Annotated in this window: 101 protein-coding genes and 1 tRNA gene (2 of these 102 running past the window's edge); 46 read left to right on the top strand and 56 right to left on the bottom strand. The window is 68.4% G+C overall.

All coding sequences use genetic code 11. From position 1 onward, the window contains the following. Together AC1Q9M_RS07505 and AC1Q9M_RS07500 are read left to right on the top strand one after the other, a co-directional pair. Positions 1 to 1676 carry the 3' portion of an AMP-binding protein gene (locus tag AC1Q9M_RS07505; protein WP_492433113.1) on the top strand. Its footprint begins 19 nt before the window's first position, so 1676 of the gene's 1695 nt are visible here — the last part of the coding sequence; its start codon lies off the left edge, out of view; it ends in the stop codon at positions 1674 to 1676. Between the two features lie 26 nt (positions 1677 to 1702). After that, positions 1703 to 2680 carry an NAD-dependent epimerase gene (locus AC1Q9M_RS07500; RefSeq protein ID WP_382323505.1) on the top strand — a complete coding sequence of 326 codons (978 nt, stop codon included), beginning with the start codon at positions 1703 to 1705 and terminating at the stop codon, positions 2678 to 2680. Positions 2681 to 2687: 7 nt separating this feature from the next. Here the strand turns inward: AC1Q9M_RS07500 and AC1Q9M_RS07495 are convergent, their stop codons facing one another. The 3 genes from AC1Q9M_RS07495 to AC1Q9M_RS07485 form a co-directional block, all read right to left on the bottom strand. Next, positions 2688 to 3164 carry a low molecular weight protein-tyrosine-phosphatase gene (locus tag AC1Q9M_RS07495; RefSeq protein WP_291115547.1) on the bottom strand — a complete coding sequence of 159 codons (477 nt, stop codon included), beginning with the start codon at positions 3162 to 3164 and terminating at the stop codon, positions 2688 to 2690. Between the two features lie 67 nt (positions 3165 to 3231). Beyond that, complete coding sequence (locus AC1Q9M_RS07490; RefSeq protein ID WP_382160701.1) at positions 3232 to 3537, bottom strand: H-NS histone family protein; 306 nt, start codon at positions 3535 to 3537, stop codon at positions 3232 to 3234. A gap of 67 nt (positions 3538 to 3604) precedes the next feature. Then, complete coding sequence (locus AC1Q9M_RS07485; protein ID WP_382323504.1) at positions 3605 to 4594, bottom strand: RluA family pseudouridine synthase; 990 nt, start codon at positions 4592 to 4594, stop codon at positions 3605 to 3607. Between the two features lie 591 nt (positions 4595 to 5185). Between AC1Q9M_RS07485 and AC1Q9M_RS07480 the strand changes: the two genes are divergently transcribed. Beyond that, on the top strand, positions 5186 to 8287 hold the full coding sequence (locus tag AC1Q9M_RS07480) for an Rne/Rng family ribonuclease (protein ID WP_492433109.1): 3102 nt from the start codon (positions 5186 to 5188) through the stop codon (positions 8285 to 8287). A gap of 120 nt (positions 8288 to 8407) precedes the next feature. Here the strand turns inward: AC1Q9M_RS07480 and AC1Q9M_RS07475 are convergent, their stop codons facing one another. The 4 genes from AC1Q9M_RS07475 to hemC are packed head-to-tail and all read right to left on the bottom strand — an operon-like array spanning position 8408 to position 12711. Further along, positions 8408 to 9688: a heme biosynthesis HemY N-terminal domain-containing protein gene (locus AC1Q9M_RS07475; protein ID WP_492433404.1), complete on the bottom strand. Its 1281-nt coding sequence runs from the start codon at positions 9686 to 9688 to the stop codon at positions 8408 to 8410. 23 nt (positions 9689 to 9711) lie between these two features. After that, a complete protein-coding gene (locus AC1Q9M_RS07470; RefSeq protein ID WP_492433107.1) occupies positions 9712 to 10890 on the bottom strand; it encodes a uroporphyrinogen-III C-methyltransferase in 1179 nt (392 codons plus the stop codon). Then, a complete protein-coding gene (locus tag AC1Q9M_RS07465; protein ID WP_492433403.1) occupies positions 10887 to 11744 on the bottom strand; it encodes a uroporphyrinogen-III synthase in 858 nt (285 codons plus the stop codon). The genes AC1Q9M_RS07470 and AC1Q9M_RS07465 overlap by 4 nt, the downstream gene beginning before the upstream one ends. 7 nt (positions 11745 to 11751) lie before the next feature. Next, positions 11752 to 12711, bottom strand: a complete 960-nt coding sequence (gene hemC, locus AC1Q9M_RS07460; protein WP_382323501.1) for a hydroxymethylbilane synthase — start codon at positions 12709 to 12711, stop codon at positions 11752 to 11754. 136 nt (positions 12712 to 12847) lie between these two features. Between hemC and ppc the strand changes: the two genes are divergently transcribed. From ppc to AC1Q9M_RS07445, 3 genes are read left to right on the top strand one after another with little or no spacing between them, the layout of a single operon-like run. Beyond that, a complete protein-coding gene (gene ppc, locus AC1Q9M_RS07455; protein ID WP_492433105.1) occupies positions 12848 to 15700 on the top strand; it encodes a phosphoenolpyruvate carboxylase in 2853 nt (950 codons plus the stop codon). 46 nt (positions 15701 to 15746) lie between these two features. Continuing rightward, positions 15747 to 16604, top strand: a complete 858-nt coding sequence (locus AC1Q9M_RS07450; RefSeq protein WP_382323499.1) for a 3',5'-nucleoside bisphosphate phosphatase — start codon at positions 15747 to 15749, stop codon at positions 16602 to 16604. Beyond that, the gene (locus AC1Q9M_RS07445; protein WP_382160720.1) at positions 16604 to 17515 is read left to right on the top strand and encodes a DMT family transporter; all 912 of its coding nucleotides are present in this window, start codon (positions 16604 to 16606) and stop codon (positions 17513 to 17515) included. Before AC1Q9M_RS07450 ends, AC1Q9M_RS07445 begins: the two co-directional genes overlap by 1 nt. A 1-nt stretch (position 17516) precedes the next feature. Here the strand turns inward: AC1Q9M_RS07445 and ku are convergent, their stop codons facing one another. Both ku and ligD read right to left on the bottom strand, forming a co-directional pair. Continuing rightward, on the bottom strand, positions 17517 to 18377 hold the full coding sequence (gene ku, locus AC1Q9M_RS07440; RefSeq protein WP_444688343.1) for a non-homologous end joining protein Ku: 861 nt from the start codon (positions 18375 to 18377) through the stop codon (positions 17517 to 17519). Beyond that, positions 18374 to 20890, bottom strand: a complete 2517-nt coding sequence (ligD, locus tag AC1Q9M_RS07435) for a DNA ligase D (RefSeq protein WP_444688344.1) — start codon at positions 20888 to 20890, stop codon at positions 18374 to 18376. The genes ku and ligD overlap by 4 nt, the downstream gene beginning before the upstream one ends. Before the next feature lie 143 nt (positions 20891 to 21033). Here ligD and AC1Q9M_RS07430 point away from each other — a divergent pair, with 143 nt between their 5' ends. From AC1Q9M_RS07430 to AC1Q9M_RS07415, 4 genes are all read left to right on the top strand, one after another. Further along, the gene (locus AC1Q9M_RS07430; protein ID WP_291121812.1) at positions 21034 to 21669 is read left to right on the top strand and encodes an L-threonylcarbamoyladenylate synthase; all 636 of its coding nucleotides are present in this window, start codon (positions 21034 to 21036) and stop codon (positions 21667 to 21669) included. A 63-nt stretch (positions 21670 to 21732) separates the two neighbouring features. Further along, a complete protein-coding gene (locus AC1Q9M_RS07425) occupies positions 21733 to 22401 on the top strand; it encodes a site-2 protease family protein (RefSeq protein ID WP_382323497.1) in 669 nt (222 codons plus the stop codon). Positions 22402 to 22408: 7 nt separating this feature from the next. Continuing rightward, on the top strand, positions 22409 to 23701 hold the full coding sequence (locus AC1Q9M_RS07420; protein ID WP_382323496.1) for a tryptophan--tRNA ligase: 1293 nt from the start codon (positions 22409 to 22411) through the stop codon (positions 23699 to 23701). A gap of 245 nt (positions 23702 to 23946) precedes the next feature. After that, complete coding sequence (locus tag AC1Q9M_RS07415; protein ID WP_204732508.1) at positions 23947 to 24540, top strand: LuxR C-terminal-related transcriptional regulator; 594 nt, start codon at positions 23947 to 23949, stop codon at positions 24538 to 24540. A 43-nt stretch (positions 24541 to 24583) separates the two neighbouring features. On the opposite strand, the gene AC1Q9M_RS07410 is transcribed toward AC1Q9M_RS07415, so the two are convergent. Then, positions 24584 to 26017: a sensor histidine kinase gene (locus tag AC1Q9M_RS07410; RefSeq protein ID WP_382160734.1), complete on the bottom strand. Its 1434-nt coding sequence runs from the start codon at positions 26015 to 26017 to the stop codon at positions 24584 to 24586. Positions 26018 to 26122: 105 nt separating this feature from the next. Here AC1Q9M_RS07410 and AC1Q9M_RS07405 point away from each other — a divergent pair. After that, positions 26123 to 26213 (top strand) — tRNA-Ser (locus tag AC1Q9M_RS07405). 61 nt (positions 26214 to 26274) lie between these two features. Here the strand turns inward: AC1Q9M_RS07405 and AC1Q9M_RS07400 are convergent. The 4 genes from AC1Q9M_RS07400 to AC1Q9M_RS07385 are packed head-to-tail and all read right to left on the bottom strand — an operon-like array spanning position 26275 to position 30248. Continuing rightward, positions 26275 to 27045, bottom strand: a complete 771-nt coding sequence (locus AC1Q9M_RS07400; RefSeq protein ID WP_492433100.1) for an enoyl-CoA hydratase/isomerase family protein — start codon at positions 27043 to 27045, stop codon at positions 26275 to 26277. Position 27046: 1 nt separating this feature from the next. After that, a complete protein-coding gene (locus AC1Q9M_RS07395; RefSeq protein WP_382323493.1) occupies positions 27047 to 28009 on the bottom strand; it encodes a Bug family tripartite tricarboxylate transporter substrate binding protein in 963 nt (320 codons plus the stop codon). Positions 28010 to 28035: 26 nt separating this feature from the next. Then, positions 28036 to 29061: an NADPH:quinone oxidoreductase family protein gene (locus AC1Q9M_RS07390; RefSeq protein ID WP_492433098.1), complete on the bottom strand. Its 1026-nt coding sequence runs from the start codon at positions 29059 to 29061 to the stop codon at positions 28036 to 28038. Then, positions 29058 to 30248 (bottom strand): CaiB/BaiF CoA transferase family protein, encoded by a 1191-nt coding sequence (locus AC1Q9M_RS07385; protein ID WP_382323491.1) that lies wholly within the window; start codon positions 30246 to 30248, stop codon positions 29058 to 29060. The genes AC1Q9M_RS07390 and AC1Q9M_RS07385 overlap by 4 nt, the downstream gene beginning before the upstream one ends. Before the next feature lie 155 nt (positions 30249 to 30403). Here AC1Q9M_RS07385 and AC1Q9M_RS07380 point away from each other — a divergent pair, with 155 nt between their 5' ends. The 4 genes from AC1Q9M_RS07380 to AC1Q9M_RS07365 all read left to right on the top strand — a co-directional run bounded on the left by AC1Q9M_RS07380 (position 30404) and on the right by AC1Q9M_RS07365 (position 34595). After that, positions 30404 to 31570 (top strand): acyl-CoA dehydrogenase family protein, encoded by a 1167-nt coding sequence (locus tag AC1Q9M_RS07380; RefSeq protein WP_382323490.1) that lies wholly within the window; start codon positions 30404 to 30406, stop codon positions 31568 to 31570. A gap of 7 nt (positions 31571 to 31577) precedes the next feature. Continuing rightward, entirely contained in the window at positions 31578 to 32651 is a 1074-nt protein-coding gene (locus AC1Q9M_RS07375) for a hypothetical protein (RefSeq protein WP_382160781.1), read from the top strand. Then, positions 32648 to 33817 (top strand): CaiB/BaiF CoA transferase family protein, encoded by a 1170-nt coding sequence (locus AC1Q9M_RS07370; RefSeq protein ID WP_382327247.1) that lies wholly within the window; start codon positions 32648 to 32650, stop codon positions 33815 to 33817. Before AC1Q9M_RS07375 ends, AC1Q9M_RS07370 begins: the two co-directional genes overlap by 4 nt. A 79-nt stretch (positions 33818 to 33896) precedes the next feature. Beyond that, positions 33897 to 34595, top strand: a complete 699-nt coding sequence (locus tag AC1Q9M_RS07365) for a TetR/AcrR family transcriptional regulator (RefSeq protein ID WP_382325488.1) — start codon at positions 33897 to 33899, stop codon at positions 34593 to 34595. 76 nt (positions 34596 to 34671) lie between these two features. Here AC1Q9M_RS07365 and AC1Q9M_RS07360 read toward each other — a convergent pair whose 3' ends face one another. Next, the gene (locus tag AC1Q9M_RS07360; RefSeq protein ID WP_382323489.1) at positions 34672 to 35556 is read right to left on the bottom strand and encodes a LysR family transcriptional regulator; all 885 of its coding nucleotides are present in this window, start codon (positions 35554 to 35556) and stop codon (positions 34672 to 34674) included. 153 nt (positions 35557 to 35709) lie between these two features. On the opposite strand from AC1Q9M_RS07360, the gene AC1Q9M_RS07355 reads away from it, so the two are divergent. From AC1Q9M_RS07355 to AC1Q9M_RS07345, 3 genes are read left to right on the top strand one after another with little or no spacing between them, the layout of a single operon-like run. Continuing rightward, positions 35710 to 36726, top strand: a complete 1017-nt coding sequence (locus AC1Q9M_RS07355) for a Bug family tripartite tricarboxylate transporter substrate binding protein (RefSeq protein ID WP_444688347.1) — start codon at positions 35710 to 35712, stop codon at positions 36724 to 36726. 43 nt (positions 36727 to 36769) lie between these two features. After that, positions 36770 to 37624 carry an isocitrate lyase/PEP mutase family protein gene (locus tag AC1Q9M_RS07350; RefSeq protein WP_444688348.1) on the top strand — a complete coding sequence of 285 codons (855 nt, stop codon included), beginning with the start codon at positions 36770 to 36772 and terminating at the stop codon, positions 37622 to 37624. A 32-nt stretch (positions 37625 to 37656) separates the two neighbouring features. Further along, on the top strand, positions 37657 to 37962 hold the full coding sequence (locus AC1Q9M_RS07345; protein ID WP_382325486.1) for a YciI family protein: 306 nt from the start codon (positions 37657 to 37659) through the stop codon (positions 37960 to 37962). Positions 37963 to 38056: 94 nt separating this feature from the next. On the opposite strand, the gene AC1Q9M_RS07340 is transcribed toward AC1Q9M_RS07345, so the two are convergent. Continuing rightward, the gene (locus tag AC1Q9M_RS07340) at positions 38057 to 39061 is read right to left on the bottom strand and encodes a bile acid:sodium symporter family protein (RefSeq protein ID WP_492433093.1); all 1005 of its coding nucleotides are present in this window, start codon (positions 39059 to 39061) and stop codon (positions 38057 to 38059) included. A 107-nt stretch (positions 39062 to 39168) separates the two neighbouring features. Here AC1Q9M_RS07340 and AC1Q9M_RS07335 point away from each other — a divergent pair, with 107 nt between their 5' ends. Both AC1Q9M_RS07335 and AC1Q9M_RS07330 read left to right on the top strand, forming a co-directional pair. Further along, a complete protein-coding gene (locus tag AC1Q9M_RS07335; protein ID WP_382323471.1) occupies positions 39169 to 40164 on the top strand; it encodes a LysR family transcriptional regulator in 996 nt (331 codons plus the stop codon). A gap of 64 nt (positions 40165 to 40228) precedes the next feature. Then, on the top strand, positions 40229 to 43276 hold the full coding sequence (locus AC1Q9M_RS07330) for a transglycosylase domain-containing protein (protein WP_492433091.1): 3048 nt from the start codon (positions 40229 to 40231) through the stop codon (positions 43274 to 43276). A gap of 22 nt (positions 43277 to 43298) precedes the next feature. On the opposite strand, the gene AC1Q9M_RS07325 is transcribed toward AC1Q9M_RS07330, so the two are convergent. Genes AC1Q9M_RS07325 through AC1Q9M_RS07315 form a run of 3 tightly spaced genes read right to left on the bottom strand, consistent with a single transcriptional unit; the run spans position 43299 to position 45528 of the window. Then, a complete protein-coding gene (locus AC1Q9M_RS07325) occupies positions 43299 to 44021 on the bottom strand; it encodes a GntR family transcriptional regulator (protein ID WP_492433089.1) in 723 nt (240 codons plus the stop codon). A gap of 51 nt (positions 44022 to 44072) precedes the next feature. Beyond that, the gene (locus AC1Q9M_RS07320) at positions 44073 to 45029 is read right to left on the bottom strand and encodes a Bug family tripartite tricarboxylate transporter substrate binding protein (protein ID WP_492433400.1); all 957 of its coding nucleotides are present in this window, start codon (positions 45027 to 45029) and stop codon (positions 44073 to 44075) included. Between the two features lie 52 nt (positions 45030 to 45081). Continuing rightward, the gene (locus AC1Q9M_RS07315) at positions 45082 to 45528 is read right to left on the bottom strand and encodes a cupin domain-containing protein (protein ID WP_382323467.1); all 447 of its coding nucleotides are present in this window, start codon (positions 45526 to 45528) and stop codon (positions 45082 to 45084) included. Between the two features lie 86 nt (positions 45529 to 45614). Between AC1Q9M_RS07315 and AC1Q9M_RS07310 the strand changes: the two genes are divergently transcribed. Next, the gene (locus AC1Q9M_RS07310) at positions 45615 to 46523 is read left to right on the top strand and encodes a LysR family transcriptional regulator (RefSeq protein ID WP_382323466.1); all 909 of its coding nucleotides are present in this window, start codon (positions 45615 to 45617) and stop codon (positions 46521 to 46523) included. A gap of 21 nt (positions 46524 to 46544) precedes the next feature. Here AC1Q9M_RS07310 and AC1Q9M_RS07305 read toward each other — a convergent pair whose 3' ends face one another. The 4 genes from AC1Q9M_RS07305 to pdxR all read right to left on the bottom strand — a co-directional run bounded on the left by AC1Q9M_RS07305 (position 46545) and on the right by pdxR (position 51232). Beyond that, positions 46545 to 47510 (bottom strand): tripartite tricarboxylate transporter substrate binding protein, encoded by a 966-nt coding sequence (locus tag AC1Q9M_RS07305; RefSeq protein WP_492433086.1) that lies wholly within the window; start codon positions 47508 to 47510, stop codon positions 46545 to 46547. After that, positions 47510 to 48382, bottom strand: coding sequence for a dihydrodipicolinate synthase family protein (locus AC1Q9M_RS07300; protein ID WP_382323464.1), 873 nt, complete (start codon positions 48380 to 48382; stop codon positions 47510 to 47512). The genes AC1Q9M_RS07305 and AC1Q9M_RS07300 overlap by 1 nt, the downstream gene beginning before the upstream one ends. 116 nt (positions 48383 to 48498) lie before the next feature. Further along, on the bottom strand, positions 48499 to 49698 hold the full coding sequence (locus tag AC1Q9M_RS07295) for an MFS transporter (protein WP_492433083.1): 1200 nt from the start codon (positions 49696 to 49698) through the stop codon (positions 48499 to 48501). A 49-nt stretch (positions 49699 to 49747) separates the two neighbouring features. Beyond that, positions 49748 to 51232 (bottom strand): MocR-like pyridoxine biosynthesis transcription factor PdxR, encoded by a 1485-nt coding sequence (pdxR, locus tag AC1Q9M_RS07290; RefSeq protein WP_382323462.1) that lies wholly within the window; start codon positions 51230 to 51232, stop codon positions 49748 to 49750. A 170-nt stretch (positions 51233 to 51402) separates the two neighbouring features. Between pdxR and AC1Q9M_RS07285 the strand changes: the two genes are divergently transcribed. From AC1Q9M_RS07285 to AC1Q9M_RS07260, 6 genes are all read left to right on the top strand, one after another. Next, positions 51403 to 52587, top strand: a complete 1185-nt coding sequence (locus AC1Q9M_RS07285; protein WP_492433081.1) for a benzoate/H(+) symporter BenE family transporter — start codon at positions 51403 to 51405, stop codon at positions 52585 to 52587. 139 nt (positions 52588 to 52726) lie between these two features. Then, the gene (locus AC1Q9M_RS07280) at positions 52727 to 53482 is read left to right on the top strand and encodes an ABC transporter ATP-binding protein (RefSeq protein ID WP_382160977.1); all 756 of its coding nucleotides are present in this window, start codon (positions 52727 to 52729) and stop codon (positions 53480 to 53482) included. Then, on the top strand, positions 53479 to 54315 hold the full coding sequence (locus tag AC1Q9M_RS07275) for an ABC transporter permease (RefSeq protein WP_382323461.1): 837 nt from the start codon (positions 53479 to 53481) through the stop codon (positions 54313 to 54315). The genes AC1Q9M_RS07280 and AC1Q9M_RS07275 overlap by 4 nt, the downstream gene beginning before the upstream one ends. A 62-nt stretch (positions 54316 to 54377) precedes the next feature. Then, positions 54378 to 55412, top strand: coding sequence for an ABC transporter substrate-binding protein (locus tag AC1Q9M_RS07270; protein WP_492433078.1), 1035 nt, complete (start codon positions 54378 to 54380; stop codon positions 55410 to 55412). Positions 55413 to 55422: 10 nt separating this feature from the next. After that, on the top strand, positions 55423 to 56388 hold the full coding sequence (locus tag AC1Q9M_RS07265) for an isopenicillin N synthase family dioxygenase (RefSeq protein WP_382323459.1): 966 nt from the start codon (positions 55423 to 55425) through the stop codon (positions 56386 to 56388). Then, positions 56367 to 57089, top strand: coding sequence for a GntR family transcriptional regulator (locus AC1Q9M_RS07260; RefSeq protein WP_492433076.1), 723 nt, complete (start codon positions 56367 to 56369; stop codon positions 57087 to 57089). Before AC1Q9M_RS07265 ends, AC1Q9M_RS07260 begins: the two co-directional genes overlap by 22 nt. Positions 57090 to 57094: 5 nt before the next feature. Here AC1Q9M_RS07260 and AC1Q9M_RS07255 read toward each other — a convergent pair whose 3' ends face one another. After that, positions 57095 to 57418 carry a YegP family protein gene (locus AC1Q9M_RS07255; protein WP_492433074.1) on the bottom strand — a complete coding sequence of 108 codons (324 nt, stop codon included), beginning with the start codon at positions 57416 to 57418 and terminating at the stop codon, positions 57095 to 57097. A 148-nt stretch (positions 57419 to 57566) separates the two neighbouring features. Here AC1Q9M_RS07255 and AC1Q9M_RS07250 point away from each other — a divergent pair, with 148 nt between their 5' ends. Next, positions 57567 to 58388 (top strand): DUF4377 domain-containing protein, encoded by an 822-nt coding sequence (locus tag AC1Q9M_RS07250; protein ID WP_492433072.1) that lies wholly within the window; start codon positions 57567 to 57569, stop codon positions 58386 to 58388. Between the two features lie 13 nt (positions 58389 to 58401). Here AC1Q9M_RS07250 and AC1Q9M_RS07245 read toward each other — a convergent pair whose 3' ends face one another. The 8 genes from AC1Q9M_RS07245 to AC1Q9M_RS07210 form a co-directional block, all read right to left on the bottom strand. Beyond that, positions 58402 to 59379, bottom strand: a complete 978-nt coding sequence (locus tag AC1Q9M_RS07245; protein ID WP_444688576.1) for an NAD(P)H-quinone oxidoreductase — start codon at positions 59377 to 59379, stop codon at positions 58402 to 58404. 17 nt (positions 59380 to 59396) lie between these two features. Beyond that, complete coding sequence (locus tag AC1Q9M_RS07240; protein WP_444688373.1) at positions 59397 to 60431, bottom strand: transketolase family protein; 1035 nt, start codon at positions 60429 to 60431, stop codon at positions 59397 to 59399. A gap of 3 nt (positions 60432 to 60434) precedes the next feature. Continuing rightward, entirely contained in the window at positions 60435 to 61319 is an 885-nt protein-coding gene (locus AC1Q9M_RS07235) for a transketolase (protein ID WP_382323456.1), read from the bottom strand. Between the two features lie 101 nt (positions 61320 to 61420). After that, complete coding sequence (locus AC1Q9M_RS07230) at positions 61421 to 62125, bottom strand: ABC transporter ATP-binding protein (RefSeq protein ID WP_382163735.1); 705 nt, start codon at positions 62123 to 62125, stop codon at positions 61421 to 61423. Further along, on the bottom strand, positions 62118 to 62864 hold the full coding sequence (locus tag AC1Q9M_RS07225) for an ABC transporter ATP-binding protein (protein ID WP_382161003.1): 747 nt from the start codon (positions 62862 to 62864) through the stop codon (positions 62118 to 62120). The genes AC1Q9M_RS07230 and AC1Q9M_RS07225 overlap by 8 nt, the downstream gene beginning before the upstream one ends. Further along, positions 62861 to 63865 (bottom strand): branched-chain amino acid ABC transporter permease, encoded by a 1005-nt coding sequence (locus AC1Q9M_RS07220; RefSeq protein ID WP_444688374.1) that lies wholly within the window; start codon positions 63863 to 63865, stop codon positions 62861 to 62863. The genes AC1Q9M_RS07225 and AC1Q9M_RS07220 overlap by 4 nt, the downstream gene beginning before the upstream one ends. Before the next feature lie 19 nt (positions 63866 to 63884). After that, the gene (locus AC1Q9M_RS07215; RefSeq protein WP_444688375.1) at positions 63885 to 64772 is read right to left on the bottom strand and encodes a branched-chain amino acid ABC transporter permease; all 888 of its coding nucleotides are present in this window, start codon (positions 64770 to 64772) and stop codon (positions 63885 to 63887) included. Positions 64773 to 64841: 69 nt separating this feature from the next. Then, positions 64842 to 66107, bottom strand: coding sequence for an ABC transporter substrate-binding protein (locus AC1Q9M_RS07210; protein ID WP_444688376.1), 1266 nt, complete (start codon positions 66105 to 66107; stop codon positions 64842 to 64844). Between the two features lie 215 nt (positions 66108 to 66322). Here AC1Q9M_RS07210 and AC1Q9M_RS07205 point away from each other — a divergent pair, with 215 nt between their 5' ends. After that, entirely contained in the window at positions 66323 to 67435 is a 1113-nt protein-coding gene (locus AC1Q9M_RS07205) for a glycerol dehydrogenase (protein WP_492433068.1), read from the top strand. Positions 67436 to 67441: 6 nt separating this feature from the next. Here the strand turns inward: AC1Q9M_RS07205 and AC1Q9M_RS07200 are convergent, their stop codons facing one another. Then, positions 67442 to 67894, bottom strand: coding sequence for an acyl-CoA thioesterase (locus tag AC1Q9M_RS07200; RefSeq protein ID WP_382323451.1), 453 nt, complete (start codon positions 67892 to 67894; stop codon positions 67442 to 67444). Then, the gene (locus AC1Q9M_RS07195; RefSeq protein ID WP_492433065.1) at positions 67872 to 69320 is read right to left on the bottom strand and encodes an NAD-dependent succinate-semialdehyde dehydrogenase; all 1449 of its coding nucleotides are present in this window, start codon (positions 69318 to 69320) and stop codon (positions 67872 to 67874) included. Before AC1Q9M_RS07195 ends, AC1Q9M_RS07200 begins: the two co-directional genes overlap by 23 nt. 77 nt (positions 69321 to 69397) lie before the next feature. On the opposite strand from AC1Q9M_RS07195, the gene AC1Q9M_RS07190 reads away from it, so the two are divergent. Continuing rightward, positions 69398 to 70102 carry an SDR family NAD(P)-dependent oxidoreductase gene (locus tag AC1Q9M_RS07190; protein ID WP_382161024.1) on the top strand — a complete coding sequence of 235 codons (705 nt, stop codon included), beginning with the start codon at positions 69398 to 69400 and terminating at the stop codon, positions 70100 to 70102. Between the two features lie 16 nt (positions 70103 to 70118). Next, positions 70119 to 70940 (top strand): shikimate dehydrogenase family protein, encoded by an 822-nt coding sequence (locus AC1Q9M_RS07185; protein WP_444688379.1) that lies wholly within the window; start codon positions 70119 to 70121, stop codon positions 70938 to 70940. A 4-nt stretch (positions 70941 to 70944) separates the two neighbouring features. Here AC1Q9M_RS07185 and AC1Q9M_RS07180 read toward each other — a convergent pair whose 3' ends face one another. The 3 genes from AC1Q9M_RS07180 to AC1Q9M_RS07170 all read right to left on the bottom strand — a co-directional run bounded on the left by AC1Q9M_RS07180 (position 70945) and on the right by AC1Q9M_RS07170 (position 73658). Beyond that, complete coding sequence (locus AC1Q9M_RS07180; protein WP_444688380.1) at positions 70945 to 71631, bottom strand: GntR family transcriptional regulator; 687 nt, start codon at positions 71629 to 71631, stop codon at positions 70945 to 70947. A gap of 141 nt (positions 71632 to 71772) precedes the next feature. Beyond that, positions 71773 to 72972, bottom strand: coding sequence for an L-dopachrome tautomerase-related protein (locus AC1Q9M_RS07175; RefSeq protein WP_444688381.1), 1200 nt, complete (start codon positions 72970 to 72972; stop codon positions 71773 to 71775). Beyond that, entirely contained in the window at positions 72969 to 73658 is a 690-nt protein-coding gene (locus tag AC1Q9M_RS07170; protein WP_492433062.1) for a type 1 glutamine amidotransferase domain-containing protein, read from the bottom strand. The genes AC1Q9M_RS07175 and AC1Q9M_RS07170 overlap by 4 nt, the downstream gene beginning before the upstream one ends. Before the next feature lie 110 nt (positions 73659 to 73768). On the opposite strand from AC1Q9M_RS07170, the gene AC1Q9M_RS07165 reads away from it, so the two are divergent. After that, positions 73769 to 74704 (top strand): LysR family transcriptional regulator, encoded by a 936-nt coding sequence (locus AC1Q9M_RS07165; RefSeq protein ID WP_382327273.1) that lies wholly within the window; start codon positions 73769 to 73771, stop codon positions 74702 to 74704. Here the strand turns inward: AC1Q9M_RS07165 and AC1Q9M_RS07160 are convergent. Further along, positions 74701 to 75657, bottom strand: a complete 957-nt coding sequence (locus AC1Q9M_RS07160; protein WP_382323445.1) for a LysR family transcriptional regulator — start codon at positions 75655 to 75657, stop codon at positions 74701 to 74703. The two genes, AC1Q9M_RS07165 and AC1Q9M_RS07160, sit on opposite strands and share 4 nt — an antisense overlap. Positions 75658 to 75732: 75 nt before the next feature. On the opposite strand from AC1Q9M_RS07160, the gene AC1Q9M_RS07155 reads away from it, so the two are divergent. The 4 genes from AC1Q9M_RS07155 to AC1Q9M_RS07140 are packed head-to-tail and all read left to right on the top strand — an operon-like array spanning position 75733 to position 80437. Beyond that, a complete protein-coding gene (locus AC1Q9M_RS07155) occupies positions 75733 to 76644 on the top strand; it encodes an enoyl-CoA hydratase/isomerase family protein (protein ID WP_444688384.1) in 912 nt (303 codons plus the stop codon). Then, the gene (locus AC1Q9M_RS07150; RefSeq protein WP_444688385.1) at positions 76641 to 78803 is read left to right on the top strand and encodes an acetate--CoA ligase family protein; all 2163 of its coding nucleotides are present in this window, start codon (positions 76641 to 76643) and stop codon (positions 78801 to 78803) included. The genes AC1Q9M_RS07155 and AC1Q9M_RS07150 overlap by 4 nt, the downstream gene beginning before the upstream one ends. Continuing rightward, positions 78800 to 79408 carry a 2-hydroxychromene-2-carboxylate isomerase gene (locus tag AC1Q9M_RS07145; protein WP_444688386.1) on the top strand — a complete coding sequence of 203 codons (609 nt, stop codon included), beginning with the start codon at positions 78800 to 78802 and terminating at the stop codon, positions 79406 to 79408. The genes AC1Q9M_RS07150 and AC1Q9M_RS07145 overlap by 4 nt, the downstream gene beginning before the upstream one ends. A 60-nt stretch (positions 79409 to 79468) precedes the next feature. Beyond that, entirely contained in the window at positions 79469 to 80437 is a 969-nt protein-coding gene (locus AC1Q9M_RS07140; protein ID WP_444688387.1) for a Bug family tripartite tricarboxylate transporter substrate binding protein, read from the top strand. Between the two features lie 27 nt (positions 80438 to 80464). Here the strand turns inward: AC1Q9M_RS07140 and AC1Q9M_RS07135 are convergent, their stop codons facing one another. Next, positions 80465 to 81328, bottom strand: a complete 864-nt coding sequence (locus AC1Q9M_RS07135) for an IclR family transcriptional regulator (RefSeq protein WP_382323442.1) — start codon at positions 81326 to 81328, stop codon at positions 80465 to 80467. A 178-nt stretch (positions 81329 to 81506) separates the two neighbouring features. Between AC1Q9M_RS07135 and AC1Q9M_RS07130 the strand changes: the two genes are divergently transcribed. The 3 genes from AC1Q9M_RS07130 to AC1Q9M_RS07120 are packed head-to-tail and all read left to right on the top strand — an operon-like array spanning position 81507 to position 84650. Next, the gene (locus tag AC1Q9M_RS07130) at positions 81507 to 82652 is read left to right on the top strand and encodes an FAD-dependent monooxygenase (protein ID WP_444688389.1); all 1146 of its coding nucleotides are present in this window, start codon (positions 81507 to 81509) and stop codon (positions 82650 to 82652) included. A 27-nt stretch (positions 82653 to 82679) separates the two neighbouring features. Continuing rightward, a complete protein-coding gene (locus AC1Q9M_RS07125; RefSeq protein ID WP_492433057.1) occupies positions 82680 to 83645 on the top strand; it encodes a tripartite tricarboxylate transporter substrate binding protein in 966 nt (321 codons plus the stop codon). A gap of 12 nt (positions 83646 to 83657) precedes the next feature. After that, a complete protein-coding gene (locus AC1Q9M_RS07120; protein ID WP_382323439.1) occupies positions 83658 to 84650 on the top strand; it encodes an ABC transporter substrate-binding protein in 993 nt (330 codons plus the stop codon). A gap of 15 nt (positions 84651 to 84665) precedes the next feature. Here the strand turns inward: AC1Q9M_RS07120 and AC1Q9M_RS07115 are convergent, their stop codons facing one another. Further along, the gene (locus AC1Q9M_RS07115; protein ID WP_492433054.1) at positions 84666 to 86612 is read right to left on the bottom strand and encodes a methyl-accepting chemotaxis protein; all 1947 of its coding nucleotides are present in this window, start codon (positions 86610 to 86612) and stop codon (positions 84666 to 84668) included. 294 nt (positions 86613 to 86906) lie between these two features. Here AC1Q9M_RS07115 and AC1Q9M_RS07110 point away from each other — a divergent pair, with 294 nt between their 5' ends. Then, positions 86907 to 88787: a PAS domain-containing hybrid sensor histidine kinase/response regulator gene (locus AC1Q9M_RS07110; RefSeq protein WP_382323436.1), complete on the top strand. Its 1881-nt coding sequence runs from the start codon at positions 86907 to 86909 to the stop codon at positions 88785 to 88787. 32 nt (positions 88788 to 88819) lie between these two features. Next, the gene (locus AC1Q9M_RS07105) at positions 88820 to 90127 is read left to right on the top strand and encodes a serine hydrolase domain-containing protein (RefSeq protein WP_492433052.1); all 1308 of its coding nucleotides are present in this window, start codon (positions 88820 to 88822) and stop codon (positions 90125 to 90127) included. Between the two features lie 20 nt (positions 90128 to 90147). Here the strand turns inward: AC1Q9M_RS07105 and AC1Q9M_RS07100 are convergent, their stop codons facing one another. From AC1Q9M_RS07100 to AC1Q9M_RS07085, 4 genes are all read right to left on the bottom strand, one after another. Beyond that, positions 90148 to 90678 carry a dihydrofolate reductase family protein gene (locus tag AC1Q9M_RS07100; protein ID WP_492433050.1) on the bottom strand — a complete coding sequence of 177 codons (531 nt, stop codon included), beginning with the start codon at positions 90676 to 90678 and terminating at the stop codon, positions 90148 to 90150. A gap of 117 nt (positions 90679 to 90795) precedes the next feature. Next, complete coding sequence (gene serS, locus AC1Q9M_RS07095) at positions 90796 to 92115, bottom strand: serine--tRNA ligase (protein WP_382323434.1); 1320 nt, start codon at positions 92113 to 92115, stop codon at positions 90796 to 90798. A gap of 46 nt (positions 92116 to 92161) precedes the next feature. Further along, entirely contained in the window at positions 92162 to 93133 is a 972-nt protein-coding gene (gene ispH, locus AC1Q9M_RS07090) for a 4-hydroxy-3-methylbut-2-enyl diphosphate reductase (protein ID WP_444688396.1), read from the bottom strand. Beyond that, a complete protein-coding gene (locus tag AC1Q9M_RS07085; protein ID WP_382323433.1) occupies positions 93133 to 93579 on the bottom strand; it encodes an FKBP-type peptidyl-prolyl cis-trans isomerase in 447 nt (148 codons plus the stop codon). The genes ispH and AC1Q9M_RS07085 overlap by 1 nt, the downstream gene beginning before the upstream one ends. 99 nt (positions 93580 to 93678) lie before the next feature. On the opposite strand from AC1Q9M_RS07085, the gene radC reads away from it, so the two are divergent. The 3 genes from radC to AC1Q9M_RS07070 are packed head-to-tail and all read left to right on the top strand — an operon-like array spanning position 93679 to position 95497. After that, entirely contained in the window at positions 93679 to 94371 is a 693-nt protein-coding gene (gene radC, locus AC1Q9M_RS07080; protein WP_382161092.1) for a RadC family protein, read from the top strand. A gap of 46 nt (positions 94372 to 94417) precedes the next feature. Next, positions 94418 to 95053: a Smr/MutS family protein gene (locus AC1Q9M_RS07075; protein ID WP_444688397.1), complete on the top strand. Its 636-nt coding sequence runs from the start codon at positions 94418 to 94420 to the stop codon at positions 95051 to 95053. A gap of 42 nt (positions 95054 to 95095) precedes the next feature. After that, the gene (locus AC1Q9M_RS07070; protein ID WP_444688398.1) at positions 95096 to 95497 is read left to right on the top strand and encodes a VOC family protein; all 402 of its coding nucleotides are present in this window, start codon (positions 95096 to 95098) and stop codon (positions 95495 to 95497) included. 4 nt (positions 95498 to 95501) lie between these two features. On the opposite strand, the gene AC1Q9M_RS07065 is transcribed toward AC1Q9M_RS07070, so the two are convergent. The 10 genes from AC1Q9M_RS07065 to AC1Q9M_RS07020 form a co-directional block, all read right to left on the bottom strand. Further along, the gene (locus tag AC1Q9M_RS07065) at positions 95502 to 95918 is read right to left on the bottom strand and encodes a group II truncated hemoglobin (RefSeq protein WP_382323430.1); all 417 of its coding nucleotides are present in this window, start codon (positions 95916 to 95918) and stop codon (positions 95502 to 95504) included. A gap of 8 nt (positions 95919 to 95926) precedes the next feature. Further along, positions 95927 to 98470, bottom strand: a complete 2544-nt coding sequence (locus AC1Q9M_RS07060; protein ID WP_444688399.1) for an ABC transporter permease — start codon at positions 98468 to 98470, stop codon at positions 95927 to 95929. Between the two features lie 34 nt (positions 98471 to 98504). Then, entirely contained in the window at positions 98505 to 99137 is a 633-nt protein-coding gene (gene upp, locus AC1Q9M_RS07055) for a uracil phosphoribosyltransferase (RefSeq protein ID WP_382323429.1), read from the bottom strand. 62 nt (positions 99138 to 99199) lie between these two features. Beyond that, on the bottom strand, positions 99200 to 100063 hold the full coding sequence (locus AC1Q9M_RS07050; RefSeq protein ID WP_382323428.1) for a formate dehydrogenase accessory sulfurtransferase FdhD: 864 nt from the start codon (positions 100061 to 100063) through the stop codon (positions 99200 to 99202). Between the two features lie 70 nt (positions 100064 to 100133). Beyond that, entirely contained in the window at positions 100134 to 100520 is a 387-nt protein-coding gene (locus AC1Q9M_RS07045) for a hypothetical protein (RefSeq protein ID WP_382323427.1), read from the bottom strand. Between the two features lie 26 nt (positions 100521 to 100546). Beyond that, entirely contained in the window at positions 100547 to 101782 is a 1236-nt protein-coding gene (locus AC1Q9M_RS07040) for a formate dehydrogenase subunit gamma (protein WP_492433044.1), read from the bottom strand. Between the two features lie 10 nt (positions 101783 to 101792). Next, the gene (locus AC1Q9M_RS07035) at positions 101793 to 102047 is read right to left on the bottom strand and encodes a hypothetical protein (RefSeq protein WP_291115507.1); all 255 of its coding nucleotides are present in this window, start codon (positions 102045 to 102047) and stop codon (positions 101793 to 101795) included. Further along, positions 102044 to 102646 carry a formate dehydrogenase FDH3 subunit beta gene (gene fdh3B / locus AC1Q9M_RS07030; RefSeq protein ID WP_291115509.1) on the bottom strand — a complete coding sequence of 201 codons (603 nt, stop codon included), beginning with the start codon at positions 102644 to 102646 and terminating at the stop codon, positions 102044 to 102046. Before fdh3B ends, AC1Q9M_RS07035 begins: the two co-directional genes overlap by 4 nt. 15 nt (positions 102647 to 102661) lie before the next feature. Then, positions 102662 to 105640, bottom strand: coding sequence for a formate dehydrogenase subunit alpha (locus AC1Q9M_RS07025; RefSeq protein WP_492433041.1), 2979 nt, complete (start codon positions 105638 to 105640; stop codon positions 102662 to 102664). 19 nt (positions 105641 to 105659) lie between these two features. Continuing rightward, the gene (locus AC1Q9M_RS07020) at positions 105660 to 105893 is read right to left on the bottom strand and encodes a formate dehydrogenase (protein ID WP_382323426.1); all 234 of its coding nucleotides are present in this window, start codon (positions 105891 to 105893) and stop codon (positions 105660 to 105662) included. A gap of 422 nt (positions 105894 to 106315) precedes the next feature. Here AC1Q9M_RS07020 and AC1Q9M_RS07015 point away from each other — a divergent pair, with 422 nt between their 5' ends. Both AC1Q9M_RS07015 and AC1Q9M_RS07010 read left to right on the top strand, forming a co-directional pair. Continuing rightward, the gene (locus tag AC1Q9M_RS07015) at positions 106316 to 107698 is read left to right on the top strand and encodes a sigma-54-dependent transcriptional regulator (protein ID WP_382323425.1); all 1383 of its coding nucleotides are present in this window, start codon (positions 106316 to 106318) and stop codon (positions 107696 to 107698) included. Positions 107699 to 107714: 16 nt separating this feature from the next. Beyond that, a complete protein-coding gene (locus AC1Q9M_RS07010; RefSeq protein ID WP_444688403.1) occupies positions 107715 to 109823 on the top strand; it encodes a sensor histidine kinase in 2109 nt (702 codons plus the stop codon). A 219-nt stretch (positions 109824 to 110042) separates the two neighbouring features. Here the strand turns inward: AC1Q9M_RS07010 and AC1Q9M_RS07005 are convergent, their stop codons facing one another. Both AC1Q9M_RS07005 and AC1Q9M_RS07000 read right to left on the bottom strand, forming a co-directional pair. Beyond that, complete coding sequence (locus tag AC1Q9M_RS07005; protein WP_382327281.1) at positions 110043 to 110666, bottom strand: TorD/DmsD family molecular chaperone; 624 nt, start codon at positions 110664 to 110666, stop codon at positions 110043 to 110045. 1 nt (position 110667) lies between these two features. Then, a protein-coding gene (locus tag AC1Q9M_RS07000; protein WP_492433038.1) for a 4Fe-4S binding protein crosses the window boundary here: on the bottom strand, positions 110668 to 110695 show its final stretch. 2057 nt of this gene lie beyond the right edge of the window; the window shows 28 of its 2085 coding nt (coding positions 2058-2085); its start codon lies off the right edge, out of view — the gene reads right to left on this strand; the stop codon is at positions 110668 to 110670.

Genomic DNA, 110695 nt, shown 5'->3' with positions numbered 1-110695 from the left:
AGCTGCTCGCCCTGCAACGCCTGTACCACTGGGAAAAGACCGATCCCAAGCGCGTTGCGCTCACACAGCCCATGGGCGCGGGCGCGGTGCAGGAATTCACCTGGGCCGAGATCGGCGACCAGGTGCGGCGCATGGCCACCCACCTGCAATCGCAAGGCTGGGCGCCGGGCTCCAAGGTCGCGATCCTCTCGAAGAACTGCGCCTGGTGGATGATGAGCGACCTCGCCATCTGGATGGCCGGCCACGTGTCGGTGCCGCTCTACCCCACGCTCGCGGCCGAGACGGTGCGCCAGATCCTCACCCACAGCGAGGCCAAGGCCTGCTTCATCGGCAAGCTCGATGGCTGGGAAGGCATGAAGCCCGGCGTGCCCGCCGGCCTGCCCTGCATCAGCTACGCGCTCTCGCCGCTGGACGCGATCCAGGCTTACGAAGGCTGGGACGCGATCTGCGGCCGCCACCAGCCGCTGCAGGGTGAGCCCACGCGCGGCGCCGACGAACTCGCGACCCTGATCTACACCTCGGGCACCACCGGCATGCCCAAGGGCGTGATGCACAGCTTCGGCAACTTCGCCTGGGCCATCGACTCCGGCGTCAAGCGCATCCCGCTCTCGGGCGAAGACCGCATGCTGTCCTACCTGCCGCTGGCCCATGTGGTCGAGCGCATGCTGGTCGAACACGGCTGGCTGCGCACCGGCATGCACGTGTACTTCGCCGAGTCGCTCGACACCTTCGCCGCCGACCTGCAGCGCGCGCGGCCCACCATCTTCTTCTCGGTGCCGCGCCTGTGGGTCAAGTTCCAGCAGGGCATCCACGCCAAGATGCCGCCGGCCAAGCTCAACCGGCTCCTGCGCATCCCCATCCTGGGTAGCATCGTGCGCCGCAAGGTGATGAAGGCCCTGGGCCTGGACCAGTGCAAGTTCGCCGCCGGTGGCGCCGCGCCCATGCCCATGGCCCTGCTGCAGTGGTACAGCCAGCTCGGCCTGAACATCAACGAGGGCTACGGCATGACCGAGAACCTCGCGCTCTCGCACATCACCGAGCCGGGCAAGAACCAGCAGGGGACCGTGGGCCCCACCTACGCCGGCGTGCAGCACCGCCTCGACCCCGAGACCGGCGAGGTGCAGATGCGCAGCCAGGCGCTGATGCAGGGTTACTACAAGGAGCCCGAGAAGAGCCGCGAGGCCTTCACCGAAGACGGCTGGCTCAAGACCGGCGACAAGGGCACGATCGACAAGCAGGGCCTGCTGCGCATCACCGGCCGTGTGAAAGACCTGTTCAAGACCGGCAAGGGCAAGTACGTGGCGCCCGCGCCGATCGAGGACAAGCTGGTGATGCACGAGGCCGTGGAAGCCTGCGTGGTGACCGGCGCCAACCTGGGCCAGCCCCTGGGCATCGTGATGCTCAACGCGGACGCGGCCGCGCGCGTGGCGAACGACGCCGCCGCGCGCACCGAGCTCGAAACCTCGCTGGCCAGCCACCTCAAGGGCATCAACGCCACGCTGGACCCGCACGAGCAGCTGCAGTGCATCGTGGTCGTCACCACCGCCTGGACGGTGGACAACGACATCATCACGCCCACCTTCAAGGTCAAGCGCAACCGCATCGAAGACCTGTACGCGCGGTACTACGAAACGTGGGAAACGTCCGGAAAACGGGTGATCTGGCAGAAAGACTGAGGCAGGCTGGCGGCTAACATACCGCCATGCACATCCTCCTTACTGGCGCGGCCGGCTTCATCGGCATGCACACCGCCCAGCGCCTGCTGGCGCGCGGCGACACGGTGCTCGGCATCGACAACCTCAACGACTACTACGCCGTCGCGCTCAAGCGCGCCCGGCTGGAGCCGCTGCAGAAGCACCCGGGTTTCGCCTTCGAACAGGTCGATGTGGCGGACCGCGAGGCCATGGCCCGGCTGTTCGCCAGCCACCGCTTCGACGCCGTGGTGCACCTGGCGGCCCAGGCCGGTGTGCGCTACTCGATCACGCACCCCAACGCCTACCTCGACAGCAACCTCACCGGCTTCGGCCACATCCTGGAAGGCTGCCGCGCGCAGAAGCCGGGCCACCTGGTCTACGCGTCCAGCTCCAGCGTGTATGGCGGCAACACCAAGATGCCGTTCGAGGAAACCGACGCCGTCGACCACCCGGTGAGCCTGTACGCGGCCACCAAGAAGGCCAACGAGCTGATGGCCCACACCTACAGCCACCTCTATGGGCTGCCCACCACCGGCCTGCGTTTCTTCACGGTGTACGGGCCCTGGGGCCGGCCCGACATGGCCTACTTCAGCTTCACCCGCGCGGTGCTCGAAGGCCGGCCGATCCAGGTCTTCAACCACGGGAAGATGAAGCGCGACTTCACCTACATCGACGACATCGTCGAAGGCGTGCTGCGCGTGCTCGACAAACCGGCCATGCCCGAGAACGCGGGTGGACCGCCCTACCGCATCTTCAACATCGGCAACCACGACCCGGTGCCGCTGATGGACTTCATCGGCTGCATCGAACAGGCGCTGGGGCGCGAGGCGATCAAGGAATTCCTGCCCATGCAGGACGGCGACGTGCCGGCGACCTACGCCAGCACCGAGGCCCTGCACCGCTGGGTGGGCTTCGCGCCCTCCACGCCTCTGAAGGACGGCATCGAACGCTTCGTGCGCTGGTACCGCGAGTACCACCAGGCCTGAAGCCGCCTCAGTCCAGCGTGCTCAGCACCCGTGCGAGCACGCCCTCGCTGCCCTGCTCGCACAGGCCCAGCACCACCTCGAAGCCCTGGGCATTGCCGTAGTAAGGGTCGGGCACTTCGCGCCGGCCCTCCACACCCGCGTACTCCAGGAACAGGTGCAATTTGTGCTGGTGCTCGGGCGGGCACTTGAAGCGCAGGTTCTCCAGGTTGTCCGCGTCCATGGCGAGGATCAGGTCGAAGTTCCGGTAGTCCTCATCGCGCACGCGGCGGGCCCGCTCGCGCTCGATCTGCGGGTAACCGCGCGCCATCGCCAGGGTGATCGCCCGGCGGTCGGGCTTCTCCCCCTGGTGGCCGGCGTAGGTGCCGGCGGAATCCACCTCCACCCGCTGCGCCAGCTGGCGGCGCGCGATGGCGGCGTGCAGCACGCTGGCCGCCATGGGCGAGCGGCAGATGTTGCCCATGCAGACGACAAGTATTCGAAACATGCTTTCGAGGGTACCAAAGACAAAGCCCGCCAGAGGCGGGCCGTGTGCAAGGAGGCAGGGGAGTGGATCAGATCAGGTAGCTGTCCAGACTCTTGCCCGATGCCAGCACGGCGCGAACCCATTCGGGTTTGCGGCCCGGGCCACCTGCCCAGAGTTCACCGTTCGGGCCTTTGTACTTGGCCGGTGCGGCCGATTTGGATTTGCCGGTCTTCTTGGTCGCCGAGGTGCTGCCCAGATCGGCGGTGGTGATGCCGAATTGCTTCATCTTCGCCTTGATGTCGGCGATGACCGCGGAGAGCTCGTCCTTGCGCGCCTGCTCGGCCTGTGCCATCAGGTTCTGGGCTTGCGCCATGAGTTCGGAATAACTTGCCATTGAAATCGTCCTTTTTAGGTAATGTTTGATCCATCCGGAACCGGATGTCTGCCAACGACGCAGACCATCATTCTATTCCGGGGGATCGCCATTTATATAGCTCCGGCGGCAATTCGGCCTGCAGTTCCAACGCGGATTTGGTGACAGGATGTGTCAACCTCAAACGCCAGGCGTGCAGGAACATGCGTTTCAAACCAATTCGCGCCAATTGCCGATTGAGTTCGAAATCGCCGTATTTGTCGTCGCCCGCAATCGGATGGCCGGCGCTGGACAAATGCACGCGAATCTGATGGGTGCGGCCGGTCTTGATGGTGACCTCCAACAGGCTGAAGCCTTCGGGAACGACCGCCTCCAGCCCTGGTGGTGCGGGCACGCGCTGCGCCACCTTCACCAGCGTGACCGAGCGCATGCCGTCCGGATCGTCGGCTGTCGTCACCCTCACACGGCGTTCGCCATCAGGTAATAGGTATTTGTGCAAAGGCTGGTCCAGCACCTTCAGGCGGGCGGGCCAGGCGCCTTTGACCATCGCCAGATAGGTTTTTCCGGTTTCACGTTCGCGAAATTGGTCCTGCAATGCCTTGAGCGCGCTCTTTTTCTTGGCAATCAGCAACAGGCCGCTGGTTTCCCGGTCCAGGCGATGCACCAATTCGAGCAATCGGGCCTGCGGCCGAGCCTGGCGCATTTGTTCGATCACGCCGAAACTCACGCCGCTGCCACCATGCACCGCCACGCCGGCGGGCTTGTCAATCGCCAGAAAGGCCTCGTCCTCGAACACGACCGGGAATTCGCGCGCCGGCGCCGGATGGGCCGCCTTCTCTTCGGCGCGTTCGGACAGCCGGATCGGCGGAATGCGCAACACATCGCCAAGGGCGACGCGGTCGTCGGCCGACACCCGGCCCTTGTTCCGGCGCACCTCGCCCGAGCGGATGATGCGGTAGATGTGCGATTTGGGCACCCCTTTGAGGATGCGGATGAGGAAGTTGTCCAACCGCTGCCCCGCCGACTCTTCGTCAACCGTGATGTGTCGGATTTCCCCCGAATTCGGGTTGCTGAGCATGGGTGTGAATAAGGCCACCACGAATGGCGGGGAGCTGACTATAATGCGTCACACCCGTCGTGTGCCGTAAGTGATTGATTTACCTTGAGTTTAAGGCAGTCACCCAAGGCAAGGGACCGCAGCTTGCAAGGCAAGGCGTCCGCCGCGGGTGGGTTGCCACCCGCAGCACCCGGGTCTGGCGCCGTTGCCCGATGCATTTCCATGCGAATCCTGGCACGGCGGCGGGCCGGTCGAAGCCGCGGGCGAATCCGCTGAAGAACACGAACCCGAATACGGAATACCCCCAATCACCCAGCCCGCAACACGTGGCTGGGTGAGGACGAAGTGAAGCCAGAGAGACACCGGCCAGATCCATGTCAATGACAGCCATCGAGCCTTCTTCCCTGTTCACCCACCTCCACGCGCCTACGCCCTGACCTGGCGGTTCGACGCGGCACCCTGGTGCCCGCCTGTGTTGAACGCCTTCCCCGAACCGCGGGTCAACGGCTCTCCGGCAATTCCTCCCCTCGTTCGCGCTTCCGCTGGTTCACGGCAGGTTGGCGCATGGGCCGGTGGCCCCTGCGTCCTTGTATTTGAACGAAGGAACGCATCATGAAACGCATGCTGATCAACGCCACGCAGGCCGAAGAGCGCCGCCTGGCGATCGTGGACGGGCAGAAATTGCTCGACTACGAAATCGAAATCGAAGGGCGCGAACAGCGCAAGGGCAACATCTACAAAGCGGTGGTCACCCGCGTGGAGCCGTCGCTCGAAGCCTGCTTCGTCGACTACGGCGAAGAACGCCACGGCTTCCTGCCTTTCAAGGAAATCTCGCGCCAGTATTTCGCCGCCGGGGTGCCGGTCAACCAGGCCCGCATCAACGACGTGATCCGCGAAGGCCAGGAACTGCTGGTCCAGGTGGAAAAGGAAGAACGCGGCAACAAGGGCGCCGCCCTCACCACCTTCGTGAGCCTGGCCGGCCGCTACGTGGTGCTGATGCCGAACAACCCGCGCGGCGGTGGCGTGAGCCGCCGCATCGAAGGCGAAGACCGCCAGGAACTCAAGCAGGCGCTGGACCAGCTCGAGTACCCCAACGGCATGAGCATCATCGCGCGCACCGCCGGCATCGGCCGCGACGCCGCCGAACTGCAGTGGGACCTGAACTACCTGCTCAAGCTCTGGAACGCCATCGACGGCGCGACCAAGGGTGGCAAGGGCGCCTTCCTGATCTACCAGGAATCGAGCCTGGTGATCCGCGCGATCCGCGACTACTTCAACAGCGACATCGGTGAGATCCTGATCGACACCGACGACATCTTCGAACAGGCTCACCAGTTCATGAGCCATGTGATGCCCGAGCACGGGCACCGCGTGAAGCGCTACCGCGACGACGCGCCGCTGTTCTCGCGCTTCCAGATCGAGCACCAGATCGAAACCGCGTACAGCCGCACGGTGAACCTGCCTTCTGGCGGCGCCATCGTGATCGACCAGACCGAAGCGCTGGTGGCGGTGGACGTGAACTCGGCCCGCGCCATCAAGGGCGGCGACATCGAGGAAACCGCGACCCGCACCAACCTGGAAGCCGCCGACGAAGTGGCCCGCCAGGCGCGCCTGCGCGATCTGGGTGGTCTGGTGGTGATCGACTTCATCGACATGGAAGAGTCGAAGAACCGCCGCGAAGTGGAAAACCGCCTGCGCGACGCGCTGCGCCAGGACCGCGCCCGCGTGCAGTTCGGCGCCATCAGCAAGTTCGGTCTGCTCGAAATGAGCCGCCAGCGCCTCAAGCCCGCGCTCAACGAAGGCGCTTCCATCCCCTGCCCGCGTTGCGGTGGTTCCGGCCACATCCGCGACACCGAGAGCTCGGCACTGCAGATCCTGCGCATCATCCAGGAAGAGTCGCTCAAGGACAGCACGGCCGCCGTGCTGGTGCAGGTGCCGGTCGAAGTGGCCAGTTTCCTGCTGAACGAAAAGCGCACCGAGATCACCAAGATCGAACTCAAGCAGCGCATCAGCGTGCTGCTGGTGCCCAACAAGTCGCTCGACACGCCCAACTACAAGCTCGAGCGCCTCAAGCACGACGACCCGCGCCTGGACAACCTGGACGCGAGCTACAAGCTGGCCGATGAGGTGGACGACGTCGCCAGCTTCACGCGCCGCAGCCAGGAACGCACCAACAAGCAGGAACCGGTGATCAAGGGCGTGCTGCCCGACGGACCCGCGCCCGTGGCCGCACCGCGTCCCGAAACGCCGGCCCCCGCCGCCGCACCGGTGGCAGCGCCCGTGGCCGCCAAGCCCGTGCCGGCCGCGCCGGCACCGGCCGAGAAGGGTTTCTTCGGCTGGCTCAAGAGCCTGTTCGGTGCCGAGCCCGCACCGGCCAAGCCGGCGGCAACGCCTGCCGTGGCCGCACCGGCCGCCAAGGGCGGTGCCCGCGAGGAACGGGCCGACGGCGGTCGCCGCGAAGGTGGCCGTGACGGCCGCAGCCGCAGTGGCCGTGGTGGCGCCGAAGGCCGTGGTTCGCGCGAAGGCCGCGAAGGCGGTGGCCGCAACGGTGGCCGCGGTGGCGAAGGCCGTGCGGTCGAGGCGCGCGCCGAGGGCGGCCGCGTGGAAGGTCGCAGCGAACAGGCGCGTGGCGAAGGCCGTCGCGGTGAAGGCCGCGGCGAAGGTCGCAATGAGAACCGTGGTGAAGGCCGCAACGAGAACCGCAACGAAGGGCGCGGTGGTGAAGGCCGCCAAGGCAACCGCCGCGAAGGTGGTCGCCGGGAAGCCCCTGTGGCGGCCGAAGGCGGCAACGTCAACAACGCCCTGCCGCTGGACGCCGCGCCGAGCGACACGCCCGAAGCGGTCGAAGGCCAGCAACGCCGTGAGCGCGACCGCGATCGCCGCCCCCGCGGTGACAACCGCCGCCGCCAGCCGGGCGCCGAAGGTACCGAGGCAACGCCCCGTCCCGACCCCGTGGAAGGTGAACAGCCGGCCACCGTCGCCGAAGGCGTGAGCGAAGCTCAAGCCCCGCGCGAGGGCGACGCCGAGAACGGCGCGCCGCGCGGCAACCGCGAACGCCGCAGCCGCGACCGCTATGGCCGCGACCGCCGCGAACGCGGCCCCCGCGAAGGCGCGGTCGAAGGTGAAGAGGCTCCGGCCGCCGCCGAGACCGTGGCACCTGCCGAGCGCAGCGAAGCGGTGAACGACTCGCCCGATGCCTCGGCCTACGAAGCCCCCGTGCGCAGCTACTTCAGCATGGCCACGCCGCCTGCCGTGAACGCGGAAACCACCGAAGCGCCGGCGGCCGAACCCGTCGCTGTGGCGCCTGCCGAAGTGGTGGTGCCGGCCCCGGTGGCCGCACCTGCGGCCGAAGTGGCGGCACCCGCGCCCGCCGTGGTGCCGCAAGCACCTCGCGCGCCGCGCGCAGCAGCCCCCGTGGCCGCCGCCGCACCGCGCGCGGTCGAAGCGCCCGGCTCCCGAGGCCTGCCCAAGGTGCAGCCGTTCACGCTGTCCGTCGAATCCCTCGACCAGGTGGCGCAGGCCAGTGGCCTGGAATGGGTGAACTCCAACGCGGAGAAGGTGGCCCAGGTGCAGGCCGCCATCGCGGCCGAACCCAAGCCCATCCATGTGCCGCGCGAACCCAAGCCGCCCGTGGTGCTGGACGAAGGTCCGCTGGTGCTGGTGGAAACGCGCAAGGACCTGCGCGACATGAAGCTGCCGTTCGAGAACCCCTGAGTCCTCGCCACCGCCGCCCGCCTCCGGGCGTGGCGGCAGGCCCCAAAGAAAAAGCCGATCGGGTTCCGATCGGCTTTTTCTTTGGGGATGCCCTGGCGCATCCCCTGGGTTCGGTTCGACTCAGTCCAGCAGCGCGGCTCGCTTCCACGCAGCTTGCGCGGCCGTTTCATCGCCCCGCTCTTCGGCCAGCTGCGCCAGGCCACGCCAGGTGCGGCGCAGCAGGGCGGGGTCGTCCAGGCTGTGGCTGGACTGGCTCAGCATCTGCGCGGCCTTGCCCCAGAGCTGGCGACGCATGCAGGCCTGGCCCGCGAGGTACTGCAGGAAGCCGTTCTGCGGCCATTGGCGCTGCAACTGCTCCAGCCGGGCCAGCCCGGCGGCGTCGAGCTCACCCAGGCCGGGTTCCAGCGCCAGCACGAGCTGGCGCTGCTGCGCCACGTCCAGCGTCCCGAACTCGGGCCACAGGGGTTCGAGCCAGGCGCGCACGCGGGCGTGGACCAGCTCGCGGTCCTGCTCGCTGGTGGCGGGGCCGGTCAATTGGTTGGCGCGGCGCGCGGCGGCCAGGGCCACCTCGGGCATGGCGCGCTCGGTGGCGTCCAGGCCGTTCCAGAACGCGTCCAGCTGCGCCATGTCGTGTGCTTCGCGCAGGGCATCGAGCGCCAGGCCGCGCACGATGCTGCGGGAGGCCTCGGGCGAAAACGCGCGGTGCTTGGCCAGCACGCGCGCGGTCTCCAGCGCCTCGCCGGTTTCACCGCCCAGGCGGGCGATGCGCAGCTTCAGGCGCAGCGCCTGGATGCGCCGGCTCGCGCCCTGCGGCAGCTCGGCCAGGCGCGCACGCGCGGCGTCGGCGTCATGGTCTTCCACCGCCCAGCGCACCGCGCGCAGCAGCGCACCTTCGTGGGCTTCCGGCGCGCTTTTGGCCAGCTTCGGGCTGAGGGCGGCCTGCAGGTTCTCGTCGCGGCGCTCGCGGTTCTGCAGCGATTGCGCGCTCTCGGCCAGCAGCAGGTGGGCGAGCAGCTGAAGCTGGTCGCGGCGGGGCCATTGCCCGGCCGGCACGCCCTTGAGCTGGTCCACCGCCTGCTGGGCCGCCGACTGCGCGCGCACGAAGCGGCCCGCCAGCTGGTGCGACAGCGCGTCCATCACCGACCCGACCACGGCGCGCTCGATCTGCTGGCTGCGCCAGCGCTGGGCCTGCGCGGGCAGGTCGCGCAACATCGAGAACGCGCGCAGCGCGGCATACAGCAGCACGAAGCCGCCGATCAGGCAGAAGACGACGAAGTTGAAGGAGACATCGAAACGGTAGGGCGGCCAGAACAGGGTGAGCGTGGCCTCGTTGTGCCCCACCAGCAGCGCGAGCGCCACGGCCAGCGCCGCGAGGCCGAGCAGCCAGAACACGCTGCGCATGGCACCACCAAAACGGGCGGCCATCAGCGCCCCCCTGCCGCGGCGGTCAGGGCCGTCAGGGTTTCTTCGGGCCGCGGCAGGTCGCTGTCCACCAGGTCCTTGCGCAGGCGCGCCAGCGTGGCCTGGGCGGTGGTCACGCGGGGCGAGTTGGTGTCGAAATAGCGCGCGAGCGCGGCTTCCACGGCCATCAGATCGGCCTGGCTGGCCTGCATGTGACGGGCCAGCAGGCCCAGGCGCGCATTGAGCAGCTTGAGCTTGAGGTTCTCGCGCATGAACAGGGCCTGGTCGGGCGCGAGCAGCACGGCTTCGGGCCGGTCGATGCGGCTCACGCGCACCAACTCGCGGCCGTTGCGGGTGACATCGGTCCAGATGCGCGTCCACAGACCGCTCCACCAACCCGACACGCGGCTCCAGCCGGTGGTGTCCGGTTCGGTCGCCGCGTCGGGCACGGCAGCGGTCTCGGGCGCGGCGTCCTTCACCGCCACGGGTTCGGGGGCGGCCTTTCGCCCGGCCTTGCCCTTGCTCAACGGCGCGGCCACCGGCTGGCCCACCTGGTTGAGCAGCGGCCAGTCGTCCACCTGCCGCGCGAGCTCATCGAGCTGCAGCGTGAGCGCGGGGATGTCGGCCAGGGACGCGCCCTGGATGCGCTGGATGTCGCGGCCGATGGCGCGCTGCACCGGGTTCAGGCGCGGCTGCGCGGCGCGCGCGATGCGCTGGTCGGCGGCCTGCAGGGCCGAGATGAGCGGTTGGGCGGTGCCGGTGAGCTGGGCCTGTTGCTGCGCCAGGCGCAGCGCGGATTCCAGGTCCTGCACCAGGTTGTCGTCGCGCGAGCGGGAGAGCGAGAGCATGAGCTCTTCGAGCTGGCTGCGCTGCAAGGTCACTTCCGACAGCCGCACCTCGGCCACGGCCAGGCGGGCCTGCAGTTCCTGCGTGAGGGCTTCGGCCTGGGCCGCCAGCGTGCGCGCCTCCACGGCCTGCGCGATGGTGTCCTGGCTGCGGCGGGCCAGCTCCTGCTGGGTGAAGCCGAGCTTCTGCCAGAGCAGGCCCGTCATCACCAGCGCCAACGCCGCGATCAGCAGGGCCAGCCATTGAAAGACCTGGCCCGGACGGCGCGGGGCGGCCACGGGCGCCGGGGGAGGCGCAACGACGGCGGGCGCCGGCGCGGCGATGGGGGGAGTGGGGTCGGGTGTGTCGGCGCTCATGGTCGGGTCCAGCCTGATTCTAGAGCGCGCACCACATCGGCCAGTGCAGGACGGGTCTGACAGATATGAACGAAGCCCGCCTGCACGGCGGCGGCGGCGATGCGCGGGTGCGTGACCAGCGCGCTCGCCGGCGCCCACGCCGGGGCGGGCCTCAGGTTTTGCAGCGGCAGCAGGGCTTCGGAGCTGCTGAACAGCCACACGCTGTGCGCCGTGGCCGCCGAGTCGATTAGGGCGCGATCGGCGGCTGACAGCACGGGCGCGCGTCGCGCATAAGCCACACATCCCCGCACCTGCGCACCGGCGGCGGTGCATTGGCGGATCAGCCAGTCGCGGCCGGTGCCGGCCACCCCGGCCTGCGCGGAGCCCTGGGCCGAGGTGCCGCGCACGATCAGCACCTGCCGCCCCGGGCCGACCTGGGACGAGACCACCGGCCACAAATGCTCGGAGTCGAACTGCGCGGCGTCGGGAGGCGGTGCATCAATATGGGCCGCGCCCAGGCCCAGCGGTTCAATGGCCTGCGCGAGCAGGCGCGCCGTGCCAGGCCCCGGGGCCCAGAAGCGGGTGTGCGGCGGCTGGCTGGCGGGTGCGACCCCGCCCTCGAAGAAATGGCTCACCGCCGCGCCGCTCACGAACAGGATGGCATCGGCCTGCGTCCAGTGCGCGCGCCAGTGGTGCAGCGTGGCCCGGTCGGCCTCGGCGGCGGGTGGCGCAATTTCAATCAGGGGCAGGGCCTGGGCGGGCCAGCCTTCGGCGCGCAGGGCATCCACCCAGACCTGGGCCTCGGGCGCCGGCCGCGTGACGATGAGCCGTTCCAGCCGGCGCCGGGTGCCAGGCGGGTGGGCGGCGGTGTCCACCAAGGCCTCAGGTCTCCGCGACCGGTGGCGCGGCACCGGCCGCGCGCAGCGCCTGGGCCACCTGCTGGCCCAGCGCCTCGGCCTCGTCCAGTGTGGTCACAGCCGCTTGGGTGCCGACGCGCACCAGGGGTGCCTGCCCCTGGGGGTCGCCCCAGGCCGCGTCGAGCCGCAGCGCGCCTTCGCGGCCCCAGTCGGCGTAGGCAGCCAGCGGCATGGAGCAACTGCCACCCATGGCGCGCGAGACCGTGCGTTCGGCGGCCACGCGCAGCCAGGTGGGCTGGTGCACCAGCGGCGCCAGCGCGGCGATCAGGTCGGCGCGGTCGGCGCGCACCTCGATGCCCAAGGCGCCCTGCCCGGCCGCCGGCAAGGAATCGGTCGGGTCGAAGATGTGGCGGATGCGCGCCTCCAGCCCCAGGCGCTTGAGGCCGGCGGCGGCGAGCACGATGGCGTGGTACCGGCCTTCATCGAGCTTGCGCAGGCGCGTGTCGAGGTTGCCGCGCAAGGGTTCGATGCGCACATCGTCCCGGCCCAACTGGTCCAGCGCCGCGCGCAGCAGCACCAGGCGGCGCAGGCTGGAGGTGCCCACCACGCCGTTGGCTGGCAGGTCGGCCAGCCCGGCGCAGTGCGGCGAGACCCAGGCGTCGCGCGGGTCTTCGCGCTCCATCACGCAGGCCAGCGCGAAGCCAGGTGGCAGCTCCATCGGCACGTCCTTGAGCGAGTGCACGGCGATGTCGGCGCGGCCGTCTTCCAGCGCGAGTTCGAGTTCTTTCACGAACAGGCCCTTGCCGCCCACCTTGGACAGGCTGCGGTCCAGGATCTGGTCGCCCAGGGTGGTCATGCCCAGCAGCGTGACGCGGTGGCCCAGGCCTTCGAGCAAGGCCTTGACGTGTTCGGCCTGCCACAGGGCGAGGCGGCTTTCACGGGTGGCGATGGTGATGGCCAGAGCGGCGGAAGAGGATGGGGACATGGGTCGGGAAGGAGGGTCCGGGAAGGCCGGACGTCGCGGGCGATTTTGGTACCCGGCTGGTAACGGAAGCGGTGATTTTGAATGCTAGCATGCCCTGTTCCGTCGAGCGCCCGCCCACCCCAACCCACCATCTACCATGACGCGAAAGCCCGCCCGCCCCGCCCACAAAACCACCACCAACCAGGGCGCCGGACGGGCCGACAAGGACCAGCCGCTCATCGACGACATCCGGCTGCTCGGCCGCATCCTGGGCGACGTGATCCGCGAGCAGGAGGGCCAGGCCGCGTTCGACCTGATCGAGCAGATCCGCCAACTTTCAGTGGCGTTCCGCCGTCATGCGGATGAATCGGCGGACAAGGCGCTGAAGAAGCTGCTCAAGGGCCTGACCGGCGACCAGGCCGTGAGCGTGATCCGCGCCTTCACCTATTTCAGCCACCTGGCCAACCTGGCCGAAGACCGCCACCACATCCGCCGCCGCGCGGTGCACGAGCGCGCCGGCAACCTGCAGGAAGGCAGCCTCGCGCGCACGCTGCAGCGCCTGCACAAAGCCGGCATCGCGCCCGCCGAGGTGGTGCAGACGCTGGCCAGCGCCCACATCTCGCCCGTGCTCACCGCCCACCCCACCGAGGTGCAGCGCAAGAGCATCCTGGACGCCGAACGCGCCATCGCCCGCCTGCTGGGCGAGCGCGACGAACCACAGCGCCTGCCGAGAGAGCGCGCCGACATCGAGGCGCAGATCCGCGCCCGCGTCACGCAGCTCTGGCAGACGCGCCTGCTGCGCTTCACCAAGCTCACCGTGGCCGACGAGATCGAGAACTCGCTGAGCTACTACGAAGCGACCTTCCTCACGCAGATCCCCCGCCTCTACCGCGAACTGGAAGAAGGCCTGGGCGACAGCGGCAACGCCGCGCCGCCCATCGCCCCCTTCCTGCGCATGGGCCAGTGGATCGGCGGCGACCGCGACGGCAACCCCAACGTGACCGCGCAGACCCTGGAGCTCGCGCTGCACAGCCAGGCCGACATGGTGCTGCGCCACCACCTCACGCAGTTGCACCACCTGGGCGCGGAGCTGTCGGTCTCGGCCATGCTCAACAGCGTGAGCCCGGCCATGCAGGCCCTGGCCGAGCGCTCGCCCGACACCAACGCCCACCGCCAGGACGAGCCCTACCGCCGCGCGCTCACCGGCATGTACGCGCGCCTCGCGGCCACGCTCGGCCAGCTCACCGGCGGCGAAGCGGCGCGCCACGCCATCGCGCCGCAAGACCCCTACGCCAGCGCCGCCGAACTGCTGGACGACCTGCGCACCATCGAGGCTTCGCTCAAGGCCCACCACGGCGAAGCCCTGGCGCGCGCGCGCCTGCTGCCGCTGATGCGCGCGGTGCAGGTGTTTGGCTTTCACCTCGCCACCGTGGACCTGCGGCAAAGCTCGGACAAGCACGAGGAAGTCGTGGCCGAGCTGCTCGCGGCCGCGCGCATCGAGCCCCAATACTCGAAGCTCGACGAAGCGGGCAAACGCGCCGTCTTGCTGCGCCAGCTGAACGACGCGCGCCCCCTGCGCGTGCCCGGCGTCGCCTACTCGGCCCATACGCTGGGCGAACTGGCGATCTTCGACACCGCGCGCAGCGGGCGCGAGCGCTTCGGCGCGCAGGCCATCCGCCACGCCATCATCAGCCACACCGAAACGGTGAGCGACCTGCTCGAGGTGTTGCTGCTGCAGAAGGAAGCCGGCCTGATGCGCGGCACACTGGCCGAGGACGCGGTGTGCGACCTGATCGTGGTGCCGCTGTTCGAGACCATCGAAGACCTGCGCAACGCCGCGCCCATCATGCGCGAGTACCTCGCCCTGCCCGGCGTGCGCGCCATGGTGCAGCGCGGCGCGGGCGACGGCTACAGCGAGCAAGACATCATGCTCGGCTACTCCGACAGCAACAAGGACGGCGGCATCTTCACCAGCAACTGGGAGCTGTATCGCGCCGAGATCGCGCTGGTCGAGCTGTTCGACACGCTCAACAAGGGCGCCGAGAAACCGATCCAGCTGCGCATGTTCCATGGCCGCGGCGGCACCGTGGGCCGGGGCGGCGGCCCGAGCTACCAGGCCATCCTGGCGCAGCCCCCGGGCACGGTGCGCGGCCAGATCCGCCTGACCGAACAGGGCGAGGTGATCGGCTCCAAGTACGCCAACCCCGAGATCGGCCGGCGCAACCTCGAAACCCTGGTGGCCGCCACGCTGGAAGCCACGCTGCTCAAGCCCACGCGCAACGCGCCCGCCGCTTTCCTGACCGCAGCCGACGAACTCTCGCGCCAGAGCATGGCGGCCTACCGCGCGCTGGTCTACGACACCCCGCGCTTCGCCGAGTACTTCTTCGCCGCCACCCCGATCCGCGAGATCGCCGAACTCAACATCGGCTCGCGCCCGGCCTCGCGCAAGGCCACGCAGAAGATCGAGGACCTGCGCGCGATCCCCTGGGGCTTCAGCTGGGGCCAGTGCCGCCTCACCCTGCCGGGCTGGTACGGCTTCGGCTCGGCGGTGCACGCCTTCCTGCACCAGGACGGCCCCAAGGGCGTGGCCGCGCAGAAGGCGCTGCTGCAGAAGATGGTCAAGCAGTGGCCCTTCTTCAGCACCTTGCTCTCCAACATGGACATGGTGCTGGCCAAGAGCGACCTCGCCCTGGCCTCGCGCTACGCCGAGCTCATGCCCGACAAGCGCCTGCGCAACCAGGTGTTCAAGGCCATCGAGGCCGAATGGCAGCGCACGGCCGACGCGCTGGCGCTCATCACCGGTGAAAAGCAACGGCTGGTGAACAACGCCGCGCTGCAGCGCTCCATGCGCCACCGTTTCCCGTACATCGACCCGCTGCACCACCTGCAGGTGGAGCTGGTGCGCCGCTACCGGGCGGGCGAGAACCAGGCCGACCGCGACGAACGCGTGCGCCGGGGCATCCACATCTCGATCAACGGCATCGCCGCCGGCCTGCGGAACACGGGCTGAACCCCTGGACGCACAGGGCCATGGCACCCCCACCTAAAATGAACGGGTGAACCCCTTGCTCAACGCCGACCTGCACTGCCACTCCGTGATCTCGGACGGCACCCTCACGCCCGAGGTGCTCGCCCAGCGCGCCAAGGCCAACGGCGTCGAACTGTGGGCGCTGACCGACCACGACGAACTGGGCGGCCAGGACCGCGCCATCGCCGCGGCGCGCGAGGCCGGCCTGCCCTACCTCACGGGCACGGAGATCTCGGTCACCTTCGCCGGCATCACCGTGCACATCGTCGGCCTGGGCATGGACCACCAGCATCCCGCCCTGCTGGCCGGCCTGCGCGCCACGCGCGGCGGCCGCGAACAACGCGCGCGCGAAATGAGCGACGACCTGGCCCGTGTGGGCATCAAGGGCGTGTACGAGGGCGCGCTGAAATACGTGGGCAACCCGGAACTGATCTCGCGTTCGCATTTCGCGCGCTACCTGGTGGAAATCGGCGTGTGCAAGGAAACCAACGAAGTGTTCCGCAAGTACATCACCGAAGGCAAGCCCGGCTACGTGCCGCACCGCTGGGCGGCGCTGGGTGACGCGGTGGGCTGGATCAAGCAGTCCGGTGGTGTGGCGGTGATCGCCCACCCGGGGCGCTACAAGCTCACGCCCAACGAAGAGTTCGCGCTGTTCACCGAATTCAAGTCCCATGGCGGCCAGGGCGTGGAAGTGATGACCGGCGCGCACGGGCAGGCCGACTACGTCAAGTACGCCGGGTTCTGCCAGGAGTTCGGCCTGGCCGCGTCGCGCGGCAGCGACTTCCACAGCCCCGAAGAAAGCCACACCGACCTGGGCCAGTTGCCCGACCTGCCGGGCAGCGTCACGCCCGTGTGGGCCTTGCTGCAGTCGCGCATCCTGCAGTGATGGCGCAGCCTCCGCGCCACACGCCCGCGCAGGCCGCGCTGGGCATCGGTTTCCTGATCCTGGCCACGGCCTGCTTCGCGGTGCTCGACACCTCGGTGAAGTACGTCGGCGCCTTCGTGCCGGTGCTGATGGCCGTGTGGTTCCGCTACGTGTTCCATGCGGTGCTCGTCACCGCCGTCATGCTGCCGGTGCGCGGCCGCGGCCTGGTGCGCACCGAGCACCCGCGATTCCAGCTGCTGCGCGGCGCGCTGCTGCTGACGGTGAGCGCGCTGTCCTTCGTCGCCCTGCAGTACATGCCGGTGGGCGAGTTCACCGCCATCGTCATGATCACGCCGCTGGTGGTCACGCTGCTGGCGGCCCTGTTCCTGCGCGAGCGCGTGCCGCCGCTGCGCTGGTTGCTGGTGGTGGGCGGCTTTGCCGGCGCGCTGCTGGTGGTGCAGCCCGGTGGCGACGTGATCGGCTGGGCCAGCCTGCTGCCCCTGGTGATGGTGTTCACCTACGCCTGGTTCCAGATCCTCACCAGCAAGATGGCGCGCACCGAAGACCCGATGACCATGCACTTCTACACCGGCTGGGTCGGTGCGCTGGTCTCCAGCCTGGTGTTGCCGGTGGTCTGGCAGACGATTCCCGACATGGCCACCTTCGCCATCCTGTGTCTGATCGGGCTCATGGGCACGGTCGGCCACTTCCTGCTGATCCTGGCGTTCCAGCGCACGCCGGCCTCCACGCTCACGCCCTACCTCTACGGCCAGATCGGCTTCGCCATGTTCTGCGGCTGGCTGGTGTTCGGCCACGTGCCAGGCCGGTGGGAGTTGATCGGCATCGCGCTGATCGTGCTGTGCGGCGCCACCGCGAGCTGGCTCACCGCGCGCGACCGGCGCCTGCCGGCCGACGCCCACCCACCCGAGTGATTCAGGCCCGCCGACGGGCCGGGGCGGTTTTCTTCGCCGTGGCGGCCTTGGGGGTGCCACCCTTGCGACCGGCCAGGCTGCGCGCCAGCAACTCGGTGAGATCGACCACGTTCGACGGTGCCGCCGCTTCGGTCGCGTCTTCCAGCGGCGTCACGGTCTTGGTGTCGCCGGCCTTCACCTTCTGCCGCACCAGGGCCTGCACCGCGCTGACAAACCGGTTCTCATAGGCCTCCGGGTCCCAGGGACCGGTCATGTCGCTGATGAGCTGCGTGGCCATCTTGAGCTCGGCCGCCTTTACGCCCGCGGCCGACTTGCCGGCCGCCGGGAGTTTCAGGTCCTCCACCGGCCGGATCTCGCTGGCCCAGCGGATGGTGTTGAGCACCAGCGCAGGCCCCATGGGAATCAGCGCGGCCAGGTGTTCCTTGGTGTGCATCACCACGCGCGCAATGCCGATCACGCCAGCCTGGGCCATGGCCTCGCGCAACAGGGCATAGACCTTCTCGCCCTTGCCGATGGGCTCCAGGTAGTACGGCTTCTCCAGCAGCAGGAACGGGATCTCGGCCGCCTGCACGAAGGTCTCGATCTCGATGGTCTGCGTGGACACGGGGTAGGCGGCCTTGATCTGCTCGTCGCTCACGATCACGTACTCGCCATCGTCCTGCTGGACGCCCTTGACGATGTCGTCGCCCTTGATCGGCTTGCCCGTGCGCTTGTTGATGCGCTGGTAGCCCACCGGGTCCATGGAGCGCCGGTCCAACCAGTCGAAGTCGATGCCGCTGTCCTGCGAGGCGGGGTACAGCGCCACCGGCACGTGCACCAGACCGAAGCTGATGGCGCCTTTCCAGATCACGCGCGGGCTCATGACGGGTACCCCAGCAGCTTCATGGCCGGCGTGAGCGAGCGCGCGGACCGCGCATAGCCGTTCCAGGGCCGGTTGCCGATGGGTAGGCGCTCGGCGATGTTGCGCACGTGCCAGTGGTCGCTGCCGCGCAAGGCCGGCAGCTCGCTCCAGTCCAGCGGCACGGACACGCCCATGCCCGGGCGCGCGCGCGCCGACCAGGCGCTGACGGTGGTCGCCCCGCGCCCGTTGCGCAGGTAGTCGACAAAGACCTTGCCGACCCGGTTCTTCGGCCCGCTCTTGGCCACGAAGCGCTGCGGAATGGTCTCGCTCATGTGCCGCACCACGGCCTGCGCGAACCCTTTCACGCTGTCCCAGTCGTGCTGCTGGCGCACCGGCACGACCACGTGCAAGCCCTTGCCACCGCTGGTCTTGAGGAAGCTCACCAGGCCCAGGTGGTCCAGCAGCGAATGCGTGAGCTGCGCCGCTTCCTGCACCTGCGCCCAGGCCACGCCTTCCCCTGGGTCGAGGTCGAACACGATGCGGTTGGGCTTCTCGAAGGTGCGCGCGAACGCGTTCTGGGTGTGGAACTCGACCACGTTCCATTGCGCCGCCGAGAGCAGCCCGCGCCGCGTGGCCACCGCCACCCAGGGGTCGTGGCCCGGGTCCAGCGCGGGATCGAGCTGCACCACGCCGGCCATCTTCATCGACGGCGGCACATGCTTCTGGAAGAACAGCTCGCCCTCGATGCCCGAAGGCGCGCGCATCAGGGCCACCGGCCGCTGCCGCAGGTGCTCGATCATCAGCGGCCCCACGGTGGCGTAGAACGTGACCAGATCGAGCTTGGACACGCCGGTGCTCGCGTCGATCACGCGCTCGGGGTGGGTCACGCGCACCGATGAAGGCGCGGGCGGCTTCTGCGCCGGCACGGGCGGGTTGCCCGGTTTGCGCACCGGCGCGGGCGAGTCGTTCGGCTTGGGCACGTCCACCTCCCGTTCCACCGCTGTTGCGGCCTTGTCTTCGCGCAGCCCCACGAACACCGCATGGCGGATGTGGCCCGCGTGTGTCCAGTCCGAGAAGGCCACCTCGGCCACCAATGAGGGCGTGACCCAGTGGGGCCGGCCCGCCAGTGTCGCCTGGGCGAACGGGCTGGTCCGCCGCTCCAGGGCTTTGAGCTTCCGGTGCAGGCTGGACAGGGTGCCGGTGTCGAAGCCGGTGCCCACGTTGCCCACATGCCGCAGCGAGCCGTCCGCCTCGTGCAGGCCCAGCAGCAGGGCGCCAAAGCCGGTGCGCGAGCCCTTGCCCTCGGTGAAACCGCCGATCACGAACTCCTGGCGCTGCCCGCACTTGAGCTTGAGCCAGTCGGTGCCGCGCGTGGACCGGTACGGGGCGTCCTTGCGCTTGGCGATCACGCCCTCCAGGCCGAGCCGGCAAGCCGACGTCAACACGCTGGCGGCGGACTCCTCGAACACCGCGCTGAAGCGCACCGCATCACCGCCGGGGTGGTCGCGCAGCAGGCGCTCCAGCACCGCGCGGCGCGCCACCAGCGGCGCGGCCCGCAGATCGTGGCCGCCCACGTAGGGCAGGTCGAACAGGTAGAACACGACGGCCGAGGTGCGCTCGTTCTCCAGCGACCGCTGCAGCGCGCCGAAGTCGGGCAGGCCACTGTCGCCGAACACGACGATCTCGCCGTCGTACCAGCCCGGCGGCAGGTGCCTGTCCTGCAGCGCCTGGTGCAGCGGCCGCAGGCGGTGCGTCCAGTCGTGGCCATTGCGGGTGAACAGCTTCACCTCGGTGCCTTCGATGCGCGCCAGCATGCGGTACCCATCGAACTTGATTTCGTAGAGCCAGTCCGCCTCGGCGGCGGGTGGGCTTTCCGAGCGCGTGGCGAGCTGCGGCGACAGGGTGGCCGGCAGCGCGGCCGGCACGGCTTGGGGCGGCCAGTCGGCCGTGTCCTTCGATGGCATGCCTTGCGAGGCCACGCTGTCCGGCGCGGCGTCGACCACGCTGAACTCGTCCGCGGGCCGGGCAAAGGCGTCGCGCTCCTTGATCAGCAGCCAGGCGGGCTTTTTCTCGTCGCGCGTCTTCATGCGCACCAGCGCCCAGCGCCCACGCAGCTTGTGGCCCAGCAACTCGAACTTCAGGTTGCCGCTGCGCAGCCCGGCGTGGGGGTCGCCCTCGGGCGCCCACACCCCCTTGTCCCAGACGATGACCTTGCCCGCCCCGTACTGCCTGGGCGGAATCGTGCCTTCGAAGGCGGCGTAGGCCAGGGGGTGGTCTTCCACCTCGACCGCCATGCGCTTGTCACCGGGGTCCAGGCTGGGGCCCTTGGGCACGGCCCAACTCTTCATCACGCCGTCCAGCTCGATGCGGAAGTCGTAGTGCAGCCGGCTCGCCCAGTGCTTCTGCACCACGAAACCCAGCGCCTTGGCCGCGCGGCCGACCTCGCCCGGTGGCTCCGGTGTGCGCGCGAAATTTCGCTTGGCTTTGTACCGCTGCAGCAGGTTGGAGGAGGAGGAGGAGGTGTTGGCCGCCATGCACGTTCCAGGGCAAATGGCGCGCCCGCTGCCCCGACAGAGGACGGCCAAGGGAGCAGGCCGCGCCGCACACCGCCTTTGCGGCAATTTCTGCTGTCTCCCCTGGTGTGTGTCGATTGCGCCGAGCGGGTCACAATGTCGGCATGTCCCAGTATTTCGAAGTCCACCCCGAGAACCCGCAGCCGCGCCTGCTCAAGCAGGCGGTGCAGTTGCTCGAACGCGGCGGCGTGCTCGCAGTGCCCACCGATTCGAGCTACGCCCTGGTCTGCCACCTCGACGACAAGGCCGCGGCCGACCGCCTGCGCCGCATCCGCCAGGTGGACGACAAGCACCACCTCACCCTGCTCTGCCGCGACCTGAGCGAGCTCGCGAGCTACGCCAAGGTGGACAACCGGCAGTACCGCCTGCTCAAGCTCGCCACGCCCGGCCCCTACACCTTCATCCTCGAAGCCAGCAAGGAGGTGCCGCGCCGCGTGAGCCACCCCTCGCGCAAGACCATCGGCCTGCGCGTGCCCGAGCACAAGACCCTGCAGGCCCTGCTGGACCTGCACAACGCCCCGCTGCTGGCCACCACGCTGATCCTGCCCGACGAAACCGACCCGCTCAACGACGCGCAGGACATCCGCGACCGGCTCGAACACGACCTGGCCGGCGTGATCGACGCCGGCGCCTGCGCGCTGGCGCCCACCACGGTGGTCGATCTCACGCCCATGGGCACCGGCGGCGAACCCGAGGTGGTGCGCACCGGCCAGGGCGCCCTGGCCCGCCTCGGCCTCTGAGCCGTCCCCACCGGGCGGCCCGCCCAGTCTGGGACAATACCCGTTTGCCCGCCGCGCCCCACCATGGATTTCGCCCAGATCGTTCAAACCGTCGCTCTCTACGCCATCCCGGTGCTGTTCGCCATCACCCTGCACGAGGCGGCGCACGGTTACGTGGCCCGGCACTACGGCGACAACACCGCCGAGATGATGGGGCGCATCACGCTCAATCCGCTGAGCCACATCGACCCGATCGGCACCATCGCAATGCCGCTGCTGCTGTACTTCGCCACCTCCGGCGCCTTCCTGTTCGGTTACGCCAAGCCGGTGCCGGTGAATTTCGGCCGCCTGCGCAACCCCAAGCGCGACATGATCTGGGTTGCTCTGGCCGGCCCGGGCGCCAACCTGGTCCAGGCCATCGCCTGGATCGTGCTGTTCTATGTGCTGGTGGCCATCGGCGTGGAAGAGCCCTTCTTCCTCAAGATGTGCGAGGCCGGCCTGAAGGTCAACCTCGTCATGTACGCCTTCAACCTGTTCCCGCTGCCGCCGCTGGACGGCGGCCGCATCCTCGTCGGCCTGCTGCCCTGGAAACAGGCCGCCCTCGTCTCCCGCGTCGAGCCCTGGGGCTTCTTCATCGTGATGGCCCTGGTCATCACCGGCGTGGTCGGCACCTTCTGGCTGCTCCCCCTCATGTCGCTCACGCAAAGCGCCATCCAGGTGCTGCTCTCCCCCCTTCGCATGCTGCTGTTCTGATCCCGCCATGAAAACCCACCGCGTCCTCACCGGCATCACCACCTCCGGCACCCCCCACCTGGGCAACTACGTCGGCGCCATCCGCCCGACCGTGCGCGCCAGCCGCCTGGCCGAGGTGGAGAGCTTCTACTTCCTGGCCGACTACCACGCGCTCATCAAAGTGGGTGAGCCCGCCCGCGTGCAGCGCTCCACGCTGGAGATCGCCGCCACCTGGCTGGCCTGCGGGCTCGACCCGGAGAAGGTGACCTTCTACCGCCAGTCCGACATCCCCGAGATCCCCGAACTCACCTGGCTGCTCACCTGCGTGACCGGCAAGGGCATTCTCAACCGCGCCCATGCCTACAAGGCCTCGGTCGACAAGAACAACGCCGCCGGGGAAGACCCCGACGCGGGCGTGACCGCCGGCCTCTTCATGTACCCGGTGTTGATGGCGGCCGACATCCTGATGTTCAACGCGCACCAGGTGCCGGTGGGCCGCGACCAGATCCAGCACATCGAGATGGCGCGTGACATGGCGTCCAGCTTCAACCACCTCTATGGCGAGCACTTCACGCTGCCCGAGGCGGTGACCGAGGACCATGTGGCCCTGCTGCCCGGCCTGGACGGCCGCAAGATGAGCAAGAGCTACGACAACACGATTCCGCTGTTCGTGCCGCGCGAACAGCTGCGCAAGCTCATCATGGGCATCGTGACCGACTCGCGCGCGCCCGGCGAACCCAAGTCCACCGAAGGCTCGGCGCTGTTCCAGCTCTACCAGGCCTTCGCCTCGGCCGACGAAACCACCGCGCTGGCCCAGGCTTTCGCCGAGGGCATCGCCTGGGGCGACGCCAAGCAGACCCTGTTCGAGCGCCTGGATCGCGAGATCGCGCCGCTGCGCGAGGTCTACGACCAGCTCATCCAGGACTCGGCGCGCATCGAAAAAACCCTCAAGGCCGGCGCCGACAAGGCCCGCGCCATCGCCACGCCCTTCACCGCCCGGCTGCGCGAGGCCGTCGGCCTGCGCCGGCTCGACAGCGCGGTGTCGGCCACCACCACCAAAGCCGCCAAGGCGGCCGCGCCGGCGTTCAAGCAGTACCGCGAAAGCGATGGCCTGTTCTATTTCAAGCTGGTCGACGCCGGCGGGCAGCTGCTGCTGCAGAGCACCGGATTCGCTTCGGGCAAGGAAGCCGCCGGCGCCATTGCGCGCCTTCAGCAGCAAGGCAGCCAGGCCCTCGACGGGTTGCAGGCGCAACTGACCACCCGGGCCGACCCTGCGGCACTGGCCCAGGCCCTGGCCCATTTCGGCCCCGACAAGGCATAAGTGTCCGCCCTGTGTCACCCCTGTTCAAGCTTTGATACACAATCGGGGCTTGCAGTGCACCCCGAGAACGTGTTCTTCTGACCTCGATCCCCCGGCGGCGTTGAGCCCCTCGGCTCAAATACCCCCGGGTGTTGGGTTCCAAAAGTAAAAAGAACGACTGCATTGGCCCGTTATTGGCTATCGCCAAACACGTGCATTCTCGATATGCTGTCAACTCGACCTCCGTTATTACCGGCCCGCCAGACATGAGTATTTTTGTTATCGACGACCACCCGCTGATGCGCGAAGCCGTCGTCATGCTGTTGCGACGCCTGCGTGCTTCCACGCAGGTCGTTGAACTTGAACGTCTGGCGGCCGTGAGCAAGGCCATCGCCGAGCATGGCGAGCCCGAGCTGGTCTGCCTCGACCTGAAGCTGCCCGACACCAACGGCGTCTCGGGCGTGCGAGAGGTGCGCCAGATGCTGCCCGACACGTCCCTGATCGTGCTCTCGGCCTCGCCCTCCTCCGACTACGAAGACCTGGCCCGGGAAGCCGGCGCCGATGCCTACGTGGAAAAGTCCGCCGGTGCCGCCCAGATCGCCAAGGTGCTGCGCGAGTTCCTGGCCGATGAGGTGGAAGACGAAAACGCGCCCACCATCCCCGACAAGCTCTCCAAGCGCCAGAAGCAGCTGCTGGTCATGCTCGACCGGGGCCTGAGCAACCGCGACATCGCCGAACAGCTGCAGATCAGCGAACACACCGTCAAGGTGCACCTGTGGCGGCTGTTCCGCCGCCTCAACGTGAAGAGCCGTTCGCAGGCGAGCCACCTGGCCCGCACCGCCGGCCTGCTCGACCTCTGATCACCCTCCTGGCCCGCCCCAACCGGGCGGCCAGGCAACCTCCTCAGAAACCGGAGTTGACGCCCGAGGCCGTCGGGTGCGCCTCCAGCGGCTCGCGCTGGGTGAAGTCGGGCAGCATCACGCGGAACACGCTGCCCCGGTTGGCCACCGAGTTCAAGGCGAGCTGGTAGCCCATCAGCGAGGTGAGCTTGGAGACAATGGTCAGGCCCAGGCCCAGGCTGTCCTCGGTGCCCTGGTGCTGCGACACCCGGAAGAACTCCTGGAAGATCGCCTGCTGGTGCTCGCGGGCAATACCCACCCCCGTGTCCCACACCTCGAACACCAGCATGTCCTCGCGGTGGCGCAGCCCGAGCAGCACGCCGCCGTGCTGCGTGTGGCGCAAGGCGTTGGACACCAGGTTGCCCAGGATGCGGCGCAGCACCACCGGGTCGGACCAGATCGTGCAGGGCCGGGTGTGCGTGCGCAGGCGCAGCGACTTGCCCACCGCCACTGGCTCGAACTGCAGCGACAGGTCGGCAAACAGTTTTTTCACGTCCACGTGCTGCAGGCGCACCTTGTAGTTGCCGGCGTCGATGCGGGTCAGGTCGAACAGGGAGTCGAACAGCTCATTGATCGCCCGCGTGGACTGCAGGATGCGCGGCGCGATGTCGCGCGCCATCTCCGGTTCGGTGGCCAGCCAGTCGGCGTACAGGCTGAGCGCGTGCACCGGCTGGCGCAGGTCGTGCGCGGCCGAGGCGAGGAAACGGTTCTTGGTCGCCACCGCCCGCAGCGAGGCGCGGGTCTGCAGCGTCAGCGAATCGATCAGCTCCTGGTTGGAGAACTGCAGCTCGAAGCTGGAGCGGTGCACCTCGTGCAGGCGCCGGCCCGCCATGATCAGCAAGCCCCAGAAGACGAACAGCAGCGCCATCAGCACCAGGCCGATCTGCACCGCTTCGGGCTTGTGCAGCATCCACAAGGTGTTCCAGGCCAGCCCGACGAACACCGAGAAGATCAGGGCATTGGCGTACTGGCGGAACACCGGCAGGTAGGCGCTGAAGGCCGTCAGGGTGAGCAGGCCCTGGCCCAGCACGACCAGCCCGCACACGAACTGGGTGGCCTGGGTCGATTGCTGGTAGCTCAGCAACACCGGGCCACCCCAAAGCAGCGCCATGGCCGTCCAGGACCACTGGTAGCGCTCCACGAAATTCATGCGCTGCGGGCCTTCCAGGCTGTCGTGGCGCAGCCGGTAGATGCCGATCAGGCGGTAGCGCATCACCAGCATGACGAGCGTCAAGCTTGCCCACACCGCCAGCGCGATGGTGTTCGCCTGGCCGGCCATGAGGTAGACCAGCACCGGCAGGGAGAGCACCCCCGCCAGCAGCGAGGGCCCCATGTTGTCCATCAGGACCCCGATGAGTTGGGAATTGACCCAGTGGTCGCGCACTTCGGGCGAAGCGGGCACATGCTGGTAGGTGGCGGGTTGGGTATCGACGAGCATGAAGGACCAGCGGACAGGCGATGGCGCATTGTCTCACCCGGCCTGCCCGAACCACCTGCGGCAAACCCCGCTCCGCAGCCTGCTAGAATCTGAGGCTTCGAACACGGAGAGGTGGCAGAGTGGTCGAATGCGCGGGACTCGAAATCCCGTGTACGTTTTCAACGTACCGTGGGTTCGAATCCCACCCTCTCCGCCACCCCTTGATGACGCTCAAGGGGTCGCGACCCGTTCAGACTCCCTACGAGACAGGCACGGCCTTAGCGGCCAAGGAATCTGGGCTTGCGCTTTTCCACAAAGGCGCGGCTGCCTTCGAGCCGATCTTTAGAGATGTACGGATTCGGGCCTACGTTCAAGCGCAAGGCTGCCGAGGCCGGCAGTCCGATGCTCTTGAAGCTGACGGCCTTCATGCGCTGCACCGTCAACGGTGCGTTGTCCGCGATCTGGGTTGCCAGCGCACGGGTCCGCTCGATGAGCTCGGCCTGAGGCACCACGTGGTTCACCAGGCCGATCCGCTGCGCCACCTCCATGTCGACCAGTTGCCCGGTGTACAACAGTTCCAGGGCGATACCTCGCGGGACCAGCAAGGGCAGGACCACACTACCGAAGTTGGCCCCCATCCCCACCTTGGCTTCCGGCAGGCCCATTCTTGCGCCTTGCGCCGCGATCCGGATGTCGCAAGCAAGCGCGAGTTCGCACCCGCCGCCGGCGGCGACGCCGTTGATGGCGGCGATGGTGGGCTTGGACATCTCCAGCACAAGCTCATTGAGGTTTCGCTCCCGTCCGCCCATGGGGTGCGCCATGCGGCCGGCAGCGTCGAGCTCCTTCAGGTCCACGCCCGCGGAGAACGCGCGCTCACCGGCGCCGGTGTAGACGACGACCCGAACCTGCGGATCGTCGTCCAGCCTGAGCGAGGCCTCCGCGAGCTGGGCGAACGTGGCCTTGGCCAACGCGTTCATCCGCTCGGGCCGGTTGATCGTCACCCAGGCCACATGTCCGTCGACGCGGACCTCAACGCCACCGTCGGCCATGTCAGTTCTCAGGCTCCAGGCCGGCAGCCTTCATCACGGGCAGCCAAACCTGGCGCTCGCGCTCCGCGAAGGTCGCGAACTGCTCGGCGGTCAGGTTGCTGGGCGTCACGCTCGCGTCGGCCATGCGCTTGCGGGTCGCCGGCTTCGCAGAGGCAGCGCGCAGCGTTTCATTGAGGGTCCGCACCACGTCGTTGGGCGTGTCTTTCGGCGCCCACACCGCATACCAGGCCGTGACGTCGAAGCCGGCCATGCCGGACTCGGCGATGGTTGGCACATTCGGCAGTTCGGGCATGCGCTCCTTGGTCGAGACCGCCAAGGCCCGCATCTTGCCGCCCTTGATCTGCGTGATGACACTGGGAGCGGTGGAGTACATCATGTCGACGTGTCCACCGAGCGTGCTGGTCACCGCCGGCGCGTTGCCCGAGAACGGGACATGGGTCATCTTGATCTTGGCCAGGCTCGCGACGCGCTCACCTGTGAGGTGCGGCAAGGAGCCCAGCGCGCCAGATGCGTAGGTGATGTCCTTCGTCTTGGCCGCTTCGAGCACGTCCTTGAAGCTCTTGTACGGGGACGCTTCGGCTACGACGACCAGGATCGGCGACGAGCCCAGGATGCCGACGGGCTTGAAGTCCTTCATGGCATCGAAGGACAGCTTCCGGTACATGCCCTCGTACATCACGTGCTGTGACGTGTTCGCGAGAAGCGTGTACCCATCCGGTTTGCTGGTCGCGACGTACCGCGCACCGATCGTTCCGGCGGCGCCCGCTCTCTGTTCGATGACCAGGGGCTGCCCGATGATGGCCGAGAAATCCTCGCTCAGCAGACGTGCGAAGGTCTCTGTTGCCCCGCCGGCGGCATAGGGCGAGACCAGCATGATCGGGCGGGACGGGTACTTGTCTTGCGCGTGCGCGGCCCCGATGAGGGCTAGCAGCGGAATGGCGCACAAGGCTCGGCGAATCAACATGGTGTCTCCTTCTGGGTTCAGGTGGTTTACGAGGCTGACGGCGCAGTCTCTTGCTGTGGCCGCATCAGGACGCGGCCGATGACCTCGCGAGAGGCAATCATTTCGAGGGCCTCGCGAAAATTGGCGAGAGGAAGGACAGCGTGCGCACGGGGGCGCAGCTTCTGCTCCAGGACCCACGCGAACAGTTGGGCGTAGGTGCGCCGCAGCCTGGTGTCGTTGGTGGCCGGCACCGGGTGCTTGCCCCAGCCGAAGTAGTAGCCCCAGTACACCCCGATGATGGTGATGTTCTTGACCAGCACGATGTTGGCCGGGATGGTCGGGATGGTGCCGCTGGCAAACCCCATGGGAATGATGCGCCCGTCGGGTGCGATGCATCGCAGCGAGAGGTCGAACGTCTCGCCTCCGACCGGGTCGTAGATGACGTCTGCGCCGCGGGCATGGGTGGCCGCGAGGACAGCCTCCCGCCAGTTGTCTGTCCGGTAGTTGATGGCGAGATCCGCACCATGGGCCCGCGCGATCGCCGCCTTCTCTTCCGAACCTGCCGTGGCAATCACGCGCGCCCCCAACGCCTTGGCGACCTCGATGGCCGCCAGGCCACTCCCGCCGCCTGCACCATGAACCAGCACCACTTCACCAGGCTCGACCTTCGCCCGCCAGGCCAACGCACCGAACGCGGTGCCGTAGATCGTGGGGATCTGCGCGCCCGTGTCGAAGCTCACCCCGTCAGGCAGGGCGAACACCGTCTCTTCGGGCGCAATCACTTCCTGCGCGTAGGCTCCGGACTGGACCCCTGCGATGACCCGGTCGCCGATGGCAAATCGCGATGCGCCTTCGCCCACTTCGGTGATCACGCCGGCCAGTTCGGTGCCGGGAATCAGTGGCAAGGGCGCCTTGTTCTGGTGCTTGCCCTCCATGACCAGAAGGCTCGCGAAGCTCGCGCTGCAGGCTTCCACCCGGATGCGCACGCATCCCGGCCGGATCGTTGGCGAAGGCACCTCCTCCAGCCTGGCGGCGCCGAGGCCGCCGTACTCACGGCACACGACGGCTTTCATCGGGCCTCCCGGGCTGCGCCGGCAGCGATGAGCTGGTCTGCCTGCTGCGGCGAATAACCGCATTCCGCGAGGATTTCGCGCGTGTGCTCGCCCAGCCTCGGCGTCGGCCTGGTCGGTCCCGTTGGCGTGAGAGACCAGTTGCTGGTCTTTGCGACCGTCCGGATGGCGCCCTCGCTGGGGTGCTGCAGTTCCTGGAAGAACCCCGTCTTGATCAAATGCGCATGCGACATGAGGGACTGCACCGTCTCCAGCTTGGCCACCGGGATGTCGGCCTCCTGCAGCAGGGCGATCCACTCGTCCGTGGGTCGCTGCTTGAGCAGTGAGGCAACGATGTCGTAGAGCGCCTCGAGATGCCGGGTGCGGCTTGCCACCGTCGTGAAGCGCTCGTCGTCCATCATCTCGGGCTGGCCGGCGGTGTGGAAGAAGGTGCGCCACTGCTTGTCCGTCAGGACCATGAGGCAGATGGAGCCGTCGGTGGTCGGGAACGGCCGCCGGATGGACACGTACCGCTGGAAGATGGGCGGGCCCAGGGAGGGCTCGAACGTCAGTCCTGCCATGTGGTCGGCGAGGACGAGCGCTGCGATGGTCTCGAACATGGGGACTTCGACGCATTGGCCCTGACCTGTGCGCAGCTTGTGCACCATGGCACCCAGCGCGGCGTTGGCGGCGCAGATGCCGGTCACCCTGTCCGCGACGGCAATGGGCGCGTAGCGCGGCGGCTCGCCAGGCGCGTGGAGCAACGGGATGCCTGCAACGGCCTGGATCAGGTCGTCATAGGCGGGCTTGTCGGAGTCGGGCCCACCGGCCCCGTAGCCCACGATGCTCACGTAGACGAGGCCAGGCCTTTCCTTGCTGAGGCTCGCGTAGTCCAGGCCCAGGCGCGCCATGGCCTTCGGTCGCGTGTTGCACACGACGATGTCGCAAGTGCCCGCCAGGCGAACAAACGCCTCTCGTGCGGCGCCCTCCTTCAGGTCGAGAACGATGCTGCGCTTGCTGCGGTTCGTGTGCAGGAACATCGCCCCCATGCCGTCATGGCGGGCGGGGCCCATGCCGCGGATGGTGTCGCCGTCAGGCGACTCCACCTTGATGACATCGGCCCCCATGTCACCCAGGATTTGTGTCGCGACCGGCCCTGAAAGGGCCGCGGTCGCGTCCAGCACTCGAATTCCAAGCAATGGTCCAGTCATGACATCCTGCGTATGTTTTCAACATACTAACAAGTATCTTTTGAGTTTGGCAATAGGTGCATTGCTACATAGACCCATTGCATAGGAATCGATGAAGCCGTAAGATACCAATCAGTATTCATCGGCGCACGGCGCCTCAAAACACGGAGAAACAGATGTCGGTCTTATGGGAAATGCCGCTGGAGGATGAGTCGCTGCGTTGGCAGGGTCTCGCGCAGGAACTCACCGCGAAGCACTTCGCGCCGGCCGCCGATGCCATCGATCGCGAGCAGCGCTATCCGATCGAGCACCTGGACCCGCTGCGGGAGTCCGGCATCTCGGGCATGTTTCTGCCCAAGGCCTATGGGGGTGGTGGCGCGTCTCTCGTGTCGCTGGTCGCCGTGGTGGAGGCCATTGGTGCTGGCTGCGGGTCGACCGCGGCGATCATGGCGGCGCTGTCTCTTGGCGCCTTCCCGGTGCTCCTTGGCGGCAACGAAACGCAGAAGCAGGCATTGCTCGGGGGGCTGGCCCGCAAGGGGGAGGCGGTCAACTTCGCGTTGAGCGAGCGTGGCGCCGGATCGGACGCGGCGGCGGTCGTGACCACGGCCGTCCGTGAAGGTGACGGCTGGCGCATCCGGGGTGAAAAGTGCTGGCTCGGGAATGGTGGGCACTCGACGCACTTCATCGTGTTTGCCCGCACGGGCGAAGAAGGTGCGCGGAACAACATCACGGCGTTCTGGGTGCCCCGGTCAACGGCGGGCGCGGTCGTCGACTTCTACGAAGACAAGATGGGCATTCGCGGCACGACGACGACGAACCTGAAGGTGGACGTCTGGGTGCCACAAGAGAGCATGGTCGGCGAGGAAGGGCAAGGGTTGAAGCTCGCGCTGTCCACGCTCAATGTCGGACGGATCGTCGTCGCGGCGCAGGCGCTCGGCATCGCCCTGTGCAGCTACCGGGCGGCCGCCGAGTTCGCGGCGTCGCGCAAGACCTTCGGCAAGTCGATCATCGACCACCAGGGCGTTGGTTTCATGATGGCCGACGCGGCGACAAGCTTCTCTGCCGCGCGCATGATGGTTTTCGAAGCCGCGAAGGCCTACGACGCGGGCAAGGACGTCAGTGCGCTCGGCGCCATGGCCAAGCTCTTCTCCACGGAGGCTTCCCACGAGATCTGCGACACGTCGATGTCCGTGCTGGCCGGTCGAGGCTACGTGAAGCCGAATGTGGTCGAGCGCTGCTATCGTGACCAGCGAATCACGGAAATCTACGAGGGCACCTCGGAGATCCAACGGCTGGTGATCGCCCGGGCGATCAAGCGCGAAGCCTCGGCTTCCCACTCCTGACGCAACGATGAAATCCACCTCGAAGATGCCGCACGACCCTTCCATCACAGAGCAGTCCGGTGCATGGCGCGCCGTCGCTGAGCTCTATCACGCCTACTTCACGGGCATCGTGCTTTTCGCCGTGTCTCGACTTGGCACGGCCAAAGCGGAGGAGCTGGTCCATGAGATTTTCTGCCGCCAACGGCGTGAGCGGTTTCTGCCAGGGCTGAAGAAGCTCGGCATCGACCAGCTGCCGCCCGCCGTCGCTGCCGCGCAGTACCACTACCTCTCGAACCACATCGGCGGCGTCTCCGTGGAGTTCATGCCCGAGACCGAACGCAAGGCCTGGATCCGGTACGCCGCGCCGCGGTGGATCTGGGCGGACACCGCGCTGTGCGGCATTCCGCCCGAAGTCTCCAGGGCGATGCTCCTGGGCTGGCACGCCCAGAACGGCACCATGTTGAACAACCCGCGCCTGGGTTTCGTGTGCACCAAACAGACGGTCGATGGCCAATCGGGCCTCGAGGGCTACTACTTCGAGTACGACCGCGACCTGGCGCCGCACGAGCGGCTGCGCTTCGCCCGGCACGAGGATGCACCGGACTTCGATCCCCAGAAGGCGCCGAAGCTGCCGACCCAGACCTGGCCCCAAGAACGCCTGGACAAAGCGCATCGCAACTACGCGATGGAGTACGTGCGCTCCGCGTTCCCCACCGCGCTCGCCTTGTGGGGACCCGACGAGGCCTCTTCGCGCCTTCGATTGGCGGCCAAGATGATCGGCATGCAGTTCTACCACGCGACCTCGCGCCGGCTCGGCGAGGACTTCGGGACGGACGCCGCTGGCTTTGGCCGCTTCCTCCAGTCGATCGCGCTCGCTCACGGTGACAGCGCCGATCTGACCCGCACCGGCGGTGGCTGGGAGGTGAGGCAGCAAGGCTGGGCATTCCGCGAAGGGGTGGCCGAGTGGGACCCCGGCCTGGACCTCGCCTGGAATGGCCTTTTCGAAGGGGCCTTGCAAGCCCACAACCGCCGGCTCTCCCTGGGTTTCGCGCACCAGGAAATCCATGGCGGGCACGAGCTGCGCTGGAGCATCCAGGAATGACGACACACACCGAGAACACTTCGCAACCCGGATTGGGCGCGCTGGCGGGACTGAAGGTGGTCGATGCGGCGCGCGTGCTCGCCGGCCCTTTTGCGGGGCAGATCCTGGGGGACCACGGCGCGGACGTGCTCAAGATCGAGAGTCCGGAAGGCGACGAGTGCCGCGGTTTCGGCCCTCCCTTTGTCAACGGGCACTCGGCCTACTTCAACGCCGTCAACCGCAACAAGCGCAGCGTCGTGCTGGACCTGGGAAAGGCGGAGGAACGGGATCGCCTCTACGCCATGTTGGAGACGGCCGACGTCCTGCTCGAGAACTTCAAGCTCAGCACGCTGCAATCCTGGGGCATTCCCAACGTCCAATGGTTCACCGAGCGCTACCCGCGCCTGATCCACTGCCGCATCACGGGCTTCGGCGATACCGGACCCTACGGCGGGCTGCCAGGCTACGACGCCGCCGTGCAGGCGATGGCGGGGCTGCTCTCGATCAATGGCGACCAAGGCGCTGAGCCGGTGCGCATCGGCGTGCCCGTCGTCGACCTCACCACCGGCATGAATGCGGCGATGGCGGTCTTGCTGGCCCTGCAGGCCCGCGCCCGGACGGGCCGGGGCCAGATGGCGGACGTCAGTCTCTACGACTGCGCGGTGTCGGTGGCGCACCCCTTCCTGAGCAACTACCTCCATTCGGGCAAGGTGCCGGGCCCAACGGGCAACCGGCACGCCAATATCGTGCCCTACAACGTGTACAAGACGGCCTCCTACCCCCTGTTCATCGCCGTGGCGAACGACCGGCTGTTCGCGAAGCTGTGCACGCATCTGCAGACGCCCCACCTGCCCACGGACCCGCGTTTCGCGACGAACACGCTGCGGGTCGAGAACCGCGAGGCGCTCGAAGTGGCGTTGTCCCGGGCTTTTTCCAAGGTGGATGGTGACGAGTTCGGCAAGCGGTTGCTGGCGGACGGCGTGCCGGCCGCCCCGATTCTGGACATCGCCAGCGTTGCGGCCTCCGAGCACGCCCAGTACCGGCAGATGGTGGTTCGCCAACCCGACTATGTCGGTCCCGGCATTCCGATCAAGCTCTCCGACACGCCAGGGAGCATTCGCAAGGGGACGCCCCCTCTGGGAAGCACGACGCTGGAGCCCGATGCCGACCCGTTCGACCAGGCCTGATGCTGTCCGCGCCCGTAGTAGGATCGACGATCCTGCGCGCGTGGAGAGAGGGCATTTCGTGGAACTTCCGGACAACATCATGGGTTGGGTGGATACCGACTACGAGTCGATGCCGGCGACGCAACTGGCCCTTCTCGATGCGGCGGCGAGGGCCTTCACGAACTTCGGATTTGCGGCCGCGTCCATCGATGTCATCGCGGCCCAGATCGGTGCCACGAAGGGCAGCGTCTACTACCACTACCGCAGCAAGGCCGACCTGTTCTTTGCCGTGCACAAACGTGCGATGGTGCTGAACCTGCGCGCGCAGTTGCCGGTGGTGCAGGACCAGTCGCTGGACCCTGTCCAGAAGCTGCAAAGCATGTCCTATCGGCATGCGATGGTGATGATGGAGCACTTGCACTACCAGCGGGTCACCGTCCAGGGCGTGGAGCTTCACCAGTCCACCACGACCAGCGCTTCGGAGAGGGAGGCTCTGAAGGAAGTCGTTGCGATGCGCGATGCCTACGAGCACCTGTTCGAGAACGTGCTTCGGGAAGGCATCGCGGCCGGAAGTCTTGCGGCCGTGGAGCCCTCGCTGGCCTCCAAGGGCATTCTGGGTTCGCTGAACTGGATCACGGTCTGGTACCGGCCCCGAAAAGGCGACACGTTCTCTTCGCGGCACCGAATCGCCGAGCAGCTCGCCAAGCAGGTCACCCATGGCGTGTCGCGCGAGGCCCCGCCGCTGGTGGGCGCGGTGACCGCGCGACCGCACGGCCAGCAGGCCGACAGCAACGGTTGAACGGCGCCGCATCCCACCGCTCAGGTCGGCCTGGTCGGCCCCCCAACACGAACATCGGCGCAGCGAGACCGAAGACTCAGGCAGACAGCATGTCGATCAACCAAGACGTGCCAGGATCATCGGCGAACGACCGGCCCATCGCGATCTGATGCCGGAAGGGCTCCAAGGCGAATGGCACGGCCTGCAGGGACCAACGCGCTTCCTGCCGTGCGATGAGGTCTTTCGGCACGGTCAGGATCAAGTCGGTCGATGGAAGCAGGCGCAGTGCCGCCTCGAAATGAGCGGCGACAAGCCGAATGTTCCGCTCCTGCCCCAAGCGGCTCAGCGTCTGGTCGATGACCCCGAAGGACCCGGGCTGCACCAGCACCTGCAAGTGCTCCGCCGCCAGATACCGATCCAAGGTGAGTCGGCGTTTGAAGGCGGGATGGCCCGCGCGCGCGACGCAGACATAGGGAACCTCCCTCAGGGTCTTCACGGCGATGGCATCGTCGGCGCTGTTGAGCACACCCAATGCCAGATCCAGCGCCCCGGATCGGATCATGTCCGCCGCGTGCGTTCGCCCCACGTGCGTCAGTTGAATGCGCACGAAAGGCGCCTGCGCAAGGATGCGGCCAAGCACAGGTTCGAGGATCGCGACGGCGGCGTGGTCCGAGCAACCGATCTGATAGTGCCGCCGGGAGCGCGCGGGATCGAATGCGCTGGACATCGCAAACACCCGCTGAGCCCGCACCAGAATCGCCCGGACTTCCTGCTGCAAGGCCACGGCCTTGGGCGTGGGCACCATGGCGTGCCCGCGCCGGACAACGATCTGGTCGCCGCAGGCCTGGCGCAAACGCGTCAGCGCATGGCTCACCGCCGGTTGGGTCAATGCCAGGCGGTCCGCCGCGCGCGAGACGCTGCGTTCGCTGAGCACCGCATCGAATACCACCAACAGGTTGAGATCGAGCCGTCGAAGGTCCATGAATCCATTATGCATTCCATTCATTGATGAAGATGGAAAAGCATCATTGGACCGTATTCTCCGAAATATCTACATTGGCTGCACCTTCTGAAGAAGGTCTATTCATGGTGCGCATGAATATCAGACCAACACCCATCCTGGAGACAAGCAGCCATGAACCGCAAGACCCACCCTCCATCGCCAGCGGCGGCGAAAGGCAGGCGCAGCCTGGCCACCGTGTTCTGCACAGCCGTGCTGTGCGCACTGCTGGGTGGCCACGCGCAGGCCGCCGATTGGCCCGATCGCCCCATTCGCATCGTGGTGCCGTTCGGCGCGGGCGGCAGCACCGATGCGCTCGCCCGCATCCTGGCAGAGAAGCTGGGTGGGCTCGTCGGACAGACCGTCGTCATTGAAAACCGCGCGGGCGCGGCCGGCGCCATCGGCGCACAGGCCGTGTCCAAGGCCGCGCCCGATGGCACCACGTTCCTGCTGGCGACAAGCAGCACCCATGCGGTGCTGCCCCACCTGCGCCCGCTGCCCTACGACGCGATCAAGGACTTCACCGCGATCGCGCGCATCGCCTCGGCGCCCAACGTGCTCATGGTCAGTCCTGCACTCAAGGTCGCCACCGTCAAGGATCTGGCGCAACTGGCGGCCTCCCGCGAAGGCGGACTGACCTACTCGTCCAGCGGGAGTGGCACCGTCACGCACCTCATCGCGGCGGACTTTGTCCAGCGCGCGGGCATCCGCGCTCGGCACATTCCCTACAAGACCGGCATTCAAGCCCTGCCCGAGCTCAACAGCGGACAGATCGACTTCACCTTCGACAGCATCGTCTGGGCCCTGCCCCAGGCGCAGGCCGGCAAGATCAAGGCCTTGGCCATCGGCAGCCCGGAACGATCGCCGTTGGCCCCCGATCTGCCGACGATGCGTGAGGCGGGATTCGCGGGTTTCGACGGCACGACGTGGTTCGCGCTCATGGGGCCGGCGGGGATCCCCCCGAAGATCGTGGCGGAGCTCAATCGCCACATCAACGCGGCGCTGCGCGACCCCGACCTGCGAGCCCAGTTTGAACGCCAGGGCGCCGAGGCTTTGGGCGGCACGCCGCAGGACCTGGAGAAGCTCGTTCGGGATGATGGCAGCCGATGGGCCAAGGTCATCACCACGGGCAACATCAAGATCGAACAGTGAAAAAGAAGGTACCGCTCAAGCCATGACCACACCAAGCACGTCCATGCCCCTCCACTTCCGCGATCTGGTCGCCAGCGAACGCCCGCTGGTGCTCCCCGGAGCCCACGATGCGATCTCCGCCCTGCTCATCCAGCAGGCGGGCTTCAAAGCCTACTTCATTGGCGGTTTCCCCCTGGTCGGCGCTCGATTCGGCCTGCCCGACATCGGCCTGGCCACGCTGGGGGAAATCGGTGCGGGCGTGCGCGACATCCTCGCGGTGTCCGACCTGCCCGTGCTGGTGGACGTCGACAACGGCTACGGCGACGTCAAGAACGTGGTTCATGCGGTGCACACCTACGAGAAGATGGGCGCCCAGGCCCTGTTCTTTGAAGACCAGGTCTCTCCCAAGCGGTGTGGCCACATCGCCGGCAAGGAGCTCCTGCCCTGCGAGGAAATGGAGCGCCGCATCCGCGCCGCCGCGGAGCAACGCCGCGACCCCCGCACCTTCATCATTGCCCGCACCGATGCCCGCGAGGTCTACGGCATGGACGAGGCCTTGCGACGCGGCGAACGCTACGCCCAGGCGGGTGCCGACGGCCTGTTCATCGAAGCCCCCGAGTCGGTGGAAGAACTCGCGCTCATTGGCCGACGCCTGGCAGGCGTGCCCCTGATGGCCAACATGCTCGAAGGGGGGCGCACCCCGATCCTGCGCCCGCAGGAACTGGAAGATCTCGGGTTCCGCATCGTCATCTACGGCATTTCGCTCTTGATGCGCAGCGTGCGCGTCATGCAGGAAAGCCTTGCCGACATCCGCAGCGGCGAGCTGAGGCTGGTGGGCACCGGCGTTGGGTTCGAGGAGTACAAGACGATCGTCGGGTTCGATCGCTGGTCGAACATCGAATCCCGGTACGGCGGATAAAGAAGACGGCGGTCCACAAGCAGAAGGCGATCATGATTTTTGTTTTTCACTTGCTGGATCGGCCCGGCGCTGCGGCGCTTCGTGAGGCGATGCGGCCATCGCACAAGGCGTACCTGGCCCAGGTGGCCGATCGCATCGCATTTGCGGGCCCCCTGACAAGTGACGAGGGTGCCGCCATGGTGGGCAGCCTGCTGGCCATCGACTTCGAGAGTCGCGAGGAAGCGATGCGCTGGCAGCGCAACGAGCCGTTCACCCAGGCGGGCCTCTACGCAAGCGCATCGGTCCATGCGTTCGACAACCTGTGGCCGCAGCGGTGTGGCTATCCCCCTTTGGGTTGAACCCCTGAGGCGCGCTACCAATCGGCACGCGGCGTCTTGTGGACCAGCTGAAGGAAGTGCGCCGCCTGCTCGGAGATGGAACGGGCTGATCTGTTCAAAGGGAGGGTTGTGCACCCTCGACCGCCGTGGCCTGATCGCCCTGCCGGCGCGCATACCGCTGCGCCATCACCCCGCACACCATCAGCTGCATCTGGTGAAACACCATCAGCGGCAACACGATCGCGCCCGCCACGGGCGCGGCAAACAGCACGTTGGCCATGGGCACGCCGCTGATCAGGCTCTTGGTCGATCCGCAGAAGACGATGGCGATCTCGTCTTCCTTCGAGAAGCCCAGCCGGCGGCTGCCCCAGACCGTGAGCGTGAGCACCAGCGCCAGCAGCACCGCGCACACGGCCAGCAGGCCCAGCAGGGCCGTCAGCGGCAGTTGCGACCACAACCCGGCGATGACGGCGTGGCTGAACGCCGCGTACACCACCAGCAGGATGGAGCCCTGGTCCACCACTTTCATGATGGAGGCGCGGCGCTGCAGGAAACCCGACACCCAGGGCCGCATCAGATGGCCGGCAATGAAGGGCAGCAGGAGTTGCACGCTGATGCGGCCCACGGCCTGCAAGGGATCGCCCATGGCGGCGTTGTGCGTCAGCAGCAGACCGAGCACGAGGGGCGTGAGAACCACGCCCAGCAAGGTCGAGGCCGAGGCGCTGCAGACGGCCGCGGGAATGTTGCCGCGCGCCATGGAGGCGAACGCGATCGCCGACTGGACCGTGGCGGGCAGCGCGCACAAGTACAGGATGCCCATGTAGAGGTGGGGCGTCACCAGCGGCCGCAACAGCGGCGCCAGCACCCAGCCGAGCAAGGGAAACAGCACGAAGGTGGTGGACACCACCATCAGCTGCAGGCGCCAGTGCCCGATGCCCGCCCAGATGGCCGCTCGCGAGAGCTTCGCTCCGTGCAGAAAGAAAAGCAGGCTCACCGCCACCGTGGTGGCCCAGCTCAGCGCCTGGGCGAACCCGCCTCGGGCCGGCAACAGGCTGGCCAGAACGACGGTCGCAACGAGGTACAGCGTGAAGTTGTCGGGCAGCAGCCGGGAACGGGCCATGGCAGGGGCGCGCGGCGTCGCGCGTGTCAATCGGTGGGACGGCCATTGAACCGCAGCCGCCGACGACAGTAAAATGAATTTATCGGATCCATTGATACCAATATCAAATGAATGTCAGCTTGCGGCAGTTGCGGGTCTTCAAGGCCGTCGCCTCGCAGGGCAGCTTCACGCGGGCGGGCACCCACATCGGCCTGTCCCAACCCGCGGTCAGCCGCTGCGTGACCGAACTGGAACAGCACCTCGGGCTCAAGCTGCTCGACCGCACCACGCGCGAGGTGGTGCTGACCGATGCCGGCCGCAGCCTGGCCGTGCAACTCGAACGCGTGCTGGAAGACCTGGATGCCGTGCTGCAGGAGTCGCGAGGCCAGGCCACGCAGCGCCATGGCCGGGTTCGCGTGGCCAGCAGCCCGACCTTGTCGGCCAACCTGCTGCCCGAATGCATCGCGCGCTGCCGCAGCGAACACCCGGGGCTGGACCTGCTGCTGCTGGATCGCATCCAGCACGATGCCCTGGCCAGCGTGCTCGCGGGTGAGGTGGACTTCGGTGTGGTGATCGACACAGGCGCGCGCGACGACCTGCAGGCCGAGACCATCCTGTCCGAGCCCTTCTGCCTCGTCTGCCCGCCTTCACACCGCCTGGCCCGGCGCCGAGGCGCGAAATGGGCGGATCTGGCCGGCGAATCGCTGGTGCTGCTGGACCACGCCTCCGGCAGCCGGGGCCTGATCGACGAGGCCTTGCGCCTGCACGGCGTGGAGGCCTCCGTGGCGCAGGAAGTGGGCCACGTCACCACCATCTTCCGCATGCTGGACGCCGGCCTGGGCATCTCGGTCGTGCCCATGCTGGCCTTGCCGCCCGCGGGGCTGCAGGGCCTGGTGATGCGCCCGCTGCTGCCCCGCATCGACCGGCACATCGCGCTGGTGCGCCGCGCCCACCGGACCTTGACCCCCCCGGCGGAGCTGGCCTGGCGACTGGTTCGCCAGGTCGCCGCCGAGCGCACCGCACCCCGCAGGCGTGACAGCCATCACACCGCACCCGTCCCCGTCGCGGTGGCGTCGCCGCCGGTCCGGTCTGCCCGACAGCGCACCCGCGCAGGTGCAAGATGACCCTGGGCACGGTCCACACACGCACAGGATCCGCACAGGGGCTTTGAAGCCAATGGAACACAGCATGGTCGAACCACAGATGGAGGCAGCGCCCAACAAGGGCCACGCCGGTGACCCACCCGGGTACCAGCGCCCACCCGGCTTTCGCCTGCGGTGGCGGGTGCTCCTGCTGGTCCTCCTGATCCTGGGCGCGGTGGCCGCGCTGCTGCTGCGCCGGGAGATGCAGACCTCGCACTGGCAAGCGCGGGAACTGCACGGCTATGCGGCCACCCTGAATTCCCACGTCGCCCCCGGTCCGGCCGACCCCATCCGGTTCCCCACGCACGGCCCGTTCGACGAACGCATGGGTTACACCAGCCTTCCGGCCTTCACCACCCGCCTGCAGGAGCGCGGCTTCGAGATCGCGGAGCAGTCGCGCCAGGACGATGCCCTGCGAACCCACCTGGAGCGCGGCTGGTTCGCCCCCTACGCGGAGAAGACCCACACCGGCCTGACCGTGTTCGACTGCAGCCGGGAATCGCTGCACGCCTTCCGTTACCCCTACCGGCGCTTCGAGAGCTTCGAGAGCGTGCCCGCGGTGGTGGTGCAGGCCCTGCTCTTCATCGAGAACCGCGACCTGCTCGACCCCGAGCGCCCGCAGATGAACCCGGCGGTGGACTGGCTGCGATTCACGCGCGCGGTGCTCGCGCAGCTGGGCAGCCACATCGATCCCGACATCGACGCGCACGGTGGCAGCACGCTGGCCACGCAGATCGAGAAGTACCGCCATTCGCCCGGCGGCATCACGCACGACGCGCGCGAGAAACTGCGGCAGATGGCCTCGGCCTCGGTGCGGGCCTACCAGCAAGGCACCGACACGCTGCCGGTGCGCCGCCAGCTCGTGCTGGACTACCTCAACACGGTGCCGCTGTCGGCGGCGCCCCGCCATGGCGAGGTGCATGGCCTGGGCGACGGCCTGTGGGTGTGGTTCGGCACCGACTTCGATCGCGCCATGGCCGCGCTCTCGGCCCCTGGCGACGGCGCGGCCCGTGGCCGCGTCCTGCGCCAGGCGGTGGCGCTGATGATCGCCCACCGCCGGCCCTCGTGGTACCTCGCGCAGGGCCGCCAGGAACTCGACCGCGCCACCGACGCCCACCTGCGCCTGCTGACCGAGGCCGGCATCATCGACGCCGCCTGGCGCGACGCCGCCCTGCGGCAGAAGCTGGTGTTCCGCGACATGGCCAAGAACCCGCCGCTGCTGCCCGCCGCGGCGAGCAAGGGCACGACCGCCGTGCGCACCCGGCTGGCCGGCCTGCTCGGCACCTCGCTCTACAGCCTGGACCGGCTCGACGCCCAGGCCAGCACCACGCTGAACGGCCAGCTGCAGGACGCGGTCAGCACCTACCTCGGGCGCCTGACCGAGCCGGCCTTCGCCCGCTCGCAGGAGCTGATGGGCGAGCGCCTGCTGCAGCCCGACACCCTGGGCGAGGTGCGTTACAGCTTCACCCTGCTGGAAAGCACGCCGCAAGGCAACCTGGTGCGGGTGCAGACCGACACGACGCAGCAGCCGCTGGACATCAACGAAGGCAGCAAGCTGGAGCTGGGCTCCACCGCCAAGCTGCGGGTGCTGGCGACCTACCTGGAGCTGGTCGCCGAGCTGCACGCCCGGCTCGCGCCGCTGGAGCCCGCCGCGCTGAAAGCCACCGAGGTCAGCCCGCAGGACAGCCTGAGCCGCTGGGCGGTGGACTACCTGTCGGGCCCGAACGACCACGGCCTGAGCGCGATGCTGGAAGCGGCGATGGACCGGCGCTTCTCCGCCAGCCCGCACGAGCAGTTCTTCACCGGCGGCGGCCTGCACAGCTTCAACAACTTCAACAAGAAGGACGACGCGCGACAACCCAGCCTGCGCGAGGCCATGCAGGCCTCCATCAACCTGCCCTTCGTGCGCCTGCTGCGCGAGATCGTGCGCCACACCATGTACCAGGGGCCCGGCGACACCGCGCGGCTGCTGGAGGACCACCTCGATCCGCGCCGCGACACCTACCTGGCCCTCTTCGCCGACCGCGAAGGCCAGGCCTTCCTGCGCCGCTTCTGGCGCAAGACCGACAACCGCACACCGACCGAGTTGAGCGACATGCTGCTCGACGGCCTGCGCCCCGGCGCCGACCGGCTGACCGCGGTGTTCCGCTACCTGGAGCCCACGGCATCGCCCGAAGCCCTGGGCGCCTTCCTCTCGGCCCGCCTGGGCGACAAGGCACCCGAGGCGCCCCGCGTGGCGCAGCTGTACGAGCGCTTCGCGCTCGACGCCCTCGACCTGCCGGACCGGGGCTACGTGGCCCGCGTGCACCCGCTGGAACTCTGGCTGGTGGCCTACCGCCGGCAACACCCTCGGGCCACGCTGGACGAGGCGGTCGCCGCCAGCGCCGCCGAGCGCCAGGCGGTCTACCGCTGGCTGTTCCGCACGCGCGCGAAGGACGCGCAGGATGCCCGCATCCACACCATGCTGGAGGTGGAAGCCTTCCTGGAAATCCACCGCCGCTGGACCCGGCTGGGCTACCCCTTCGGCCATCTGGTGCCGTCGCTGGCCACGGCCCTGGGCAGCTCCGGGGACCGGCCCGCCGCCCTGGCCGAGCTGATGGGCATCATCGTCAACGGCGGGGTGCGCCGGCCCACGCTGCGCATCGCCGACCTGCGTTTCGCGCAAGGCACGCCGTGGGAAACCGCGCTGCGGCCCACCCCGGCGGAAGGTGAGCGCGTCATGGCGCCCGAGGTGGCCCAGGCCTTGAAGAAGGCCTTGTCGGAAGTGGTGGAAGCCGGCACCGCCCGCCGGCTCTCGGGCAGTTTTCAGTCGGCTTCGGGAGAAGACCTGTCGCCCGGAGGCAAGACCGGCACCGGCGACAACCGCGTGGTGGTGAACCGGCGCGGTGGCGTGGCCCTGAACCGCACGGCCACCTTCGTGTTCTACCTGGGACCACGGCACTTCGGCAGCGTGACAGCCTATGTGATCGGACCGGACGCGGCCGGCTACCGCTTCACCTCCGGCCTGCCGGTGCAGATCCTGCGCTCCATGGCGCCGGTGCTGATGCCCCACCTGGACGGCAGGCCCGGCAGCGGTTGCCCGCGCGAGCCCTGAGGCACCGGCGATCGTCGGCGCCTCAGAAGCGCCGGCCTGTGCGCGATCGCGGGGGGGCGGGCCGCTTCTCCAGCCAGTCCACGACGAACGCCCCGGACGCCTGGATGTGGGTCCGCATCGCGTCTCTGGAAGCCAGTGCGTCTCTCGCCACCAAGGCCTCGACGATGGCGGCGTGGTGCTCGATGTTCTTTCGCATCCGGGACTCGTGCATGCCCAACACGGTCATGTTGAGGATGTTTCGGGTGTAGTCCAGATGCAGATCGCGGATGCTGCGTTCCAGCGAGGCATTGCCGCAGGCGCTGTAGATCAGCGCATGAAACGCCTGGTTCTTGACCACCCAGTGGCGCATGGGCTCGGCCGCCGTCGGACAGGGCGCACCGCCCGCGGCGTTGACCGTCTCATGGAGGGCTCGAACCGACGCCACGCATTCGGCATGGACGATCTGCAACCGATGCAGGTCGGCGTCCGATATCCATCGGGCCGCCAGCTCCGTCGCCATCCCCTCGAGCTCCCCGCGCAACCAGTAGTTGGCGCCGATGTCCTTGGTGGTGGGGGCAAGCACCGTGGCGCCATAGCGCCTTTGCTGGACGACCAGCCCCTTGATCTCGAGCTGCCGAAGCGCCTCTCTCACCGGCGTGCGGCTGACGTCGTACTCCTCCGCCAGGGTCTCCTGCCGGAGCTTCTGTCCTGGCGCATAGGTGCCGTTGAAGATCTTCGCCGCGATCGACTCGACCAGCTGCTGCAACCGGTCCGTCTCGCCAGGCGCTCGCTCATCCATCCGCACGCTCCCGCCTCGTCAGCGAACGCCGAAAACGTCCTTCCATTTGGCCACCTCCTTGCGCATGCGCGTCTGAAAGGCTTCGGCGCCCGCCGGCATGGGCTGGCTGCCCTGCATGAACAGCACCTGCATGCCTTCGCTCCTGAGCACCTTGGTCATGGCCTCCTCCAGCCTCTTGACGATCGCCGGGGGGGTGCCAACGGGTGCGACCACGCCGGAAATGGACCCCACGTCAAACTCCGCGCCGAGCTGCTCGGCGACGGTCGGGATGTTCGGCAGTCTCGGCACGCGCTGGCTCGAGGTGACGCCCAGCGGGCGCATCCTGCCCGACTCGACAAAGGGCCCCACCACCACCGTCTCGACCGCCGTGACCTGCACCGCCTCCGACAGCAAGGCATTGGCGGCTTCCGCCCCACTCTTGTAGGGCACGTGCAGGAAGGTGCTGTCGGTGGCCTGCTGCAGCGACGCGAGCACCTGGTGGATCGACGTCCCCAGTCCTGAACTCGCGAACGCGACACCTTCGCGCTGCTGCCTGGCCAGCGCGACCAAAGAGCGCAGATCGCGGATGGGCGACTTCTCGGACACCACCAGCACCAGGGGCGTGTTGGCGATCATCGAGATGTAGGTGAAGTCCTTGATGGCGTCGTGATTGAGCGCCTTGTTGATCAGCGGATTGACCGCCACCATGCCATTGGTCATCACCATCAGCGTGTGGCCATCGGCCTTGGCGCGCGCGACGCTGCCCGCGGCGATGTTGCCGCCCGCGCCAGGCTTGTTGTCCACCACGACGGGCTGCCCGAGCTCTTCCTGAAGCAGCTTCGCGACCGTGCGGGCCGTGACATCGGTGATGCCACCCGCACCAAACGGCACCACGAGCGTGATGGGCCGGGTCGGCCAGTGCTCGGCAGCGTGGGTGGGACCCATCAGGTGGATCGCGAGCATGGTGCCGACCAGCACCTTTTGGAAGAAGGACATGAACACGGTTTTGCCTCTTTGGAGTTCTGAAAATGGACCGCTGCTGTGGTGCTCAGCGCTCGAGATCCGACGCGGTCAGTTCCGGGACATCACCCTGGATGTTCATGCGCCCCTCGTAGACGGGGCGCGCCCCGCTGGTGGGCCCCTGGTACTGGACGAAGAAAATCGTGCCGCCGGTCTCGGTGGTGAGCGCCTCTTCGATGTGGGGGTCCGGGTGGAAGACCACCGTGCCCGGGCCGAACAACTTGCCACCCATGTCGAACTCGCCCTCGATCACATACCAGACCTGCGCGAAATCGTGTTTGTGCAGCTTGAATCCCGCGCCAGGCTCGTAGCGCAGGAAGCCGGCATTGGGTTCTGTCGGGCACTCGGGCCGCGTGTGGAACAGGAACTTGGTCTTGTTCTTGAAACGCCCCATCTCCCACCCCATGTCTTCCGGGCGGCGGTACTGGGGCATCTGGTGGACCAGCGGGACGACGGTCGAATCAACAATGCTCATGAAGGGACTCCTGTTAAAAAGAAGCGGCATTCTAGGAACGCTCGCGAAAAATTACTGGATACAAAAATCCACTGTGGAGACACCCCATGGACCTCAGACAACTGCGCCAATTCGTCGTGCTGGCGACCGAACTCAACTACCGAAAGGCCGCCGAACGCCTGAACATGACGCAGCCCCCTCTGAGCATTGCCATCAAGCGGCTGGAGTCCGATCTGGGCGTGCAGCTCTTCGAGCGCGATCGCCTGGGCGTTCGCCTGACCATGGCGGGTGGCGTCTTTCTCGGCGAAGCCCAACGCCTCCTCGATGGCGCCGAGGCCGCGATCAAGGCCACGCGCGATGCCGACCAGGGCCGCATCGGCAGCTTGCGGGTGTGTTCCGTCCCCAGTGCATCGCTGGAACTGCTGCCCGTCCTGCTGCACCGTTTCGCGGCCAGCTTTCCTTCGGTTCGCCTGCACCTGAGCAGTGGCAGCACCGTGGGGATCCTGGGTGAGCTGCAACGGGGCGAACTCGATGCCGCTTTTCTGGTGCCGCCCTCTTCCGGTGTCCCCGGCATCGAGTGGATGGCGCTGCCCCGGCAGCACCTGGTCCTGGCGGTCCCGTCCCACCACCCTGTCGCGAACCGGAAAACCGTCAGGCTCTCCGAATTGGGCGAAGAGACGCTGGTGACCCTGGCCCATTCCGACAGCCCGGGTTTCGCGGGCGAGGTCATGGCCCTGTGCCGGCGCGACGGCTTCCACCCCAAGGCGCTCCAGGAGTCTTCGCATGCCTTGATCACCCTGCCCCTCATCGCGGCGGGCCTGGGCATTGCCATCGTGCCCCAGGCCTCGCGCCGCATCGCCATCGACCACGTGCGCTTCGTGCCGCTGACCGACTCTGAAGACCAGGCCTTGACCTACCCCCTGGCCCTGGCGACGCCCTCCAGATCGATCAACCCGGCCGTGCCCTGGTTCGTGGACACGGCCCGCGACGTGCTGGCAGCGCCACCCGGTTTCTGAAGCCGCGCGGCGCTCTCGCGCCTACCTGGCCGCCGGCTTCAGCAGCGCGGCCCACTTCGCCTGTTCATCGCGAACCCGTTTTTCGAAAGCGGCCTGCGTGGGGTCGACCGCTTCGCTGCCCTTCGAGTAGATCTTCTCCTGCACCAGGGGGCTGGCGGCGACCTTGGCGATCGCGGCATTGAGCCGCTTCACCACCTCCGCGGGGGTTCCAGCGGGTGCCGCGACGCCCGAGAGCGAGCCGCCTTCCACGCTCTTGCCCAGCGCCTCCTTGACCGTCGGGATGTCCGGCAGATGGGCCAGGCGCCTGGAGGAGGTGACCGCGAACGGGCGGATCTGCTTGGACTCGACAAAGCTGACCGCCGTCACCGCCGAAATCGCCGTGACATCCACCGTGCGGGTGATCACCGCCGTCAAGGACTCGCTGCCGCTCTTGTAGGGCACCGGCAGCAGCTGGGTGCCCGTCGCCTGCTGAAGCAACTGGAGGACCTGGTAGTTGTCCGAGCCCTCGCCCGCCGTCGAGAAACTGAGCCTGTCCTTCTCGGCCGCCGCGGCTTTCATCAGTTCGGGCAGCGAAGCGTACGGACTGTTCGGATGGACCGCGAGGATGGTGGGCGTGTTCGCCAGCATGGCCACGTACGTGAAGTCCTTCCGGGGGTCGTAGGCCAGGCTGGGATAGATCAGGGGATTGACCGCGAACATGCCATTGGTGATGACCAGCAGCGTGTGCCCATCGGGCCGGGACTTGGCGACGACACCGGCCGCAATGCCGCCCCCCGCGCCAGCGCGGTTCTCCACCACGACCGGTTGACCGAGTTCACGGGACAGCCCCTCGGCGAACACGCGCGCGGTGATGTCGGTGACACCGCCCGCACCGAAAGGCACCACCAGGCGAACCGGCTGAGTGGGGTAGTTCTGCGCGTGCGCGGTGGTCACGACCGCGGCAGCGGCCAGGCAAGATGCCGCCAGGCGGCGAAGGATGCGGGTCATCAGATGATCTCCATGGTTTCAAGAATGTCTTTCATCGCCGTGTGGAGCGCTGGCGTCAAAGGGGACAAGGGCGCACGCAGCCGCCCCGCCGGCACACCGCAGAGCTCGAGCCCGGCCGTGACGGTGCGCGGCAGCCCGTGGTCCATCAGGAAATTCAGCAGCTCGGACTGGCGGGCGAACCAGCGCTGGGCGCCGGCGACATCGCCAGCGGCCATGCAGCGATGGAAGTTGAGAATGAAGGACGCGCAGACGTTGGGCGCGGCCGTGCACCAGCCCGCCGCGCCGTCCTGGAATCCCCGCTGTGCCATGCGGTTCAGGCCGACGAAGATGCCGACGTGATCGGGACAGGCCTCCCGCAGGCGTGCGATCTTGGTCCCGTCGGGACTGGCTTCCTTGATGAGCGAGACGTTCGGCAAGGCCGTGAGCCGGCGCAGAAAATCGACCGGCAGGTCCAGGCCGGTGGTGAACGGGTTGTTGTAGACCATCACCGGGATGGAGACCGCTTCCGCGACCTGCCGGTAGTACTCGAAGATCTCCGCCTCCGTCAGCGTCCAGTACGTGCTGGGCAGCACCTGGATGGCGCTGGCCCCGGCCTCCTGCGCGAACCGGGCATGGCGAATCGTCTGGGCGGTGCCCAGGCTGGACACCCCCGCGAGCACCGGAACGCGGCCGGCCGCGGCCGCCACGGTCGTGCGGATGACGGCGTCGCGCTCGCCGTCACCCAGGTAGGGCAGACAGCCCACGCTGCCCAGCGGTGCGAGGCCGTGCACCCCCAGGTTCACGAGACGCTCGACATGTCGAGCCAGGAGAGCGTGGTCCACCTGGCCGCTTGCATCGCAAGGGGTGAGCAGGTAGCCAACGATGCCATTCATTTGCATAGGGGTTGTTCCGTTTCCAAACTGCACGCAGTCTAGAAACGGCCCCCCTGGCCGTCCAATTCAATCTTTGTGTGCGCTTGATACCTTTCGCCAGCGCGCGGCAACCGGCGTCAGCGCCGGACCAGCGCGGGACGGATGGGTTCCTTCCGCTCCTGGAACAGGACCATGGCCGTCGTGATCGCCATGAAACACACCGAGGCCCACAGGACGCCACTGGCCAGGCCTTTGTCGAGCAGGTAGCCAAACAGAACCGGGCCGATGACACCCCCCACATTGAAACCGGTGGACACGATGCCGAAGGTCTTGCCTTCGGCGCCCGCCGGTGAGGCCGCGCGAACCAGCATGTCCCGGGAGGGGGCGACGATGCCGCTCAGGAACCCGATGGCGCCATAGGCCACGGCGAGCGCCGGCGCGGAGAGCGGGACCTGGATGACCCCCACCACCAGCATCGCGGCCATCGCGAACGCGGCCGCCGCCACGTGGCCATGGCGGGCGGTGCGGTCGGCCAGCACCCCACCGGCGAGCACCCCGATCGCGCTGGCGAACAGAAACACCGTCAAGGCGAGGTTGGCCGCGCCGAGCGAGACATCGAACCCCTGCACCAGAGCCGACACCGAGAACCGCTCGATGGCACCGGTGCTCAGGCTGAGCATGGTGAACAGCAGCGTGAGCACCGCGAGGGTGGCCACCGGCGCCATCGCGGAACCCGTTCGCGGCCGTTCGGCTGCGCGCGGCGATGCGCTGGCCTGGACCACCGGCTCGCGACCGCCCAGAAGCAGGACCGCGAACCCGATGGCGCCGGCCAGGGCCGCGATGGCGAACGACCAGCGAGGCGACCAGGCCAGTGCCGCGCCGACCATGAGGGGCGGCGCCAGCGCGCCCCCCAGGAACCCGGCGAAGGTGTGAATCGAGAATGCCCGGCCCATGCGCTCGTGCGCGATGCCCCGCGAGAGCAGCGAATAGTCGGCGGGGTGGTACACACCGTTCGCCAGGCCCGCGATGGCCATGGCCACGAGCAGCGCCGGGTAGGTGGGCACGGCGGCCACCAGCGCGAACGCGGCGGCACCCAGCACGAGCGCGGCCATCAACATCCGTCGGGCACCCCAACGATCCACGAGGAAGCCCAGGGGGGCCTGCACCACGGCCGAAACGACGTTGAACACGCCAATCGCGACACCGAGCTCCACGAAGCCCACCTGCATGGCAGCGGGCAGCAAGGGCAGCATGGCGGGCACCGCCATGATGTGCAGGTGGCTGATCAGGTGGACGATGGACACCTGCGTCAGCAGGCCGTTGGCCGATGGTTTCATTGCCTGTTCCTTTTCGATGGCGATCGCGCGCCTCGGCGGGGGCCTTGCGCTAGCGGCCCCATGTTTCGAAGACTTTCCTGAGCTTCTTCACGGCGGCGTCCAGTTCCGCCGGGGTGTGCGCGGCAAACCCCATCACGAAACCCGGGGTCTGCTGGCGGCCCACGTAAAGCCCGCTCAGGCCCAGCAGGTCCAGGCCCGCGCGGCCAGCCGCATCGACGACGTCACGCTCGGGCATCCCGCCTTTCAGCAGACAAGGCATCTGCAGCCCGCCAGCCGGTACATGAGGCTCCAGCCATCCGGCCAGGTGCCGGCCCAGCAGATCGGCCAGCCTGTCGCGGCGCCCGGCATAGATCCCTCGCATGCTGCGCACGTGCGCCCCGAAGTGCCCGCCTTCCATGAACCGGGCCAGGGTGAGCTGGGGAATCGGGGCGCTGTGCCCGTCCAACAGCGTGCGCGCGGCGGTCATGGGCTCCACGAGCGGCGCGGGCAGCACCATGTAGCCAATGCGCAGGCCCGGAAACAGCGACTTGGTGAAGGTGCCGATGTAGAGGGTCCGCTCATGGGCATCCAGCCCCTGGACGCAGGCCGTGGGTTTGCCGGCGTAGTGGAACTCGCTGTCGTAGTCGTCTTCCAGGATCCACGCCTGGTTTCGCCGAGCCCACTCGATCGCCGCCAGGCGACGGTCCAGCGCCAGCGTCGCGCCCGTGGGGAACTGATGAGAGGGCGTCAGAAAGACGGCCTTGCCGGGCACGCCCGACGCCTGCAGGTGGTCGGTCCGCATGCCCTGGGCGTCCAGGGGAACGGGAACGCATTCGAGACCCGCCGCATCGAACGCCTTGCGCGCCCCGTGGTAGACGGGGTCCTCGACGAAGATCCTGTCGCCGGCATCCAGCAGCACGTTCGCGCACAGGGTGAGCGCCTGCTGCGAACTGGTGAGGATCAGCACACGCTCAGGGCTCGCATGGGCCCCGCGCTCGAGGTTGACATGGTCGGCAATGGCCCGCCTCAAGGACTCCACGCCCTGCGCGGGCCCATGGGCCAGGGCCTGGCTGCCGTGCTCCTTCAAGACCTGCCGCTGCAGGCGCTCCCACACCTGGATGGGGAAAGACCGCGTCTCCGGCACGCCAGGTGCAAAAGGGCGCGAACCGAGGAACTCCCGCACGCCACCTTGCCGGAACATCGCGGCGCCACGTTCACTCAGGCGCGCGGCTTCCCGCTGCGTGCTCGGGCGCCGCGCGGCATGGCGGCTGGGCGACCTCCGCGCGCGCCCCGACACAAAACTGCCGCTGCCCACCCGGCGCTCGATGAAGCCCTCGGCGTGCAGTTGGCCGTAAGCGGCCTCCACGGTGTCGCGCGAAACCTCCAGGGACATCGCCAGCATCCGGGACGCAGGCAGTGGCTTGCCGGCATCCAGGACCCCATCGAGGATCAGCTGCCGGATGGCGCGCTGAATCCGCGCATGCAGCGGCAAGGCACGCTGGGCGGGGTCACCGATCCAGGCCTTCACGGATTCGAGCTGGGCATGCTTGAACAATTGGTCTGGTGGTGTTTTTGGATTCAATCGACCGGATCCTACCATTCAGGCATCGCCCAAATGGTCTGATAGATGTGTCAAAAATGGCTGGACACAACCGACCAATTTCCCCGTAAAAACCAGGCTTTCAACCGTGTCCCCGCCTTCGCCCACAGGATGTCCCGCAGACCATGTCAACCGCCGCCCCTCGCTTTCACGTCCGTGATCTCACCCACCCCGTGGTCGCGGGGATCGTCTCGGTCATCGTCAACTACGGCGGCACGTTCATCCTGGTGTTCCAGGCGGCCAAGGTCGCCGGCCTGAGTCCGGAGATGACCGCCTCGTGGGTGTGGTCCGTTTCCATTGGCGTGGGCGTCACGGGCGTTCTGCTGAGCTGGTTCAGCCGCGAGCCCATCATCACCGCCTGGTCCACGCCAGCGGCCGCCTTCCTGGTCACGGCATTGGCCACCACCTCGTACGCGGAGGCGGTCGGTGCGTACCTGATGTCGGCGGCGGCCTTCGTGGTGCTCGGCCTGACCGGTGGCTTCGAGAAGCTCATCCGGTGGATCCCGCCAGGGATCGCCGCGGGCCTGCTGGCGGGCATCCTGCTGCAGTTCGGCATCGGCGCCTTCGCAGGCATGAGCCTCGACCCATGGCTCGCGGGCCTTCTCATCGGCACGTACCTCACGCTCAAACGGCTGAGCGCGCGCTACGCGATCGTGGGCGTCCTCCTGCTCGGCCTGGCCTACCTGCTCGCGCAAGGGCGGGTGGACCTCGGCGGACTCGAACTCCGCGTGGCGAGCCCCGTGTTCACGCAGCCCGTCTTCAGCGTCCACGCCCTGTTGAGCCTGGCCCTGCCGCTCTTCCTCATCACGCTCACGGGGCAGTACATGCCCGGCATGTTGGTGCTGAGAAACGACGGTTTCCGCACGAGCGCCAACCCCATCGTGGCGGTCACCGGCCTGGGGTCCCTGCTCATGGCGCCCTTCGGCTCGCATGCCTTCAACGTGGCGGCCATCACGGCGGCCATCTGCACGGGCAAGGCGTCACATGAAGACCCTTCGAAGCGCTGGGTCGCCGGCATGGCGGCGGGCGTGCTCTACATCCTGGTCGGCGTCTTCGGCGTGACGCTGGCGGCCGTCTTCATGGCCTTGCCGGCCACGTTCATCGCCACCCTGGCGGGCCTGGCGTTGCTGGGCACCATTGGCGGCAGCCTGGCCGCCGCGATGGCCGATGCGAAGACACGCGAAGCCTCGCTGATCACGTTTCTCGCCGCGGCCGCCAATGTCCAGATGCTGGGCATTGGTGGTGCCTTCTGGGGCTTGCTGATCGGCTTGGCCGCCTACGTGGCGCTTCACACACCGAAGATGCGCTGACCGGGTATCACCTGCCGACAGATTGCTGCCTGACCAGCAAGGTTCTGGCTTGCGGCTCCTGGCCGCTTCCATGGCATGGATCTCGCTTTGGACATTGGACGTCCAACAACCCGCCCACTTTTGGGGACGTCCAGACATCATGTCCGCAGACATTCAACTCAGAAACGTTTCACGCCGCTTCGGTCCCACCGTGGCGCTCGAATCGGTCGACCTCGACATCGCGGCCGGCGAGTTCATCGCCCTGGTCGGGCCATCGGGCTGTGGCAAGACCACGCTGTTGCGCCTGGTGGCGGACCTGGACCAGCCCAGCAGCGGTTCGGTGCGGATCGGCGGCCTGCCGCCCGCCACCGTGCGGCGCCAGCGCCAACTGGGCCTGGTGTCGCAGCGGCCCGCGGTGCTGCCGTGGAAGCGCGCCATCGAGGACGTCGAGTTCACCCAGAAGGTGACCGGTCGCGCCGGCCTGCCCGCGCGCGGCCTGCTGCGCGACTTCGGCCTGGCGGGACACGAAGAGAAGATGCCGCACCACCTCTCGGGCGGCATGCTGCAGCGCGTGAATTTCGCGTCGGCCATCGCGCACGACCCCGAGGTGCTGCTGATGGACGAGCCCTTCTCCGCGCTGGACGAAATGAAGCGCGAAGAGTTGGGCCTGTGGCTCGGCACCGAGCTCGCCACGCGCCCCAAGACCGTGCTGTTCGTCACCCACCACGTCGATGAAGCGGTGCTGCTGGCCGATCGCGTGATCGTGTTTTCGCCAGCGCCCGGCCGCATCCTGGCCGACATCCGCGTGCCCTCGCCGCGCCCGCGCACGGCGGCCTTCCGCACCGATCCGCAATTCGTGGACCTCACCGACCGCATCCGCGGCCTGCTGTTCGGCCAATGGAGGGCCGCCGCATGAACACCACCACCGTGACCCCAGCCGCCGTCACGCCGGTGCCGCCTGCCGCCGCCGCGCGCACCGCGGCGCTGCGCGCGCTGACGATCGCTTCGCGCATCGCCTTGCCCGTGATCTCCATCCTCGGCCTGTGGTACCTGGCCATCGCGTTCTCGGGGCTGCCGGAGTTCGTGATCCCGCGCCCCACGCAGGTGCTCGCGGTGCTGACCCAGGAAACCTCGTTCGTGACGCAGCACCTGATGGTCACGCTGCGCGCGGCGGCGATCGGTTTCCTGTTCGCCAACCTGGTCGGCATCGGCCTGGCGGTGCTGTTCACCTCGCTGCCGATGTTCAACCGCCTGCTCATGCCAGCGGCCATCACCATCCGCAACGTGCCCTATGTGGCGCTGGCCTCGGTGCTGGTGCTCGCGGTGGGCGACGGCCTGTGGACCAAGGTGGCGATCGTCACCATCGCCGGCTTCTTCCCCGTGCTGGTGAACACCCTGCGCGGCCTGGCGGCGGTCGACCCCGTGGTGCTGGACCGCATGCGCATCCTCGACGTGAGTCCGTGGAAGGTGTTCCTCAAGGTGCGGCTGCCGTACTCCGTGCCCTACATCCTCGCGGCACAGGAGATCACCGGCAGCGGCAGCATCATCGTCGCGGTGGCCGCCGAATGGATGATTTCCTCCGAAGGCCTGGGCTACGTGATCAACCGCGCCATGGCCCAGTACCGCGGCGACCAGGTGTATGCCGTGGCGCTGCTGGCCGCCGTGCTGTCCTACGCGATCTACATGCTGGTCCAGGTGATCGGCGCGCGCATCAACTGGAGCGAGCGCAGCCGCACCGGCGGCAAGTGATCCGCACCCTCCCAGGCCATTTCTTTTCTGCCCGTCTTGTCCGATCTTCAAGGAGCCCCACCATGCGCGCCCCCTTCATCCGCCTCGCCGCCGCCCTGGCCATGGGTCTGACCACCTGGAGCGGCGCCGCCGCGCAGGCCCCGACCGAAGATATCCGGATCGCGCTCTCGTGGCTGCGCAACGGACAGTACGCGGCACTCATGGTGGCCGACGCCAAGGGCTACTTCGCGGAAGAAGGCATCAAGGTCAGCTTCATCGACGGCGGCCCGGGCAAGAACCCCATCCCCACGGTGGGCGTGGGCCAGGCCCAGTTCGGGGTCATGGCCCATTCGTTCATCATGTCGGCGCGCCTGGCGCCGTCGCCGGTGGATGTGGTGGCCATCGGCGCGCTGATCCAGGAGCTGCCCTACGTGTACATCGGCCTGGGCAACCCCGGCGAACCGGATCCCGCGCCGAAGGACCTCGAAGGCAAGCGCGTGGGCATCCAGGCCGATGGTGAGATGTTCCTGAAGGCCCTGGCCAAACGCAACAACCTCGATCTGTCGAAGGTCAAGGTCGAGACCGTGCTGGCCAACGCCGAGCCCTTGCTGGTCGGCAAGGTCGATTACTTCACGGGCCATCTGCACAACCAGACCTACCAGGTCGAACTGGAAGCCGCCAAGGCCGACGCGCCCGCGCACCTGAAGGGCAAGACCTGGAAAGTGCTGCGCTTCTCGAAACACGGCGTGGCCTCCTACGGCGACACGCTCTTCACGAGCGGCAGGATGATCAAGGAAAAGCCCGAAACCGTGCGCAAGGTGGTGCGCGCCGTGGCCAGGGGCCTGAAGTTCACCATCGACCACCCGGCCGAGGCGGTGAAGCTGGTCGATGCCTACCCGCAGCAGATCGAGCGCGCCGACAAGCTCGCCTGGCGCATGAAGGTGCAGAACCCGCTGAACCAGAGCGCCGACACGCGCGCGCGCGGCCTGCTGTGGATGGACCCCAAGGTGTGGGAGGACACCATGGCCTTCTACAAGGAATACGACCAGATCAAGTCGGTGGCCCCCGTCACCGAGATGATGACCAACGCGTTCAACCCGGGCATCAAGGCCAATTGAGAGAGCACCCATGAGCACCACCACCGCCGCGCACGCGATCCCGACCATCGACATCTCGCCGCTCTTCGGCGACGACCCGGCCGCGCGCCAGGCCATCGCCCACGACATGGGCCGCGCCGCCGAGACCTATGGCTTCATGAAACTGGTGGGCCACGGCGTGTCGCCCGCGGTCATCGCCGAGACCTTCCGGGCCGCCGAAGCCTTCTTCGGCCAAAGCGAGGAAGCCAAGGCGCCGTACCAGGAGCGCAAGACCAACCGCGGCTTCCAGCCGATGTTCGACAACGCGAAGCCAGGCCAGAAGCCCAGCGGACAGGAGGCCTTCAGCATGGGCCATCCGATCCCGCCGATCGACCCGGCCCTGCTGCCGCTGCCGTTCTACGCGGCCACGCCCTGGCCCGACGTGCCCGGTTTCCGCGAGCGCCTCGAGACCTGCTACCACGACATGTTCCGGGTCGGCGAATCGGTGCTGCAGGCGTTTGCGCTGCACCTGGGCGCGCCGGCGGACTTCTTCGCCAACGTGTCGCGCAACACCTACTCCAACATGCGCGTGGTCCACTACCCGCCGCAGGAAGTGGTGCAGCACATCGCCGACGAAGGCGTGCGCGCGCACGAAGACCAGGGCCTGATCACGCTGCTGATCCAGGACATGAACGGAGGCCTCGAAGTGCTCGGCCCGGACAAGGACTGGCTGCCCGTGGTGCCCGACGAAGAGGCCATCGTGCTCAACGTCGCCAAGCTGCTCACGCGCTGGAGCAACGGCCGGTTGAAGTCGGCGCTGCACCGGGTGATCAACCGCTCGGGCCGCGAGCGCTATTCGATCCCGCTGTTCATCCACCCGAACTACCACCAGGTGATCGACCCGCGCGACTTCGCGCCGGCTGGCGAGGTGCCGCGCTTCGAGCCCATCGTGGCCGGCGAGCAGGTCTACAGGAACTTCGCCGGCGAGCGCAAGTCATGGGCCGAGCTGACGTCCTGACCCTGCCCGACCGACTGGCGCAGGACCTGCGCCGGCGCCTGTCGGCCGGCGAATGGTCGCCGGGCCAGGCCATCCCGGCCGAGACCGCGCTGGCCGGCACGTATGCGGTGTCGAGAAACACCATCCGCGAGGCCATCAGCCGCCTGGTGACGGAGGGCCTGCTGCGCATCCAGCGTGGCGTGGGCACCATCGTGAGCCCACCCCCGCCGCCGCCCGCGTCCATGGGCATGGGCCACTTCGAGTCTCTCACCGAGTCGATCAGGGGCCAGGGCCGCACGCCGCGCATCGTGCTGCACAGGCTGGAACGCCGCGCCGGCACGCCCGAGGAAACCCGCAAGCTGGAACTGCCCGCTGGCGCGCGCGTGCTCTACACCGAGCGCGCGATCTACAGCGACGACGAACTGCTGAGCTATGGCTACGACCGCTACGTCGACAGCCTGTTCCCCGAGGTGCTCGACGAGACCTTGTTCTCGATGTCGTTCGTGGACATCTTCGCGCGCCTGGGCGTGCGCACGGACCGCACCGAGGTGGAATACCACGCGGTCCACTCCAGTGCCATCGGCTGGGACCGCGGCAACCGCCAGCCGCAGCTCTACGTGCTGCTCGACCGGGTGCACTACGCACAGAACCGGCCGATCTTTCACGCGCAGACGTACTGCCTGGAAGGGCGCAACCGCATCTACACCAGCACGTCGCGCTGAGACCTTCACTCCTTGGTTGGCGCGCCCGGCGCCGCGGCCTTCACCGCCTCGATCCCCTGGTCCCGCGCGGCCGCCGATGAGTAGGTCTCGCTTTTTCCAAGCGACTCACCATTGGCCGCCTTCAGCACGAAATAAGGCTTGCCCGCGGCGTCGTTCAGGCGCGCGTAGCGGGCATCGACCGGTGCATTCGCCTGGACCGACGCAATGCCACCCTGCGCGCTCTGTTTGGCGGTGTAGCGCTCGCTGGTCAAGATGATTTCGTGGTTGCCCGCCACGAGGTTGAACATCCACTGCGTGCCCGAAGGCTTGAGATGAAAGTAGGCGGCCATGATGCTCCTGTATGGTTGGGGGAAGGACACCGCCGACCATCCTCGGCGGCACCTGGACGGCTGTCAATCCTCAATATGTAGGAGAGCTTGCATGAAAAAAACACATCCGCCATGCTGTCCTGGCGGACCACAGAAAGGAAACCTCCATATGAAACGCTGGACATTCATCGCCCTCACCGCAGCCACCCTGCTGGGCCTGACGGCCTGCGCCACCTCCGCCCCCCCGTCGGCCAACGCCATGAACGATTCGTCTCTCAACAAAACGCTGCAGGCCTTCCACTGGGAGCTGGAGAAGGCGGATGACCTGAGCGGTCGTGCACTGCCCGCATTCACCGCGCTTGCACCCCAGCGCGTCGTGCGCCTGAGCTTTGTCCCGGGCGACAAGCCGGGCGACCAGCGCGTGGTGGTGGACCGGCTTTGCAACGGCATCGGCGCGGGCTACCAGCTCAACGGCATCGACATCACGATCTCGCGCCCGGTGAGCACGATGATGGCCTGCCCCGACCCCCAGCTGATGCAGCTGGAACAGGCCGTGGCCACGCAGATCAGCCGCGCCACCCGCGTGCACCTGGCCCAGGACGCCAACCCGCCGCGCGTGCTGCTGCAGTTCAACGACGGCAGCCGCTGGCACCTGGTGGGCAAGCCCACCGACGCCACGCGTTACGGCGGCGCGGGCGAAACCCTGTTCCTGGAAGTGGGCCCCCAGCTCCAGCCCTGCGGCCACGGCGTGGTGCGCAATGCGCAGTGCATGCAGGTGCGCGAGGTGAAGTACAACAGCGCCGGCCTCAAGACCAGCACCGGCGAATGGGGCCACTTCTACGGAAACATCGAGGGCTTCACGCACCAGGCGGGCACGCGCAACGTGCTGCGCGTCAAGCGCTACACGATCCAGAACCCGCCGGCCGACGCCTCGCGTTATGCCTATGTGCTGGACATGCGCGTGGAGTCGGAGCTGGTCGGCCCTCGATGAACCGCTGGCGGGCCTAGACCTCCAGCAGGATCTTCCCGATGTGCTCGGAGGACTCCATCAGCGCATGCGCCTGGGAGGCCTGATCCAGCGGGAACACCTGGTGGATCACGGGCACCACGCGCTTCGCGCTCAACAAGGGCCACACCTGCTCCACCAGTTCCTGACCGATCCGGGTCTTGTCCGCCAGGCTGCGTGGGCGCAAGGTGGAGCCGGTGAAGGTGATGCGCTTGGCCATCAGCGGTGTCCAGTCGAGCTCGGGCCGGGACGATTCCAGGAACGAGATCTGCACCAGCCGCCCTTCGACGGCCAGGGCCCGCAGGTTGCGCTCGACGTAGGAGCCGCCGACCATGTCGAGCACCATGTTCACACCGGCGCCCTCGGTCGCCTTCAGCGCCACGTCCACGAAGTCCTGCTCGCGGTAGTTGATGGCGATGTCGGCCCCTGCGGCCTTGCAGGCCGCCGCCTTCTCGGCGCTACCGACCGTGCACAGCACGCGCGCGCCGAAGGCCTTGGCCAGCTGGATCGCCGTCAGGCCGATGCCCGATGAGCCGCCATGCACCAGCAGGCTTTCCCCGGCGCGCAGACCGCCGCGCTGAAAGACGTTGGCCCAGACAGTAAAGAAGTTCTCCGGCAAGGCGGCGGCCTGCCGCATCGAAATGCCCTCGGGCACGGGCAGCGCCTGGCCCTCGGGCACCACCACGCAATCGGCGTACGCACCGCCATTGGTCAGCGCGCACACTGGGTCGCCCACCGACCAGCGCGTCACACCCGCACCAAGTGCCACGACCTCGCCCGACACCTCCAGGCCCAGGATGGGGGAGGCACCCGGCGGCGGCGCGTAGAGCCCGCGCCGCTGCAGGGCTTCGGGGCGGTTGACGCCCGCATAGGCCACGCGCACCAGCACCTCGCCGGCCGCCGGCACCGGCGTGGGGCCGGTGCGCGGCACGAGCACCTCGGGGCCACCGCCCTGGCCGTGGTCGATGAAGCGCATCGTCGCGGACACGGCGCTCATCGCGCGCCTCCCGCCACCAAGGCCGGCGCGGGCCGGGCCGCCGCGCGCTTGCCCTGCATGGCTTCGCGCGCCACGGCCTCGATGCCGGGGCCGTCGAGCCGGTAGTGCGCGTACAGGTGGGTGGGCGGGGCGATCAGGCTGTACTCGTCGTGGATGCCGTGGCGCACCAGGCGCACGCCCGCGCCTTCGTCGGCCAGCACCTCGGCCACGGCAGCGCCCAGGCCACCGAGCACGTTGTGCTCTTCCACCGTCATGAGCAGGCGCGAACGCGCTGCCGCCTGCAGCACCGCGTCGCGGTCCAGCGGCTTGATGGTGGCCATGTCGATCACGCCCACCGAGAAGCCCGCGCGGCCCAGCGCGGCCGCGGCCTCGAGCGCGCCCTTCACGGCCATGCCGCAGGCGATGAGGGTGAGGTCGGTGCCCCGGCTGTGCTCGATGGCCTTGCCGATCTCGAACGGTGTGTTCTTCTCGTACACGTCGGGCTCACGGCCGCGACCGATGCGGAAGTAGATCGGCTCGGGCCAGCCGATCGAGGCCTTGATCGCGCTCGCGAGTTGCGGGCCGTCGGCGGGCGAGATCACCGTGAGCCCCGCGATGGAGCGCATGGTGCCGATGTCCTCCGTCGCGTGGTGGGAGGTGCCGTAGAAGCCGAGCGAGATGCCGGTGTGGTGGCCCACCAGCCGCACCGGCAGCTTGCTGTAGGCCACGTCCATGCGGATCTGCTCGCAGCACAGCAGGCCCAGGAAGGACGCGAAGGTGGCGACGAAGGGGATCTGGCCCGTGGTCGCCAGGCCGGCGGCGGCCGTCACCATGTTCTGTTCGGAGATGCCGAACTGCACATAACGATCGGGGTAGGCCTTGGCGAACTTGTTGAGGCCGTTGGAGTACTGCAGGTCGGCCGAACCGGCCATCACGGGGTGGCCCTGCTCGGCCAGTTCGATCAGCGCGTCCGAAAAATGGTTCAGACCCGGGGTGATCTGGTTCAGGGCGCGGTACTGCCAAGAGTCGGGGGAAAGGGGTTGGGGGTTCATGGTTCAGATCTCCTTGCTCATGATTTCTTCGATGGCGCGCTGCGCGTCGGCCGGCGCCAGGTAGCCCAGGTGCCAGCCGGGTTCGGTTTCCATGTAGGAAACACCTTTGCCCTTGATGGTCTTGGCGATCACGCACGCGGGCTTGTCGCGGCCGGTGTCGGCCTTGAGGCGCCGCAGCAGCGCGGTGAGGTCGCGCACGCTGTGGCCGTCCACCTCGTGCACCTCCCAGCCGAACGCGCGCCACTTCTCGGCCAGGGACTCGACGCCCATCACCTCGTCCACCTTGCCGTCGAGCTGGTAGCCGTTGCGGTCCACGATGGCGACCAGCCGCGAGAGCTTGTTGTGGGCCGCGAACAGCGCGGCCTCCCACACCTGCCCTTCCTGCATCTCGCCATCGCCCAGCATCACGAAGACGTGAAAGTCGCGCTGGGACATGCGCCCACCCAGCGCCATGCCGCAGCCGCCGGAGAGCGCGTGGCCGATCGAGCCCGAGCTGAAGTCGATGCCCGGCACCTTGGTCATGTCGGGGTGGTCGCCCAGCGCGCTGCCCAGGCGGGTGTAGCCGTCCAGCTCTTCCGGGCGGATGAAGCCCCATTCCGCGAGGATGGGGAACTGCCCCACGGCGGCGTGGCCCTTGCCCATCAGGAAGCGGTCGCGGTCGGGCCAGGCGGGCTCGCCATGGCGCAGCGACATCACGTCGTAGTACAGCGAGGCGAAGATCTCGGCGGCGGAGAAGACCGAGGTGTAGTGGCCGACCTTGGCGATCTCGATCAGCCGGATCGTCTCCAGCCGCACGAAGCGGGCCTTCTCCCGCAGGCGGGCGATCTCTTCGGCGGTGGGGGTGAAATCGGGAGCGTCCGCTCGGCGGACGGGACTGGGCTGCGGCATGAGGGGGTTCCTTTCGTTGCGCATTGATGCACCATATATCTTTGAAACAGGCGTGGTGCGGGAAGGGGATCGGGCCCTGCCGGGGTCGGCGGGCCCGGTGTTCAGATGCCGAGGTAGCTGGCCCTCAGCTGCGGGTTGTGCAGCAGCTCGCGGCCGGTGCCGCGCATGGCGATGGTGCCGTTCTCGATCACGAAGCCGTGGTCGGCCATGTTGAGCACCATCTGCACGTTCTGCTCGATGACCAGCACCGCGAGCTCGCTGTTGCGGATCTTGCGGATGCCTTCGAACAGGCGGTCCACCATGATGGGCGCGAGCCCGAGCGATGGTTCGTCGAGCGCGAGCACGCGCGGCAGCGCCATCAGCGCGCGGCCCACGGCGACCATCTGCTGCTGCCCGCCCGACAGGGTGCCGGCCAGCTGATGGCGGCGCTCATCGAGGATGGGGAACAGCGCGAAGATCTCGTCCATCGTCTTTGAGCGGCGCGCGCGCGCCCGGGGCGTGGACGCCCCCACCATCAGGTTCTCCATCACCGTCATCTCGGGAAAGAGCTGCTTGCCTTCGGGCGACTGCACGAAGCCCTGGTCCACGATGCGGTGCGGCGGCAGGCCGGTGAGCGAGCAGCCTTCCAGCACCGCCGAGCCCTTGGTGGTTTTCACCAGGCCCGAGACCGTGCGCAGGAAGGTCGTCTTGCCCGCGCCGTTGGCGCCGATCAGGGCGGTGATGGTGCCGGGGTGCAGGTCGAGGTGGATGCCCCGCAGCACCTGCTGCTCGCCGTAGCCGGCCCAGAGGTCTTTCACGCTAAACATCGGTGCCGACATAGCCTTCTCCAAAATACGCGGTCAGAACGCGCGGATCCTTCACCACCTTCTGCGGTTCGCCATTGGCGATCAGGCAGCCCTGGTCCATCACGATCACGCGGTCCGACAGACCCATGATCACCTTCATCACATGCTCCACGATCAGCACCGTGATGCCTCGGTCGCGCACCTTGCGCACCAGGGCCACCATCTCGGCCGCCTCGCTGGGCGTGGCGCCGGCCACCACCTCGTCCATCAGCAGCAGGCGCGGCTGCGTGGCCAGCGCGCGGCCGAGTTCGATCTTGCGTTTGTCGAACGCGGTGAGGTCGTTCGCGTCGGCGTTGCAGCGGTCGCCGAGGTTGAGGAAGTCCAGCAGCTCCATCGCCAGCGCGCGCGCCTTGGCGGTGGACTCCAGGCGCGCGAAGGCGCCGACCATCACGTTCTCCACCGCCGAGAGCCCGCCGAAGGGTCGCGAGAGCTGGAAGGTGCGCGCGATGCCCGCGCGACAGATGTCGCTGGGCGCCATGCCCAGCACATCGCGACCTTCGAACAGGATGCGACCCTGGTCGGCGCGGTGGAAACCGGCGATCAGGTTGAAGGCCGTGGTCTTGCCCGCGCCGTTGGGACCGAGCAGCCCGAGGATCTCGCCTTGCCGAAGGTCGAACGACACCTCGTTCACGGCTTTCAGGCCGCCGAAACGTTTGCTCAGGCCCTGCACTTGCAGCAGCGCCGTTGTCGAATCGCTCATTTTTTCGTCCCTCCTTGCTGGAGGCGTTGTTTCAGCCAGCGATCGATCGGCGCGATGATGCCCTTGGGGAAGTACAGCACCGCGACGATCAGGATCACGCCGTAGATGACCAGGTGCAGGCCGAGGAAGGTGCCGCCGAGGTAGCTGCGCGAGAACTCCGCGATCGGGTGCAGCACCAGGGCGCCCAGCATGGGGCCGAGCACCGTGCCCTGCCCGCCCACGATGGCCATCAGCGCCACGTCGATCGAGAACTCGATGCCCATGTTGCGTTCCGGGTTGATGTAGCGGAAGAACTGCGCGTAGAAGGCGCCGCCCAGGCCGGTCATGAAGGCGCTGGCCGCGAGCGCGATCAGCGAGCACCGCGTGGGGTTGACGCCCAGGGCCTCGGCGCCGTTGTGGTCGCCCCGGATCGCCTTGAGGTAATAACCCAGGCGCGAGCGCTCGAGCACGATGGTGGCGAGCAGCACCAGCACCAGCATCACCAGGGCGATGTAGTAGTACGGCACCTTGCCTTCGAACTGGTAGACCAGGCCGCCGAGTTCGCTCGGCGGCACCACCAGGCCCTGCGCGCCCTTGAGCGGGATACCCAGGAAATCGTCGGTGTTCTCGAACCAGATGCGCACGATCTCGGCGAACGCGATCGTGGTGAGCGTGAAGTACGGGCCCTTGAGCTTGAACGTGGGGTAGCCGATGGCCAGCGACAGCAGGGCCGCGAACGCACCGCCGGCCAGCATGCCCAGCCAGGGCGAGAGGCCAAGCAGCGTGAACAGCAGCACCGTCACATAACCGGCCAGGCCCGCGAACACGGCGTGCCCGAGCGAGAGCTGCCCGACGTAGCCGCACACGAAGTTCCAGGCCGTGGCCATGTACGCGAAGTACAGGATCATGGTCAGGGAGTGCAGCGTGTACGAGTCGCTCACGAACAGCGGCAGTACGGCCGCGATCGCGATCATGGGCAGGCCCAGGATCAGCGTGGAGGGGGAGTTGGAAAAGGCGTTCATTCTTGACATGGCCACGCCCTCACGCCTTGCGGCCCAGCAGGCCGTTGGGACGGACCAGCAGCACCACGATGAAGATGAGGAAGGAGAACATCGCGGCCGAGGTGGCGGTGACGAACTGCGAGATCAGCGACTCGAAGACGCCGAGCAGCAACCCACCCACGATGGAGCCCGGGATCGAGCCGATGCCACCGAGCACCACCACCAGGAACGACTTGACGCCGAACATCAGCCCCACGGTGGGCGTGATCGACAGGAAGGGCACCAGCAAGGCGCCGAACAGGCCCAGGATGGCGGCGCCCAGGCCGAAGGTCTGGTTGTAGACGCGGTAGACGTTCACGCCGCTCATGGCGGCCGCGTCGCGGTTCTGCGCCGTGGCGCGGATGGAGCGGCCCACGTCGGTGTGCTTGAGCCCCCACCAGAGGCCCCCGGCCACGGCGATGGCGGCGACGAAGCCGACGAAGCGCGGGATGCTGATCGGCAGGCCCGCGACCTCGAAGGTGCCACCGGCGAAGTCCACGCTGACCGAGCGCACGTCCGGGCCGTAGGTCATCAGCACCAGGTTGTCCATGACCAGGTAGACGCCCGTGGTCAGCAGCAGCGCGCCCAGCGGTTCCACCACCAGGGACGACTCGCGCCTGAACAGCGGCGAGATGATGACGCTCTGCGTGAAGTAGCCGAAGCCGAACAGCAAGGGCATGGTCACCAGCGCCGCCACGTAGGGGTGCAGGCCGAAGGTGGACCACAGCGTGTAGGCCGCGTACATGGCCACCATGAGGAACGAGCCGTGCGCGAAGTTGATGACGCGCAGCACGCCGAAGATCAGGCTCAGGCCCAGGGCGATGCCGCCATAGATGGCGCCCTGCAGCAGCCCGTTGATGAGCGCGTAGAAAAAGATGAGGGGATCCATACCGGTTTCCGTGATGAGGGTGCCCGCCGCGCGGGGCGGCGGGCACCCGGGTTGAAGCCGTGGACCGGATCAGCGCTTGGACCAGTCGGGCAGCGGCCAGACCGGTTTGGTGCCGGCCAGCCGGTTGGCCGCCGGCCATACCGTGCGGCGCTCGCCACCGATGTTCTGGGTGATGGCGCCGTGGGCGTGCGGGTTCTGGCCCTTGTCGTCGAAGACCACGCGGCTGTAGCCCGTGATCAGCGCGGGCCCGCTCTTGATGTCGGTCGCGGCCAGGGCATCGCGGATCTTTTCCCGGTCGGTCGAGGCGGCGCGCTCCAGCACATCGCGCAGGATGTAGGCGTTGGACACGCCCTGCGCGCCGTAGGCGTTCAGGCCGTAGCCCATGCGGGTCTGGAATTTCTTGTCGGCGTCCAGCGCGTTCGGGTCCTTGATGGCCTGCATGATGTCCACCTGGAAATCGTCCTGCACGAACATCAGGTCGTAGGCCTTGGGGTTGACCGACTTGTAGAACGAAGGGTCTTCCGCGCCGCCACCGACGGAGTGGATGCCATAGGGCACGTTGAGGCGGTTCTCCGCGAACTGGCGCGTGAACAGGATGTGGTCGGGCGTGTAGGCCACGACGATCAGCGCATCGGGCTTGCTCGCGCGGATCTTCAGCAGCTGCGCGGAGAAGTCGGACTGGTTGGGCGGGTAGGACTCGTCGAGTGAAATCTTGTAGCCGCGCTCCAGCGCCATCTTCTTGATGTTGGCGGTGTGCGAGCGGCCCCAGTCGGTGCCTTCGTAGAACAGGCCGATGGTCTGCGGCTTGTTGCCGGTTTCCTTGGCCAGCAGGTCGATCGCGTCCATCTGCTCGCGCGCGTCGTAGATCGCCTTGTTGTTCGGGCGAAAGACGTAGCGGAAGCCGCGCTCGGTGATCTCGTCCTTCACCGAGCCCGTGACCAGCCAGGGCGTCTTGTAGCGCTCGGCCACTTCGGTGGCCGGGAAGGTGACCGCGCTGTTGTACGCGCCCACCATCACCGACACCTGCTCGCGCGTGATCAGGCGCTCGGTTTCGGCCACGCCGACATCGGGCTTGGACTGGCTGTCCGCAAAGATCGCGACCAGCTTGGCGCCACCCAGGGACTTGATGCCGCCCGCGGCGTTGATCTGCTCGATGGCGATCTCCGCGCCGACCTTGGTCTGGTTGCCGATGGTCGCGGTGCCGCCCGAGAGGGGCAGCACGAAACCGATCTTGATCTCCTTGGGCTGTGCGAACGCCGCCGCGCTCAGCCCGAACAGGCAGGCGGCGCCCAGGCGGATCAGCGCCTGGCGCCGATGGGTTGGGATGGTCTTCATGGTCTCGTCTCCAGATTGAGGAATGGGTCGGCCAGCGGTCCAGCGCACCGGCCGGGCATCGAAGGCGACGGTGCCGGGCCCGTCCGGCAGCACCTTGCTTTCGCCTTCGATCGGACGCATGATATATGATGCAACGTGCATCATGCTGCGGGTTTTCCCGGATGCGGGTGCCCGGTCCGCCGTGTTCAAGAACCCTTTTCCACCCAGGAGACAAGATGTCCACTTCCCCCGCCACCCCTTCCCTGCTGCGCGTTTTTGGCGCCCCGCTGCGCTACCTGCAGGGCCCGGGCGCCCTCGATCAACTGGGCGCGCAGGTCGCCCTGCTCGCGCCATCGGCCGTGCTGATTGCCGACCGCTTCGTGCACGACCTGGTGGGCGCTCGCGTGGCGGCTTCGTGCCAGGCCTCGGGGGTGGCGCTGAGCACCGGCGAGTTCTCCGGCGACATCACGCCCGCCGAGGTGCAGCGCCTCACGGAGCAGCTCGCCGCGGCGAAGCCCGGCGTGGTGATCGCGGCCGGTGGTGGCAAGGGCATCGACGTGGGCAAGGCCGTGGCCCGGGCCTTGGGTGCGCAGGTCGTGACCGTGCCCACGGTGGCGTCCAACGACGCGCCCACCAGCAAGATCTTTGTGCTGTACGACGAACACCACCGCCTGCTGTCGGTGGAGCACCTGGCGCACAACCCCGCGGCCGTGGTGGTCGACACCGCGCTGATCGCGGCCGCGCCGGTCAAGCTGCTGCTCGCGGGCATCGGCGACGCGCTCTCGAAGAAGTTCGAGGTCGAACGCTGCGCGGCCGCCGGTGGCCTGAACATCTACGGCGGCCTGGGCACGCAGGCGGCGCTGGTGCTGGCCGACCTCAGCTACCGCAGCGTGCGCGAGCACGCCGAGCCGGCCATCGAGGCCGTGCGGCGCGCCACCACCGATGCGCACCTCGAATCGCTGGTCGAGGCCACGGTGCTGCTCAGCGGGCTGTGCTTCGAGAACGGCGGACTCTCGGTGTCGCATGCGATGACGCGCGGCCTGTCCGCGATCGCCGGCACCGCGAGCACCTTGCACGGCCTGCAGGTCGCCTACGGTCTGCTGGTGCAGCTCACGCTGGAAGAGCGCGACGCGGCCTTCATGGCGGAGCTGCGCGGCTTCTACCGGCGCATCGGCCTGCCGCAGGACCTGAACGAATTGGGCCTGGGGCGCGCGGCCAGCGAGGACGAGATCGAGACCATCGCGCGCCAGACCATGACCGCGCCGCATGTGCGCAACTTCCCGACCGCCCTCAGCGCCGAGCGCATCGCCGGCGCCATCCGCCAGGTGGAGGCCGCGCGCCTGGGCTGAACGCGCTCAGGCAGGCACCGGCCCGGCGAGCAGCCGCTCCCGCTCGGCCGGTGTCCAGGGCGACGCCTGCCCCGTGCGGTCTTCGCACATCACGGTGGTGACGCGCGCGGCGAAATGCGCCACCCCGTCGACCTGGATGCCGAACCGCGCTTCCAGGCTGGTGCGGCCCACGCGCGTCACGCGCAGGCACACCGAAGGCTCGGCCCCGCGGCCGACCGGTTGGCGGAAATCACAGGCCATCGCCACCACGACCTGGGAGCGGGCCCCCGTGCCCGGCAGCGGCAAACCGATGGCCTCGGCGTGCTCGTTGCGCGCGTCCTCGCACCACCTCAGGTACACGAGGTGGTGAACGTGGCCCAGCGCGTCCAGATCCGTCCAGCGCACGCGCACCGGCATCGTCCAGTGCCAGCGCCCGTCCAGGGGTTCAGGGTCGCGTTCAGTCGAGACCGACGCAGACATATTTCAGCTCGGTGTAGTCGTCCATGCCGTACTGCGAGCCCTCACGGCCCAGGCCCGACTGCTTGACGCCACCGAACGGCGCCTCGGCGGTGGAGATCAGGCCGGTGTTCACGCCCACCATGCCGTACTCCAGCCGCTCCGACACGCGCCAGCTGCGCGAGAGGTCGCGCGTGTACACGTAGGAGGCCAGGCCGTACTCGGTGTCGTTGGCCATGCGGATCACCTCGTCCTCGTTGTCGAAGGGGATCAAGGCCGCCAGCGGGCCGAAGGTTTCCTCGCGCGCGACCAGCATCTGCTGCGTCACACCGGTCATGACCGTGGGTTCGAAGAAGTTGCCCTCGAGCCGGCGCCCGCCGGCGATCACGGTGGCCCCCTGGCCCAGGGCGTCGTCGATGTGCTCCTCCACCTTGGCCAGGGCCTTGCCGTCGATCAGGGGGCCGACCACCACGCCCGCGTCGAGGCCGTTGCCCAGCTTCATCGCTTGCACGCTGGCCGCGAGCTTGACAGCGAACGCCTCGTACACCGCGCGCTGCACATAGAGGCGATTGGCGCACACGCAGGTCTGGCCGTTGTTGCGGAACTTGGCGATCATCGCGCCCTGCACCGCCGCGTCCAGGTTCGCGTCGTCGAACACGATGAAAGGGGCGTTGCCGCCCAGTTCCAGCGAGACCTTCTTGATGTGCTCCGCGCATTGCCGCATGAGCACGCGCCCGATCTCGGTGGAGCCGGTGAAGCTCAGCTTGCGCACCACCGGGTTGCCGGTGAGCTCCTTCGCGATCGCGCCGGCATCCCCCGTCACCACGTTGATCACGCCCCGGGGAATGCCGGCGCGCTCGGCCAGCACCGCGATGGCCAGGGCCGAGAACGGGGTCTGGGTGGCCGGCTTGACCACCATGGTGCAGCCCGCGGCCAGCGCGGGCGCGAGCTTGCGCGTGAGCATCGCGTTGGGGAAATTCCAGGGCGTGATCGCCGCGCAAACGCCGATGGGCTGGCGCAGCACCACGATGCGCTTGTCGGGCTGCGGCGCGGGGATCACGTCGCCGTTGTTGCGCCGCCCCTGCTCGGCGAACCATTCGATGAAGCTCGCGCCGTAGGCGATCTCGCCGCGCGACTCGGCCAGCGGCTTGCCTTGTTCGATCGTCATGATGCGCGCCAGGTCGTCCTGCGCCTCCATCATCAGCTCGTACCAGCGGCGCAGCAGCGTGGCGCGCTCCTTGGCGCTGCGCGCGGCCCAGGCCGGGAAGGCGTGGGCCGCCGCCTGCACGGCCAGGCGCGTTTCCCCCTCGCCCATGTTGGGCACCGTGCCCACCCGCTCGCCGGTGGCGGGGTTCATCACCTCGCGCACCTGGCCGTTCAGGGCGGGCTGCCAGTGGCCATCGATCAGGCACTGCTGCACAAAGAGGCCGGGGTCCTTCAGATGTTTCATGCTGTCTCCAAAAAAGGGTTGTCCGATTTTGGATGCATGATATATCATGCGTCTTCTATCAACAAGGAGACGTTTTCATGAATCAAAGGCAAAAGGTGGCGGTGGTGACGGGCGGCGGCACGGGGATCGGGCTGGCCTGCGCCCAGGAGCTGCAAGCCAAGGGCTGGCGCGTGGTGTGCGCCGGCCTGGACACCGAGCCCACGCTGCCCGACCAGCTCGAATTCACCCGCCTGGACGTGACCGACAGCGCCGCGATCGCGGCCCTGTTCGAGCGGCTCCCGCACGTCGATGGACTGGTCAATGCGGCGGGCATCATCCTGCACGAGCAGAAGGAACTCACGCCCGACGGCTTCGACAAGGTGGTGGCGATCAACCTCAACGCGGTCAACCGGCTGACGCTCGCCGCCTTGCCCGGCCTCAAGGCGGCGCGCGGCGCGGTGGTGAACGTGGCCTCCATGTGGAGCCAGTTCGGTTCGGCCCGCAACCCGGCGTACTCGGCCAGCAAGGGCGGCGTGACCTCCCTCACCCGCTCGCACGCGGTGGCCTTCGCCGCCGACGGTGTGCGGGTCAACGCGATCGCGCCGGGCTGGATCGACACGCGACTGGCCTCCGGCGCCATCCACAATCCCGAGCGCAGCGCGGCGATCCTGGGCCGCATTCCACTCGGTCGCTGGGGCCAGCCGGCGGACGTGGCCCGCGTGGTGAGCTTCCTGCTGTCGGCCGAGGCCGCCTACGTCACCGGCATCGTGATGCCCGTGGACGGCGGATTCGGCATCGCCTGAACCCGCACCGGAGCCCATGAGCGTGAACCCTCCACCGACCCCCGCCGTCAACGGCCGGACCGCCGTGGTGCCCCTGCTGGCCTACCCGAGCGAGCACGTGCGCACGCCCGGCTTCTTCAACCAGCACTGCAGCGAGCACGGCATCAACGCCGTGATGGTGCCGTGGAAGGTCTCGCCCGCAGGCCTGCCTGCGGCCATCGAGGCCATCCGCCGCATCGAGAACATTCCCGGTTTCGTCATCACCATCCCGCACAAGCAGGAGGTCTGCCGGCACTGCGACACGCTGGAGGGCCTGGCCGAGGTGATGGGTGTGTGCAACGCGGTGCGCAAGAACGCCGATGGCACGCTGTCGGGCCGCATGCACGACGGCCAGGGTTTCGTGCAAGGCCTGCTGGAGCGGGGCATCCCGCTGGCCGGCCGCTCGGTGCTGCTCGCGGGCGCCGGCGGCGTGGCGACCGCCATCGCGTTCGAACTGGCCGGGTCGCAGGTGGGCCGCATCGGCATCCGGAACCGCTCGGTGGACAAGGCGCGCGAACTGGGGCAACAGCTCTCGCGCCATTTCCCGGACCTGGTGGTCGAACTCAATCCAGCGCGCGTGGAAGGCTACGACATCGCCGTCAACGGCACCTCGCTGGGCCTGCACCCGGAAGACCCGATGCCGTTCGACCCGACCACCTTGCGCCAGGACACGGTGGTGGCCGAGGTCGTGATGCAGCCCGACATCACCCCCTTGCTGCAGCGAGCGTCGGAGAACGGCCAGCGCATCCACAAGGGCGTGCACATGGTCACGACGCAGATCCGGCTGCTGGTCGAGTTCACGACCGGCCAGGCCGGCTGAACGCCTAGGCGTAGATCTCTTCGACCGAGCGCCCGCTCATCCACTCGGTCAACACCCGCTCACCCCACTGGATGTCTTCCTGGATGGCCTTGGACGCCATCTCGGGGTTGCGGGCCTTCAGGCCTTCGAGCACCTTGTAGTGCGGGTGGCCGCTGTTGAAGATGTTGCGCCGGGGCACCTTGGCGTGGAAGGTGTTCAGCAGCGGCCCCATCCGCACCCACAGGGTCTCGACGACCGCGGACAGGCTGGGCAGCCGCGCGGTGGCCATCAACTCGAAATGGAAATCGCGGTTGCGCCGGGCGGCGTCCTTCGGGTTGGTGGCCGAGGCCTTGATGAACTGGTCCTGGATCTTCTCCAGGTGCTCGATTTCCTTGCGCGTGATCTGCCGCGCGGCCTGGGCGGCGGCCGCGCCTTCGAGCAGGCCCCGCATGAGCTGGATCTCGCGCACGGTGGCCAGGTCCAGCTCGGGGACCGCGATCGAGGTGGCGGCGGTCACGTCCAGCGCCTGCTCGCTGGCCAGGCGGAAGATGGCCTCGCGCACCGGTGTGATGCTGGTGCCCAGCACCTCGGCGAGTTCGGCGATGCGCAGCCTCGAACCGGGCGCGTATTGCCCGTTCATCAAGGCATTTCGAATCTCAACGTACACGCGTTGGGACAGGTTCTGCTTTTCCACTCGGCCCAGTTCAGCCATCTCCGCACCTTACTTTTTACATCATATATCCTGTCCGGAATGTAGCAGAAAAGGGCGGGATGCACGGGCGCGACAAGGCCACGCTGTCTCCTGCGGCTCAGCGCAGGAAACAGCGTGGCGTCGGAAGGCGGCGCGGGATCGTCAGTGGCGCGTGGCCTTCTGGCCGCGCGGCCGCAGCCGCCACAGCTCGTAGCGCTCCTCCCCGGCCTTGACCTGGCCGGCGAAGTGCTGGTTGAGTGCGCTGGCGGTGAAGACCAGGTCACCGCCCGGGTGCCAGGCCGGCGTGTCGGGCCAGCGCACCGCGCCGTTCGCGGCGATCAGCGCCAGCGCGCGCGTTGAGGGGCTGTAGCGCACGATGCCGCCTCGCGTCACGTCGGTGATGTAGAGGTCGCCCACCGGGTCGGTGACGATGCCGTCGGTGTTGCCGCCGACCACGCCCAGGCTTCGGACCTCGCGCGCGATCTGCGCGTCGCTGGCGCCCGCCCGGCGCAACACGGCGGTCGGGACCGCCCAGGCCTGCGTGCCGGTCGTCACCGTCCAGTACAGCGTCTGTCCATCGGGCGAGAGCGCGATGCCGTTGACGCCGATCAGCAAAGGGTTGCCGGGCCAGACCTCGCTGCCGCCGGACACCACCTTGACGCCCGGCTCGATCTGCAGGCTGGCGTGCCCGTCCAGCACACGCCGGGCCGTGCCGCTGGCGTGGTCCACCACGATCAAACCCACCTGGTTGCGCGGCGCGCTGCGAAAGCCGCTGTCGGACACATAGGCCACGCGCCGGCGTTCGTCGACCGCGATGTCGTTGAGGAAGCTGCCCGCCCGATCGGCCACGCCGTCCAGCGCAATGGTCTTCAAGAGCTTGCCCGAGGCCAGTTCGAACACCATCACCTTCTGCGCCCCGGCGGGCGCTTCGGCCTCGCCCGCCACGAAGCCCATGTCCAGCGCCCAGAGCCAGCCGTTGCGCCGGTCCACATGGAAGCCGAGCACGTTGCGCAAGGCCAGGTGGGGCGGCGCCTTCACATCGTTGCCCTGCGTGGAAGGAAAGGCGGTCAGCCTCGCGGGGCCACCGTCGGCCGTGGCGTCGAGCCGGCTCAGGGTGGCCGGCGCGGCGGGCGAGAGCAGGCGGGGCGTGCTCACGTAGGCGCCGCCCCGGGCGTCGAAATGCAGGCCGGCGATGGGCGCGTTCACCGATTGCGCGAACGGCACAGCCGCCTGCCCGGGTGCGGCAGCCTCCCAGCTCACCCCCTGGTAGCTGCGCCAGCGTTCCAGCGGCAGCAGATCGGAAGCCTGGGCCACCCACGGAAAGGCGAGCAGCGCCGCCAGCGCGAACGCGGCGCGGCTCATGAGCGCGCTCCGAGCTGCGCGAGCAAGGCCTCGGCCGTCGCTTCGGAAGATGCCGGGTTCTGCCCCGTGATCAGCCGGCCGGACACCACCACGTGGCTCTGCCAGTCGGCCCCGCGGGTGTAGAGGCCGCCGTGGCCGGTCAACATGTCCTCCAGCGAGAAGGGCACCACGTCGGTGAGCTGGGCCACCGATTCCTCGCTGTTGCTGAAGCCGGTGACCTGGCGGCCGCGCACCAGCGGCTGCCCTTGCGCGTCCTTCACATGGCGCAGCACGGCGGGTGCGTGGCACACCGCGGCCACCGGTTTGTCCTGCGCCAGGAAGCGTTCGATCAACGCGATGGACCGGGTGTCTTCCGCCAGGTCCCACAGCGGCCCGTGGCCACCGGGGTAGAACACGGCGTCGAAGTCCTGCGCGTTCACGTCGCCCAGAGGCAGGGTGCGGGCCAGGGCGGCCTGGGCCCGCGCGTCGGCGTTGAAGCGGCGTGTCGCTTCGGTCTGGGCATCGGCTTCGTGGCTCTTGGGGTCGATCGGCGGCTGCCCGCCCAGAGGTGAGGCCAGCGTGACCTGCGCGCCCGCGTCCTTGAACCGGTAGTACGGGGCGGCGAACTCCTCCAGCCAGAAACCGGTCTTGTGCCCGGTGTCGCCCAGCCGGTCGTGGGAGGTCAGCACCATCAATATCTTCTTCATCGCGCATCCTTTCGAGGCCCGCAGGCCGTGGTTGAAATGGGTTGGACACGATGATCGGGACGCTTCTATGATTCGAAAAGTCGAAAGATTCGATCTTTGGAATTCAATAAATGAATATCGACAACAAGGACCTGAACCTGCTGCGGGTCTTCCACGTGGTCTACCAGGAGCGCAACGCCTCGCGCGCGGCCGAACGCCTGGCGCTGAGCCAGCCCGCGCTGAGCCACAAGCTGGCCAAGCTGCGCCACGAGATGGGCGACCCGCTCTTCGTGCGCGCCCCGCGTGGCCTGACGCCGACGCCCCGGGCGCATGAGCTGGCGCCGCAGGTGCAGGCGCTGGTGGGCGACATCGAGGCCTTCTACCACCGCAGCGAAGGCAGCGACTTCCTCTCGCGCAACGAGCGCCTGCACCTCTTCACCACCGACTACCTCGAACAGTCCCTGCTGCCCGGGCTGTTGCCCCGGCTGCGCGCGCAGGCGCCCGGTGTCATCCTGATCACGCACAACACGCGAGGCCAGCTGCCTCGCGAGGAACTGGAAAAAGGCAGCTGCGACCTCGCCATCGCGGGCTTCTACGACGAGCTGCCCGACACGCTGCGCCAGCAGCGCCTGTTCAGCGAAGACTTCGTGGTGCTGGCCTCGCGCCACAACCCCCACTTGAACGGAGGTGCGTTGGGGCTCGAACAATTCCTGGCCTGCGAACACCTGCTGACCACGCTCACTGGCGATCTGCATGGGCGGGTCGACCGCGCCCTGGAGGCGCGGGGCCTGCGCCGCCGCATCGCGGCGGGCCTCTCCAGCTTCCTGGCCCCGACCCGCCTAGTCCGGGACACGGCCTTTCTGCTGACCTGCCTGCGCTCGGTGGCCGAAGAGGCCGCGCAACGCGACCCCGATCTGCAGATCCACCCGCTGCCGATCGACCTGCCCCGGGTGGAGGTGAAACAGATCTGGCACGAACGCACCGACGCCGACCCCTTGCGGCGTTGGCTGCGGCAGCAGATCCAGCAGGTGTCGGGGCGCCCAGGCCGAGCCGGCGTTCAGGCCTAGGCCCGCACCTGGGCCGCCGCGGCGCGCACCGCCGCCAGGAAGTCGGCGTACACCTCGCCCTGCAGGGAGCTGGGGCGCTGCACGATGGAGATCGGGGCCGAGAACGACGACAGGGGCGTGCGCAGCACGCGCACCAGGCCATGCCGCTGGGCCAACCGGGCCGCGTCCAGGGGCACCAGGGCCAGGGTCACGAGCTCGTGGGCGAGCGCGAGGTTGCTGCTGAAAGAGGCCGATTCCATCAAGGGCCTGGGCGGTGTCACGCCGCCGCGGATGAACTCGGTGTTGAGCAGTTGCCGCGTCACCAGTTCCGGCGGCGGCAACACCCACTGGGCCTGGGCCAGCTCGTGCCAGCCCACCTGCCGCCGGCGGCGGGCCAGCGGATGGCTGGCACCGGCCACGATGGCCAGGGTCTCGTCGTACAGCCGCTCGACCCGCAGCGTGCGCATGGGCTCGCTGTCGAGCAACTCCCCCGAGAAGCGGCCGACCACACAGTCCACCTCCCCCGAATCGAGCGCGATCAGCAGGTCGTGGATGGACCCTTCCCGGAAGCGCACCAGCATGCCGGGGCGGCGCGCCAGGAAGCGCCCGAGCGCGCGCGGCAGCAGGGACAGCAGCATGATCGGCGTGGCCCCCACCCGCAACAGGCCCGCCTCGCCGGCCTCGATGGCCCGCAGTTCGTCGCGCAGGATGCCCCACTCGTTGAGCATCACTTCGGCCCGATGCAGAAAGGCGCGGCCACTGGCGGTGGGGTGGGTGCCCAGGCGCCCGCGCTCGAACAGGCGCACACCCAGCGAGGACTCCAGCTCCTGCAGCATCTTGGTGACCGCGGGCTGCGTGCGGTGCAGCAGCCGAGCCGCCCCATGCAGGGTGCCCGTGGACACCAGCGCACGGCACAACAACAGGTGCGACAGGCGAACGCCCGTGAGAGATGAGGGTGACAGGGGGTCGGTCATTTCGATTCCATTATGGAATCGTTCGATCAAAACAACTCAGTTTTTCAGAATCACCATCTGGTCCACACTGGCCGCATGGACCTCGCTGACACCCCGACCCGCCCCGACGACGCGCCCCTTGTCGCCCAACACCGCGCGGCCGGCGTCGCGTGGCTGGAGATCACCCACCCCCCGATCAACGCCCTGAACCGAGCGGTGCGCCGCGCCCTGCGCGACGCGCTGCTGGCGATCCAGGACGACGCGGCGGTGCGGGCCGTCGTGATCGCCAGCCAGGGCCGCATGTTCTCCGGCGGGGGCGACCTGCGCGAGGTCGGCCAGCCCGATCCGCCCGGCAGCACGCCACTGGGCGACCTGGCCGAGTTGGTGGAGCGCTTTCCCAAGCCCGTGGTCGCCGCGATCCAGGGCAAGGCCATGGGTGGCGGCGTGCTGCTGGCCATGGCCTGCCATGCCCGAGTGGGATCGCACGACGCCCTGCTCGCGCTGCCCGAGGTCAACCTGGGCTTCGTGCCCGGCGCGGGCGGCACGCAGCGGCTGCCGCGCCTGGTCGGCATCGAAGCCGCCCTGGAGATGGTGGCGCTCGCCCAGCCGATGAAGACCGACACCGCGCTGGCCACCGGCTGGCTGGACGCGGTCGTGCCGCCCGACCTGGACCTGCGCGACACGGCAGCGGCCTGGGCCCTGGCCATCGCCGAGGGCGGACGGCCGTGGCGGCGCACCGCCGACCTCGGCGTGCCCGGGGGCCCGGCCACACCGTCGCTCCTCGCGCGCTACCGAGAACTCGCGGCCGAGCGGTTCGGCGAGCGCAAAGCCGTGCAGGAAGCCATCACGCTCATCGCTCTCGCCGCCGAACGTCCCTTCGCCGAAGGCGCGGCCGCCGAGCGCCAGGCCTACCTGCGCCTGGCCTCCTCCGAACAGACCCAGGGCCTGGTGGCGGCCTTCTTCGCCGCCCGCCAGAAAGACCCCAAGACAAAAAGCGCCACACCATGACCAACCTCAGCGAAACCCGCCGCTTCGGCACCGCCACGCCGCGTTCCCTGGCGGCCCTTCTCGATCCACGCTCGGTCGCCATCCTCGGCGCGTCGTCCGACGCCACCAAGATCGGCGGGCGGCCCCTGAAATTCCTGCGCACCCACGGCTTCGACGGGCCCATCTACCCCGTCAACCCGCGCGCCACCGAGGTCCAGGGCCTGCCCGCCTATGCGGCCCTGGCCGACATCCCGGCCCCCGTGGACCACGCCATCATCGCCCTGCCGGCGCACGCGGTGCTGCCCGCGGTGCGAAGCTGCGCCGAGCGCGGCGTGCGCGCGGTCACGGTGTTCAGCTCGGGCTTCGCCGAGGTCGACGAGGCCGGGCGCGCGGCACAGGCCGAACTCGGCGCCATCGCCCGCGACAGCGGCATGCGCATCCTGGGCCCCAACTGCATGGGCTTCATGAACCTGCGCACCGGCTTCCTGGGCACCTTCGCCTTCATGGTCGACCTGGGCCTGCCCCCACTGGGGCGCGTGGCGCTGGTGAGCCAGAGCGGCGCGTTCGGCGGGCAGGCGCTGGTGATGGCGCGCGAGCAGGGCCTGCCCCTGGGCGCCTGGGTCACCACCGGCAACGAATGCGACGTGGAGCTGGCGGACTGCATCGCCCACTTCGCGCAGGACCCCGGCACCGACGTGATCATGGGCTACATGGAGGGCTGCAAGACACCCGCTCGCCTGATCGAGGCGCTCGCCCTGGCGCAGGACGCGGGCAAGCCGGTGATCATGGTCAAGGCGGGCCGCTCCGACGTGGGGCGCGCCGCCGTGCAGTCGCACACCGGTGCGCTGGCCGGCGACGACCGCGTGTTCGACGCGCTGTTCAAGGAATACGGCGTGCACCGCGCGCACTCGGTGGAGGACTTCTTCGACGTGGCCCGGGCCTGCGCCACCGGCCTGCTGCCGCGCGAGGGCCGTGTCGGCGTCTTCACCGTCTCGGGCGGCATCGGCGTGCTCACCGCCGACGCGGCCGAACAGCACGGGCTCACGCTCACGCCCCTGCCGGCCCCCGCACAGGCGCGCCTGCAGGCGCTGCTGCCCCATGCCTCGGTGCGCAACCCGGTGGATGGCACGGCCCAGATCTGGGCCGACATGCGGGTGTTCGAAACCTTCGTGCGCACCCTGCTGGCCGAAGGCGACCACGAGTGCGTGCTGCTGTTTCTCACCGCCATGCCGCATGCGCCCCATCTGCAGCAGCCGCTGGCCGAGATCCTCACGCGCCTGCGGCACGAGTTTCCCCAGGTGCTGATGGTGCTGTCCATGCTGGCGCCGCCCGCGCTCGCGCAGCAGATGCAGGCGGCGGGCTACCTGCTGTTCGAGGACACGACGCGGGCCATGCGCGCGGTGGCCGCGCTCAGGTCGCTCGCCCAGGCGCGGCGGCGCGGCCCGGCGCAACGCGCAACACCCGGCCCGCTGCCCGACGTGAGCGGCCTGGCCGAAGCGCGCACCGAGCACGCGGTCAAGCAACGGCTCGCCACCTGCGGCATCACCGTCCCGGACGAACGGATGGCAACCACCGAGCAGGAGGCGATCGATGCCGCGCGCCAGGTGGGCTACCCCGTCGCGCTCAAGGTGCTGTCGCCCGACATCGTGCACAAGACCGAGGTCGGCGGCGTGGCACTGGGCCTGGCCGACGAGCACGCTGTCTCGGCCGCCTGGCGCCAGATGATGGCGCGCGTGCGCCGCGAAGCGCCCGAGGCCCGCATCGAGGGCGCGCTGGTCACGGCGATGGCCGGGCCCGGTCTCGACTTCATCGTCGGCACACAGCAGGACCCGATCTTCGGCCCGGTGGTCATGGCCGGCCTGGGCGGCGTCTTCGTCGAGCTGTTCAACGACGTGGCGCTTCGGCTCGCCCCGGTGTCGCACGAACAGGCCCACGCCATGTTGCGCGAGCTGCGCTCCCATGCGCTGCTGCAGGGCCACCGGGGCGCCCCCGCGGCCGATGTCGACGCGCTGGCCGACACCATCGTCCGGCTGTCGCAGCTGGCGGTCAGCCAGGCCGCGACGGTCGAGTCCATCGAAATCAATCCGCTGCGGGTGTTTGCTGCGGGCCAAGGCGCGGTGGCGCTCGACGCCGTGGTGCTGCCCCGCGCCGACACCACGGACCAGGACGGCCAGGCATGAGCGGCAAAACCGTCACCTTCTACTTCTCGGTGCTGTCGCCATGGGTCTACCTCGGCGGCCCCCGGTTCCACGCCATCGTGCGCGACACCGGCGCCACCGTGGTCTACCGACCCATCGATCTGCTGCACGTGTTCCGCGCCACCGGCGGCACGCCGCTGGCCGCCTTGTCCCCGGCCCGGCAAGCCTTCCGGGCGCGCGAGCGGGAGCGCTGGTCGGCCTGGCTGAACATGCCGATCAGCGCCAGGCCCGCCCACCACCCCGTGGACGAATCGCTGGCCGCGCAACTGCTGATCGTGGCGCAGGAAGCCCACGGCAACGCGGTCGTCTGGCCCCTGGCACAGCGCATGCTCGCCGGCGTGTGGGTGCACGACCTCGACATCGCCGACCCGGCCACGCTGGAACGCATGGCGCGCGACGAGGGGCTGGACGCCCAGGCGCTGCTGGCGCGCGCGGCGACCCCCGAGGCCCGGGCCCGCTTCGAAGCGCACACCGCCCAAGCCCTCGCGGCGGGTGTGTTCGGCGTGCCCAGCTTCGTGATCGACGGTGATCTGCATTTCGGGCAGGACCGTCTCGACTTCGTGGAGCGCGCGCTGCGCGCCGGATGAGTGCCACACAACAAGCCATCACAGGGATGCTCTTTTTTTGAAGCCAAAGGAACCACGACCATGAACAGGCTCTTGCCCCCACTGCTGCTGACCCTCTGCGCCTTCACCACCCTGGGCACGGCCACCGCGCAGACCTTCCCCACCAAGCCCATCCGCTGGGTGTCCCCCTGGGCGCCGGCCGGGGGCAACGACGTGCTCTCGCGCGCCATCGGCAACGAGATCGCCCGCACGCTCGGCCAGCCGGTGGTGGTGGACAACAAGCCGGGTGCCTCCGGCACCCTGGGCACGGACATGGTGGCCAAGGCGCCCGCCGACGGCTACACGCTGACCCTGGGCAGCCCGGGCACGCACGCCACGGCGGCCAGCATGGTGCCGGGCCTGCCCTACGACCCGGTGAAGTCCTTCACCCCCATCGTGCTCGTGGGCACCGTGCCCAACGTGCTCGTGGTGCCGCCCTCGGTGCCCGCCAACTCGGTGCGCGAACTGATCGCCCACCTCAAGGCCCACCCGAACAGCTACAACTTCGCGTCGGTCGGCAATGGATCGATGCAGCACCTCGCGGGTGAACTCTTCAAGCGCATGGCCGGCGTGGAGATCACGCACGTGGCCTACAAGGGCAGCTCACCCGCCCTGCTCGACCTGACCAGCGGCCGCATCGAGATGGCGTTCGAGAGCATGCCCGTGGTGCTGCAGCTGGTCCGCTCGGGCAAGCTCAAGGCCCTGGCCGTGACGACACCCAAGCGGTCGTCGCTGCTGCCGGACGTGCCCACCGTGGCCGAAGCCGGTCTGCCGGGCTTCGACGTCACCATCTGGTACGGCGTGTTCGGGCCCGCCGGCATGCCGGCGGACGTCACCACCAAGCTCAACCAGTCCATCAATGCCGCGATCCGCACGCCGGAACTCGGCCAACGCCTTTCGGACCTGGGCGCCGACGTGGCCGGTGGTTCGCCGCAGGACCTGGGCCGCTACCAGGCCGCGGAGAGCACGCGCTGGACCCGCTTCATCAAGGAAGCCGGCATCACGCCCTGAGGCGAGGCACCGCTCCCGGGGACCGGATCACGCCGGCTCGGGGGTGGGCTTCCCGACGAAGCCCAGGCCCCGGGAGATTTCGCTGGCCGCCGCGCACACGGCCGGCAACACCGCGTCTCTCACCACCTCGTCGGTGAACGCGTGCGTCATCGCCGTGGCATTGATGCCGGCCACCACCTGGCCCGCCGCATCGAACACCGGCGCCGCGATGGAGCGCACGCCCAGGTGGAACTCCTGGTCGTTGAACACATAGCCGTCCTGGCGCGCACGCGCCAGCAGGTGCCGGAACGCCACCGGGTCGCTGGTCGAATTGGGCGTCATGGCGGGGATGGGACCGGTCCCCAGGATGGCGTCCACGGCCTCGGGTGACAGGTAGGCCAGCAGGATCCGCCCGATCGAGGTCGCGAACGCCGGCGTGCGGGAACCCACATGGATGTTGATCGCGGTCGGCAGCGGAATCCGCGCGTTGGCCACATAGACCAGCTCCCCACCGTCCAGCAACCCCATGTGCACCGACGCATTGACCGAGGTCCGGAGCTGGTTGAGCACGGGTTGCGCCAGTTCGATCAGGGACAGCCGGCTGAGGTAGGCGTAGCCGAGCGACATCGTCAGGGACGTCGGTCGGTAGCGCCGGCCCGGCTCTTCCCGGCTGAGGTAGCCCAGCCGCTCCAGCGTCTGCACATACCGGAAGGGTCGGGCGCGGTTCCAGCCCAGGCGCTGGGCGATGTCGGTCAGCGTCAGGCTGCCGTGTTCGGTCTCGAACACCCGCAGCACCGCCAGGCCCTGGGCCAGGGCCTCCACCCAATAGGGACTTTTGTCGGCCTCGCCACCGTCCGGCTCGTCGGTGGAGGGCGGTGTCAGCGGCGGCGGCGTCTCGGGTGTGGGGTTCATGGGTGATGGGCGCAACGCCACCAGGCGGGCTGCCTCGCGTTGCGCAGCGATTCTATGAAATCGACTTTTGGGCCGGCGCTGATCGGCGCCCGCCCCCATCAGGGTTTTCACCTGGTCGGTTTTGGAACGAAAAATTTAACATGAAAAACTTGTTTTCGTATTCATAACAATTCAGACCATGACCTCTCATCGCATCGCCATCATTGGTGCGGGCATCGGCGGCCTTTCGGCGGCGCTGGCGCTCAAGCGCCTGAACCTCACCCCGGTGGTTTTCGAGCAGGCGGGCCGGTTCGGGCGCGTGGGCGCGGGCATCAACCTGACGCCCAACGCCGTCCGGGCGCTGGACGGCCTGGGCATCGGCCCGGCGCTGCGGGCCTCGGCCTTCCGGCCCACCCGCCGCATCAGCCGGACCTGGGACAGCGGGGAGGTGACCTCCAGCCTGGAAATGGGCGAAGCCGGCGAGCGCCGGTACGGTGCCCCGCAGCTCACGGTGCACCGCGCCGATCTGCTGTCGGCGCTGGAAGCGGCCGCGTCGGACATCGAGATCCACCTGGGCAGCCGGGTCCGGCGGGTGTCCCAGGGCGACGGCCACGCCACGCTGGAGCTCGACAACGGCCAGACGCACCGGTTCGATGCCATCGTCGGTGCCGACGGCATCCATTCCGCCGTGCGGGACAACCTGTTTGGCGCCGACCAGCCCACCTTCACCGGTCAGGTGGCTTTCCGCGCCATCGTCGATGCGCAACAGCTCGGCCACCTGGACCTGACGCCGACCACCAAGTGGTGGGGCCCGAACACCGCCAGCCAGGTGTTCACCTTCCTGATCCACGGCGGGCGCGAGCTGTTCGTGTTCGCCACCGCGCGGGAGGACAGCTGGCGCCACGAGTCCTGGTCGGTCAAGGGAACGCAGCAGGAGCTGCTCGCGGCCTACGCCCAGTTCCACCCCGAGGTGCAGGCCATCCTGGGCCGTTGCGAGGTGGTGCTCAAGACCGCGCTGTACGTGCGCGAGCCCATGGCGCGATGGACGCAGGGCCGCATCACGCTGCTGGGCGATGCCTGCCACCCGATGTTGCCGTTCATGGCCCAGGGCGCGGCCATGGGCATCGAGGATGCGGTGGTGCTGGCGCGCTGCCTGGCCGCCGGGCCGGATGGCGCGGCAGCGCTGCGCACGTATGAAGCGCTGCGCAAGCCGCGCGCCAGCCAGATCCAGGTGGCCTCGGGCAAGAACGACTGGCTGCGCAACGACAACAACGCCGACGGGGTGTACGGCTACGACGCCTGGGCCACGCCCCTGGATGGCACCGATCAACCCCGTGCCGCCTGACGCACGTTCTTCGAGAAGGAAGCTCCCATGAAACGACGCCAACTCCTGAGCGGCTCCCTGGCCGCCGCCACGCTGGCCCTGGCGCCCGCCGCGCGCGCCCAGGCCGCCTTCCCGTCCCGGCCGATCCGGCTGCTCGTGGGCTTCGCGCCGGGCGGTGCCACCGACGCCGCGTTCCGCGTGCTGGCCTCCAATGCCAGCAGCATCCTGGGCCAGCCGGTGGTGGTGGACAACAAACCGGGGGCGGGCATGGTGATCCCCGCCCAGCTCATGCAGACCGTGCCGGCCGACGGCTACACCATCGCCCAGGTGGCGGTCTCGGTCTTCCGCCAGCACTACCTGACGAAGACCAGCTACGACCCGGTCAAGGACCTGAAGTACATCATCGGCCTGGCCTCCTACCCCTTCGGCCTGGCCGTGCCCGCCAGCTCCGACATCAAGACGCTGGCGGACTACATCGCCTACGCCAAGGCGCACCCGGGCGAAATGACCTACGGCACGCCGGGCACGCTGTCGTCGCCCCACCTGACGATGGAAGACCTCGGCCAGCGCGCCGGCGTCAAGTTCAGCCACATCCCGTTCCCGGGCGGCGCCCAGGCGCTCACCGCGGTGCGCGGCGGCCATGTGAAATCGCTCGCCGACGGCCCCAGCTGGGCCAGCCTGGTCGAGTCGGGTTCGCTGCGCCTGCTGGCCATGGCTGGCGAGACCCGCAGCCTCCGCTTCCCCAACGTGCCCACCTTGAAGGAACTCGGCTACCCCATCGTGCAGAACGCGCCGTTCGGGCTGGTCGCGCCGGGTGGCACCGACCCCGCCGTGGTCGAGCGCCTGCACAACGCGTTCAAGCAGGCGATGGACCAGGAGAGCTTCCGCGACGCGCTGCGCAAGCACGACATCGACCCCCAGTACATGAGCAGCCAGCAGTTCACGGCCTTCGCCCACGAGATCATGCAGTCGGAACGCCCCATCATCGACCGCATCGGCCTGCAGCGCCCCTGACGAGGAGACCCCATGCCGGCCCTTTCCCGCCTCCCCAAGCGCCTGGCCCGGGTCCTGCTGGCCGTGGCGGCCTGCACGGCGCTCGCACAACCCGCCGCCGCCCAGCAGCCCCTTCAACCCCTGACCTTCGCCCCAGGCGTCGGCACCGTGCCCTCCACCGCCCTGGTGGAGATGGTCACCCGCGAGCAGGGGCTGTGGCAGAAGCAGGGGCTGCAGCCCACGACGCCGCCGCCCTTGGGCGGCGGGGACCGCCGCACCTGGAACCCCGAAGAAGAAAACCATTCCGACGTCCGCCTGTACGGCCTGGGCGCGGCCATCAACTACATGAGCAAAGGCGTGGACTTCGTGGTCGTCGCCGACCTGGGCCTGCACGCCGAGTGGCACATGTGGTCCTTGTCCGAGCGCCCCATCCAGGCGGCCGACATCCGCGGCAAGCGCATCGCCGTGACCCAGATGTCGGGCACGGACAAGCTCTACGCCGACCTCTTCCTCAAGTCATTGGGGGTGGCACCGAACGAGGTGAACTTCGTCCCGACCGGGGGACTGCCGCAGAACTACCAGGCCCTCAACCAGCGGCAGGCCGACATCTGGGTGACCACCGAACACGCGGCCGCCCTGATCGACAAGGACAGGCGGCTCGGCAGCGTGGTGAAACTCTCGAGCTTCCTGGGCCGTGACTGGGATCCCTACGTGATCCTTGCCAAGCGCGGCACGCTGCAGCGCGATCCGGCCCTGATCCAGCGCGCGGTCGCCGCGCTGCTGGAAGGGGCGCGTGATGTGGCACAGGCCAGCCCGGAGAAGAACCGCCAGCGCCTGATGCAACGCTTCAACGTCGATGCGGCCACGGCGGAGCGGCTGCTGGCCACCGTCTCGTTCGAGAACCCCTCCGGACGGATCCGGGTGCCCACCATCGAGAAGATGCGCCGCCACTACATCGAACAAGGGATCATCCAGGCCGACGCCCTCGCACTGCGCAGGATCTACGACGAGACCGCGCTGCCGTGAGCACGGCCGCGGGGCTCAGCCGGCGCTGGTCGTCCCGAGCTGGAACACCGACACCGTCTTCACCAGCTCGTCCGCCTGCTGGCGCAGGCTGCTGGCGGCGGCGGACATTTCCTCCACCAGCGCGGCGTTCTGCTGCGTGGTCTGGTCCAGCTGCACCACCGCTTCGCCGACCTGGCTCACGCCCGCGCTCTGTTCGCCGCTGGCGGTGCTGATGTCCGACATGAGGCGCGAGACCTTCTGGATCGAGGCAATCAGCTCCTGCATGGTCTGGCCGGCCTCGTTCACGAGCACCGTGCCGTTGCCCACGCTCTCCACGCTGGTGCCGATCAAGGCCTTGATCTCGCGCGCGGCCTGGGCCGAGCGCGTGGCGAGGCTGCGCACCTCGCCGGCCACGACCGCGAAGCCCCGGCCCTGTTCACCGGCGCGCGCCGCCTCGACGGCCGCATTGAGCGCCAGGATGTTGGTCTGGAACGCGATGCCGTCGATGACGCCGATGATGTCGGCGATCTTGCGCGAACCGGCATCGATGTCCTGCATGGTGTCCACCACGCGCTGCACGGCCGCCCCGCCCTGCTCGGCCAGCGTGGTGGCCGAGCGCGCGAGCTGGTCGGCCTCGCGCGCATGGCCCGAGTTCTGGCCCACGGCGGTGCCCAGCTGCTCCATGGAGGCCGCCGTTTCCTCCAGCGCGCTGGCCTGGTTCTCGGTGCGGCTGGACAGGTCCTGGTTGCCTTGGGAAATCTCCGCGCTGGCCGTGGCCACGGCCTCGGCGCCGCGCCGCACGCGGCCGACCACGCTGGCCAGGTCCTTCTGCATGATCGCCAGCTGGGCCATCAGGCTCTGGGTGTCCCCGGTCCGCACCGGCACCGGCTGCCCCAGGTCGCCCCGGGCCACGCGCGCACTCACCGCCACCGCTTCGGCCGGTTCACCGCCCAGCGGGCGCAGCACGAGGCGCTGCAGGGCCCAGAGCAGGCCCAGCGACACCACCACGATCGACACCGCGCCCAGCAAGGCCGCGGTGACGTTGAGCTGGCGCACCTCGGCGAGGATGCGGTCCTGCGGCACGGTGGCCGCGAAGGCCCAGGACGAGTTGTCCCGTCCCACGCGGATCGGCACGTAGACGCTGGTCACCTCGGTGTTCAGTCCCTCGTGCAGGTAGCGCACGCGCTGCGGCCGGTTCTCGCTCAGCGCGGCGCGCAGGGCGGCCAGTTCGGCCGGCTTGGTCAGCGCCTGCCCCACATGGGCGGGGTCGCGGTCGCCGACGTACAGGGCGCCGTTGGACAACAGGCTGGCGTAGCCGGTGTCGTAGATGCGGATCGCCTGCACCTTCTCCTGCAGGCTGGACAGCGGCAGGTCGATGCCCGCCACGCCCACGAACTGGCCGTTGACCACGATGGGCACCGAGGTGGTCGCGATCAGGATTTCCTTGCCCGCGACCGTGTACTTGTAGGGCTCGATCAGCGTTTCCTTGCCGGTGCGCTTGGGCAGCTGGAAATAGTCGCCCGGACCGGGTTTGTCGTAGTCCACCAGCGGCTCCACCACAGGAGCGCCGGCGCCCCGGTTCCAGTAGGGGATGTAGCGGCCCGTGGCATCGTGGCCCGGCTTGTCCACGTACTCGGCGTCGCGGCCGTCGAACGCGTTGGGCTCCCAGGCCACCCAGACTCCCAGGAAATGGGGCGAACCCTCCAGCACGTTGCGGATCAGCGCATCGGCCTCGATGCGGTCGGCCTGCCCGGTGGCCTTCAGGCCGCCCAGCGCCTGGGCCAGCGTGCGCGCCGCCGTCATGGTGGCGTTGAGCTCGGACTCCACCTGCGCCGCGTTGCGGCTCGCCAGCTCCTCGGCGTACATGAGGGCGGTGCTTTCCTGCAGCTGGCCGGCCTGGCGGGTCAGCGAAATCACGGTGACGGCAAATCCGACCAGCACCACCCCGATGACCAGCAGCAGCAGCTTGGTGCGCAGGCTCATGGTGGCGAGAGGGGAACTCGTGGAAAGGGAGTGGGGATGAGACACGCGGCTTCTTCTTTCTTCGTCCAGTGGAAGTGAATGCCTGGCGCTGCCCGAAGGCGGGCGAAGCCAGGCGACCTGTCAGGACGGTGAATTTCCCACGCCGGCGAATCCGCAAGACCGCGAACAGACGGGGAAAGCCGGGGCAATTCCCCCTCGCGGGGTCCGTGCGCCAACCCACACAGCCGCGCCACCGTCGCGGCGTAGACTGAGGGCCGCCGCCGCCCACCCTCCCATCCCCTGGAGCGCACTTCAGTGACTGACCCCGACACGCGCGAACCGTCCACCGCCGACCGCTTCCAGCTGCTGGTGGAGGCCGTCCAGGACTACGGCATCTTCATGCTCGACCCGGCGGGCCACGTGATGTCGTGGAACGCGGGGGCCGAACGCATCAAGGGCTACCGCGCCGACGAGGTGATCGGCCGGCACTTCTCGATGTTCTACCCGGAGTCGGCACGCGCACGGCAATGGCCCGACCACGAGCTGCGGCAGGCCGCGGCGGTCGGCAAGTACGAGGAAGAAGGCTGGCGCGTCCGCAAGGACGGCACGCCGTTCTGGGCCAACGTGGTCATCACCGCGATGCGCGATGCCCACGGCACGCTCACCGGCTTCGGCAAGGTCACGCGCGACCTCACCGAACGGCGCGCCCACGAAGAAGCCCTTCGGCAAAGCGAGGAGCGCTTCCGCCTGCTGATCGAGGGTGTGCGCGACTACGCCATCTACATGCTCGACCCCGACGGCATCATCCAGAGCTGGAACGGCGGGGCCGAGGACATCAAGGGCTACGCGGCCAGCGAGGTGATCGGCAAGCACTACGGCATGTTCTTCCGGCAGGAGGACGTTCAGGCGGGCCTGCCCGTCCGGGAACTCAAGGAAGCCCTGGCCCACGGCCGGACCGAAGACGAAGGCTGGCGCGTGCGCAAGGACGGTTCGACCTTCTGGGCCAACATCATCGTCACGCCCATCCACAGCGCGGACGGTTCCCTGCTCGGCTTCGCCAAGGTCACGCGCGACATGAGCGAGCGCAGCAAGCTGCGCGAGCTGGAGCATTCTCTGAAGCGCATGAACGAGTTCCTCGCCATGCTGGCCCACGAGCTGCGCAACCCGCTCGCGCCCATCCGCAACGCGGTGTCGATCCTGCAGCTGGAGGGCTCGCCCAGCCCCACGCTGCGCACCAGCCGCGACATGATCGACCGGCAGTTGACCCACCTCACGCGGCTGATCGACGACCTGCTGGACGCCGGGCGCCTGACCAGCGGCAAGATCCGCGTCAAGCCCGAGCGCGTGTCCTTCAACCAGATCGCGACCCGGGCCATCGAGGTGGCGCGGCCCGCGATGGACGCCCGGGCCCAGGCCTTCGACGTCGACATCCCGGCCGCCAACCTCTGGGTGAACGCCGATGAAATCCGACTCGCCCAGGTGCTGCAGAACCTGCTGGGCAACGCCTCCAAGTTCACGCCCATCGGCGGCACCATCAAGCTGAGCGCCCGCGTGAACGGCACCCGCCTGCGGGTGGAGGTGGCCGACAACGGCGAGGGCATCTCGGCCACGGCCATCCACGACATCTTCGCGCTGTTCTCCCAGGGCGATGGCATTGCCGCGTCGCGGCAGTCCGGCCTGGGCATCGGGCTGGCGCTGGCGCGCTCGATCGTGGAGATGCATGGCGGCACGATCGCCGCCACCAGCCCCGGCCTGGGCCAGGGCAGCGTCTTTCACTTCGAACTGCCCGGCGCCTTCGTGGACGCGACAGCGAGCCAGCCGGAAACCCCCTGGCTCCTGGTCGTGGACGACAACCGGGACGCCGCCGACAGCCTCGCCGACCTCCTGCGCATGCTGGGTTTTCGCGTGCGCACCGCCTACGATGGCAAGGCCGCGCTCGAAGCCGCCCGCCAGGACGGCCCGCGCGTGGCCTTCCTCGACATTGGCATGCCGGACAAGAACGGCGCGCAGGTCCTGCAGGAACTGCGCGACCTGCCCGGTGGCGACACCCTCTTCGCCGCCGCCGTCACGGGTTACGGCAGCGAAGACGAAAAAGCCGGCCGCGCCGACTTCGACGGCTTTGACGCGCGCCTTCAGAAGCCGGTCAAGCTGTCCGACCTGAAAGACCTGCTAACCCGCGCCCAGCTGGGGAGTTAACCTTCATGGCCCCTTGTTCGCAAAGGACCGCCATGACATCCTCCCTCCTTCTGTTCGCGCTCGCGCTGGGCGTGGCCCACACCGCCGCCGCCCAGACCGCGCCACTGGACGCCGCGGCCAGCGACCCCGCCAGGCTGGGCTGGATGGTGGGCTCCCCGCCCCCACCGGAGCGGCAACTGCGCTTCGACGACGGGAGCTACTTCCAATTTCCCGCGATGCGCTGGAGCGTGTCGAACTTCCGCCAGCTCATGCCCACGGTAAACGTCTCCCGCGGTGTGGGCGCGCCCACGCCGCTGCCGCGCGCGCTGCGACAGGACATCGACGCCGTGCGCTTCACCCCCCTGGGCGGCGCGGCCACGATGAGCTGGGCCGAATCGCTGGCCGCCAACTACACCGACGGCATCCTGGTGCTGCACCAGGGCCGCGTCGTCTACGAGCGCTACTTCGGCGTGCTGAACGCGCAGGGGCAGCACGGCGCCATGTCGGTGACCAAATCCGTCACCGGCACGCTGGGCGCGATGCTGGTGGCCGAAGGCCGGCTGGACGCGGACAAGCGGGTCGCGGACTACGTGCCCGAGCTGGCGCGCTCGGCCTTCGGCAACGCCACCGTGCGGCAGGTGCTCGACATGACCACGGGCCTCAAGTACAGCGAAGACTATGCCGACCCCAACGCGGAAGTCTGGGCCTTCTCGCAAGCCGGCAACCCGCTGCCCAAGCCGAAGGACTACACCGGCCCGCGCAGCTATTACGAGTACTTGCAGACCGTGCTGCCCGAAGGCCGGCACGGCGCGGCCTTCGGCTACAAGACCGTCAACTCCGATGCCCTGGGCTGGGTCATCGCGCGCGTCACCGGGCGCAACGTGGCCGAACTGCTGTCCGAGCGCATCTGGAGCCGGCTGGGCGCGGAGCAGGACGCCTACCTGACGGTGGACGCCACCGGCACCCCCTTCGCCGGCGGCGGCCTCAACACCGGCCTGCGCGACCTCGCGCGGTTTGGCGAGATGCTGCGCCAGAACGGCCGCTTCAACGGCCAGCAGATCATCCCCAAGGCCGTGGTGGACGACATCCGGCGCGGCGGCAGCCGCGAGGCCTTCGCCCAGGCCGGCTACAGCCTGCTGCCCGGCTGGAGCTACCGCAACATGTGGTGGGTCACCCACCAGCCCGACAGCGCCTTCATGGCGCGCGGCGTGCACGGCCAGCGCATCTACGTGAACCCGCAGGCCGGCGTGGTGATCGTGCGCTACGCCTCGCACCCGGTGGCGAGCAATGCCGCCAATGACCCGACCACGCTGCCGGCCTTCGACGCGGTGGCGCGGCACCTCATGCGCCAGCCGCGCTGACGCCGACCACCCTCACGAACTCAGGCCGGCACGTAGGTCAACCGAAGCACGTCCTCGCCCATCGGCTCGTGGCTCACCAGCCGCAGCGGCGGCCGGGGTCCGGCGAAATAGGGCTGGCCCTGGCCCAGCACCACGGGGTGCAGGTAGATCCGGTACTCGTCGATCAGGCCCAGCTCGGTGAGGCGCTTCGCCAGGTTCGGGCCGGCCACTTCGATCTCGCCGTCGTGCCCGGCCTTCAGCGCGCGGATCGCTCCCTCGAGGTCATCCCCCACCAGCGTGGCGTTGGGACCAACCGACTTCAGGGTGTGCGAGACCACCCACTTCGGCTGCCGGCGCCACGCCGCCGCGAAGGCGCGTTCCTCGGCGTCCCATTCCGAATGCTCGTCGTCCCAGTAGCGCATGATCTCGTACATCACGCGACCATAGACGCTCCCCGTCTGCCCCTGGGCCTGCTCGATGAAATGGCGAAAGAGCACGGGGCCGGGCGCGAAACCCGTGTGGTCGACGTAGCCGTCGAGGGACTGGTTCATGCCGAACACGAGCTTGGCCATGGCGTTTCCTTTCTGGTGCAAAGGGGCCGCCGCCAACATGGGCGCCCCACCCTCACGACGAATGGGCCAGGGCGCTTTCGACATCCCGGGGAGCGGCAGCGCCCGCCGGGTGTCTGGTCACTGCGGCGTGAGCCGCTCCAGACCGCCCAGGTAAGGCCGCAGCACCTCGGGCACGGTCACGCTGCCGTCGGCGTTCTGGAAGTTTTCCAGCACCGCCACCAGCGTGCGGCCCACCGCCAGGCCCGAGCCGTTGAGCGTGTGCACGAGTTCGTTCTTGCCCTGCGCGTTCTTGAAGCGCGCCTGCAGGCGCCGCGCCTGGAAGGCTTCGCAATTGGAGACCGAGCTGATCTCGCGGTAAGTGCCCTGCGCGGGCACCCACACCTCCAGGTCGTGCGTGCGGGTCGAGCCGAAGCCCATGTCGCCGGTGCACAGCACGATCACGCGGTAGGGCAGGCCCAGCTTCTGCAGCACGGCCTCGGCGTGGCCGGTCATCGCGTCCAGCGCCTCGTAGCTCTTCTCGGGGTGCACGATCTGCACCATCTCGACCTTGTCGAACTGGTGCTGGCGGATCATGCCGCGCGTGTCGCGCCCGGCGCTGCCCGCTTCGGAGCGGAAGCAGGGCGTGTGCGCGGTCAGGCGGATCGGCAGCTCGGCTTCGGCCAGCACCGTGTCGCGCACGGTGTTGGTCAGCGTGATTTCACTGGTGGAGATGAGGTAGAGCGCCTGCGTGTCCGGCACTTCCTCGCCTTCCTGGCCACCCTTCTTCACGGCGAACATGTCGCCCTCGAACTTGGGCAGCTGCCCGGTGCCCAGCAGGGTCTCGGCGTTGACGATGTAGGGCGTGTAGCACTCGGTGTAGCCGTGCTCCTGCGTCTGCACGTCCAGCATGAACTGCGCGAGCGCGCGGTGCAGGCGGGCGATGGGGCCGCGCATGAAGGTGAAGCGCGAGCCCGCGAGCTTGGTGCCGGTCTCGAAGTCCAGCCCGAGTTTTTCGCCGATGTCGACGTGGTCGCGCAGCTCGAAGTCGAACGCGCGCGGCGTGCCCCAGCGGCGCAGCTCCACGTTGCCGTTTTCGTCCTCGCCCACCGGCACGCTCTCGTGCGGCAGGTTGGGCACGGCCAGCAGCAGGTTCTGCAGCTCGGCCTGGATCACCTCCAGCCGCGCGGCCGAGGCTTCCAGCTCGGCCTTGAACGCCGCCACCTGGGCCATGGCCGCGTCGGCCTCGGCGTGCTGGCCCTTGCCCTTGAGCATGCCGATCTGCTTGGACAGCGTGTTGCGCTGGCTCTGCAAGTCCTCGGTGCGCGTCTGCAGCGCCTTGCGCTCGGACTCCAGCGCCTGGTAGGCGGGCACATCCAGGTAGGGCTGGGGCTGCTTGCGGGTCTGCAGGCGCGCCACGACCCCGTCGAGGTCTTTTCTCAGTTGAACGATGTCTAGCATGCGGCGATTGTAGTTTTGCGCCCCGGCCGGGCGCGGCGGGCGCGCCTCAGCGCAGGTGTTCCAGCGGCTTGGTGTCTTCGCCGTCGATCTTCAGGCCCTTGGGCAGCGGGAACTTGATGGTCTCGGTCAGCCCGTCCATCGTGCGCACCGAGATCGCGCCCAGCGCCTTGATGCGCTCGATCACCTGGCGCACCAGGATCTCGGGCGCCGAGGCCCCCGCCGTCAGGCCCACGCGGCTTTTGCCTTCGAACCACTCGGCCTGGATCTCGTCGGCGCTGTCCACCATGTGGCTGGGCGTGCCCAGCTTCACCGCCAGCTCGCGCAGGCGGTTGCTGTTGGAGCTGGTGGGGCTGCCCACCACGATCACGATGTCCACCTGCGGGCTCAGCAGCTTGACCGCGTCCTGCCGGTTCTGCGTGGCGTAGCAGATGTCCTGCTGCTTGGGTTCGCGCACGCTGGGAAAGCGCGCCTTCACGGCGTCGAGGATCTCCGCCGCGTCGTCCACCGACAGCGTGGTCTGCGTGACCACGGCGAGCTTCTCGGTCTGCGCGGGTGCGGCGCGGGCCACGTCGGCCACGTCTTCCACCAGGTGGATGCCGCTGTCGAGCTGGCCCATGGTGCCTTCCACCTCGGGGTGGCCCTTGTGGCCGATCATGATGAACTCGTAGCCCTCGCGGTGCAGCTTGGCCACCTCCACGTGCACCTTGGTCACCAGGGGGCAGGTGGCGTCGAAGATCTGGAAGCCGCGCTGCCGGGCTTCCTCCTGGATCGCCTTGCTCACGCCGTGCGCCGAGAACACCAGCGTGGCACCGGGCGGCACATCGGAGAGTTCCTCGATGAAGATCGCGCCCTTGGACTTGAGGTCGTTGACCACGTAGGTGTTGTGCACGATCTCGTGGCGCACGTAGATCGGCCGGCCGAACTTGACCAGCGCGCGCTCGACGATCTCGATCGCGCGGTCCACCCCGGCGCAGAAGCCGCGCGGCTCGGCCATGATGATTTCGGGTGAATCGCCCATCACAGCACCCCGATCAGTTGCACTTCGAAGCGCACCGGCTGGCCCGCCAGCGGGTGGTTGAAATCGAACAGCACCGCGCCGTCCTCGCGCACCTGGACGGCCGCGCCGGCGTAGCTGCCCAGGCCGTCGGGCGTGGGGAACTGCACCACGTCGCCCGCGGCGTACTGCTCGTGCGGATCGCCCAGCTCGTTGAGCAGCTTGCGCGCCACCCACTGCACCATGTCCGGCTGGCGCTCGCCGAAGGCCTCGCCCTCGGCCAGTTCGATCACCGTGCGCGTGCCCTCCTCCAGCCCGATCAGGCGCTGCTCGATCGCGGGCGAGAGTTCGCCCGCGCCCAGGCTGAGCGTGGCGGGCTTGCCTTCGAAGGTGTCAATGATCACCTGTCCCTGCGGCCCGGACATGCGGTAGTGCAGGGTCAGGAAGGAGCCTTCTTGGACTTGGGGCATAGGTGGGGGAGTATGTCAGTAAAAAGTATGCGAAAAAGGCGGCTGGGGGCCGACACAGCCCCTATTGTAAAAACCCCACCCAATCAGGAAGGACCGCCCATGAATGGCCTGTCAATCAATGGCGTCAAGCACTGGCCGCGGGAATCACGCCCCCGCGAAAAACTGCTCGCCCGAGGCCCCACCGCGCTGAGCGATGTCGAGTTGCTCGCCCTGCTGCTGCGCACCGGCATCACCGGCAAGGACGTGCTGCAGCTGGCCCATGAACTGCTGAGCCGTTTTGGCGGCATCAGAGGTCTGCTGGACGCCGGGGCCGACTCCCTCAAGCAGATCAAGGGGCTGGGACCCGCCAAACGCGCGGAAGTGGTCGCGGTGCTGGAGATTGCGCGCCGCGCGCTGACCGAGAAGCTGGAGAAACGACCCGTCTTCGAGAGCCCCAAGGCCGCGCGGGAATACCTTCAGCTGCAGCTGGGCGCACGGCCCCATGAAGTGTTCGCCGTGATGTTCCTGGACAGTCAGAACCGCCTGATCGCGATGGAAGACATGTTCCGGGGCACGCTCTCCCAGGCGACCGTGTACCCGCGCGAGATCGTGGTGCGCGCCCTGCACCACCACGCCTCGGCCGTGGTGCTGGCGCACAACCACCCCAGCGGCAACGCCGAGCCCTCGCTGGCCGACATCGAACTGACCCGCACCGTGCTCACCGCCCTGGCCCTGGTGGATGTGCGCGTGCTGGACCATTTCGTGGTCACGCGGGAGCACGCCGTTTCCATGGCCCAGGAGGGCCTGATGTAAACCCCGCGCCGGGCAGCGGCGGTCTGGCCGGGCGACAATTCCGGCCATGAAAGTCCACACGCTGGCCGAGTTGAAGGCGTTCAAGCGGGCCATGGCCGAACGCGCGGCGGCCGAGGCCCAGCGGCGCGAGGCCGAGCGGCTGGCCGCGCTGCGCCGCGAGCGCGAACACCGGCTGTTCGAGCTCGCGGTGGGCCCGGTGCAACGCATGCCCCATCGGGGCCGCATCGAGCCGCGCCCGGTGCCGGTGGACCCGGTGCCCCTGCAGCGCCAGCGCGACGAAGCCTCGGTGATGCGCGAGGCGCTGTCGGACGAGTTCGACGTCGAGACCCTGCTGCACACCGACGAGCTGCTGAGCTACCGCCGCCCGGGCCTGGGGCCGGAGATCGTGCGCAAGCTGCGCGAGGGCCGCTGGAGCATCCAGCGCCAGATCGACCTGCATGGCCTGCGCACCGACGAAGCCCGCGAGGCCCTGGGCCGCTTCATCCGCGAGGCCCACCTGGCCGGCCTGCGCTGCGTGCGCGTGGTGCACGGCAAGGGCCTGGGCTCACCTGGGCGCACCCCGGTGCTGAAGAACCGCGTGCTGCGCTGGTTAGTGCAAAAGAAGGAGGTGATCGCCTTCGTGCAGGCGCGCCCGGCCGAGGGCGGCGCCGGCGCGCTGGTGGTGCTGTTGCGCTCGGGCTGACGCAGGTCCATACTGCATGCCCGCTGTTGGAAAGGACCGCATATGCTGGCCAACGCTGCAGTGACCACCATGCTCCCCGTCGTCGACATGGCACGGGCCCGCAAGTTCTACGAAGGAGGGCTCGGGCTGGTGCCCGGCGGCTCCCGACCGGATGGCAAATTCGTGTACCGGGTGGGCGGCAGCACCCTGGCGCTGTTCCCCAAGCCCGAAGGCACCAAGGCCGAGCACACGGCGATCAGCTTCCAGGTGGCGGACATCGCGGCCACCATCGCGAAGCTGAAGCAGGCCGGCGTGGTGTTCGAGGACTACGACTTCCCGGACTTCAAGACCGTGGACCACGTGTGCGTGCTCGGCGCCGAGAAGGCCGCGTGGTTCAAGGACACCGAAGGCAACTACCTGTGCCTGCACGAGGACATCCCGCAGCTGGCCGCCGCCACGGGTTGAGGCGCTAGCCAGGCGAGTTGCGCATCCAGTCCGCGGTCTGGAAGAAGCTGGTCTTGAGCCGCTCGCGCAGCGGCGCGTCCACGCCGGTCTCGCCCATGGCCTGGTCCATGCAGGCCAGCCACTGGTCGCGCTCGATGATGCCGATGGCGAACGGCATGTGCCGCATGCGCAGCCGCGGGTGGCCGAACTGCTCGGTGTAGTGCTGCGGGCCGCCGAGCCAGCCGCAGAGGAACCAGAACAGTTTCTGCCGCGCGCTGTCCAGCGAGTTGCCGTGCGCGGCGCGCAGTTCGCGGTAGCGCGGCTCGATGTCCATGAGGTCGTAGAAGCGGTCGACGAGTGCGCGCACCTGGCCCTCGCCGCCGATCCAGTCGAAGGGCGTGGCGTGCTGCGTGGGTTCCTGGGGTTGAATGAGATCGCTCATGCCGTTGTTCAGACTGCTGCCTTGCGCAAGGTTTCCACCACCGGCGTGCGCAGCACGCTGCGCAGCCCCCACCAGCCCGCCAGCAGCGCCAGCAAGGCGCCCGCGACGGCGCCGCCCAGCGGCACCCAGGGCGAAGCCGTCCACGAGAACTGGAACACGAAGCGCGCCAGCGCCCAACCCACCGCGACCGCCACGGCCGAGGCCAGGAAGCCCGCCAGCAGGCCCACGCCGAGCAGCTCGATGCGCTGCACCTGGCGCAGCAGCTTCGAGCCCGCGCCCACGGCGCGCAGGATGGCGAACTCGCGCTCGCGCTCGCCGCGCGTGGCCGTGACGGCCGAGAGCAGCACCACCAGGCCGGCCGCGAGCGTGAAGGCGAACAGAAACTCCACCGCACTGATGACCTGGCCCAGCACGCGCTGCACCTGGGCGATGGTCTGGCTCATGTCGACGTTGGTGATGTTGGGAAACTGGCGCACCAGCCCGTTGTCGAAACCGTTCGTGGGCTCGGGCGCGCGGAACGCGCTGATGTAGCTCAGCGGCACGTCGGGCACCTGGGCCACCGGGAACACCACGAAGAAGTTCACCCGCATCGAGCCCCAGTCCACCTTGCGCAGGCTGGTGATGCGGCCTTCGGTCACCTGGCCCGCGATGTCGAAGCCCAGGCGGTCGCCGAGCTTGAGGCCGAGTTCTTCGGCCAGGCCTTCTTCCACGCTCAGCGCATCGGGCTCGTTGTCGGTCCAGCGGCCGGCGATCACGGGGTTGTGCTCGGGCACGGTGGCGGAGTTGGAGAGATTGAACTCGCGGTCCACCAGGCGCTGCGCGCGGTCTTCGGTGAAGTCTTCGGGCACCACGGCCTTGCCGTTGATGGTGACCAGCCGGCCCCGGATCATGGGGTACCAGTCGTAGCGCTGCACCCCGGCCTGCCGCAGCGCCTGCTGGAACGCCTCGCCCTGGTCGGGCTGCACGTTGATGACGAAGCGGTTGGGCGCGTCGGGCGGCGTGGCATTGCGCCAGCTGGAGATGAGGTCGGTGCGCAGCAGCACCAGCAGCACCAGGGCCAGCAGGCCGACGGCGAGCGCGCTGATCTGCACCACGGCATAGGCCGGGCGCGCCGAGAGCTGGCGCGTGGCCATGACGAGCGCGCGCGGCGCGGTGGCTTCGTTCACGCTCGCGCGCAGCACGCGCACCGCCGCGTAGCTGGCGGCGGCGAACAGCAGCACCGCACCCGCGAAGCCGCCCACGGCGATGGCGCCGAGCAGCAGGTCGCGGCTGGCCGCGAGCAGCAGCGCAGCAAAACCGACCACGCCCAGGCCCAGCACGGCCAGGGTGGCGGGCTTGAGCTGGCCCACGTCGCGGCGGATCACGCGCAGCGGCGGCACCTGGGCCAGCTGCAGCACTGGCGGCAGGCCAAAGGCCATCATGAGCGTGAGGCCCATGCCCAGGCCGAGCAGCACCGGCGCGATGCTGGGCGCGGGCAGGCTGGCTTCGACCAGCCCGGCCAGCAGCAGCACGAAGGCGTGGTGCACCGCGTAGCCGATGGCCACGCCCAGGGCGCTGGCGAACAGGCCGATGAGCGCGAATTCGAGCGTGTAGGCGCGCGCCATGGTGCCCTGCGACAGGCCGAGCACGCGCAGCATGGCGCAGTCGTCCAGGTGGCGCTGGGCGAAGCCGCGCGCGGCGATCGCCACGGCCACGGCGCACAGCAGCGCGGCCAGCAGGGCCACGAGGTTGAGGAATTTTTCGGCGCGCCCCAGCGTCTGCTGCATCTCGGGCCGGCCGCCTTCGAGCGACTCCAGCCGCATGCCGCGCACGTCGGGCTGCTCCATGGCCTTCGTGGCCCAGTGGCTGAAATCGGCCACGCGAGCCTCGTTGCCGATCACGGCCAGGCGGTAGGTCAGGCGGCTGGCGGGCTGCACCAGGCCGGTGGCGGGCAGGTCGGCCGCGTTGAGCATGACGCGCGGCGCGAAGCTCATGAAGCCGGCGCCCCGATCGGGTTCGACCGTGATGAGGCGCGCGATGGTGAGCGCCGAGTCGCCCAGCAGCAGCGTGTGGCCCATCTTCAGGTCGAGCGCGACCAGCAGGGCTTCGTCCACCCACACGGTGCCGGGGGCGGGAATCTCGCGGGTGGCGCTGTCGGGCCCGCCCTGGGCCTCGGCCACGCGCAGGCTGCCGCGCAGCGGGTAGCCCTCACCCACGGCCTTGAGCGCCACCAGGCGCGCGGCACCGCCTTCTTCTTCGCGCGCGCGGCCCATGGTGGGAAAGCCCAGCGTCTGCGTGGTGCTCAGGCCCAGTTCGCGCGCCCGGGCCTCGAACGAGGGCGGCGGCACGTGGTCGCTGCTGATCACCGCGTCGCCGCCGAGCAGCGCGCTGGCGTCACGCGTGAGGCCGCCCTGCAAGCGGTCGGCGAAGAAACCCACCGCCGTGAGCGCGGCCACCGCGAGGGTGACGGCGAGCATCAGCAGGCGCAGTTCGCCGGCGCGCCAGTCGCGGACCAGGGAGGACCAGCCCAGGGTCCAGAAGCGGATGGGCAAGGAGGGGGTGGGCGGTGTCATGGTGCGGGGTTCGAGCGCGCGCGGCCCGACTGGTTCACTTCGTCCCAAAGATTCGGTCGCCCGCGTCGCCCAGACCCGGGACGATGTAACCGTGTTCGTTCAGCCCGCGGTCCACGGCGGGGGTGTAGACCGGCACGTCGGGGTGGGCGTCGTGGAAGGTCTTGAGGCCTTCGGGGCAGGTCACCAGACAGACGAAGCGGATCGAGCGCGGGTTCGTCTTCTTGAGCCGGTCCACCGCGCTCACGGCGGAGTTGCCGGTGGCGAGCATGGGGTCGAGCACGATCACGTCGCGTTCGTGCATGTCGTGCGGCATCTTGAAGTAGTACTCCACCGCCTTGAGGGTGGCGGGGTCGCGGTACAGGCCGATGTGGCCGACGCGCGCGCCCGGGATCACCTGCAGCATGCCGTCCAGGAAACCGTTGCCCGCGCGCAGGATGGAGGCCAGAACCACCTTCTTGCCGTCGATGACGCGCGAGGTCATCTTCTCCAGCGGGGTCTCGATCTCGATCTCCTGCATCGGCATGTCGCGCGTGATCTCGTAGGCCAGCAGGGCGCTGAGCTCGTGCACGAGTTCGCGGAAGCTCTTGGTGCTGGTGTCCTTGCGGCGCATGAGGGTGAGCTTGTGCTGCACCAGGGGGTGGTCAATGACGTGGACGTCTCGGCTCATGGGAGGGGTCTCTCGGAGGGGGGTGATCCGAGTTTATGCCCGAACGCGCGGGCGCCGCCGCTTCAGGACGCGGGGGCGGCGCGCTCACGGGCCACGGGCGCGGCCGGCGGCACCGCGTCCAGCACCAGGCGCTGGGGGTTGGCGTAACACAGGAAGCGCTGGTTGGTGGCGCGGCCGATGGCGCACAGGCCCACGCGCAAGGCCACGTCCAGCCCCATCTGCGTGATGCCGCTGCGCGAGACCACCACCGCCACGCCCATCTGGGCCGACTTGATCACCATCTCGCTGGTGAGGCGGCCAGTGGTATAGAAAATCTTCTCGCCCGTAGGCGCGTCCGATTGCAGAGCCATCCAGCCCGCGATCGTGTCCACCGCGTTGTGGCGGCCCACGTCTTCCACGAACAGCTGCAGCTCCTGCCCATGAAACAGCGCGCAGGCGTGCACCGAGCCGGCCGACTTGTAGGTGCTCTCCTTGAGCCGGATCGCGTTGACGATGGCGTAGAGCTGCGACTGCGTCAGCCCGGCCTCGTCGGGCAGGCGGATGCTGTCGATCTCGTCCATGAGGTTGCCGAACACGCTGCCCTGGCCGCAGCCGGTGGTGACCACGCGTTTGGAGGTGCGCTCCTCGATGCGGTCGATGCCGTGCCGGGTCTTGACCGACGCGGCGTTCACGTCCCAGTCCACGGTGATGGATTCGACCTCCTCCACCGAAGCGATGAGCCGCTGGTTGAGCAGGTAGCCCAGCACCAGCCACTCGGGCTGCGCGCCCAGCGTCATGAGCGTGACCAGCTCGCGCTTGTCCACGTAGACCGTGAGGTCGCGCTCGGCGGGGATGGAGATGGTCTCGCGCGCGCCGTGCTCGTTCATGACCTCGACTTCACGGGTCAGCGGCGCGCGCGCCTGGGTCAGTTGGGGCAACAGGGGCATGGGCGAAGACTACCGCATGAAAAGGGCCGCCACCCGAGGGTGCGGCCCATGGCAAGACAGGGAAAGCGGTTTATTTCTTGGCCGGCGTGGTCACCGCGGCGGGGGTGTTCGTGCTCGGTGGGCCCTTGGCGGTTTCCGCCGGTGAGTGGGCACCCGCAGCCTCGATCGGTTTGGGGGCGGTGTAGGCGAAGGGGCCCGGGTCGGTGCAGGCCGGGGCATTGGCCGTCGCCGGTGGCACGCTCTTGCCGGTGGCCGCGGCGGTCTTGAAGTAATTGGCGGCGGCCTTGTCCATGTAGGCGCACAGCTTGTAGCCATCGACCTTGGCGGCCCAGGCCGTCTTGGCCGCCGCTTCGGCGGCCTTGGCCTTGGCCTCTTCCGTCGGCGGCGGGGGCGCGGGCAGCTTGGCGTGGGCCGTGGCGGCCAGCAGCAGGGTCAGGCACAGGAGGCTGCGTTTCATGGGTGGTCCTCGTTGTCTCGTTGTGTTCAAGCCTTGACGGCGCGCGAGGCCTCGGCCGCGCTGGCCGCGTCCACCGGGCCCGCCGTGCGTTGCGCGGGGATCTTGCCGGCCTTGATGTCGTCGTACCAGAGTTCGTGGTGTTCTTTGGCCCAGGTCTCGTCCACGTAGCCGGTCTTCATGGCCTTGTAGGCGCCCTTCATGCCGATCGTGCCCAGGTAGATGTGGCCCATGAACAGCGCCATCATCAGCACCGCGGCACTGGCGTGGATCATGTGCGCGATCTGCATGTTGCCGCGCGTGTAGTCCACCGAGGGCAGCAATTTGTCCAGGAACAGGCCCGAGCCCACCACGATCAGGCCGAAGAAGAACACGCCGGCCCAGAACACCACCTTCTCGCCCGCGTTGAAGCGGTGCGAAGGCACTTCCTGGCCGCTGAACAGGCCACCGCCCTTGAGCAGCCAGGTGATGTCTTCCTTGGCCGGCAGGTTGTCCTTGATGAAGGTGAGGATCACAACCACCAGCGACACCGCGAACAGCGGCCCGGCGAAGTTGTGCAGGTTCTTCAGCGCGTAGGTCAGCCAGCCGAACAGCGTGCTGCCGATGATGGGCAGCAGGAAGAACTTGCCGAAGGCCATGATGATGCCGGAGACCGCCAGCGCCACGAAGGCGATGGCGTTGACCCAGTGCGCGGCGCGCTCGAAGTAGGTGAAGCGCTCGATCACGCGGCCGGTGGGCTGACCGTGCACGGGGATCGCGCCCTTGGCGAAATAGAACAGCGCGATGGCGACCGCGACGATGAGCAGCACCGAGCCGCCGTAGGGAATGATCCACTGGTTGCGCACCTGCCGCCAGGCTTCGCCCGCGTTGGTCAGGCGCGCGCCGGGGTAGTTCACGAACGGCTGGATCAGGTTGCCGGCCTCGGGATACGGCAGGCTGGAATAGCCGGTCACGCCCTTGCCCACGTCGCGCCACATCGGCGCGTTGTTGCCGGGCTGCACCTTGCCGCGTTCGGCGTTGGTCTGCTCCGGGTACTTCGGGTCCTTGTTCGCGTCGGGTGCGATCTCGAAGATGTTGGCGCCCTTGATGCCACCCATCTGGCCACTGGCCGGTGCGGCCGCGCCGGCGGGCGCCGGGTCTTCCTGCGGTGGCTCCACCTTGAGCGTCTGGGCATTGGCCCAGGCCGCGCTCAGCGTCAGCAGCGCCATGCACCACACCTTGGGCGACGCCAGGTGGCGCAGGCCTTGAGTCAGGAGGCTGTACATGGTGGGGGCCTCAGGGTTTGTTGCCGCCCATGCGGGTGTAGTCGTTCTGGCCGTACTGCGCGCGCGTCTTGAGCTGCTGTTCCCAGCTGGTCTTGTCGCCCGCCTTCCAGTTGGTGTTGGCGTACTGGCTGCTGCCCACGCCCTGGTACGGCGCGCTGTCCTGCTTGACGCCGGCCGCGTTCATTTCCTGCGGTTTCTCGCCGCAGGCGGTGAGCGCGAGCAAGGCGGCGGCCACGGTGGTGGTGAGTGCGAAGCGGCGCATCATGACTTGGTCCCTTGTGCGGTGCCGTAGGCGGTGCCCCAGCCCCAGACTTCGGCGCCCTTGCCGCGTTGCAGCACGCGGTTGCGGAAGATGTCGGCCACCACGTCGCCGTCACCGGCGAGCAGGGCCTTGGTCGAGCACATCTCGGCGCAGGCCGGCAGCTTGCCTTCGGCCAGGCGGTTGCGGCCGTACTTCTCGAACTCGCTCTGGCTGCCGTGGGCCTCGGGGCCGCCGGCGCAGAAGGTGCACTTGTCCATCTTGCCGCGCACGCCGAAGGTGCCCTGCGAAGGGAACTGCGGCGCGCCGAACGGGCAGGCGTAGGAGCAGTAGCCGCAGCCGATGCAGACGTCCTTGTCGTGCAGCACCACGCCCTCGTCGGTGCGGTAGAAGCAGTTGACCGGGCAGACCGCCATGCAGGGCGCGTCGCTGCAGTGCATGCAGGCCACCGAGATCGACTTCTCGCCCGGAATGCCGTCGTTGAGCGTGACCACGCGGCGGCGGTTCACGCCCCAGGGCACCTCGTGCTCGTTCTTGCAGGCGGTGACGCAGCCGTTGCATTCGATGCAGCGTTCGGCGTCACAGATGAATTTCATTCGTGCCATGTGGTGCTCCTGGTCTTATGCTTTTTCGACGTTGCAGATCGTGGTCTTGGTTTCCTGCATCATCGTGACGATGTCGTAACCGTAGGTCGTGCCGGTGTTGACGGCCTCGCCGCGCACCACGGGGAAGGCGCCGTCGGGGTAGTAGGGCTTCATGTCCACGCCCTGCCAGCGGCCCGAGAAGTGGAACGGCAGCCACACCGTGTCGGGTCCCACGCGCTCGGTCACCAGCGCCTGCACGTTCAGGCGCGCGCCGGTCGGGGTGTTGACCCACACGCGCTCGCCGTTGCGCACACCACGCTCGGCCGCCGCCTTCGGGTTGATCTCGACGAACATCTCCTGCTGCAGTTCGGCCAGCCAGGGGTTGGACCGCGTTTCCTCGCCACCGCCCTCGTACTCGACCAGGCGGCCCGAGGTCATGATGAGCGGGAATTTCTCGTGCATCTTGTCGTCCACGTTTTTCTGCTGGAGCGACTTGTAGAGGATGGGCAGGCGCCAGACGGTCTTGCGGTCGTCGTGGGTCGGGTACTTGGCGATCAGGTCCGGGCGCGTGCCGTAGATCGGTTCGCGGTGCTGCGGCACGGCGTCGGGGAAGTTCCACACCACGGCGCGCGCCTTGGCGTTGCCGAACGGGTGGCAGCCGTGGGCCATGGCCACGCGGATGATGGCGCCGGTCGGGTCGGTCTTCCAGTTCTTGCCTTCGGCGGCCTTCTGCTCGGCTTCGCTGAGGTCGGCCCACCAGCCCAGCTTCTTGAGCAGCACGTGGTCGAACTCGGGATAGCCGGTGGTGATCTCCGAACCGACCGAGTAGGAACCGTCTTCGGCCAGCAGGGACTTGCCCTCGCGCTCCACGCCGAAGTTGGCGCGGAAGTTGCCGCCGCCTTCCATCACGTGCTTGGAGGTGTCGTACAGGTTGGGCGAGCCGGGGTGCTTGATCTGCGGCGTGCCGTAGCAGGGCCAGGGCAGGCCGAAGTAGTCGCCGGTCATGTCGTAGCCGGTTTCCTTGTCCACCACCTTGCCCTTGGCTTTGAGCGTCTTCACGTCGAAGGCGTTCATGTTGCGCATGTGGGCCTTGAGGCGCTCCGGGCTCTGGCCGGTGTAGCCGATGGTCCAGACCGACTTGTTGATCTCGCGCAGGATGTCTTCGGGCATGGGCTCGTCCAGGCCTTTGATCTTCTGCATCTTGTAGTTCTTGCTGAGCTCGGTGGCGAAGCCGAGTTTTTCAGCGAACTGGTGCATGATCATGTGGTCGCTGCGGCTCTCCCACAGCGGGTCGATGACCTTCTCGCGCCACTGCAGCGAGCGGTTGGACGCGGTGCAGGAACCGCTGGTCTCGAACTGCGTGGCCGCCGGCAGCAGGTACACCGCACGGTTGGGGTTGAGGTCCTCGGCCTTGCCGGGCATGGCAGCCATCGAGGCGGTGGCCGAGGGGTACGGGTCCACCACCACCAGCAGGTCCAGCTTGTCCATCGCGCGCTTCATCTCCAGACCGCGGGTCTGCGAGTTGGGCGCATGGCCCCAATAGAACACGCCGCGCAGGTTCGGGCCCTGGTCGATCAGCTCGTTGTTCTCGAGCACGCCGTCGATCCAGCGCGAGACCGTGATGCCGGGCTTCTCCATCGTGCCGTCGGCGTACTGTTTCTTGATCCACTCGTAGTCCACGCCCCAGGCGTTGGCGAAGTGGCGCCACGAGCCGGCGGCCAGGCCGTAGTAGCCGGGCAGCGAGTCGGGGTTGGGGCCGACGTCGGTCGCGCCCTGCACGTTGTCGTGGCCGCGGAAGATGTTGGTGCCGCCACCGCTCTTGCCCACGTTGCCCAGCGCCAGCTGCAGGATGCACGAGGCGCGCACCATGGCGTTGCCGATGGTGTGCTGCGTCTGGCCCATGCACCAGACGATGGTGGCCGGCTTGGCTTCGGCCAGCATCTTGGCCACCTTGAACATCTGCTCTTCCTTGACGCCGCAGGCCTCTTCCACGGCCGCCGGCGTCCACTTCGCCATCACGTCGGCCTTGACGGCTTCCATGCCGTAGACGCGGTCGTTGATGTACTGCTTGTCTTCCCAGCCGTTCTTGAAGACGTGGTACAGCACGCCGAAGAGGAAGGGGATGTCGGTGCCGGAGCGGATGCGCACGTACTCGTCGGCCTTGGCCGCGGTGCGGGTGAAGCGCGGATCCACCACGATCATCTTGCAGCCGGTTTCCTTGGCGTGCAGCATGTGCAGCATGGAGACCGGGTGCGCCTCGGCGGCGTTGGAGCCGATGTACAACGCGCACTTGCTGTTCTGCATGTCGTTGTACGAGTTGGTCATGGCGCCATAACCCCAGGTGTTCGCCACGCCGGCCACCGTGGTGGAGTGGCAGATGCGCGCCTGGTGGTCGCAGTTGTTGGTGCCCCAGAAGCTCACAAACTTGCGCATGAGGTACGCCTGTTCGTTGCTGTGCTTGGAGGAGCCGATGAAGTACACCGAGTCGGGGCCGCTGGCCTCGCGCAGTTCCTTCATCTTCGCGGTGATCTCGTTGAGCGCGGTGTCCCAGCTGATGCGCTGGTACTTGCCGTTCACCAGCTTCATCGGGTAACGCAGGCGGTACTCGCCGTGGCCGTGCTCGCGCAGCGATGCGCCCTTGGCGCAGTGCGCACCGAGGTTGATGGGGGAGTCGAACACCGGTTCCTGGCGCACCCAGACGCCGTTCTCCACGATGGCATCGGCCGCGCAGCCCACCGAGCAGTGCGTGCAGACGGTGCGCTTGACCTCGATCTTGCCGGTGCCGTCGATGGACTTGCCGCCCGACGCGGCCTCGGCCTTCTTCACCAGCGTGAGCTGGCTCGCGGCCAGGCCGACGCCCACACCCAGGCCCGAGCGGCGCAGGAAGGCGCGGCGGTCCATGGTGGGCAGGGCCGTCGACAGGCCACGCTGCAGGCGGTGCACGAAGCCGGAGGACGTGGAAGAGGATGCGCGCGAAGCGTGCGCACCCGACGGGGATTTTTTGGTCAGCAACATGGGAGGCGCTCCTGTTCGCTCAGATGCGGGTGGTCTGGTAGTACTGCTTGACGTGATCGCTCAGCGAGTAACCACCGCCCTTGGTGGGCGCCGGCTTGGGCTCGGCCACGGCGGCCGCGTCTTCAGGCGCGACGCGGGGCAACAGGGTGGCCGCGGCGGCCAGCGCGCCCACGGTGGACGCGCCCGCAAACAGAGTGCGGCGCTTGAGGTTCGGACGGCCTTCTTCGGGCGTGGATCGTGGGGACTTGTTCATGCATGTCTCCTGTGGGGTTCGGTCCCGCATCACAACATGCGGGCCTTTTGCATACGTCGAATCTAACCGGCCCCCACCCCCTATGCAAGCCATCCATAAGGGCGCCCTCCGCGTGAAATGCGATCGGTTCTCATCGCCGCATGTCGCAGCGCAGCATGCTGCCGCGCTTCCGAATTCATAGCCAGAACCGTGCCATGGTGCCGGCGTGGACCACCCCTCGCACGGACCCCGGGGGGTTGCGGGGCGATGCGCTTCACGGCCTAGGGATAACCCATGGAACGAATCCATTACGCGCTGGCGTGGACCGTCAAACTGTCCATCGTCGATGCGACAAATTGTCGCGACCGCCCTCCCGCGCGCGGGGTCGGAAATGCGCCAATACCCCAGTGATTTCGTAGGCTTACTCCGTAGAATCCTTCGGGGTGGACACCCCCTTTCTTCCCCCCTCGCCCGAAAGAACCCTGGAGGGTTGGCCCGACTGGTCGATCCTGATCGTCGACGACGAACAGGGCATGCTCAACTTCCTCGTCAAGACGCTGGCACCGCGCTGCCACTTCGTGATGAGCGCCTCCAGCGCCGAGGACGGCGCGCAGTGGCTGCGCGGCCACCACGTGGACCTGGTGATCCTCGACATCTCGCTGCCCGGCAAGAGCGGCGTGGTCTGGCTCAAGGAGTTGCGCGAACAGGGCTTCACCGGCGAGGTGATCCTGATCACCGCCTTCGCCGACCTGGACACCGCCATCGAAGCGCTGCGCGCGGGCGCGTCGGACTTCATCCTCAAACCGTTTCGCGTGCCGCAGATCCTCAACGCGGTGAAGCACTGCTACGAGCGCTCGCGCCTGCGGCGCGAGAACTTCGTGCTGCGCCGCGCGGTGGTCACCAGCGCGCCCGGGCGCGCGGCGCTGGTCGGTGCCTCGCCGGCCATGCAGCATCTGCGCGAGTCGATCGCGCGCGTGGCCCCGGTCAACAGCACCGTGCTGCTGCAGGGCGAGTCGGGCACCGGCAAGGAGCTGGTGGCGCGCGAGCTGCACGCGCTCAGCAGCCGCGCGGGCGGCCCCTTCGTGCCGGTCAACTGCGCGGCGGTCTCGCCCGAGCTGATCGAGAGCGAGCTGTTCGGCCACGCCAAGGGCGCGTTCAGCGGCGCCACGCGCGCGCGCGACGGCCTGTTCCACTACGCGCAGGGCGGCACGCTGTTCCTCGACGAGATCGCCGAGCTGCCGCTGTCCATCCAGGCCACGCTGCTGCGCGCGATCGAAGACCTCAACATCCGCCCGGTGGGCAGCGAACAGCTGGTGCCGCTGAACCTGCGCATCGTCGCCGCCACCAACCGCCAGCTCAGCGAGGAGGTGGCGGCCGGCCGCTTCCGCAAGGACCTCTACTTCCGCCTGCAGGTGGTGGACCTCACGCTGCCGCCGCTGCGCGAGCACAAGGACGACATCGCCGAACTCGTGGCGCACTTCATCGCCCAGCTCGCGCCCTCGCTCGGCGTGGAGCCCCTGGTCATCAGCGAACCCGAGATGGACTTCCTGCGCCAGTACGACTGGCCCGGCAACGTGCGCGAGCTGCGCAATCTGATCGAGCGCTCGCTGATCCTGGGCAGCCTCAACGTGTCGGCGCTGTACCCGGGCCAGACCCGCCGCCCCGAGGCCAGCAGCGCCGCGCCCACCGATCTGCACACGCTGGAGAAGATGCACATTCTCTCGGTGCTCGATTCGGTGCAGGGCGACAAGACGCGCGCGGCGCAATTGCTCGGCGTCTCGCGCCGCACACTGGAACGCCGCGTGGCCGAATGGGGCGCGACATGACACCGACACCCTGCGCATGAGCTTCTGGCGCGCCCCCCGCTGGCTGGCCGGCTCGGTCCGCAACAAGCTGCTGGCGATGGCGCTGCTGCCGCTGTTGCTGGCGTTCCCGATGCTGGTGCTGGCGCTGGCCCTGTGGGGCAACGTGGCCTACGACCGGCTGCTGATCACCAAGGTGCGCAGCGACCTGGCGGTGGCGCACGGTTACTTCGAGCAGGTGCTCAGCGAGGTCGGCTCGGGCACACAGGGCGTGGCCGGCTCACAGGCGCTCTACACCGCGCTGCGGCCCGCGAACCCCACGGACCGGCGCGACGTGAGCGAGCAACTGGCGTTGGCCCGCGAACGGCTCGGGCTGGACTTCCTGCTGCTCTACACGCCACAAGGCCAGCCGCTGGCGCGCGCGGTGCCCGCCGGGCTGAGCAACGCGGATGCGAGCGCGCCGATCCCGCTCATGCCCCCCGCGCTCGGGGGTTCGGTGAGCGACAACGGCCGCTCGGCCGCGCGCGCGCGATTGCTGGTGCTGGAGCCGGAAGAACTGGAGGCCCTGGCGCCGCACCTCTCGCCGCGCCTGCGCATTTCGCTGGTGGCCACGCGCAACGCCGCGCCCGACACGCGCGAGGCCGAGCACCGCGCCATGGTGATGCTGGCCACCCACCCGGTGCGCGACGCGGCGGGCCAGACGATCGCGCTGCTCGCGGGCGGCCTGCTGCTGAACCAGAACCTGGATTTCATCGACCACATCAACCGCATCGTGTACCCCGAAGGCTCCTTGCCGTTCGGCAGCCAGGGCACGGCCACGCTGTTCATGGACGATGTGCGCATCACCACCAACGTGCGCCTGTTCCAGGACCAGCGCGCGATCGGCACACGCGTGTCGCAGACGGTGCGCGACGCGGTGCTGGGCCGGGGCCAGACCTGGCTGGACCGCGCCTTCGTGGTGAACGACTGGTACGTCTCGGCCTACGAGCCCTTGCTGGACGCGCACGACCAGCGCATCGGCATGTTGTACGTGGGGTACCTGGAGGCGCCGTTCCGGCTGGTGCGCTACGCGATGCTGGGGGTGATGGGCCTGATCTTCCTGGGCGTGATGGCGCTCTCGGCCTGGTTCTCGCTGCGCTGGGCGCGCAGCATTTTCCAGCCGGTGCAGCGCATGAACCGCACGATGCAGCTGGTGGAGGAAGGCCAGTCGGGCGCGCGCGTGGGCGAGATTTCGGCGCGCGACGAGCTGGGCGCGTTGGCGGGCCATCTGGACGAGTTGCTGGACGTGATCGACGACAAGACGGCGGCCTTGCAGCGCTGGGGCGAGGAGCTGGACCACAAGGTGGCGGAGCGCACGGCGGAGCTGGAGGCGAGCAACGCGTCGTTGCAACTGGCGCAGCAGCAGTTGGTGAAGAGCGAGAAGCTGGCGGCGATCGGTCAGCTGACGGCGAGCATCGCGCACGAGATCAACAACCCGATCGCGGTGATGCAGGGCAATCTGGATCTGATGCGCGAGACGCTGGGGGCGGCAAGCCGGCCGGTGGTGTCGGAGCTGAAGTTGCTGGACGAGCAGGTGGAGCGCATGCGCATCATCGTGACGCAGTTGTTGCAGTACGCGCGGCCGACGGAGTATGCGGGGTATGTGGAGACGCTGGACATCAACCGGACGATGGAAGACTGTCTGGTGCTGGTGGGGCATCTGTTGGCGCAGACGCACATTCGCGTGGAGCGGGATCTGCAGGCGTCGCGGCGCGCGGGTTGCAATCGGCAGGAGTTGCAGCAGGTGGTGATCAATTTGTTGATCAACGCGATTCAGGCAATGCCGCAGGGTGGGGTGTTGCGGTTGGTGACGCGGGATTGGGTGGATGAGTTGGGGCGTGGGGGTGTGCGCTTGTGGGTGCAGGACAGTGGCCCGGGTCTTTCCGCCGAGGTGCTGGAGCGTTTGTTCCGGCCGTTTTTCACGACGAAGAACGATGGGAATGGGCTGGGGTTGTGGATCAGTCAGGGCTTGGTGGAGCGCTATGGGGGGCACATCACGGCCGAGAACCTCTCTGCTGGTTCCGGTGCTTCTTTTTGCGTGGCTTTGTTGACGGAGCCTCATGCGCCTGAGGCTGCGCCTACCCGGGATGGTCGGCCTGGGGGGCTTTGAGTTTCTTTTTGGGGTTTCGCTCGTCGACCTCGCGTGAGGCCGGTGGCGGGATCCGAATGCTCCGGCCCCATTCGCGGTTGCCACAAAAGCTTGCGCGCCCACCCGGTGTTGACGAAGTGGTGTATGCGGACCCGGGCAGTCGCCCGCGAGCGGCCGGCGCCAGCATGACCGGACCACCCGACCCTGCCAACCCGGCAGAGCGAAACGCCTAGGAGAAACTCAGGCCAACATATCGAAGCCCTGCGCCTCGACATTCACAAAAGCCCGGGTGAACCCAGCCAGAGCCGCATAGAACGAGGCCTTGGGATGCCCGGCAATCGCATCGCACATCTGCAGTACCCACGGCTGCAGATGCGTGGTGAAGAACTTCTGCTGTTGCGTGAGGTTGGCCACCTCCACCTCGTCACCCGCGATCAGATAACGCATCACTTCACAGAGGTAAGCGATGTGGTCCTCCGTCTCCGGCATCGTCTCGTCGCGCGCCAGACCCAGCGCCGCCAGATCGTTGCGCAAGGCCGCCAACGGTTTCTCGTTCAGGAAACCGCTGAGGTAGTGCGAACCGAACACGAACACATCCGGCTTGCCCACACCACCGAACAGCGCGTCGTACTCCGCCGCCACCGCCTCATCGCTCAGCGCACGCGCAGCCGCCACCACCTCGCGCCACGGCTCCTCCAGAAAACCGCCGGCCGCCGGCGCCTCGGTCACCGCCACGCGCAGCTGCGCCATCAGCTCCGCCGGCGGCGGCGCGTAATACAGCGCCGCCAGCAGGCCGTACACCTCGGCACGGGCGGTTTCTTCGTCCAGCGCGGAAGACGACGAGACGGGAATGGCGTTGTTCATGTCAGACATCGTGAATCCGGGTCTCACCC

It is taken from the genome of Hydrogenophaga sp. GW823-FHT04C09, assembly GCF_058796355.1.
This window is presented reverse-complemented; position numbering and strand designations above follow the sequence as displayed.

What these genes read in the sequence shown, in the direction of transcription:
- AC1Q9M_RS07145 (WP_444688386.1), top strand. Translation starts at nt 78,800, where the DNA reads ATGAGCGGCAAAACCGTCACCTTCTACTTCTCGGTGCTGTCGCCATGG.
- AC1Q9M_RS07070 (WP_444688398.1), top strand. Translation starts at nt 95,096, where the DNA reads ATGCTGGCCAACGCTGCAGTGACCACCATGCTCCCCGTCGTCGACATG.
- AC1Q9M_RS07345 (WP_382325486.1), top strand. Translation starts at nt 37,657, where the DNA reads ATGATTTTTGTTTTTCACTTGCTGGATCGGCCCGGCGCTGCGGCGCTT.
- AC1Q9M_RS07115 (WP_492433054.1), bottom strand. Translation starts at nt 86,612, where the DNA reads ATGAGCCTGCGCACCAAGCTGCTGCTGCTGGTCATCGGGGTGGTGCTG.
- AC1Q9M_RS07295 (WP_492433083.1), bottom strand. Translation starts at nt 49,698, where the DNA reads ATGAAACCATCGGCCAACGGCCTGCTGACGCAGGTGTCCATCGTCCAC.
- AC1Q9M_RS07340 (WP_492433093.1), bottom strand. Translation starts at nt 39,061, where the DNA reads ATGGCCCGTTCCCGGCTGCTGCCCGACAACTTCACGCTGTACCTCGTT.
- AC1Q9M_RS07475 (WP_492433404.1), bottom strand. Translation starts at nt 9,688, where the DNA reads ATGCGCAGCGTGTTCTGGCTGCTCGGCCTCGCGGCGCTGGCCGTGGCG.
- AC1Q9M_RS07250 (WP_492433072.1), top strand. Translation starts at nt 57,567, where the DNA reads ATGAAACGCTGGACATTCATCGCCCTCACCGCAGCCACCCTGCTGGGC.
- AC1Q9M_RS07130 (WP_444688389.1), top strand. Translation starts at nt 81,507, where the DNA reads ATGACCTCTCATCGCATCGCCATCATTGGTGCGGGCATCGGCGGCCTT.
- AC1Q9M_RS07195 (WP_492433065.1), bottom strand. Translation starts at nt 69,320, where the DNA reads ATGAAACATCTGAAGGACCCCGGCCTCTTTGTGCAGCAGTGCCTGATC.
- serS (WP_382323434.1), bottom strand. Translation starts at nt 92,115, where the DNA reads ATGCTAGACATCGTTCAACTGAGAAAAGACCTCGACGGGGTCGTGGCG.
- AC1Q9M_RS07075 (WP_444688397.1), top strand. Translation starts at nt 94,418, where the DNA reads ATGAAAGTCCACACGCTGGCCGAGTTGAAGGCGTTCAAGCGGGCCATG.
- AC1Q9M_RS07255 (WP_492433074.1), bottom strand. Translation starts at nt 57,418, where the DNA reads ATGGCCGCCTACTTTCATCTCAAGCCTTCGGGCACGCAGTGGATGTTC.
- AC1Q9M_RS07270 (WP_492433078.1), top strand. Translation starts at nt 54,378, where the DNA reads ATGCGCGCCCCCTTCATCCGCCTCGCCGCCGCCCTGGCCATGGGTCTG.
- AC1Q9M_RS07045 (WP_382323427.1), bottom strand. Translation starts at nt 100,520, where the DNA reads ATGAAACGCAGCCTCCTGTGCCTGACCCTGCTGCTGGCCGCCACGGCC.
- radC (WP_382161092.1), top strand. Translation starts at nt 93,679, where the DNA reads ATGAATGGCCTGTCAATCAATGGCGTCAAGCACTGGCCGCGGGAATCA.
- AC1Q9M_RS07320 (WP_492433400.1), bottom strand. Translation starts at nt 45,029, where the DNA reads ATGTCCTTCTTCCAAAAGGTGCTGGTCGGCACCATGCTCGCGATCCAC.
- ligD (WP_444688344.1), bottom strand. Translation starts at nt 20,890, where the DNA reads ATGGCGGCCAACACCTCCTCCTCCTCCTCCAACCTGCTGCAGCGGTAC.
- AC1Q9M_RS07355 (WP_444688347.1), top strand. Translation starts at nt 35,710, where the DNA reads ATGAACCGCAAGACCCACCCTCCATCGCCAGCGGCGGCGAAAGGCAGG.
- AC1Q9M_RS07420 (WP_382323496.1), top strand. Translation starts at nt 22,409, where the DNA reads ATGAAAACCCACCGCGTCCTCACCGGCATCACCACCTCCGGCACCCCC.
- AC1Q9M_RS07200 (WP_382323451.1), bottom strand. Translation starts at nt 67,894, where the DNA reads ATGTCTGCGTCGGTCTCGACTGAACGCGACCCTGAACCCCTGGACGGG.
- AC1Q9M_RS07210 (WP_444688376.1), bottom strand. Translation starts at nt 66,107, where the DNA reads ATGAAGACCATCCCAACCCATCGGCGCCAGGCGCTGATCCGCCTGGGC.
- AC1Q9M_RS07485 (WP_382323504.1), bottom strand. Translation starts at nt 4,594, where the DNA reads ATGCTCAGCAACCCGAATTCGGGGGAAATCCGACACATCACGGTTGAC.
- AC1Q9M_RS07410 (WP_382160734.1), bottom strand. Translation starts at nt 26,017, where the DNA reads ATGCTCGTCGATACCCAACCCGCCACCTACCAGCATGTGCCCGCTTCG.
- AC1Q9M_RS07390 (WP_492433098.1), bottom strand. Translation starts at nt 29,061, where the DNA reads ATGAAAGCCGTCGTGTGCCGTGAGTACGGCGGCCTCGGCGCCGCCAGG.
- AC1Q9M_RS07205 (WP_492433068.1), top strand. Translation starts at nt 66,323, where the DNA reads ATGTCCACTTCCCCCGCCACCCCTTCCCTGCTGCGCGTTTTTGGCGCC.
- AC1Q9M_RS07260 (WP_492433076.1), top strand. Translation starts at nt 56,367, where the DNA reads ATGGGCCGAGCTGACGTCCTGACCCTGCCCGACCGACTGGCGCAGGAC.
- AC1Q9M_RS07150 (WP_444688385.1), top strand. Translation starts at nt 76,641, where the DNA reads ATGACCAACCTCAGCGAAACCCGCCGCTTCGGCACCGCCACGCCGCGT.
- AC1Q9M_RS07380 (WP_382323490.1), top strand. Translation starts at nt 30,404, where the DNA reads ATGTCGGTCTTATGGGAAATGCCGCTGGAGGATGAGTCGCTGCGTTGG.
- AC1Q9M_RS07265 (WP_382323459.1), top strand. Translation starts at nt 55,423, where the DNA reads ATGAGCACCACCACCGCCGCGCACGCGATCCCGACCATCGACATCTCG.
- AC1Q9M_RS07060 (WP_444688399.1), bottom strand. Translation starts at nt 98,470, where the DNA reads ATGACACCGCCCACCCCCTCCTTGCCCATCCGCTTCTGGACCCTGGGC.
- AC1Q9M_RS07245 (WP_444688576.1), bottom strand. Translation starts at nt 59,379, where the DNA reads ATGCGCTTCATCGACCACGGCCAGGGCGGTGGCCCCGAGGTGCTCGTG.
- hemC (WP_382323501.1), bottom strand. Translation starts at nt 12,711, where the DNA reads ATGTCCCCATCCTCTTCCGCCGCTCTGGCCATCACCATCGCCACCCGT.
- AC1Q9M_RS07280 (WP_382160977.1), top strand. Translation starts at nt 52,727, where the DNA reads ATGTCCGCAGACATTCAACTCAGAAACGTTTCACGCCGCTTCGGTCCC.
- AC1Q9M_RS07335 (WP_382323471.1), top strand. Translation starts at nt 39,169, where the DNA reads ATGAATGTCAGCTTGCGGCAGTTGCGGGTCTTCAAGGCCGTCGCCTCG.
- AC1Q9M_RS07425 (WP_382323497.1), top strand. Translation starts at nt 21,733, where the DNA reads ATGGATTTCGCCCAGATCGTTCAAACCGTCGCTCTCTACGCCATCCCG.
- AC1Q9M_RS07185 (WP_444688379.1), top strand. Translation starts at nt 70,119, where the DNA reads ATGAGCGTGAACCCTCCACCGACCCCCGCCGTCAACGGCCGGACCGCC.
- AC1Q9M_RS07165 (WP_382327273.1), top strand. Translation starts at nt 73,769, where the DNA reads ATGAATATCGACAACAAGGACCTGAACCTGCTGCGGGTCTTCCACGTG.
- ku (WP_444688343.1), bottom strand. Translation starts at nt 18,377, where the DNA reads ATGAGCCCGCGCGTGATCTGGAAAGGCGCCATCAGCTTCGGTCTGGTG.
- AC1Q9M_RS07160 (WP_382323445.1), bottom strand. Translation starts at nt 75,657, where the DNA reads ATGACCGACCCCCTGTCACCCTCATCTCTCACGGGCGTTCGCCTGTCG.
- AC1Q9M_RS07480 (WP_492433109.1), top strand. Translation starts at nt 5,186, where the DNA reads ATGAAACGCATGCTGATCAACGCCACGCAGGCCGAAGAGCGCCGCCTG.
- AC1Q9M_RS07370 (WP_382327247.1), top strand. Translation starts at nt 32,648, where the DNA reads ATGACGACACACACCGAGAACACTTCGCAACCCGGATTGGGCGCGCTG.
- AC1Q9M_RS07085 (WP_382323433.1), bottom strand. Translation starts at nt 93,579, where the DNA reads ATGCCCCAAGTCCAAGAAGGCTCCTTCCTGACCCTGCACTACCGCATG.
- AC1Q9M_RS07305 (WP_492433086.1), bottom strand. Translation starts at nt 47,510, where the DNA reads ATGACCCGCATCCTTCGCCGCCTGGCGGCATCTTGCCTGGCCGCTGCC.
- AC1Q9M_RS07365 (WP_382325488.1), top strand. Translation starts at nt 33,897, where the DNA reads ATGGGTTGGGTGGATACCGACTACGAGTCGATGCCGGCGACGCAACTG.
- AC1Q9M_RS07445 (WP_382160720.1), top strand. Translation starts at nt 16,604, where the DNA reads ATGGCGCAGCCTCCGCGCCACACGCCCGCGCAGGCCGCGCTGGGCATC.
- AC1Q9M_RS07050 (WP_382323428.1), bottom strand. Translation starts at nt 100,063, where the DNA reads ATGCCCCTGTTGCCCCAACTGACCCAGGCGCGCGCGCCGCTGACCCGT.
- AC1Q9M_RS07315 (WP_382323467.1), bottom strand. Translation starts at nt 45,528, where the DNA reads ATGAGCATTGTTGATTCGACCGTCGTCCCGCTGGTCCACCAGATGCCC.
- AC1Q9M_RS07100 (WP_492433050.1), bottom strand. Translation starts at nt 90,678, where the DNA reads ATGGCCAAGCTCGTGTTCGGCATGAACCAGTCCCTCGACGGCTACGTC.
- AC1Q9M_RS07120 (WP_382323439.1), top strand. Translation starts at nt 83,658, where the DNA reads ATGCCGGCCCTTTCCCGCCTCCCCAAGCGCCTGGCCCGGGTCCTGCTG.
- AC1Q9M_RS07300 (WP_382323464.1), bottom strand. Translation starts at nt 48,382, where the DNA reads ATGAATGGCATCGTTGGCTACCTGCTCACCCCTTGCGATGCAAGCGGC.
- AC1Q9M_RS07105 (WP_492433052.1), top strand. Translation starts at nt 88,820, where the DNA reads ATGACATCCTCCCTCCTTCTGTTCGCGCTCGCGCTGGGCGTGGCCCAC.
- AC1Q9M_RS07215 (WP_444688375.1), bottom strand. Translation starts at nt 64,772, where the DNA reads ATGGATCCCCTCATCTTTTTCTACGCGCTCATCAACGGGCTGCTGCAG.
- AC1Q9M_RS07285 (WP_492433081.1), top strand. Translation starts at nt 51,403, where the DNA reads ATGTCAACCGCCGCCCCTCGCTTTCACGTCCGTGATCTCACCCACCCC.
- AC1Q9M_RS07400 (WP_492433100.1), bottom strand. Translation starts at nt 27,045, where the DNA reads ATGGCCGACGGTGGCGTTGAGGTCCGCGTCGACGGACATGTGGCCTGG.
- AC1Q9M_RS07275 (WP_382323461.1), top strand. Translation starts at nt 53,479, where the DNA reads ATGAACACCACCACCGTGACCCCAGCCGCCGTCACGCCGGTGCCGCCT.
- AC1Q9M_RS07375 (WP_382160781.1), top strand. Translation starts at nt 31,578, where the DNA reads ATGAAATCCACCTCGAAGATGCCGCACGACCCTTCCATCACAGAGCAG.
- AC1Q9M_RS07385 (WP_382323491.1), bottom strand. Translation starts at nt 30,248, where the DNA reads ATGACTGGACCATTGCTTGGAATTCGAGTGCTGGACGCGACCGCGGCC.
- AC1Q9M_RS07230 (WP_382163735.1), bottom strand. Translation starts at nt 62,125, where the DNA reads ATGTTTAGCGTGAAAGACCTCTGGGCCGGCTACGGCGAGCAGCAGGTG.
- AC1Q9M_RS07330 (WP_492433091.1), top strand. Translation starts at nt 40,229, where the DNA reads ATGGTCGAACCACAGATGGAGGCAGCGCCCAACAAGGGCCACGCCGGT.
- ispH (WP_444688396.1), bottom strand. Translation starts at nt 93,133, where the DNA reads ATGGGCGATTCACCCGAAATCATCATGGCCGAGCCGCGCGGCTTCTGC.
- AC1Q9M_RS07135 (WP_382323442.1), bottom strand. Translation starts at nt 81,328, where the DNA reads ATGAACCCCACACCCGAGACGCCGCCGCCGCTGACACCGCCCTCCACC.
- AC1Q9M_RS07025 (WP_492433041.1), bottom strand. Translation starts at nt 105,640, where the DNA reads ATGTTGCTGACCAAAAAATCCCCGTCGGGTGCGCACGCTTCGCGCGCA.
- AC1Q9M_RS07235 (WP_382323456.1), bottom strand. Translation starts at nt 61,319, where the DNA reads ATGCCGCAGCCCAGTCCCGTCCGCCGAGCGGACGCTCCCGATTTCACC.
- AC1Q9M_RS07065 (WP_382323430.1), bottom strand. Translation starts at nt 95,918, where the DNA reads ATGAGCGATCTCATTCAACCCCAGGAACCCACGCAGCACGCCACGCCC.
- AC1Q9M_RS07180 (WP_444688380.1), bottom strand. Translation starts at nt 71,631, where the DNA reads ATGGCTGAACTGGGCCGAGTGGAAAAGCAGAACCTGTCCCAACGCGTG.
- AC1Q9M_RS07040 (WP_492433044.1), bottom strand. Translation starts at nt 101,782, where the DNA reads ATGTACAGCCTCCTGACTCAAGGCCTGCGCCACCTGGCGTCGCCCAAG.
- AC1Q9M_RS07155 (WP_444688384.1), top strand. Translation starts at nt 75,733, where the DNA reads ATGGACCTCGCTGACACCCCGACCCGCCCCGACGACGCGCCCCTTGTC.
- AC1Q9M_RS07470 (WP_492433107.1), bottom strand. Translation starts at nt 10,890, where the DNA reads ATGAGCGCCGACACACCCGACCCCACTCCCCCCATCGCCGCGCCGGCG.
- AC1Q9M_RS07190 (WP_382161024.1), top strand. Translation starts at nt 69,398, where the DNA reads ATGAATCAAAGGCAAAAGGTGGCGGTGGTGACGGGCGGCGGCACGGGG.
- AC1Q9M_RS07430 (WP_291121812.1), top strand. Translation starts at nt 21,034, where the DNA reads ATGTCCCAGTATTTCGAAGTCCACCCCGAGAACCCGCAGCCGCGCCTG.
- upp (WP_382323429.1), bottom strand. Translation starts at nt 99,137, where the DNA reads ATGAGCCGAGACGTCCACGTCATTGACCACCCCCTGGTGCAGCACAAG.
- fdh3B (WP_291115509.1), bottom strand. Translation starts at nt 102,646, where the DNA reads ATGGCACGAATGAAATTCATCTGTGACGCCGAACGCTGCATCGAATGC.
- ppc (WP_492433105.1), top strand. Translation starts at nt 12,848, where the DNA reads ATGACGCGAAAGCCCGCCCGCCCCGCCCACAAAACCACCACCAACCAG.
- AC1Q9M_RS07020 (WP_382323426.1), bottom strand. Translation starts at nt 105,893, where the DNA reads ATGAACAAGTCCCCACGATCCACGCCCGAAGAAGGCCGTCCGAACCTC.
- AC1Q9M_RS07395 (WP_382323493.1), bottom strand. Translation starts at nt 28,009, where the DNA reads ATGTTGATTCGCCGAGCCTTGTGCGCCATTCCGCTGCTAGCCCTCATC.
- AC1Q9M_RS07010 (WP_444688403.1), top strand. Translation starts at nt 107,715, where the DNA reads ATGAGCTTCTGGCGCGCCCCCCGCTGGCTGGCCGGCTCGGTCCGCAAC.
- AC1Q9M_RS07360 (WP_382323489.1), bottom strand. Translation starts at nt 35,556, where the DNA reads ATGGACCTTCGACGGCTCGATCTCAACCTGTTGGTGGTATTCGATGCG.
- AC1Q9M_RS07035 (WP_291115507.1), bottom strand. Translation starts at nt 102,047, where the DNA reads ATGATGCGCCGCTTCGCACTCACCACCACCGTGGCCGCCGCCTTGCTC.
- AC1Q9M_RS07240 (WP_444688373.1), bottom strand. Translation starts at nt 60,431, where the DNA reads ATGAACCCCCAACCCCTTTCCCCCGACTCTTGGCAGTACCGCGCCCTG.
- AC1Q9M_RS07415 (WP_204732508.1), top strand. Translation starts at nt 23,947, where the DNA reads ATGAGTATTTTTGTTATCGACGACCACCCGCTGATGCGCGAAGCCGTC.
- AC1Q9M_RS07495 (WP_291115547.1), bottom strand. Translation starts at nt 3,164, where the DNA reads ATGTTTCGAATACTTGTCGTCTGCATGGGCAACATCTGCCGCTCGCCC.
- AC1Q9M_RS07175 (WP_444688381.1), bottom strand. Translation starts at nt 72,972, where the DNA reads ATGAGCCGCGCCGCGTTCGCGCTGGCGGCGCTGCTCGCCTTTCCGTGG.
- AC1Q9M_RS07220 (WP_444688374.1), bottom strand. Translation starts at nt 63,865, where the DNA reads ATGAACGCCTTTTCCAACTCCCCCTCCACGCTGATCCTGGGCCTGCCC.
- AC1Q9M_RS07140 (WP_444688387.1), top strand. Translation starts at nt 79,469, where the DNA reads ATGAACAGGCTCTTGCCCCCACTGCTGCTGACCCTCTGCGCCTTCACC.
- AC1Q9M_RS07170 (WP_492433062.1), bottom strand. Translation starts at nt 73,658, where the DNA reads ATGAAGAAGATATTGATGGTGCTGACCTCCCACGACCGGCTGGGCGAC.
- AC1Q9M_RS07125 (WP_492433057.1), top strand. Translation starts at nt 82,680, where the DNA reads ATGAAACGACGCCAACTCCTGAGCGGCTCCCTGGCCGCCGCCACGCTG.
- AC1Q9M_RS07500 (WP_382323505.1), top strand. Translation starts at nt 1,703, where the DNA reads ATGCACATCCTCCTTACTGGCGCGGCCGGCTTCATCGGCATGCACACC.
- AC1Q9M_RS07005 (WP_382327281.1), bottom strand. Translation starts at nt 110,666, where the DNA reads ATGAACAACGCCATTCCCGTCTCGTCGTCTTCCGCGCTGGACGAAGAA.
- AC1Q9M_RS07310 (WP_382323466.1), top strand. Translation starts at nt 45,615, where the DNA reads ATGGACCTCAGACAACTGCGCCAATTCGTCGTGCTGGCGACCGAACTC.
- AC1Q9M_RS07490 (WP_382160701.1), bottom strand. Translation starts at nt 3,537, where the DNA reads ATGGCAAGTTATTCCGAACTCATGGCGCAAGCCCAGAACCTGATGGCA.
- AC1Q9M_RS07350 (WP_444688348.1), top strand. Translation starts at nt 36,770, where the DNA reads ATGCCCCTCCACTTCCGCGATCTGGTCGCCAGCGAACGCCCGCTGGTG.
- AC1Q9M_RS07225 (WP_382161003.1), bottom strand. Translation starts at nt 62,864, where the DNA reads ATGAGCGATTCGACAACGGCGCTGCTGCAAGTGCAGGGCCTGAGCAAA.